This window comes from Pseudoduganella guangdongensis, assembly GCF_009857475.1.
Lineage (GTDB): Bacteria > Pseudomonadota > Gammaproteobacteria > Burkholderiales > Burkholderiaceae_D > Rugamonas > Rugamonas guangdongensis.
In genome coordinates, this window is record NZ_WWCJ01000006.1 from 168634 (window position 1) to 279873 (window position 111240).

Sequence of the window (111240 nt, forward strand, 5' to 3'; positions counted from 1 at the left end):
TTGCAAGCCGAACTGCTTGGCGATGCGGTAGCCAAAGTCGGTGGCGCCGATTTTGGGGATGGACAGGCCGCCGGTGGCGATCACAATTGCGGCGGCGTGGATTTCTTCGCCCTCATCCGTCTGCAGGACATAGCCGGCGCCGTTCTGCTGCAGCTCCTGCACCTTGGCCGGCATGCGCCAGTGCACGCCGCCGTCGGCGCACTCATCCTTGAGCATATCGATAATCTGTTCGGCGGAGTCGTCGCAGAACAGCTGGCCCTTGTGCTTTTCATGGAAGCCGATGCGGTGCTTCTTCACCATCGCCAGGAAATCTTGTGGCGTGAAGCGCGACAGCGCGCTCTTGGCGAAGTGCGGGTTCTCGGACAGGAAATTGGCCGGACCGGCGTTAATATTGGTGAAGTTGCAACGCCCGCCACCCGAGATGCGGATTTTCTCGGCCAGCTTTCCCGCATGGTCAAGCAGCACCACGCGCTTGCCGCGCTTGCCCGCCGTTGCCGCACACATCATGCCCGCCGCGCCCGCGCCGATTACCGCCACATCGTACTGAGTTGCCATTGCCAACCGCCCTGCCTCGAAACCAAACCGACCATTTTACAGGAGGGGCGCGCCTGCGCCCATCCGCCGCGCAACTTCTTTGCAATGGGCCGCTTGCTGGGCGATGGGATCCGGGATCGGGAGCTCGCCGCGTAACACGGCCTGGATCCAGGCGGCGGTGGCTTCGGCGCTTTTGTCTTCGGGCAGCTGGGGGATCACTTCGGCTTCCATCTGGCGTTCGACCAGCACGGTGCGCTCGCCGTCGTGGAACCAGTCGATCTTCTGCGCCTTGGTGGCGTTGGCAACGGTCTCGCCTTCGGTGCCGCGCATGAGGAAGGCGTGGCCTTTGTTCAGCGTGAAAAAGGCGCCTAACGACTCCAGGTATTCGGGGTGGGTGTAGGACACCAGGCGCAGCGCCGGCCCTTCCATCGGCTGCATGATCTTGACCAGGGTGTGGGTGGAGTTGCGTACCCCCAGCACGCGCCGCAGCGACAGCATCCACGCCAGGCGCGGGGCCAGCGTGTCGATGGTGATGAAGGCGGGTTGACCGGCGGCCAGCGCGGCTTCGGCTTCGGCGTGGGTGCTGGCGGCGTGTACGCCCAAGGCTTCAAACACTTCCGCCGTGGCGACGCGGCCGACGTCGTGCGCCACGCCGTGCACCAGCACCGGCACGCCTTCGCGCGCCAGCAGCATGGCCAGCAGCGGGGTCAGATTGGCCATCTTGCGGGCGCCGTTGTAGCTGGGGATCACCACCGGCACGTACTGGCCGGCCGGGGCGCGCAGCTTCTGGAAGGAGGCTTCGGCGGCTTCCAGGAAGCCCTCCAGCTCGTCCACCGATTCGCCCTTGATCCGCATCGCCAATAGGATGCCGCCCAGCTCCAGGTCGGATACGCGGCCGTCGAGGATGGCGCCCCACAGGGCGCGCGCGTCGTCGCGGTTCATGCTGCGGGCGCCCTTGACGCCGCGGCCGATCTCTTTGATGAAGGGAGCGGCGTGGAAAGCTTGTTTAGTCGTCATTCAGCCAGTTTACGGCATTTCGGCTACACTGTTAGACCCCCGTAGTAAAAACACAGTGAAAAGCAGACTGATCATGATTGCCCAAAACCTCGAAAACATTAACGTTACATCCTTCGCATCCATGCCAACCCCTGAGGAGCTGCATGCGCAACTGCCGCTGACCGAAAAGGCGTCCGACACCGTGACCAAGGGCCGCGCCGACCTGCGCGCTATCCTGGACCGCAAGGACAAGCGCCTGTTCGTGGTGGTGGGTCCTTGCTCCATCCACGATCCGGTGGCGGGCCTGGATTACGCGCGCCGACTGAAGGCGCTGCAGGAAGAGGTCAAGGAGTCGATGTTGCTGGTGATGCGCGTGTATTTCGAGAAGCCGCGCACCACTACGGGGTGGAAGGGGTATATCAATGATCCTTATATGGACGACTCGTTCCGCGTGGACGAGGGCATGCTGAAGGCGCGCCAGTTCCTGCTCGATGTCTGTGAACTGGGCCTGCCGACGGCGACCGAGGCGCTGGACCCGATTTCGCCGCAGTACCTGGGGGATTTGATCGCCTGGACCGCCATCGGCGCCCGTACCACGGAGTCGCAAACGCACCGCGAAATGTCGTCCGGCCTGTCGACCCCGGTGGGCTTCAAGAACGGCACCGACGGCGATATCAGCATCGCCATCAACGCTATCCTGTCGGCGGCGAATCCGCATGCTTTCCTGGGCATTAACAGCCAGGGTTCGGTGTCGGTGGTGCGTACGCGCGGCAATCCGCACGGGCATGTGGTGCTGCGCGGCGGCGATGGGCGCCCGAATTACGATTCGGTGTCGGTGGCGATTGCGGAACAGTCGCTGCAGAAGGCGAAGCTGCCGGCCAATATCGTGATCGATTGCTCGCATGCGAACTCGTACAAGAAGCCGGAGCTGCAGCCGCTGGTGATGACCGATGTGGTGAACCAGATCGTGCATGGCAACCAGTCCATCGTGGGTGTGATGATCGAGTCGAATATCGTGGCGGGGAATCAGAAGATCCCGGCTGATTTGTCGGAACTCAAATATGGCTGCTCGGTGACCGATGCTTGCATCGATTGGGATACCACGGCGCATGTGCTGCGCGAGGCGCATCGCGAACTGCTGGCGCGCCCTTAATAGCGCCAGCTGCCCTCAACCCTTATCTCGGACTTGACCGAGCGCGCCAGGAAGCACTCGCCATGTGCTTCGTGGTGCAGGCGCTCCAGCTCCGCATCGGTGGGCACCTTCTCACCCGAGAAGGCGACCACCGGTTTCAGCGTCACCACGGCGATCCAGCCATCCTTCATCTCGCCTTCCGCATGATCGACATAGCTGTCGACCACATACCCATCGCGCGCGGCCAGGCTGAGGAACCACAGCATATGACAGCTTGACAGGGAGGCAACAAAAGCCTCCTCCGGGTCGACCGCGCTCGGGTCGGACCAGGGCACCCGCACCACGTGCGGCGAAGACGATCCCGGCACCACCGCGCCGCCATCAAAGCTCCATTTATGCGCGCGGCTATAGCGCTTGTCGGTGAACGCGGCATCGTGGCGATGCCATGCAATTTCGGCGGTGTGGCGGCTCATGGCGCGGCTCCATCAAAGGGTTGATACGGCAAGCTTTTCCGTCTGCCGCAGGTGCTGTTCCAGCATGGCGCTGGCACGTTCCGCATCGCCCGCGCGCAGCAGCGCAATCAACTGCTGGTGTTCATCGTTCCAGCCCGGGCGGCGCGCCTCCGGCCCCAGGTGGGACAGGTAGAAGCGCTCGGCTGACGCGCGCAGGCTGGCAATCATTTGCAGGCTGCGCTGACGGCCGCTGGGCGCATACAGCTCGGCATGGAAACTGCGGTCAAGGCGCAGCCATTCCGCAGGCTCGGTTTCGCCATCCAATTCGTGCTGGATGGATTCCAGCCGCCGCAGGCTGCGCTCCGTATGCTGCGGCACGGCGCGCCGCAGCACCTCGGTTTCCAGCAGCACGCGCAAGTCGAATAGCTCGTGCAGTTCGTCCGCCGTCAGCGTGGTCACAAACGCGCCGCGATTCGGTTCAATCTGCACCAGGCCTTCCGCCTGCAGGGCGTTCAATGCTTCGCGCACGGGAATGCGGCTGGTGCCAAACTGCTCGGCCAGTTCCGCCTGGCGCAGCACGGTGCCGGGCGCCAGCTGGCCCCGGCTGATGGCTTCGCGCAGGGCGGCCAGGATGGCGGGGCCGCCTTGGGCGCGTGGTGGGGGCGTCTTCATGCGATAAATTGTATACACGTATACCAAGCGCTGCAAGCAGGCTTTCCATTACAATGGCGGATTCCCCTTTTTACTTTGCTCCCAACGATGATCGTTCTCGGCGTTGAATCCTCCTGTGACGAAACCGGCCTGGCCCTGTATGACACGGAGCGCGGCCTGCTGTCGCACGCCCTCCATTCCCAGGTGGCGATGCATGAGGAATACGGCGGCGTGGTGCCGGAACTGGCCTCGCGCGACCATATCCGCCGCGCCATTCCATTGCTGGAGCAAACCCTGTCCAAGGCCGGCATGGCGGCGCAGGAGATCGACGCCATCGCCTACACCCAAGGCCCGGGCCTGGCCGGCGCCCTGCTGGTCGGCAGCGCCATCGCCTGCAGCCTGGGCATGGCACTGGATAAGCCGGTGCTGGGCGTGCACCACCTGGAAGGCCACTTGCTGTCGCCGCTCTTGGCCAGCGATCCGCCGGAGTTCCCTTTCGTGGCGCTGCTGGTGTCCGGTGGCCACACGCAGCTGATGCGGGTGGACGGCGTGGGCCAGTACGAGATGCTGGGCGAAACCCTGGACGATGCGGCCGGCGAGGCCTTCGACAAGTCGGCCAAGCTGCTCGGCCTGGGCTACCCCGGCGGCCCGGCCATCTCGCGCCTGGCCGAATTCGGCGATCCGGCAGCGTACAAGCTGCCGCGCCCCATGCTGCATTCGAAGGATTTGATGTTCTCCTTCTCCGGCCTGAAGACGGCAGTGCTGACGGTGGTGAACAATAACGGCGGCGCAGCCAATGTCTGCGAACAGGACAAGGCCAATATCGCGCGCGGTTTCGTCGATTCGATCGTGGATGTGCTGACGGCCAAATGCCTGTCCGCGCTCAAGCAAACCGGCCTGAAACGGCTGGTGATCGCCGGCGGCGTCGGCGCGAACGCGCAGCTGCGCGCCTCGCTTAACGCGGCGGCGAAAAAGAAGCACTTTAAAGTGTTTTACCCGGAACTGGAGTTCTGCACCGATAACGGGGCGATGATCGCCTTCGCCGGCGCCATGCGCCTGAAGATCAATCCCCAGGCGGCGCAGCGGGAGTACGGTTTCAACGTTCGTCCGCGTTGGCCGCTGGACGAACTGCGGGTGATTTAAGCGTTAGCCAGGAATTAAGCGAGCAGCCAGGCGCTCAGGCCGACCAGGGCCAGCAGGCCGGCGGCGATACCGGTGCGCATGCCCGCGCCGTGCAGGCCGATTTGCTGGCGTGCCAGTTCATGACGGCTCTTGCGGGTTTCGTGCTTTGCTTCTTTGCTAACTTGGTGCTGCTGTACTTCGGTGTTCATCGAATGTCTCCATTTGTATAGACCACAATGTAGCAGTTGAGCCGCTCAACTGCCACACTTTTGTACGTTGCTATGCAGCAACGTGTTGTGCCGGGCGGCCTTGCCGCTGGTATAGGAACTCCAGCACGTCGGTGCGGTATTCCAGGTACAGCGGATCTTGCACCAGCGCCAGCCGGTCGCGCGGGCGCTGCAGGCGCACATGGACGATGTCGCCGATGGTGGCGGCCGGGCCGTTGCTCATCATCACGATGCGGTCGGACAGCAACACGGCTTCGTCCACGTCGTGCGTGACCATGACCACGGTGGCGCCGGTTAGGGCGACGATGCGCATCAATTCATCCTGCAGGTGGGCGCGCGTCAGCGCATCGAGCGCGCCGAAGGGTTCGTCCATCAGCAGCACCTTGGGTTCCATCGACAGGGCGCGGGCGATGCCGACGCGCTGCTTCATGCCGCCCGAAATCTCGCTGGGGCGCTTGCCGCCGGCAGCGGCCAGGCCCACCAGTTCCAGCGCCTGCCAGGTGCGTTCTTCCAGCTGGCCGCGCCGTTCCTGGCCGCCGAAGACGCGCTCCACCGCCAGGTAGACGTTCTCGAAGCAGCTGAGCCAAGGCAGCAGCGAGTGGTTCTGGAACACCACCGCGCGCTCCGGTGCCGGGCCGGTGATCTCGCGCCCGTTGCACAGCAACACGCCGCTGCTGGGCCGGGTCAGGCCGGCCACCAGGTTGAGCAAGGTGGACTTGCCGCAGCCGGAGTGGCCGATCAGCGTGATGAATTCGCCCTGCTCCACCGTCAGGTTGATGTCGCGCAGTGCGTGGAACTGGCCGAAGCGCATGTCCACCCGGCTGATGTCGATGAACTTTGCCGCCATCTCATTTCTCCTCATAGCTGAAGGCTTTGGCCAGCGCCACCAGCGCCAGCTCCAGCAGCAGGCCGACCACGCCGATCACGCCGATCGCGATCAGGATGTGCGGCACATTCAGGTTGTTCCATTCATCCCAGACCCAGAAGCCGATGCCGACGCCGCCGGTCAGCATTTCCGCCGCCACGATCACCAGCCACGCGGTGCCGATGGCGAGCCGCACGCCGCTCAGCATATAAGGCAGCACGGCCGGCAGCAGGATCCTGGTCACCACCTTCCATTCGGACAGGTCCAGCACGCGCGCCACGTTCAGGTAGTCCTGCGGCACGCGCTGCACGCCGACGGCGGTGTTGACGATCATGGGCCAGATCGAGCAGATGAAAATGGCCCAGATGGCGGCCGGGTCGGCCGCCTTGAACACCAGCAGGCCGATCGGCAGCCAGGCCAGCGGCGAGACCGGCTTGAGCAGGCTGATTAAGGGGCTGAACATGCCGTACACAAAGCTGAAGCGGCCGATCAGGAAGCCGAGCGGAATGCCCACCAGCGCCGCCGCGCCGAAGCCCAGGGCCACGCGCCGCAGCGATGCCAGCACGTTCCAGCCTATGCCCTGGTCGTTCGGGCCTTTGCGGTAGAAGGGATCGGCGAACAGCTTGGCCGCCTCGTGCCAGGTTTCCAGCGGCGTCGGGAAGCCGGGATTGCGCAGCGCCAGGATCTGCCACGCCAGCAGCAGCAGCGCCAGGCCCAGTAGCGGCGGCAGCACCTTCATCACCACCGGGCGCAGGCGCTCGCGCGCCGGCACCAGGTTGACGCCCTTCGCCGCCAGCCGTGCGCGGCGCGACGGCGCCTCCAGGCTCGCCGGGGCGCGCCCGACGCCCGCTTCCGCCAGCGCGCTCACCGTCTTTGCCCGCGCCGCCCCGGCTGCCGCGGCAGCTTCGTAGACTATGCTCATATGCCCTCCCTTACGCTTTGATCTTGAACGAAGCGGCATACGCCTTGGGGTCTTTGCCGTCCCAAGTCGCGCCATCAATCATCTTCACGCTGCGCAACGGCGACTTCGGCAGGCTCACCTTGGCCATTGCCGCCGCATCCTTGTAAACCGCGATCTGGTTGATCTGCGTGGCCACCGCCAGGTAGTCCGGCTCCGCCTTCAGCAAGCCCCAGCGCTTCTGCTGCGTCAGGAACCACATGCCGTCGCTCAGGTAGGGGAAGTTCACCGCCCCGTCGTTATAGAACTTCATGTAGTGCGGATCGTCCCAGGTCTTGCCCAGGCCGTTCTGGTAGCGCCCCAGGATGCGCTGGTTGATCACATCGACCGAGGTGTTCACATACGACTTGTCGGCAATGGTCTCGGCCATCTTGACCTTGTTCGACAGGGACGCATCGATCCAGCGCCCCGCCTCCAGCACCGCCGCCACCAGCGCGCGCGCGGTATTCGGATACTTCTTCACCCACTCCGCGCTGGTGCCCAGCACCTTCTCCGGATGGTCGCGCCAGATCTCCTGCGTGGTGGTCGCGGTGATGCCGATGCCGTCCACAATGGCGCGGTGGTTCCACGGCTCGCCCACGCAAAAGCCGTCCATATTCCCGATCCGCATATTCGCCACCATCTGCGGCGGTGGCACCGTGATCATCTTCGCGCCCTGCATAGGGTTGATGCCGTGCGCCGCCAGCCAGTAGTACAGCCACATCGCATGGGTGCCGGTCGGGAAGGTTTGCGCGAACGTGTACTCGCGCGGCTCGCTGCGCATCAGCTTTGCCAGCCCGGCGCCATCCACCGCGCCCTTATCGGCCAGCTTCTTCGAGAGCGTGATCGCCTGCCCGTTGTGGTTCAGGTTCATCAGCACCGCCATGTCCTTCTTCGGGCCGCCCGCGCCCAGGTGCACGCCGTACACCAGGCCGTACAACACATGGGCCGCGTCCAGCTCGCCGTTCACCAGCTTGTCGCGCACCGAGGGCCACGACGCCTCCTTGCTCAGGACGATCTTGATGCCGTACTTCTTGTCGAAGCCGAGTACCGACGCCATCACGACGGAGGCGCAATCGGTGAGCGGAATGAAGCCGACTTTGACTTCCTCCTTTTCCGGCTTATCCGACCCGGCCGCCCAGGCGCGCGTGGACAATGCCGTGGCGGCGCCGGCCGCCAAAAGGCGCCGGCGTGTGATGCTGAACGTGTGATCCATGGCTATCCCCGTCAGTAAATAAGAGGGGTATTGCAAACGCCGTGCCACCCGCCGCCAGGGGCAAAACACGTGAAAAAGCAGTACCGCGATTGTGCGCCGCACCAATTTAGCGCCGATTAGCGCCAATTAGCACCATTAGCGCACCGGGTGAAGCCTCGGATCGGTGCGCAGGCGCTCCGCCATCAAGTCGACGAAACTGCGGATGCGGGTGGAACCCTGGCGGCTGTCGCGGTGGACGATATGGATCGGCACCGCGGGCGTGGCGTAGTCCTCCAGCAGTGCCACCAGCTCACCCGCGTCGAGCAGGCTGGCCGCCTGGTAGGACAACAGGCGCGCGATGCCAAAGCCGCCGCGCACCGCCTCGATCGCCGAATCATTATTGTTCACGCCCAGGCGCGGCTTGATGCGCAGCGATTGCACGCTGCCGCCGTGCTGGAAGCGCCAGTCCGGCGGCACGCTGGAGCCGGACGAGGCGACGATGGTGTGCTGCTCCAGCTCCTGCGGCGTGCGCGGCGCGCCATGCCGCGCCAGGTAGGAAGGCGCGGCCACGATCATGCGCCGCACGCGCCCCACCGGGATCGCCCGCAGGCTCGAATCGGGCAGCTCGCCGATGCGGATGCCGACGTCGATGCCCTCCTCCAGCAAATTGGTCACCCGGTCCACGAAGACGGTGGAGACATCCATCGCCGGATAGCGCGCCAGGTATTCCACAATGCCGGGAATGACGAACAGGCGGCCGAACAACACCGGCGCCGTCACGCTCAGGTGGCCGCGCGGCGCGGCGTTGATGCCGGCCACGGCGTCATCCGCCTCATCGACTTCGGCGATGATGCGGCGCGCATCGTCCAGGTAGCGCTGGCCGGCCTCGGTCACGCGCACATGGCGCGTGGTACGGTCCAGCAGCTTCACGCCCAGGCGCTCCTCCAGCGCCGCGATGGCGCGCGTCACGGCGGGCGGCGACATGCCCAGCTTGCGCGCGCCGGCCGCGAAGCCCTGCTCCTCGGCCACGGCCACATACACAGTCATCAGATAAAGGCGGTCCATTGGCGTTTCACCATGAAGTCGATAAAGTGCCGCACGCGCATCGGCATGCGGCTGCGCTGCGGATAGTACATATAAACGGCGGCATTCGCCGTAACGTGGGTCGGCAGCAGGTGCACCAGGCGGCCCTCCGCCAGGTCGCGCTCCACCATATACAGCGCCAGCTGGCCGATGCCCAGGCCGGCGCGCACCGCCTCCACCTCGCCCTCCGTGGTGTTGAAGGTGGCCACGCAGGGCACGTCGCGGTAGACGGTGCCGCCCTGCCCTTTCAGCTCCCACGGCACCACGCGGCCCGTGTTCGGCTGGCGGAAGCCGGTGCAGCGGTGCTGCTGCAGGTCCTCCACCGTGCGCGGCGCGCCGTGGCGCGCAATGTAGCCGGGCGCGGCGCAGATATACAAGGGCATGCGGCCCAGCTGGCGCGCCACCAGGTTGCGCTCGGGCGGATTGCCGGCGCGGAAACCGACATCGATCTTCGACTCGATCAAGTCGGTGAAATGGTCGTCGAACAGCAGGTCGAAATGCGCGCCGGGGTACAGCTCCTGGAACTCGCGCAGCAAGGGCGCCAGCATCACCGTGCCGAGCGAGGTGGGCGCCGCGATGCGGATCATGCCGTCCACCGCCTCGCGGCTGTTTCGCACATGGTCCAGCGCCTCGTCCAGCAGGCGCAGGCCGGGATTGGCCAGCTCGAACAGGCGCTGGCCCTCGTCGGTCAGGCTCAGGCTGCGCGTGGTGCGGTGGAACAGCCGCACGCCCAGGTATTCCTCCAGCTGGCGGATCGCCTTGCTGACCGCCTGCGCCGACAGGCCGGCCTCCACCGCCGCCTGGCTGAAGCTGCCGGCGTGGACCACGCCGATGAAGAGTGTGAGGACGCGCGCCTTATCCATATTTACAACCGCTAGTTGAAGATCAATCACCTTTCCCATGGCTAGTGTAGCAGCATTGCGCGGCCTAATATTGCCTTCACCAACCACCAACCTGAAGGAGCAAGATCATGGCAAACAAAGTCTGGTTCATTACTGGCGCCTCGCGCGGCTTCGGCCTGCTGATCGCACGCGACGCCCTGGCGCGCGGCGACGCCGTGGTAGCCGCCGCGCGCAATCCGCAAGCGATCGTCGACGCGCTGGGTGTGCACCCGAAATTATTGGCGCTGCAGCTCGATGTCACCAAGGAGGCTGCCGCCGTCGTCGCCGCCCATGCAGCCATCGAACGCTTTGGCCGCATCGATGTGCTGGTGAATAACGCCGGCTACGGCATCCTCGGCGCGGTAGAGGAAACCTCGGCCGACGAAGTGCGCCGCAACTACGACACCAACGTCTTCGGCCTGCTGAACGTGAGCCGCGCCGTACTGCCCCACATGCGCCGGCAGCGCAGCGGGCATGTGATCAACATCTCCTCGCTGGGCGGCTACCAGGCTTATCACGGCTGGGGCGTGTACGGCTCGACCAAATTCGCGGTGGAAGGCCTGAGCGAAGCGATGGCGCAGGAACTGGCCCCGCTGGGCGTGCATGTCACCGTGGTGGAACCCGGCTTCTTCCGCACCGACTTCCTCGACGCCGCCTCGCTGGTGGAAACCCAGGCCCGCATCGAGGATTACCAGGACACGGTGGGCGCCATGCGCGAATTCGCGGCAGGCGCCAACCACGCCCAACCCGGCGACCCGGCCAAACTGGCGCGCGCGATGCTGAAACTGGCCGACGCCGCGCAGCCGCCGCTGCGCCTGCAGCTGGGCAGCGACGCCGTCGCCCGCGCCTACGCGAAGCACCAGCAGGTCGAACGCGAACTGGCGCAGTGGAAGGAACTGGCCCTGTCGACCGACTTCGAGCCGGCCCAACTGGTCGCCTAAGGCAAGGCTGCCGCGCGTCCCAGCAAGTCGGCGCGCGGCATGCCCCACTGCGGCACATTGAACGGGCAATCCGGCGTAGGCGCCAGCATCAGCGTGGTGAAGTTGCCGCGCGGCGTGGTGGAGAAACGCATATCGCTCGCCTGGTCCGCATCCACCGCCGGCATGCGCGCAAAGCGCAGCCAGGCCTGCAGCTGGCAATCGCTGGCCGCCCGCTCGCGCAAGGCCGCCACGCTGCCGCGCCACGAGCCGGATACCAGCACCCCCGGCACCGTCCCCGCCACCTCCTGCGCCACGCCAGCCGACAGCGCCGCCGGGCAGGCGCGCGGCGACAGCAAGGCCGGCGCCAGGCTCAAATGCCCGCGCCGCAGCAGGTATTGCGTACCGTCCGACTCGATCGAGGTAAAGCTCCAGCACAAAGGCTGGGAAGGGAAAGCCGTCAGCGCCACATCCAGCACGCGCGCCTGTGGGTCCTGCAGCACCAGCGCCGCCGTCACCGCCTGGCGCGCCTTATACGAGGCCGACGCCTGCACGCCAACGAAGGCCAGCACCACGCCCAGCGCCAGCAACAGTGCGCGCCGGCTCTGCATATGCATGAAGCGCAGCGCCGCCACCGCCGCCCCCAGCACGCACAGCGCCGCGAACGAGGCCCACGACAGGAAGCCGTGCATGGTCACGTACAACAGCACCACCGGCAGCACCGCCAGCAGCACCAGACGCCCCTTGCGCGACGGCACCGCCATCGCCAGCGGCACCCCGAACGCTACCCAGAACACCGGCTCGATGATGTAGACCAGGTCCCCGAAATACCAGGTGCCGCTGAAAGGATAGAAGGGATGGACGCCGTAGTTGTTCATGAAGTCCATCCCCAGGTGCAGCAGGAAGCCCGCCGCCAGCGCGATGCCCAGCCCGCGCCGCGCATGCCGGCTCTCGCGCAGCAACGCCCGCGCATTCGGCCACAGCGCCCACAGCAGCGCCAATAGCAGCAGCGCCTGCGGCAGCAGGTAGAGCAAGGTATGGGTATGCCCCCGGTGATGCAGCAGATAACCGAGCGGCGCCGGCGCCAGCCGGGTGAAGACCAGGTCCAGGTCAGGGAAATTGCTCGCCACCGCGCACGCGGTCAACAGCAAGCGATGGCGCGTTGTCTGGCGCGCAGGATCAGCTTCGGGCGGCAGCGAGCGCTGCACCAGCTCGCCCACGCCCAGCCCGACAACAGAATGAGTAATATTATCCATACGAAATGTCCACTTTGGGGCGGTCCGGCGGCCCGACAGGAAGAAAAGTGGACAATGTCCACTTTTCTTCCTGACCCCAAGACGGACAATTAATGCTGTACCTCAACGCCGTGCCAGAAGGCGATGCGGTCTTTGATGTTGTGGGCGGCGTCTTTGGGGGCGGGGTAGTACCAGGCGGCATTGGCGTTGACCTTGCCGCCCACCACCACGTTGTAGTAGCTGGCGACGCCTTTCCAGGGGCAGAGCGTGCTGTGTGTGCTCGGCTGCAGGTATTCCTGCCTGACCCGGGCGGGTGGGAAATAGATGTTGTTCTCCACGATCTCGACTTCGCTGCTGTCCGCTTCAGCGATGACGGCGCCATTCCAGATTGCCTTCGGCATGCATGCTCCCCTTTTCCTGGTCAACCTTCTACACGGTTGCGGCCGTTGGCCTTGGCGCGGTACAGGGCGGCATCGGCTTGCTTCAGCAGCATTTCGGCATCGTCCACATCCATGTGGTTGAAGGAGCCGATGCCGAGGCTGGCCGTGACCGCTACCGTGCGCGCGCCGGCGCTGTGCAACTGGGCTTCGATCCGCGACCGCAACGATTCTGCGAACTTGCGCGCGCCATCCGGCGGCGTGTTCGGCAACAGGATACACAATTCTTCCCCGCCGTAGCGTCCGGCGACGTCGATCACGCGCACATTGTCGCGCACCAGCTTGCCGATCGCGGCCAGCACTTCGTCGCCCACCTGGTGGCCGTGCTCGTCGTTGATGCGCTTGAAGTGGTCGACGTCGATCATCACGGCCGACAGCGGGGTGCGGAAGCGGCGCGTGCGCGCGACTTCAAAGCGCAGCCGGTTCATCAGCGAGCGGCGGTTGTGCAGGCCGGTCAGTTCGTCGGTGGTGGCCAGCATTTCCAGCTCGTCCATCGAGGCCTTCAGCGCTTTCTCGTTGGCGCGCAGTTCGAGCAGGGCCATGACCTGGCGCGCCAGCTTGCGCAGCATGTCGCGCTGTCCGCTGGACAGGCAGCCGGCCTTGGTGTTCATCACGCACAGGGTGCCGATCGCGTAGCCGTCGCTCGACACCAGCGGCACGCTGCTATACATGCGCATGAACGGCGCTTCCACGGTGAGCGGCATGGCGGCGGTGCGGGCGTCCTTGCTCAGGTCGCAGATTTCGGTGGCGTCGTCGCCCAGCACGGCCAGCGAACAATAGCATTGGCCGCGCGGCAGGGAATCCACCGCCAGGCCGCTGAACGATTTGACGAACACGCGCTCGGCATCGACCAGCGAAATGAAGGCGTAGGGCACGTCGCACACCTTGGCGGCCAGCTCGGTGAGGAAGGTGAAGTCGTCGCCCGAGGTGGCCTCGAGCGCGTCGTAGCGGTGCAATGCGGCCAGGCGGCTTGGGTCGTCCGTTGGCCGAGGGTACAGCGTCGTGATCGTTTGTTCTGCGGCTGACATGCTATCTCTCCCTGTTACTTCCTGAAGTGTAACAAGGTTGTAACACGGATAATAGTGTTATTTTAAAGATACTATTTGCCGCAGGGCGCGTTCGAACGCTTCCGGTGGTTGCCCACCAGAAATCAAGTGGGTTTCGTTGATGATCACGGCCGGCACGGAGTGGATGCCGTTGCGGTGGTAGAACTGCTCCATATCGCGGACTTCCTGCGCGTAGCGGCCAGATGACAGCACTTGCACGGCTTCCGCCTCGTCCAGGCCGACCTTGCCTGCCAGCTGCACCAGCAGGGTGCGCGAGCTCGGATCCTGGCCGCGCGTGAAATAGGCCTCGAACAGGGCCTTCTTCAGGGCGCGTTGCCTGCCGTGCTCACCGGCCCAGTGCAGCAGGCGGTGGGCGTCAAAAGTGTTGTAAATCCGGCTGCGCATGCCCATGCCGAAGTCGAACCCGACCTCGGCGCCGCGCTGGCGGATCATTTCGCGGGTTTGTTCCTGCTGGGCCGGGCTGGCGCCGTATTTCTGGCGCAGGTGCTCGGTGATGTCCTGCCCTTCCGGCACCATGTGCGGGTTCAGCTCGAAGGGCTGGAAGTGGATCTGCGCCTGGACGCTGTCGCCCAGGCGGGACAGCGCGAGCTCCAGGCTATTCAGCCCGATCGCACACCAGGGACAGGAAACGTCGGAAACGAAGTCGATGCGGATCGGGGTGGGGGTCATGGTGGTCTAGGCCTTTTTCTTGGCTTTGCTGCCGATGCGGCTTTCCTTGCCAGCTATCAGGTTAGCAATATTTTTGGCATGGCGCCAAATCAGCAGGCCGCTCATGGCCAGCACGGCGGCCAGCTGCGGCTCGGCGCCGAACATGAGGCCATAGCCGAACGGAGCAAACACGGCGGCGATCAGGGCCGCCAGCGAGGAATAGCGGAAGGCATAGGCCACCACCAGCCAGGTCACCAGGGTCGCCAGGCCGAGCCAGACGTTCAGGGCCAGCAGCACGCCCAGTGCGGTGGCCACGCCCTTGCCGCCGACGAACTTGAAGAACACCGGCCACAGGTGGCCGATGAAGACGGCGATCGCCACCAGGGCGATGGTCTGGTCGGCACGGTCGCCCAGGCCCAGTTGCAGCTGGAAGTGGTCGACCAGGAACACCGCCAGCCAGCCCTTGAAAGCGTCGCCGGCCAGGGTCCAGATAGCGGCGCCCTTGTTACCGCTGCGCAGCACATTGGTGGCGCCGGGGTTGCCGGAACCGTAGGTGCGCGGGTCGGCCAGGCCGTAGAACTTGCTCACCACCACGGCGAAGGAAATCGAGCCGATCAGGTAAGCGGCAATAATCAGAAGCAAAGTAGTCATAATTCCCCGGGAAACTCGTTGTTTTTATATGGGCTGGGACTATACACCATACCGCGCACGGCGGACGATGCAATATTGTCAATCAGCCAAGGCGCACTGCACCGCCTTGGCGCCCAGCACCTCGCGCAGCACGCCGGGCTTGATGCCGATCAGGAAGCCGCGCCGGCCACCATTGATATAAATCGTTTCCAGGGCAAGGATGCTTTCCTCCACGTAGACCGGCATGGCTTTCTTGGTGCCGAAGGGCGAGGTGCCGCCCACCATGTAGCCGGAGTGGCGCTGCGCCACCTCGGGCTTGCAGGGCTCGACCGATTTGCAGCCGATATTGCGCGCCAGGTTTTTGGTGGAGACCTTGCAGTCGCCGTGCATCAGCACAATCATGGGCTTGGCGGCTTCGTCTTGCATGACCAGGGTCTTGACCACGTGGTGTTCGTCCACGCCCAGTTCGCGCGAAGAGACGGAGGTGCCGCCATGCTCTTCGTACTCATATGGATGCTCGGAAAATGGGACTTTGTGCTTGCGCAGCAAAGCTGTCGCGGGAGTTTCGGAAATGTGCTCTTTTTTTGCCATGCCGTGATACGCTAGTGCCATAGAGGAGCTTCTCATTATGCAGCAAGAAATCCGCTTTGCCACCTTCAACGTCTGCAACCTCGCCCCGCCCGGCGCGAAACTGTACGACAACCTGCAGCCGCTGACGGCGCAGGAGTATGAGGCCAAGGCGGAGTGGACGGCGCAGCAGCTGGACCAGCTTGACGCGGACGTGATCGGCTTCCAGGAAATCTTCTCGCAGGAGGCCTTGCGCGATGTCCTGTCGCGCACCCGCAAGTACCGCGACGCGGTGCATGCCGGCTTCGACCCCGATCCCCATGCCACGCGCCTGACGCCCAATGTGGCGCTGGTGTCGCGCCTGCCCCTGCTGGGCGCGCCGACGGTCTATGCCAATTTTCCCGAGGGCGTGCCGGCCGATCCCGGCGTCGGCGAAACCGACCGTTTTGCGCGCGCGCCGCTGCATGCCCAGGTCATGCTGCCGAACGAGGTGGTGGTGGATGTGATCGTGGTGCACCTGAAGTCGCGCCGCCCGGATTACCGCAGCGGCGACACGGTGGAGGACCCGCTGCACCTGGCCATGGCCAGCCTGCGCTCGCTGGTCTGGCGCGGGACGGAGGCGGTGGCCTTGCGTGTGCTGCTGAGCAAGATGATGCGCGAGACGCGCCGGCCGTGCATCGTGCTGGGCGATTTCAACGATACGGCCGATGCGGTGACCACCACCATAGTGCTGGGCAACGGCGGCGGCCTGATGCCGGGCGACGAGCGGCGCGGGCGCATGTACGACGCCAACCAGATCCAGCTGCGACAGGACCATTTGCGCCATGTGGCCTACACCAGCATCCACGAGGGCCACTATTCGACCATCGACCATGTGCTGGTGTCGGAGGAGTTCAACCCGGCCTCGCCGCGCGCGATTGGCGAGGTGCTGGACGTCAGCTATTTCAACGACCACCTGCGGCAGGAGCGGCCCGAGGTTTCCGACCACGGGCAGGTGCTGGTGCGGCTGCGGCTGCGCTAGCGGGCTTCTCGTCCGTTGTCACGAACCCGATCGGCCGCTTGGCCGGCACCTCCGCCGGCCGCGCCATCTGACGCAACACCTCGACTATCGCCCGTAAATCCGCTTACGCGAATAGCAGAGATCGGGTGAACTTCAGCCGGGCGAGGTGGTCACGATTTGTGACCACCTCCTGCTTATGTGTCATTGCAAGACTCCTTGGCCAGGCGGGCGGCATACGCCATTCTCCCTGCTTCCTTAAGCGTAGGCTTTTGCGCCAGATCAAAGGTGCGCCTCTTCCCCGCTTTTTGCATTTCAACCTGCCGTTTTTGCGCTTCATCGCATTTGCATGGCCGCGGCACTTGTTAATACCTACAGTGTCACCATCGCAACCCGCGCCAGCGGACAACATTATTTAAGAGGCAACAATGAGCCCACAACCTGTGCACCTGAAATCCCCGCGACGCTGGCGCCTGCCCGTCATCGGCCTGGTTGTATTGGGTCTGGCCGGGGGCGGTTGGAGCATGATGAAATCGCAGGCCAAGCCGGCCGCGGCGCCCAAGGACAGTGCGGCGGCCAAGGCGGCGCCGGTGATGGAGCTGGCCAATGCCGACGTGGCGCCGATCGCGGCGCGCCAGCTGTCGGTCGGCTTGCCGCTTTCCGGCTCGCTGATTCCGGTCAGCCAGGCCACCATCAAATCCAAAGTGTCCGGCCAGGTGCAGGAAGCGGCGCTGCGCGAAGGCGTCGCCGTGCAGGCGGGCCAGGTGCTGGCCCGGCTCGACCAGGCCGACCTGAAAGCGCGCCTGCAGCAACAGCAAGCCATGCTGGATGAGGCGCAGGCGCGCCTGAGCATGGCGCAGAAGAACGAATACAACGCGAACGCCCTGCTGTCGCAGAAATTCATCTCGCAAACCAGCTTCGACACCACGGCCAATGCCGTGGAGCTGGCGCGCGCCAATGTCAAATCCGCTTCCGCCATGGTCGACCTGGCCCGCATCGCGCTGAACGACAGCGTGATCCGCGCCCCGATCAGCGGGATCATCTCCAAACGTCATGTGCAGGCGGGCGATAAAGTCGCGCCTGACATGCCCGTCTACACCATCGTCGGCCTGAACGAGCTGACGCTGGAAGCCCAGGTGCCCACCACCGATATCCCGCGCGTGAAAGTCGGCCAGGAAGTGCGCTTCCACGTCGACGGTTTCGCCAAGCGCGAATTCAGCGGCAAGGTGGCGCGCATCAACCCGACCACGGAGGCCGGTTCGCGCGCCATGCTGGTATACGTGAGCGTGTCCAATGCCGACGGCGCCCTGCGCGGCGGCATGTTCGCCAAGGGCAGCCTGACCACCGAGAAGGGCCGCGAGGCGCCGGTGGTGCCGCTGGTCGCCCTGCGCCAGGAAGCCGGCAAGCAGGTGGTGTACACCGTGGTCGATGGCGCCGTGGTAGCGCAGCCGGTCACCCTGGGCCTGCGCAGCGACGACGAGGGCGTGGCGGAAGTGAGCGAAGGCCTGCAGGCCGGCGCGCAAGTGCTGGTGGCCAAACTGGAAGGCCTGAAGCCGGGCGCCAAGGTCAAGCTGCCGCACGAGCAGGCGGCGGGCGCCCAGCAGGCGGCCAAGCCGGCCGCGCCGGCAGCCACCAAGGGCTAAGGGGAGAGCGCCATGTGGATCACCAAGATCTCGATCCGCCATCCCGTCTTTGCCACCATGGTGATGGTGGCGCTGATGGTGCTTGGCATCTTCTCGTACAAGGGCCTGGGCGTGGAAGCCATGCCGAACGTGAGCTTCCCCTTTGCCGCGATTGAAGTCAGCTACCCGGGCGCCTCGCCGGAAGCGGTGGAGAACGACATCACGCGCCCGATCGAGGACATCGTCAACACCGTCAGCGGCATCAAGAACATCCGCGCCAACTCGTGGGAAGGCAAGTCCGGCGTCTACCTGGAATTCGAGCTGTCCACCAATATGGACCGCGCCATGCAGGACGTGCGCGACAAGATCGCCCTGATCCGCCCGCGCTTCCCGCGCGAGGCGCGCGAGCCCTTCATCGCGCGCGAAGAAGGCGAGAACAACCAGCCTATCGCCAACCTTGTCATGACCTCGGAGACGCGCAGCCTGCGCGACCTCTCCACCATGACCGATCAGCTGATCGCCAAGCGCTTCCAGGGCGTGCCGGGCGTGGGCCAGGTGCGCGTGTCCGGCACCACCAAGCGCCAGATGCTGGTCAGCCCGCGTCCGTCCGATATGCGCGCCCATGGCGTGGGCGTGGACGAACTGGTGCGCGCCATCCAGTCCACCAATACCAACCTGCCGGCCGGCCGCATTTCCGCCGACGTGTCGGAGTCGCTCGTGCGCGTCGAGGGCAAGCTGAAACAGGCGCACGAATTCAACAAGATCATCGTGGCGCGCCGCGCCAACGGGCCGGTCTACCTGGAACAGGTGGCCGACGTGGTGGACGGCGAGGCGGAGGAGCAATCCATCGCCCGCATCAACGGCCAGCGCGGCATCTCCCTGGAAATCACCAAGGTGCAGGATGCCAACGTGGTGGAAGTAGGCAACGGCGTCTCCAAGGTCGTCGAGAACCTGCAGAAGACCCTGCCGGCCGACATCAAGCTGCGCATCCTGGAAAACCAGGCCGACCGCGTGCAGGCCCAGTTGGACAACGTCAAGCGCACCATCATCGAAGGCGCCGTGCTGACGATGGTGATCGTGTTCTTCTTCCTGCACTCCTGGCGCTCCACCGTGATCACCGGCCTGACGCTGCCGATCGCGGTGCTGGCCTCCTTCATCGCCATGAAGGCCTTCGGCTTCACGCTCAACTTCCTGACCCTGATGGCGCTGTCGCTGTGCATCGGCCTGCTGATCGACGACGCCATCGTGGTGCGCGAGAACATTGTGCGCCACCTGGGCTTCGGCAAACACCACCGCAAGGCGGCGGAAGACGGCACCAATGAGATCGGCGTGGCCGTCATGGCGACCACCTTTGCGATTGTCGCCGTGTTCGTGCCGGTGGCCTTCATGGACGGCCTGATCGGCCGCTTCTTCCTGCAGTTCGGCGTGACGGTGACGGTGGCGGTGCTGGTGTCGCTGTTCGTCTCCTTCACCCTGGACCCGATGCTGTCCTCGGTCTGGCACGACCCGGTCAAGGACCGCTTCAAGTACGTGCCGTGGCTGGGCCGCATCATGGACAAGGTCGAGCATGGCGTGGAGCGCGTGCACAAGCTGTATGCCCGCGTGCTGGGCGTGGCGCTGAACTGGCGCAAGACCACCCTGGCCACCGCCTTCGCGCTGTTCTTCGGCAGCCTGCTGCTGGTGCCCATGATCGGCGGCGAAATGTTCCCCAAAACCGACGAAGGCTGGATCAATCTGCAGTTCAAGGTGCCGGTCGGCTCCAGCCTGGAATACAACAGCGCCAAAGCGGCCCAGGTGGAACAGATCCTCAAGGAATTCCCGGAAGTCGTCTCCGTGCAAACCACGGTCGGCACCTGGGAAGGCCGCCACGCCACGCGCCTGAACCTGAAGCTGTCCGACATCAGGAAAACCAAGCGCCGCTCGCAGGAACAGCTGGAGCAGGCCATGCGCGCGCGCCTGGCGTCCGTGTCCGGCATCACCCAGTCGTCCGGCAACAAGCCGATTTTCATCGCCATTCTCGGCACCGACGAGGCCAAGCTGGAAGCGGCCGCGCAGGAGCTGATGGCCAAAATGCGCAAGATCAAAGGCGTGGCCGACCTGGAATACAGCCAGGAAGGCGCCAACCCTTCCGTCACGCTCAAGATCAACAACGAGCTGGCCAGCGACCTTGGCCTGTCGGTGCAGCAGATCGGCGCCGCCGTGCGCCCCTTCGTCGGCGGCGACACGGTCAGCTACTGGCTGGCCAACGATGGCCAGAACTATGAAGTCAATGTGCAGCTGCCGAAATCCGGCCGCCAGCGCGTGTCCGACCTGGCCGACCTGTCGCTGGCCTCCAGCAAGGTCGACGCCAACGGCAACCCGATCATGGTGCCGCTGCGCCAGGTGGTGGACTTTGTGCCCTCCTTCAGCCCGCAAGTGCTGAAGCGCCAGGCCCTGCAGCGCCGCGTGGCGATCTACGCCGCGCACGAGGGCCGCCCGGGCGGCGATATCGACGCCGACGTGAAGAAAGCCATGGACGCCATGAAGCTGCCGGACGGCGTGCGCTTCGACGTGGCCGGCAATGCGCAGCAGATGGCCGAAACCATGAACGGCGCCGCGATGGCGCTGGGCATCGCCATCATCTTCATCTACCTGGTGCTGGCCTCGCAGTTCGGCAGCTACCTGCAGCCGATCGCCATCATGGTCTCGCTGCCGATGTCCCTGATCGGCGTGCTGGCGGCGCTGCTGGTGACCGGCTCCACGCTCAATGTGTTCTCCGTGATCGGCGTGATCATGCTGATGGGCCTTGTCACCAAGAACGCCATCTTGCTGGTGGACTTCACCAACCACGGCCAGCGCGAAGGCAAGTCGCAATACGAGGCCATCATGGACGCCGGCCAGGTACGCCTGCGGCCGATCCTGATGACCACCCTGGCCATGATCTTCGGCATGCTGCCGATGGCGATTGGCCTGGGTGAAGGCGGCGAGACGCAAGCCCCGATGGGGCGCGCCGTGATCGGCGGCGTGATCACCTCCACCCTGCTGACGCTGGTGGTGGTGCCGGTAGCCTACACCTATCTCGACAGTTTCGGCAAACGCGCCAAGCGCTGGCTGCGCCGCGGCCAGCACGACGACGCCCCCGCCGACGCCAGCCAGGTGGCCGAAGCCGCCTGACCAGTTTCGCCCGAACAGTCCCTGCGCAGCGGGGACGTGACGGCACCCCCATTCGGGGTCAGGTCTGGCCATCCGACAGTTGTTGCGCTAAGCGCAACAATGTCCGATGGCCAGAGCTGACCCCGACGCTTCTAATCCGACGATGTCGTGTCTGTTTCGCTCGTCTCGTAGCCGGCCTCGTCGGCTTCCTGCTCGCCGGCGGGCTGGGTTTTGGCGGCCAGCTTCTTCTGCGCCTTTTCCTCGGCCTTGCGCTTCTTTTCCAGCTCACGCTGGCGCTTTTCGTACTGGAAATTCGTTTTTGCCATTTGCAGCCCCTCCTTTGATGGTGTCGAGCAATGGTGACTCCGGTGCGGGCCCGCGCGTTTGATCCATGTCAAACTCCATCCCCTCGAACATCAATAGTTTACATGTTCCACACCAAAGGAGGAGATATGCAGAACGACCGCAACCAGCAGGGCCAGTCGATGGCGCCTGCGATCGACTACCTGAACCAGGTGCAACGCATCTATTTTGACTCCTGGCGCCGCTGCGGCGACGCGGGCGTGCGTTGGACCCGGGATGCAATGGACGAATGCAGCCGCATCGGGCAGGACATCCTGAATGCCCCGCTTAGCCATTATCAGTCGCTCGGTGAAAAACTCGGCAATTATCAACAGGACATGCTGCACATGATGACCGATGCGCAGGCGGCGCTGGCGCGCAGCCTGAGCGAGAGCACCCACGCTACCGCCGACCTGGCGCGCGAAATGGCCGAGCAGCAGGCGGACCAGATCGCGCGCGGCAGCCGGGAACAGGCGGATGCCTGGCGCGAGCAGGCCGGCCAGGCGGCTGGGCAGGCGCGCGAGCAGGCGCAAAACATGCAGCAGGCACAACATGGGCAGCATGCCCCCGAGCGCCACGAAGGCGGCGCGGACAAGCGCCACTCCGGGACCGAAAAAGGCGCGGCGGGCGGCAAGGGCGGGCAGGACAAGCTGTCCAGCGTGCACCAGCGCGCCGGCACTTAAGCCGTGCGCCAGAGCGTCCTGTCAACCGCGCGGGTGATGCTGGGCATGCAGTTGCTTCAGGCGCTCGCGCGCCACATGGGTGTAAATCTGGGTGGTGGAAATGTCGGCATGCCCGAGCAGTAGCTGCACCACGCGCAAGTCGGCGCCGTGGTTCAGCAAGTGGGTGGCGAAGGCGTGGCGCAGGGTATGCGGCGAAAGCGGCACCGTGATGCCGGCCTTGGCCGCCTGCTTTTTCACCACCACCCAAAACATTTGCCGCGTCATCGGCCCGCCGCGGCCGGTGACGAACAGGGCGTCGTCCTGCTGGCCGTTGAGGATGATGCCGCGCGCCTCGCGCAGGTAGCGCTCGATCCACAGGCGCGCCTGTTCGCCGAACGGCACCAGGCGCGTTTTTGTGCCCTTGCCGGTGATGCGCAGCACGCCGTCGTTCATGCTCAGCTCGAGCGTTTTCAACGCCACCAGTTCCGACACGCGCAAGCCGCTGGCGTACATCAGCTCCAGCATGGTGCGGTCGCGGATGCCGAGCGGCGTGCGCAGGTCGGGCGCGGCCAGCAGGGCTTCCACCTGGCTTTCGCTCAGGGTGTGCACAAAACGCAGCGCCTGCTTGGCGGAGGCCATGCGCAGGCAGGGGTCTTCCGCGATATAACGCTGGCGCAGCGCGCGCTGGTAGAAGCGCTTGAGTGCGGACAGGCGACGGTTGGCCGAGCTGGCCTTGGTATCCGCGTGGCGCGCGGCGAAATAGGCTTGCAGGTCGGCGCTGCCGGCGCCGTGCAAGCCAGCCACGGCGGGACGGGCCGTCTCCAGCCAGTGGGCAAACGCGGTCAGGTCGCGCCGGTAGGCGTCCAGCGAGTTTTTCGACAGGCCATCCTCCAGCCACAGGCTGTCGCAGAACTCGTCGATCAGAGCAAGGTTGCTTGCTGCCATTGGTACTCTTGGTGTCCTTCGTGCGCCAGCAGCCAGCGTTTCACGCCCAGGGTGTAGCCGTTCTGGTCGTCGCTGCCGGCGAAACCGCCCAGGCCGTCGGCCGCCATCACGCGGTGGCAGGGCACCAGCGGCGGGAAGGGATTGCTGCGGCAAGCCTGGCCCACGGCGCGTGCCACCGAATCCAGGTGGCGCGCCAGCTCGCCGTAGGTGCGCACCTGGCCGCGCGGGATATCGCGCAGGGTTTGCCACACGCGGCGCTGGAATTCGCTGCCGCGCAGCGCCAGCGGCAGGTCAAAGCGGTAGTCGGCGTCGTCGCAATAAGCCTGCAGCTGGCGCGCGGCCTGCTCGGCCAGCGCGTTGGCGGGCGCCTGCTCCGGCGTGGCGGCGGGCAGGTAAAACATTTCCGTCACCACCGCGCCGGCCGTGCCGATGCCCATCGCGCCGAACGGCAGGTGGATGATGGCGGCGAACTCCCGGCCCCCTTGTTGTATTTCCGTCACGGTTGCTCCAAAAGAACTGTGGCATTCATGCTACACCAGTGCGCCAGGATAGGGCAAAAAAAAACGCACCCGAAGGTGCGTCTTGAGTACTTTTTTTCACCTCCCCGGCCGTTTAACCTCGCTTATGGCGGGGCTAACAGCATACTGTCAGGCGGCGCGTCTCCTCTATGTATCCGCGGCATTGCTGCCTGCTTTTTCTTCTTCACTCCCCGCTAAAACCGTGTCCTTGGCCACCATGGTGCATGCTGCACCGTTCAGGGGCGTCGCCATAGTAACCGATCTTTTTTCAAATATCGTTATTTATTTTCAGCAACTTGACAGGAGCGGAGTTACTTGGCTGTTTCGCGGTTGATGGCCTGGATCAGGTCCTTGCCGATGCGTTCTTCGACCTGTTTTTGCACCGGCAGCAGCGCATTGCGCCACAGCGCCTGCTCGTGCGCGCTCAGGTTGTACAGCTGCGTTTTGCCGGAGCGCCGGATCGCTTCCAGCGCCATATCGTTGTCGCGCTGGGCGATGGCTTTTTCATACGTCGTGGCTTCCTTCATCGCGCCTTCCAGCTGGCGGCGGATGTCGGCCGGCAGGCCGTCCCAGAACTTCTTGTTGACGATGACGGCGTAGCCCAGGTAGCCGTGGTTGGAGACGGTCAGGTGCGCCTGCACCTCGTGCATCTTCTGCGTATACATATTGGAGGGCGGATTCTCGGTGCCATCCACCACCCCGGTCTGCAGCGCCAGGTAGGCTTCGGAGAAGGCCAGCGACTGCGGAATGGCGCCCAGCGCGCGCATTTGCGCGTCCAGTACCTTGGACGACTGGATGCGCATCTTCAGGCCCTTGAAATCGGCCGGCACGCGCAGCAGGCGGTTGGCCGACATGACCTTGAAGCCGTTGTCCCAGTAGGCCAGGCCGGTGATGCCCTTGGCTTCCAGCTTTTTCAGCAAGCCCTTGCCGATCGGCCCTTCGGTCACGTTGTACAGCGCCGTCTTGTTGGGAAAAATATACGGCAGGTCGAAGACTTCGAATTCCTTCACGCCCAGCGGGCCGAACTTGGCCAGCGAGGGCGCCAGCATCTGCACCGCGCCCAATTGCAGGGCTTCCAGCTCTTCCTTGTCCTTATACAGGTTGCTGTTCGGGTACACCTGCACTTTCACGCGGCCGCCGGTGGCTTTTTCCGCCAGCAGCTTGAAACGCTCGGCCGCCTGCCCCTTGGGCGTATCGGGCGCCACCACATGGCTGAACTTGATGACGATGGGCGCCTGGGCCAAGGCTTGGGACGTGACAAGGACGGCCGCGCCGAAGGCGGCCAGCAGTGGCTTCAGTAGCATGGCGTCTCCCGGCGATATTTGTGCATTATTATTCTCAACATACATTGTGCTCAGTGAAATATTGGCACACAACTGTGGAAACCCACAATACAAGTGGCAACAGGATTCGCTACCCTCGGCGCATGACCAAACGTTTTTTCCTGCCCTCCCCCGTGCGCTGGCTGCTGCCGGTGGTCCTGGTATTGCTGTTTGTCGCCATCGTCTTCTGGCTGCCCTGGCAGGCGCGCCAGCTGGAAAGCACCGAGCGGCAGGAGCAACTGATCGCCGATACCCTGTGGGTGGAGCAGTCGATCCGCTTCCAGCTCGGGCGCCATGAGGAAGGCCTGCGCAGCCTGGCCAACGATATCGCCGGCGGCCGCCTGGCGCCGGGCGAGGTGCAGCAGCGCCTGGCGCGCATGCTGAAGAACGGCGCGGAACTCAAAAGCGTGCTGCAGCTGGCGCCCGACGGCCGGGTGCTGGCCGCCAGCGCCCCCGCCCCGGTGGCGCCCGATTCCCATGTTGCGCTGAGCCAGGCCTCGCTGATGGCGCAGGAGCGGGCGCGCCGCTCGCGCAATCCGATCTACGCCGAGCCCGAGCCGCGCCTGGCGGCCGGCGGCGCAGCGCCGGCGCTGGAGATGGAGCTGTACTTCCCCGTCTACCGCGGCGAGGAGTGGCTGGGCAGCCTGGTCGCCACCTTCCAGCTCGGCAGCCTGCTGGATGAAATGGTGCCCTGGTGGTTCGCCCAGGATAACCAGATCAGCCTGCTCGACCGCGACGACAATGTGCTGGCGCGCCGCACCTCGGCCGGCCCGGGCCACGGCGTCTACACCCACAAGCGCGCGCTCGACCTGCCCGGCGCCACCATCACCCTGATGACCGACAGCGTGAAGGCCGAGCCCAAGCTGCTGCCCAACCTACTGGTCGGCTCGGTGGTGGCGCTGTCGCTGGCCCTGCTCTGGAGCCTGTTTGCGCTATGGGGCCACATTTCGCGCCGCCTGGCGGCCGAGGGCGAGCTGCGCCAGCAAATGGCCTTTCGCACGGCGATGGAAAACTCGCTGGTGACCGGCTTGCGCGCGCGCGACCTGGAGGGCCGCATCACCTACGTCAACCCGGCCTTCTGCCAGATGGTGGGCTACCCGGCGGAAGAGCTGATCGGCCGTCTGCCGCCCATGCCCTACTGGGCGCCGGACGTGATGGCCGAATACCAGCAGCGCCTGGCCGGCGTGCTGGCCGGTTCCTTCACGCCGGAGTTCGAAACCCTGTTCCAGCGCCCGGACGGCACCCGCATCCCGGTGCTGATTTTCGAATCGCCGCTGGTGGATAAGGAAGGGCGCCACACCGGCTATATGGGCTCCATCCTCGACATTTCCGACCGCAAGCGCATGGAGGAGCTGAACCGCCAGCACCAGGAGAAGCTGCAAGCCAGCGCGCGCCTGGCCACCATGGGCGAAATCGCCTCCATGCTGGCGCACGAGCTGAACCAGCCGCTGGCAGCCATTTCCAGCTACACCACGGGCGCCCTGAACGTGCTGGCGCGCGGCGGCGACGCGGCCACCCTGAAGCCGGCGCTGGAGCAGGCCGGCGCCCAGGCCCAGCGCGCCGGCGCCATCATCCGCAGCGTGCACGAATTCGTCAAGAACCGCGAATCGGAGCGGCAGGACGTGGCGCTGCAGTCCATGCTCGACAGCATCCACGCCCTGATCGAGCTGCAGGCGCGCCAGCACCAGGTCTCGCTGCAGGTGGAGCTGCCGGCCGCGCTGCCGCAGGTGCGCGCCGACCGCATGCTGATCGAACAGGTGCTGCTCAACCTGACGCGCAACGCGATCGAAGCCATGGCCGATGTGCCGCCCCTGCAGCGCGTGCTGCGCGTGGTGGCGCATCATGACGCGCCGGCGGCGCAGGTGGTGGTGCAGGTGATCGACCATGGCCATGGCATCCCGCAGGACGTGGCCGAGCGCCTGTTCTCGCCCTTCTTCTCGACCAAGGCCGAAGGCATGGGCATGGGCCTGAACATCTGCCGCACCGCGATCGAATTCCACGGCGGCACGCTGAGCCACCGCGGCAATCCGCAAGGCGGTACCATATTCACATTCACGCTGCCCGTGGCGGGCGGCGTATAAGGGAGACACCCCATGCTACATATCGTTGACGACGAGGCCGTCGTGCGCGACGCCCTGCTCTGGCTGGCGTCCTCGCGCGGCATCGCCGCCACCGCCTACGACGGCGCCGCCCCCTTCCTCGCCTTCGTGCAGGCCGGCGCGTTCGACACGCAGGGCGACTGCGTACTGCTCGACGTGCGCATGCCCGATACCAGCGGCATCGCCGTGTTCGACCAGTTGGCGGCGCGCGGGCTGACGGCGCGCCTGCCGGTCATTTTCCTGACCGGCCACGGCGACGTGCCGATGGCGGTGGACACCCTCAAGCGCGGCGCCTTCGACTTCTGTGAAAAACCCTTCAACGACAATCAGCTGATGGACCGCGTGCAGGAAGGCCTGGCCGCCTCGCGCCAGGCCAGCGGCAAGGCGGCGGTGCAGGCGCGCCTGGCCACCCTGTCGACGCGCGAGCGCGAGGTGCTGGACCTGATCCTGGCCGGCAAGATGAACAAGGTGGTGGCGGACGAGCTGGGCATCTCGATGCGCACGGTGGAAGTGCACCGGGCCCACATCTTCGACAAGATGCAGGTGAAGACCGCGGTGGAACTGGCGGGCCTGCTGAAATAATTACATAAGCACTTATATATATGCTATTCTGGGTCCATGAAACAAGGACTCGGAACCCAATTACGCCACCTGATCGAGCTGCTGGACGGCGCGGTGCAGGAAGCCTACGCCGAAGCCGGCCTCGATTACCGCCCGCGCTACACGCCCGTGATGCGCGCGCTGGCCGGCGGCCAGCCGCACACCGTGAGCCAGATCGCCGCAGCGGCCGGCATCACCCAGCCCGCCGCCACCCAGACCGTGGCGCTGATGATGAAGGAAGGCTGGCTGCTGGCGCAGGCCAGCCCCAGCGACGCGCGCCAGAAGCTGCTGCTGCTCAGCCCGCAGGGCAAGCGCCTGCTGCCCAAGCTGCAGGCCTGCTGGCGCGCCACCGCCGCCGCCGCCGATGGGCTGGACGCCGAGCTGCCGCATCCCCTGTCCGATATCCTGGCGCGTGCCATCGCTGCCCTGGAACAGCGCCCTTTTAGCGAACGAATCCGCCAGGCCAAGGAGTAGAACCATGCAACAGACCATCCCTGCCCTGCCGCGGTTGACGCTGCGCGCGCGCTTCACGCGCCACCCGCTGGTCCGCATCGTCGCCGGTATCGCCTGCGTGCTGCTGCCGCTGGTGCTGACCATGGCGCTGGCGCAGAACCTGGTGCCCAAGGAATGGCGCCTGGCCTGGCCCTACCTGCTGGCAGCCGCCCTGTGCCTGGCTGGTTACCGCTTCTTCGTGCGCCGCTTTGAGCAACGCGCGGCCAGCGAAAGCGCGCTGCAAGGCGCCGCGCCCGACCTGCTGCGCGGCCTGGGCATCGGCGCCGTCGTTAGCGTGATCGTGGCCGGCGCACTGGGCGCAGTGGGCGCCTTCAGCATTACCGGCAGCACGTCCATCCTGGCTGCATTCAAACCGCTGCCGGAGCAGGTCATGGTGGCCATCATGGAGGAGTTGCTGTTCCGCGCCGTCCTGTTCCGCCTTACCGAGGAACGCTGGGGCACGCGCACTGCGCTGGTGGTGAATGTGCTGCTGTTCGCCCTGGCCCACCTGCCCAACGAGCACGTCACCGCGCTGGCGGTGCTGAATACCGGCGTCGCCGGCCTGGGTTTCTGCGCCGCCTGGATGCTGACGCGCCGCCTGTGGCTGCCGGTCGGCATGCACTTCGCCTGGAACTATCTGTTCGACGGCGTATTCGGGGTGCCGGTGTCGGGCCATGCGGCGCGCGGCTGGCTGCAAGTGCAGATGTCCGGCCCGGAGTGGCTGGCCGGCGGCGCCTATGGCGTGGAAGCTTCAGTGGTCACCCTGCTGGTATGGTGCGCAGCTGCGGCGTGGGCGCTGCGCCGCGCCACCTGGCGCGCTTAAGGATACACCGGGGCGCTCAGGCTCCCATCACAGCCTGGTTGCGGCCGCCCTGCTTGGCGCGGTACAGCGCCTGGTCGGCGCGCCGCACCCATTGCTCATAGCTCGCCTCGTGCTTGTCGCTGACGGCGATGCCCAGGCTGATATGGCAGCGGAACACCTGCCCGTCGTGGCAGATCTCGCTGGCCGCCACCCGTTCGCGCAGGCGTTCGGCAAACACGAAAGCGCCCTCGCGCCCCGTTTCCGGCAGCACCACCAGGAACTCCTCGCCGCCGTAGCGCGCCGCCACGTCCACCTCGCGCATCACCGAGCGGATGCAGGCGGCCAGCGCGCGCAGGGCCGCGTCGCCGCCCGGATGGCCGTAGCTGTCGTTGACCTGCTTGAAGTGGTCGATATCGAGCAGCACCAGCGAGGACACATGGCCCGAGCGGCGCGCGCGCTGCCATTCGGCGTCCAGCAGGCGGTCGGCAGCGCGCCGGTTCAGCAGGCCGGTCAGGGCATCGGTGGTGGCCAGGCGTTCCAGGTCGCTGTTCATGCGCCGCAGCTCGGACAGCAGGCCATCGGTCGAGGCCTGCCAATGCGCGAACAACTGGTAGCCGAAGAAGGCGATGGCCACGATGATGGCGGCAAACACCCAGTAGAAAATCCACACCGTCTGGCGGAACACGGGCAGCGCCGCCGCCTCGTTCTCGGCCAGGTGGATGGTGACGTAGCCGTAAATCAGCACGCCCGCCGCCACCGCTGCCAGCATGCGCAGCACCGAATAGCGCGAGCCGCCGCGCCGCTTGCGCATCAGCGCTTCGCGCGCCTCCTGCCAACGCGCCACGCGCGGCCACAGCAGCGCCGTGGCCGGTCCGCCGATCAGCAGGCATTGCAGGAAAGAGCCGATCCACCAGCCCTGCCAGATCGGCAGGTGCGCGCCCGGCGCCAGGTGGTTGGTGTAGCTCCAGATCAGCGCCCCGGCCGAACTGAAAATGCTGCCGATGAAACTGAGCTGGGCGAAGAACAGGATGGAGGTCAGGCTGCGCAGGTCGCGCCCGACGGCAATGGCGCGGTAGCCCGCCACCATCATGGCAAAGCCGAGCGGGTTGGCGCCGGCGAACAGCAGGGCCCACTGCAAAGGCATGCCGGCATACAGCGCCAGTGCCAGGGTGGAGCAGTAGGCCGGAACGGCGCCCCACCACCAGCCCAGGGTCAGCGACAGCAGCAGGCACACCGGCAGCGGCGGATACAGGGTGACATAGGCGGTGACGCCGCCGATGTCGAACGGCAGGCCGGACCAGCTCCATTTGACGCTGGCCACGCCGAGCGCCATGCACAGCAGCAGCAACAGCAGCCAGCCGCCGAAAATGGCGCGCCGCTCGGTTGCGCTGCCGTGGCGCCAGACCTGCCATGGCGACAACTCGCGGTAGCTGCGCACTGCTTCTGCAAATGGAGACAATTCAAGACTCGGACGTTGAACCAGGAACGCCCATTATGCCCGAGCTGCAGGCTAGCGGTGCTGGCCGAGGGCCCACGCCACATGCTCGCGCACCAGCGGCGAAGGATGCGCGAGGCGCGCCTGCAACGCCGCCAGGATGGCGGCATCGCCCTTGGCGCCCATACCGGCAGCGTTGCCCAGGCCGACGGCCAGGTTGCGCAGCCAGCGTTCGTGGCCGATGCGGCGGATCGGGCTGCCCTCCATGCGGCGGTTGAATTCCTCCTCGCTCCAGGCGAACAGCTCGATCATGCCGGCGCTGCCCAGGGCGTGGCGCTCGTCGAAGTCGGGCAGCGTGGCGCGCTGGGCGAACTTGTTCCAGGGGCAGGCGGTCTGGCAGTCGTCGCAGCCGTAGACGCGGTTGCCCAGCAAGGGCCGCAGGTCTTCCGGGATGGCGCCTTTCAGCTCGATGGTCAGGTAGGAGATGCAGCGGCGCGCATCGAGCTTGCCGGGGGCGAGGATGGCCTGGGTCGGGCACACATCGATGCAGGCGCTGCACTGGCCGCAGTGGGCGCCGGTTGGCTCGTCCACCGGCAGCGGCAGGTCGACCAGGATCTCGCCCATGAAGAACATGGAGCCGGCGCTGCGGTTGATCAGCAAAGTGTGCTTGCCGCGCCAGCCCAGACCCGATTTTTCCGCCAGCGGCAGCTCCATCACCGGCGCCGAATCGGTGAACACACGGTAGCCGAATTCGCCCACGGCGGCGCTGACCTTGTCGGCCAGCTGCTGCAGGCGCGCGCGCAGCACCTTGTGGTAGTCGCGGCCACGGGCGTAGACGGAGATCACGGCCTGCGTGGGGTCGGACAGGCGCGCCGTCTCGCGCTCGCGCCAGTGCTCGTCGGCGGCGCCGGGCAGGTAGTTCATGCGCGCGGTGATGGCGCGCACGGTGCCGGGCACCAGCTCGGCCGGGCGGGCGCGCTTCATGCCGTGGCTTGCCATATAGTCCATGTCGCCGTGCATGCCGGCGTCCAGCCAGGCTTGCAGGCCCGCTTCATTGGCGGACAAGTCGATGTCGGCGATGCGCACTTCCGCAAAGCCGAGCTCCCGCCCCCACGCCTTGATGCGGCTGGCTAATTCGTCTAAATTGGCTTGAGGAAGGGACACGGCCTTACAATGCGGGAAACTCCAAACCACCATTTTAGCCTTCTAATGAAGAAATTGACATGCGCCGCGCTGTTGCTGGCCGCCGCCGCGGGCCAGGCGGCGCCGCTGCCGGCGCAAAGCAGAACGCACAGCGATGGCCGCACGGAGCTGGACCCGGTCGATCCAAAGGCGGTCAGCGAAGAACAGCGCGTGGCGCTGGGCGTGCCGCGCCTGCAGGATGAAATGGCGCGTATCGCCGCACAAAACAAGAACCTACAAGCGAAATAGAGAATGCAGCACTTTAAAACCCACCTCCACGACGAAGCCGGCACCGCCGCCCTGGGCGCGGCGCTGTCGCGCGCCCTGCTGCCCGGCATGGCGATCTACCTGCACGGCGATCTGGGCGCCGGCAAGACCGCCCTCACGCGCGCCCTGCTGCACGCGGCCGGCCACGTGGGTCCGGTGAAAAGCCCGACCTACACCTTGTCCGAACCCTATCGCGTGAACATCGACGGCAAGCCCGCCAGCGTGGTGCACTTCGACCTGTACCGCATGGGCAGCCCGGAGGAGTTCCTCGACGCCGGCTTCCGCGAGGATTTCAACGGCGAGAACGTGTGCATCGTCGAATGGCCGGAAAAAGCCGACGGCGTGTTGCCGCCGCCGGATCTTCATGTTTACCTCTCTGTAGCCGGGGCGGGACGTGATGTAGAATTGCAGCCGTCTTCTGCCCTTGGTACGTCATGCCTGCAACGCCTCCAATTCGCCCCAAACATGTAAGCCGTCGTACGGTGCTCAAGGCCGGCGGCACGCTTCTGCTGTCGGTGTTCGCGCCGAGCGCCGCGCAGGCCGCGCAAATCCTTGCCGTGCGCGTCTGGCCGGCGGAGGACTACACGCGCGTCACGCTGGAAAACGATACCGACCTGAAGACCACGCACTTCATGGTCAAGGACCCGACGCGCCTGGTGGTCGATATCGAGGGCCTGGAACTGAACCCCACGCTGAAAAGCCTGGTCGCCAAAATCCAGTCCAACGACCCGTACATCAAGCAAGTGCGCGTCGGCCAGAACCGCCCGAACGTGGTGCGGCTGGTGTTCGACCTGAAGGAGGAAGTCAAACCGCAGGTCTTCACCCTGGAGCCTGTAGGCACCTATAAGCACCGCCTGATTTTCGACCTGTATCCGGTGAAAGCAGTCGACCCGATCGCCGCCCTGATCGAAAAAGGCGAATGGTCGCAGGACGACAAGGAGCCCGCCGCGCCGCAGCCCGGCCAGCCCGCCATCGCCGGCCGCCAGGCGGCCCAGGCCGGCCAGCCCAACGCCGCCGCGCCAGGCAGCGCCCCCAGCCAGCCCGTACGCGACGGCGCGTCCACCCCGCCAGGCAACCAAAGCCAGCCCGCCATCGCCGGCCAGCCCAGCGCACCGGGACAGCCTGCCGCCGCCACGCCAGGCACCGTCGCGCCAGGCACCGCGCCATCGCAATCGCCCGCCATCGCCGGCAAGCCCGCCCCTGCCGAGCAGGACCCGCCGCCGGCAAGCCACAAGCCAGCGCACAAGAACGCGCCGGACAAGATGGTGCGCATGCTCACCATCGCCCTCGACCCCGGCCACGGCGGCGAAGACCCCGGCGCCATCGGCGCGCGCGGCAGCCGCGAAAAGGACATCGTGCTGGCCATCGCCAAGCGTCTGAAAGACAAACTCGAAGACCACCCGAACATGCGCGTCATGCTGACCCGCGACGGCGACTACTTCGTCCCGCTCGGCAAGCGCGTGGAAAAAGCCCGCAAGGTCGACGCCGACCTGTTCATCTCGATCCACGCCGACGCCTTCGTCAAGCCAAGCGCGCGCGGCTCCTCCGTCTTCGTGCTGTCGGAAAAAGGCGCCACCTCCAGCGCCGCGCGCTGGCTGGCCGACAAGGAAAACCAGGCCGACCTGATCGGCGGCGCCAACTCCAAAGGCCACGACCCGCAGCTGGCCAGCGTGCTGTTCGACCTTTCCACCACGGCCCAGATCAACGACAGCATGAAGGTCGGCAAAGCCGTGCTGGGCGAGATCGGCGGCATCAATAAGCTGCACAAAGGCTCGGTCGAGCAAGCCGGCTTCGCCGTGCTGAAAGCGCCCGACATCCCGTCGATCCTGATCGAGACCGCCTTCATCTCCAACCCGGAAGAGGAAGCGCGCCTGAACGACAACGAATACCAGGACAAGATCGCCGAAGCCATCGTCAAAGGCATCCGGCGCTACTTTGCCAAAAACCCGCCGCTCGCCAAGAACCGGCTCACTTAAGGAACGCGCATGAACGAAATCCGCATCTCCAGCCCCGACGGCGCCGCTGCCACCATCTCCCTGTTCGGCGCGCACCTCATGTCGTGGAAGACTGCGGACGGCAAGGAACGCCTGTTCCTCAGCCAGCGTTCCGCGCTCGACGGCAGTGCCGCGGTGCGCGGCGGCGTGCCGGTCATCTTCCCCCAATTCGCCACGCGCGGCGACGGCCTGCGCCACGGTTTCGCCCGCACCGCCACCTGGCGCGCCGTCGGCCAGGGCGACAGCTGGGCCGAACTGGCCCTGGCACAAAGCGACCTGCCCGCCGCCACCTTCAAGACCTGGCCGCGCGCCTTCGAACTGCGCCTGCGCTTCGAATTAAAGGGCAACACCCTCGCCCTGCGCTACATCGTGCGCAATAGCGGCATGCAGGACTTCCAATGGGCGGGCGCCCTGCACACCTACTTCGCCGTCGCCGATTTCGCGCAAGCCACGCTGGACGGCGCACGCTTCGACGGCGCGCTGGACGAAATCCGTCCCGCCACGCCGGTGCTGCGCCTGGACACCGGCGCCGGCACGCTGCAACTGGAGCAGCAAGGTTTTTCGGAATGGGTGGTGTGGAACCCGGGCGCGGAAGGCGCGGCGGCCACCGCCGACATGGACGACGGCGACTTCCGCCGCTTCGTCTGCATCGAGCCGGCCCGCGTCGACAAGCAAGTGCTGGCGGCCGGCGCCGAATGGACCGGCCATCACACCATTAGTTTGATTCCTTGATCATGCGGCCGGAGCCGGCCTGCACCGGGCGCGCATTGAAGGGGTAGAGGCGGCTGAACAAAGCCAGCTGCGAAGGCGAGGCCTGCACCGGCTCCTTCATCACCAGCCACAGCACGCCCTCGGTGCAAGGCGGCGTGGTCAGCGAGCCCATGAAAGTATAGTAATCACGGCGCTGCGGCAGCAGGTCGTTCGGGTCCAGCACGATGGACGGCGTGGCCGTATCGCCCTTCTCCAGCGGCAGGTTGTTCCACACGGTCTGGATGGTCGGCTGCGGCTTGCCGCGCTCCAGCAGCAGCGCCAGCACCGCCAGCTTGCCCTCCACATCCTTGTGCACCAGGTGCACCACCATCTCGAAGCCCTTGCCGTTGATACGCTCCTCGGCCGGACGATGGAAGTGGAACTGCTGCAGCTCATAGGTGCGGCCCGCCACGCTCAGGTAGTTGCCCGGACCAACCGCCACCTGCACGGTGTGGCCGTTGTCCGTTACGCTGAAGCCGGACGGACGGTAGTCGAAAGCGATCTGCTCCAAATCCACCTTCATGCCGTCGCGGATATCGATCGGCGACTGGCGCGTGCCGGTCGAGCATTTGGTCCAGTCGGAATTGATCTTATGCCAGTTGGACGGGCCGAATTCGCCCTCATACGTCCAATGCGTGCCATTCGCGCGCGGCGGCGGGGCCTTGGCCGCCACGACAGCGGCGGCGGCTTTGGCCGCCTGCTGCTTGCGCGCCTTCTCCGCGGCGGCGAAGCGGGCCGCCTGGTTGGCGCGCATCTCGGCCAGGCGCTGGGCGATTTTCTCGGACAGTTCAGCCTCGGCGCGCGCCTCCTCCTCGCGCTGCGAGACGGCGCTCTTGCGCGCCGGCGGCACGTACTTCGGCTTTTCGGACGGTTTGGCGCCCTGCTCCATGGCCGCCTTGTCCGCAGCAGCAGCGGCGGCCAGGTTCGGGCGAATATTGGGCACACCTTTCGACGGCGCAGGGGCCGCAGGATCGGCGGCACTGGCTGTCCCCATCACGAGGCAGCAGGCCGACAAGGCGATCAAGTTACGCATGTTAAATCCGGAGGAGAGAACTGTTCCTCCGGTTAACGGTTGCGCTACGGGAAAACTTGAGTGCGCCTTAGCGCTTCAGCATACGGCGGCCCATCTTCCAGGCGCCGCCCAGGGCCATCGGCACCACCGCCGCGCTGATACCGGCCAGCACGATCGCGCTCAGGTGCTTCTGCACGAAGGGATGGTTGCCAAACACATAGCCCGCCACGCACAGCGACACCACCCACAGCAGCGCGCCGATCACGTTAAACAGCTGGAAGCGGGCATGGGTCATGTCCGACACGCCGGCCACGAACGGCGCGAAGGTGCGCACCACCGGCACGAAGCGCGCCAGGATAATGGTCTTGCCGCCATGTTTTTCGAAGAACTCGTGGGTGCGGTTCAATGCATCCTTGTTAATCCAGCGGTAGTTCTGGGTATACACCCGCTGCCCGATCGCCTCGCCGATCCAATAATTGGTGGTATTGCCTAAAATTGCGGCAGTCGAAAGCAGGAACATCAGCAAGCCCAGGTTCATGTCGCCGGTCGCGCAGAAGGCGCCCGCGATGAACAACAGCGTATCGCCAGGGAAGAAGAACAGCACCACCAGGCCAGTCTCGCAGAAGACGATGGCAAACAGCAGCGCATAGACGTACACGCCATACTGTTCGATCAGGGTGCCCATAGCGCGGTCGACGTGGACCAGCATGTCCAGCAATTGTACGAAATCCATTATTAATCCAAAGTGGTTGCGGCGGGAATCATACCAAACAGTCCATCTTACAGGCTAAAATTGCCCGGCACCTTATAACCGGCTTAGATCCAAATAAAGGAGACAACCTAGTGAAGTCCTGTTTGACCGCCGCACTGATGCTGGCATTGCCCGTGGCCGCCGTGGCCGCCCCCGTCAAGGAATTGCCGCCCAAGCCCAGCGTGGGCGACATCGTCAAAGCCGCCAAGCCGGCCGAATGGCGCCAGCTGGACCCGGCCAACACCCTGTATATGGAGCTGCCAGCCGGCCGCGTGATCATCGAGCTGGCGCCCGCCTTCGCGCCCAACCACGCCGCCAACATCCGCACCATGGCCAAGGAAGGCTACTGGGACGGCCTGTGGGTGTATCGCGTGCAGGACAACTTCGTGGCGCAGTGGGGCGACCCGCGCGAGAACAAGCCGAAGGCGCTGGGCACGGCCAAGGCCAAGCTGGAACAGGAATTCACGGTGCCGATGAAAAACGACACCCAGTTCACCCGCCTGATGGACAAGGACGGCTATGCGGCCGAAGTCGGCCACTCCAACGGCTTCCCCGCAGCGCGCGACCCGAAATCGGGCCAGACCTGGCTGGCGCACTGCTACGGCATGGTTGGCGTCGCACGCGGCAATGAATCCGACAGCGGCAACGGCGGCACCCTGTACGCCGTGATCGGCAACTCGCCGCGCCAGCTGGACCGCAATATCACCGTGGTGGGACGCATTGTGAGCGGCATGCCGCTGCTGTCCGTACTGCCGCGCGGCCCGGCGCCGATGGGCATGTACGACAAAGAGGAACAGAACGTGCAGATCAAGTCCGTCAAGCTGATGGCCGACGTACCGGAAGCCGAGCGCACCAAGTTCGAGATATTGCGCACCGACTCCGCCAGTTTCAAAGCCGTCGCCGAAGCCCAGCGCAACCGCGGCGGCCCGTGGACCAAGCACGCCTTCGGCCACGTCGACCTGTGCAACGTCCCCATCCCCGTCCGCGAAGTGAAATGAAGTAATTTTTGTCCACTTCGGGGTCAGGAACAAAGGTGGACATTTCCTTAAGAAATGTCCACCTTTGTTCCTGACCCCACGGTGGACATTATAATGTGGCAATGAATGCGCCTAACCCACCTCGCCCGATCCGGGCTCTTCCTGATCAACTGATTTCCCAGATCGCTGCCGGCGAGGTGGTGGAGCGGCCGTCGGCCGTCGTGAAGGAGCTGCTGGAGAATGCGCTGGATGCGGGCTCGACCCAAGTCACCGTGCGCCTGGAGGAAGGTGGCGTGAAGCGTATTTGTATTACTGACAACGGCAAGGGCATCCCACCCGACCAGATGCCGCTGGCCCTGGCGCGCCACGCGACCTCCAAAATCGCTTCGCTGGATGACCTGGAGAACGTGGGCACCCTGGGCTTCCGCGGCGAGGCGCTGGCTTCCATCGCTTCCGTGGCCGCCGTTACCCTCACCTCCCGCACCGCCGATGGCGCGCACGCCTGGGAGCTGGAAGGTTCGCACGAGGGCACCGTTGTACCGTCCTCCGGCGCGCCCGGCACCACCATCGATGTGCGCGACCTGTATTTCAATACCCCGGCGCGCCGTAAATTCCTGAAATCCGAGCAGACCGAATTCGGCCACTGCGCGGAAGTGGTGCGCCGCATCGCCCTGGCGCGCCCGGACGTCACGTTCACCCTGAGCCACAACGGCAAGACCGTCGACCATTGGATGGCCAGCGATATGGCCAAGCGCAGCGCGCAAATCCTGGGCAGCAATTTCGAGGAGGCGCGCCTGGCGCTGGACGAGGGTTCGGGCGTGCTGCGCATCCACGGCTTCGCCGGCCTGCCGACCGCTTCCAAGGGACGCGCCGATAGCCAGTACTTCTACGTCAATGGCCGCTTCGTGCGCGATAAGCTGCTGGTGCACGCCGTGCGCGCCGCCTATGAAGACGTGCTGCATGGCGACCGCTATCCGTCCTACGTGCTGGCGCTCGACCTGGATCCGGCGCTGGTGGACGTGAACGTGCACCCGTCGAAGATTGAAGTGCGCTTCCGCGATGGCCGCGCGGTACACCAGTTTGTGTTCCACGCCGTGCAGCGCGCGCTGGCGGCGACCTCGGCCACTTCGCACGGCAGCGTGCCGTCGCCGCTGCCCGCCGCCGACAACCTGCAGGCCACCGGTCCGCAATGGCGCCCGCAGCAGCAAACCAGTTTCGGCTCCATCCTGAACCCGGATTACCGCCCGACCTTCTCGCCTTCGCCTTTCGGCGCGCCTGGCGCGGGCGGCGGCGTGGCGCAGAGCACGGAGCGCTATGGCGCACTGTGGTCGCCCGACGCGCGCGACGGCGCCTCCGGTGGCGCGACGGCGGCCGACGGCGGCAACGGCTTCCGCGCCTCGGCCGACTACACGCTGCCGCAGGCCGCGCCTATCGCCGCCAGTTCGGCGCAACTGGCGGGCGAGGAATTCCCGCTCGGCTTCGCCCTGGCGCAGCTGCATGGCATCTACATCCTGGCCCAGAACAGCAAAGGCCTGGTGCTGGTCGATATGCACGCGGCGCACGAGCGCATCCTGTACGAGCAGTTGAAGAACGCGCTCGACGCCCAGATCGACGGCACCGAGATGTCGGTGCAGAACCTGCTGATCCCGGTCACCTTCTACGCCGACGCGATCGACGTGGGCACGGTGCAGGAACATGGCGACACCCTGAAAACCCTGGGCTTCGACATCGCCGTGATGTCGCCGACCACGCTGGCCGTGCGCGCCGTGCCGGCCCTGCTGAAGAACGCCGACGCCCAGACCCTGGCGCGCGACGTGATCCGCGATGTGCGCGAATTCGGCGGCTCGCGCGTGCTGATCGAGCGCCGCAACGAACTGCTCGGCACCCTGGCCTGCCACACCGCCGTACGCGCCAACCGTATCCTGGCGGTGCCGGAGATGAATGCCCTGCTGCGTCACATGGAGGCGACCGAGCGCGCCGACCAGTGCAACCACGGCCGCCCGACCTGGGTGCAGATCGATATCAGCGCGCTGGATAAGCTCTTCCTGCGCGGGCAATAAGCAATGACCCAGTTGAACAAGCGCCCGCTGGCGGTCGCCATCATGGGGCCGACCGCCTCTGGCAAGACCGCCTCCGCGCTCGCCATCGCCCAGCATGTGCCGTGCGAGATCATCTCCGTCGATTCGGCCCTGGTCTACCAGGGCATGGATATCGGCACCGCCAAGCCGACCCGCGCGGAGCTGGCCGCCGTGCCGCACCACCTGATCGACATTATCGATCCGCTGGACTCCTATTCGGTGGCCCAGTTCCGCGCCGATACCCTGCGTCTGGTCGAAGAAATCAGCGCGCGCGGTAAGGTGCCGTTGCTGGTAGGCGGCACCATGTTGTATTACAAAGGCCTGGCCGACGGCCTGGATGACCTGCCTGGCGCCGATCCTGCCGTGCGCGCGCAGCTGGACGAGGAAGCCGCCCGCATCGGCTGGCCCGCCATGCACGCGCGCCTGGCCGCCATTGATCCCGAAACCGCCGCTCGCCTCAAACCCAACGACTCGCAACGCGTGCAGCGCGCGCTGGAGATCCATGCTCTGTCCGGCCGGCCGATGTCCGAGTTGCTGGCGCAGCGCGAGAAGGAAGATCTGCCATTCGAGCTGGTGTCCTATGCGCTGGAGCCGTTCGACCGCGCCTGGCTGCACGAGCGCATCGCGCGCCGCTTCGACATCATGCTGGAATCGGGCTTCCTGGACGAGGTGAAGGCTTTGCGCGCGCGCGGGGACTTGCATCTCGGCCTGCCGTCGATCCGCTGTGTCGGGTATCGCCAGGCCTGGGAGTACCTGGATGGTGCTATCGATTACGCGGCCATGCGCGAGACGGGCATCATCGCCACCCGCCAGCTGTGTAAGCGCCAGCTAACCTGGCTGCGCTCCATGCCGGAGCGGATCGTGGTGGATTGCTGCGCGCCGGATGCGGCCCGGCAGCTGCAGCAGCTGGTGCTTGCGAAAATCGCCGCTTGACAGGCTTGCGGCGAGCAACTACAATGCTGGCCTTGCGGTGATATAGCTCAGTTGGTTAGAGCATAGCATTCATAATGCTAGGGTCGGTGGTTCAAGTCCACCTATCACCACCAAAATTCAGCTACAATGTACGACCGTGCGGTGATATAGCTCAGTTGGTTAGAGCATAGCATTCATAATGCTAGGGTCGGTGGTTCAAGTCCACCTATCACCACCAGAATTTCATCAGGAATGGCCTGAACCGGCAACGGTCCAGGCCATTTTTGTTTCGTATGCCACCAGGCAGGCGCAGGTCACGCACCAGTCCCACATGCTCCATGGCACACAATGCCCACCAGCCTGGATCCCATTCGCCGTCTTTCAGTCCCAGCCGTGCCGAGTACGGGAATGCATGATGATTGTTATGCCAGCCCTCCCCCATCGTCAGCAGCGAGGTCCAGGGAATGTTCCGTCCCTGCACTGCCGCTCCTGCCACTTCGTATTCCATGTCACCGTGGTTATGGGCGAAGTAGCCGATTAACCAATGGCCGGTAACGCCGGCGCATACACGCGCGCACACGCCCCAGCAAACAAAAGCCCATCCACCCCAAAGATAAAACAAAACGGCCAGCGGCACTTGCTGCAGCATCCAGGTACGCTCCAGAAACTGATAGAAGCGGTCTTGCGCGTTGCGCGGTTCGATGCGAATCGCAGGCGGCGCGCCCAACTTCAGTTCGCAATGCAACTGCCACCACGCATCACGCCAGAATCCGGCGCCATGACGCAGATAAGGGTGACAGTCGGCTTTCCGCTGGGCGTAATCCCGCAGCTCATGCTGCCGCAACAAGCCAATTGGTCCTGCCAGGCCAACTTGCACGCCGCACCAGACCAACGCATATTCCAGCCATTTCGGACAGGCGAAACTGTTATGAATCAGCTTGCGGTGACTACCCAGCGAGTGCCCAAATAGCAGCACTGCCGCTGTCACCAGCGCAAATACCCCGATTGCAGTCCAGGAAAAAAATGCCGCCATGCCGGTGATGGCGCCTGCCAACATGGCAAAGTACCAAAGGGACTTGACTGGAGCGTATTGCACCCGCCCTTCGCATACTTCCGTGTAACTGCCATTTGTGACGCGATGAGCGCGCACCAAATTGCCAATCTTTCGCATGACCGCCTCCTTAAGGGCTAAGTTTTTTCTTGTTTTTTCGCTGCAATGGCACGCGACTCACGCTTGAGGGGGCGACCAACCGGGCAAACCTCAAACGCATACCCCGTCAAAGTATTGACCAAGTTGTCGCCATTTAATCTGTACAGCACGAACTGGCCGCGCCGTTCGCTGCTGACCAACCCTGCATTTTCAAGCACAGACAGGTGCCTTGAAATAGCTGGTGCGCTCATCGCAAAGCGCTCGGCCAATTCACTAGTCGAAAGCTCAGCCTCGGAAAGGTAAGCCAGGATCTGGCGGCGAGGCTTGGACGCCAGCGCTTCAAATACTTTGTCGAGTTCCATAATTCTATAATTAACTAATTAGTTAATATTTAAAGGCATTTCTGGCGCCGCGTCAAGATAGCTTGAGATTTGTCAGGAGGGCGGCGCGGTGCCGTGGCTACACTGTAGTTCCCATCACATGGAGGCGGAGATGGCAGACCTGATGACCCCTTTGGCCCGTATCGTGGCCGAGCATCGTGCAAACATCGTGGAAAAGCTGGGTGGCGAGGCGGCGCTGGCGATGGCGCTGCGTAATGAGCGCGCAGTGGAGGCGGTGGCGGAGGTGTGCTACGCCTTGCTGCCGGGCGTGCTCAGGCTGGCGGTGAAGGAGCCGCAGTTCCGCGCTTTCGTGCTGGCAAACCGCGACCGGGTGTCGGCGCTGCTGCTGCCGGCCTGAACTCAGGCAATCTGGGCGAACCCTTCGCGCAGTTCGTCGGCGTCTTCGGGGCGCACCACGCGCGCGACTTCCTTGCCGTCTTTCAGGAAAATCACGGTCGGCCACAGCTTGACGCGGAAGGCGCGGCCCAGCACGCGGCCGGGGCCATCCTCCACCTTGAAATGCGGGATGCCGGCATGCTCGCGGAAGGCCTCGGCGAGCGCCGGCTGGGCGCCACGGCAGTAGCCGCACCAGTTGGTGCCGAATTCCAGCACGGCCGGCCCGGTGAGCGCGTCGATGTCAGCCCGGCTGGGCTGCTCTGCCTTGTACACAGTTTCCATCATGCGTTCACCTTAGCACGGTCGCGCGGGCTTATGCGCCCGGCTGGATCGTGCCGTCGATCACGCGCGGCACTTTCTGCGGGTTGTCGTTGGCCAGGGTCGATGGCAGCGCCCATTCCGGCGCGTCCTGGTAGCACACCGGACGCAGGAAGCGGTCGATGGCGGTGGCGCCGACCGAAGTGGTGCGCGGGTCGGAGGTGGATGGGAACGGGCCGCCGTGCACCATGGCATGCGCGACTTCGACGCCGGTCGGGAAGCCGTTGAACAAGATGCGGCCGGCTTTGCGTTCCAGCGCCGGCAGCAGGCCGGCGGCGATCTCGCGGTCGTCGGCGGTGGCGTGTACGGTGGAGGTCAGCTGCCCTTCCACGTGCTCGGCAACGCGGCGCAGGTCGGCTGCCGTGCGGCAGCGCACCAGCACCGAGCTGGGGCCGAAGTTCTCGTCTTCCAGCGCCGGGGTGGCGAGGAAGGTCTCGACGTCGGTGCTGTACAGGTGCGGCTGCGCGGCGCAGGCGGTGCTGCCGGCGCCGCCCTGGGCCAGCAGTTCCACCTTGTCCAGCGCGGACAGTTTGCCCACGCCGGCTTCGTACGATTGGTGGATGCCCGGGGTCAGCATGGTGGTCGATGGCTTGGCCTGCACCGCTGCCGCCGCGGCGGCGGCGAATTCGTTCAGTTCCGGGCCTTCCAGCGCGACCAGCAGGCCGGGGTTGGTGCAGAACTGGCCGGAGCCCATGGTCAGCGAGTCGGCGAAGCCTTGCGCGATGCGCGCGGCGCCGGTTTTCAGGGCGCCCGGCAGCAGGAATACCGGGTTGATCGAGGCCATTTCGGCATACACGGGAATCGGTTCCTTGCGCGCCTGGGCGATACGCACCAGGGCCAGGCCGCCGCCGCGCGAGCCGGTGAAACCAACGGCTTTGATGGCGGGATGCGCCACCAGGTCGCCGCCGATCTGCACGTCGCCGATCACCAGCGAGAACACGCCTTCATGCAGGCCGCAGTCGGCCACAGCTTTCTGGATCGCCTTGCCCACCAGTTCGGAGGTGCCCAGGTGGGCCGGGTGCGCCTTGACGACCACCGGGCAGCCGGCAGCCAGGGCGGAGGCGGTGTCGCCGCCGGCGACAGAGAACGCCAGCGGGAAGTTGGAGGCGCCGAAGACGGCCACCGGGCCGACGCCGATTTTGCGCATGCGCAGGTCGGAGCGCGGCGGCACGCGCTCTGGCAGTGCGGAGTCCAGGGTGGCGCCCAGGAACAGGCCGTCGCGCACGACTTTGGCGAACAGGCGCAATTGGTTCACGGTGCGGCCGCGCTCACCTTCCAGGCGCGCTTGCGGCAGGCCGGATTCCTGCATGGCGCGTTCGATCAGCTGCGGGCCGAGGTCGAGGATGTTCTGCGCCACCTGCTCCAGGAATTGCGCGCGCTTTTCCAGTGCGGTCTCGCGGTAGGAGTCGAAGGCTTGCGCGGCCAGTTCGCAGGCGCGCTGCAGGTCGGCGGCCGTGGCCATGCCGAATGCCGGCTCGATTTCAATATTGCGCGCCGGGTCGGTCGCCTTCATCTGGCCTGCGCTGCCTTTCACGGCGGCTTGACCGATCAACATTTCACCTGCGATCTGCATTCTTTGCTCCTGGTTGTTTGGGTTCGGCAGGGCCGAAAGTTTACTTGAATTTGGCGCAGGGATCTGTGCGCTTTTGTACGGGAACCTTGCGGATTTCGTCATAGCTGCCCTGGATGCCGTCCGGCTCGACAAAGCCTATGGTGCGGACATTCAGCTTGGGTTCAATAGCATTCAGCCAGCGCGGCACGCCGATATCCTTGCGCACATGGCCATTGCCGGCAATGAGGACCACGTCGCGCGGCTGCTGGGCGCGAATCAGCTTGGCCATCCAGATATCGCGCGCCACCTGGGCGTTCACCATCCCCGGCAGCATCAGGTCGGACACCATATTGCAGTGGCCTTCCTGGATCGCCTTTTCCTGGCCGCGCCGCAGGTCGGCCGGCAGCGGGTCCTTCAGCTTGTAGGCGGAAACGGTGGCAGCGTCGAAGCTCAGGGCCAGGCCGTCGCGCACCACTTTCGACGCGTTGGCGCGCGACAGGTTGGCGGCGATCAGCGGCAGCTGGTGGGTCAGCGCCAGCTGGATCACAGGGTGGTAGTACTGCCACTCCCAGCGCTTGCTTTCCATGACCTTGATTACGCAGGAGGCGTCCAGGCAGCCCTTTTGCGCCTCGTCCAGCAGGCCCTGGGTCTCGCGGTCGAACTGCTCCATGGCGATCGCCGGGCGCCAGCCCGCTTCCACGCGCCGCTTCAGGTCCTCGAAGCGCAGTTTGTGGCCTTCCTTGTTGTCGTGCACTTCGCCCAGCAACAGCACTTGCGGATTGGAGGCGGTGGCGGGGGCCGTGTATTCCACGGGTTTCTTACTGCTGCTGCAGCCGGCCAGTGCCAGGGCGGCCAGCAGCCATGCGACGGTGTTTGACTTCATCGATGCGTTCCTCGAAAGCGGCTAGTCTAACAGGGCCGGGCTGCGGCCGTGCGGCTGCAGCAGGAAATCGACCAGGCTGCGCACGCGCAGCGACAGGTGGCGGGCGTGCGGGTAAATCAGGTAGAAGGGACGCGCGGTGCCGGCGTGCTGCGGCAGCACTTCCACCAGCTCGCCGCTGGCCAGTTCGCGTTCCACCGTAAAGCGGTAGGTCTGGGTAATGCCGCCGCCGTGCAGCGCCAGCGTATTCAGGCCGAGAAAATCATCGGCGCACACGATGGCGTCGTCCATCACCATTTCCAGTGCCTGGCCGTCGCGCAGGAAGGACCATGGCACCAGGCGCCCGGTGCTGGGCAGGACGAACTGGATGCAGTCGTGCCGGGCCAGCCCGTCCGGCCCCTCCAGCGACTGCGGCGTGCCGCGCCGCGCCAGGTAGGCGGGCGCGGCCACCAGCACCAGCGGCGAATCCTCCAGCAGGCGCGCGATCAGGCTCGAGTCCTGCGGGGCGCGGCCGCGGATGGCCAGGTCGTAGCCCTCCTCGGCGAAGTCGATGTTGCGGTTGCTGATGTGGACTTCCACTTGCACCTCGGGATACAGCTGGCGGAAGGCCGCCAGCCGCGCCAGCAGGCGGTAATGGGCATACGGCGTGGGCACGCTGATGCGCAGGCGCCCGGCCGGCGCGGCCTGCTGCCCGGTCACTGCGCGCTCCGCCTCCACCAGTTGCGACAGGGCCTGGCGGCACTGCTCGAAGTAGACGCGGCCGCCGTCGGTCAGGCGGATCTGGCGTGTAGTGCGCACGAACAGGCGCACGCCCAGCCGTTCCTCCAGGCGCGAAATGGAGCGGCTGACCGCCGCCGGCGTCACCCCGGCCGCCGCCGCCGCCGCCGTGAAACTGCCCTGCTCGCCCGCCAGCACGAACAGCTCAATACTGCCCAGTTGCATATCGTCGAAATGCCGCTGCATTTGTTACCCCATGTATCAATTCAATTGCCTGGAATCCGATTTATCTACTTGCGCGTCATAAGTATAGTGGCTTCACCTTAACTGAACCATGGAGTTCGAAATGAAAAAGACTGTCATCGTCACCGGCGCTTCCAGCGGCCTGGGTTTCGCCATCGCCAAAGCCTATCTGGCGCGCGGCTATAACGTGGTGGGCAATGCGCGCAGCCTGGACCGCCTGCAAACCGCCGCCGCCCAACTGGGCCATCCCGACAACTTCCTGCTGGTGGCGGGCGATATCGCGGCGCCGGCCACCGCCAAGGCCCTGTTCGAGCAAGCTGTGGCGCGCTTTGGCAAGGTCGATATCCTGGTCAACAACGCCGGCATCTTCATCGCCAAGGCAGCGGTGGATTACAGCGAGGCCGATACCGACGCCATTGTGGCGACCAACCTGAAGGGCTTCCTGTTCCCGGCGCAGGAAGCGGTGCGCCATATGGCAGCGCATGGCGGCGGCCATATCGTCAACATCACGGCCAGCCTGGGCGTGACCCCGGCCAAGGCCACGGCCCTGCTGCCGGTACTGGTCAAAGGTGGTCTGAATATGGCGACGCGCGCCCTGGCGCTGGAAGTGGCGGACAAGAACATCAAGGTCAATGCCGTAGCGCCCGGCATTATCAGCACGCCGATGCATGGCAAGGACGCGGCCACCCAGGAATTCCTGAAGGGCCTGGTGCCGACCAAGCGCATGGGCTCGGCCGAGGATATTGCGGACGCCGTGCTCTACCTGACCGACTCCACCTTCATCTCCGGCCATGTGCTGACGGTGGATGACGGCGCTGCCGCCGGCAACTGGTAAGGCGAGCTTACAGCCCGCATACGCTGTGGATGCTGGTGAACGACACGCCGCCGGCAATGGCGCGGCCGATGCAACTGACCTTCTGCCAGCCATTGTCGGACACGGCGAAACCACCGATCACCAAGGCCAGGACCACGCCGCCCAGTATCAGGGTGCCTCTTAGCGTATCATTAATCTTCATTGCTTCTCTGACAAATTTTGCAAACACATGATTCTAGTCGCCCGGAGGCCACCGCGCCAAGGCGCAGCGGCACAAAAGTCGCGTAATTCCAACTAGGCGCTGGCCAGGGCGTGCAGTTTGCTGATGGTGGTCCAGCTGCGCGAGGTCACCGCATCGCCCAGGGCCTTGCCCATGGCGGCGGCGGCGCGGCTGGCCAGCACCCCGTCCGGGCACCAGATGTAGGCGGCGTGGCGGCCCAGGGCAAAGGCTTCCGGCTGCCAGCTCTGGCGTGCCAGCGGCTCCAGCTTGCCGCGGTCTTCTTCCGGTCTTTTGAGCACGCCCACCACCAGGCGCGAGTAGTCGCTGGCCACACCCTGCAGGCAATTTTGCGCGACAATCTCGGCCAGCTGGCCGGCGCCGATCACGGTGACTTTGGCGGGCACGCCCAGTTTCAGCACCAGCGCATCCTCGATACGCGCCGCGCTGTCGGCCGCCTCGGCCGGGCTGCAATCGAACACCACGTTGCCGCTGTTGAGCACGGTGCGCACATCGCTATAGCCCATCTCCGCCAGCACATGGCGCAAATCCGCCATGGCGATGCGTTTGGCGCGCCCCGTATTAATCCCGCGCAACAAAGCGACCAGGCGTTGCTTACTCATGACCATCCTCCCTGCTTGGCGCCAGTATGCGGCAGCTGGCGCGGCGGCGGCGCTCAGCTTGCCGTCGGCGCGTGCAGGGGGGCGTCCGGGTGGCGGTCGGGGCCGGTGTCGCTCGGCGTTTCGCGCGGGATGCGCAGCACAAAGCTGGCGCCCTGCCCCTGGGTGCTGGTGACGGAAATGGTGCCGCCGAATTGCTTGACGATGAGGTTGAAGACAATGTTCAGGCCCAGGCCGGTGCCGCCCTGGCCGCGCCGGGTGGTGACGAAGGGGTCGAACACCTTGTCCAGCATATCGGGCGCGATGCCCTTGCCGTTGTCCACCACCTGCATTTCGATCCAGTCACCGTCCGGGATCACGTTGATGTCGATATTGCCGGCGCCGTCCGGCTCGAAGGCGTGCTCCACGCAGTTCAGCGTGAGGTTGGTGATGACTTGCGCCAGCGCGCCGGGATAGCTGTCGAGCATGATATCGGCCGGGCAGTTGATCTCGACCACGATGCGGGTTTTCTTCAGCTTGGGCTGCAGGCTGGACACCACCTCGCCGATGTACTCTTTGAGCTCGAAGCGGCGGCGCGCCTCGCTTACCTGGTCCACCGCGATCTGCTTGAAGCTGTGGATCAGGTGCGCCGCGCGGTAGGCGTTGTTCATGATCAGGCGCGCGCTTTCGCCCGCCGTTTCAATGTACTTCTGGATTTCCGATCTCTTGACCTGGCCCGCCTTCATCGATTCATCGACCGCCGTGGTGGCGTCCATCAGCACCGAGGCGCTGGTCAGGGCAATGCCGACCGGGGTATTGATTTCGTGCGCCACGCCGGCCACCAGGGAACCGAGCGAGGCCAGGCGCTCGGCCTGCAGCAGCGATTCCTGGGTGCGCTGCAGGTCGTCCAGCGCCTGCGCGGTTTCCTGCGCCGAGCGGCGCGCCTGGTCCTCCGCCTCGCGCGTGCGTTTGATGATCGATTTCACCTTGCGCTGGATGGCATTGAAGCCGCGGATCACGTCGCCCAGTTCGTCGCTGCGCTTTTCCGGCAGCTCCTCCACCTCGTCGCTGCCGCGCGTGGCCAGTTCGAATAAACCGTCGCGCAATTTCTTCAAGGGGTCGAACACGATGCGCAGCGAGAGCGCCAGCGCCACCACCAGGATCAGGTCCAGGGTCAGCACTTCCACCACTTTGCGCCGCACTTCGGCGGCCAGGGTGGCGTCGATCTGGGCGCGGCTGAAATTGACCACCACGCGGCCCACGATCACCGGTTTCAGCGCGCTGCCGGCGGCACCGGCGTCGCGGTAGGCCAGGTCGGCCACCACCGGGGCGCCGGCCACCGTGGTTTCGGATTCGATGGGGACGATGCTGCCGTCTTCCTTGCGGCGCTTGCCGGAGAACAGGCCGACTGAGGTGTCGTAGACGCGGATCGCCACCAGCTCGGGCGGCAGCATTTCGGCGGCGACGATATTGTCGACCTTGGCTTTATCCAGGTCCCACAGGGCGGAAGGCAGGCTGGTTTGCAGGCGGGTCAGCACCCCTTCGCGCAGGCGCTGGTTGGCCACTTCCAGCTCATGGCCCAGGCTGTATTGCGCATAGGTGCCGGAAATACCCAGCACAACGGTGACGATCACCACGAACAGTGCAGTCAGCCGGCCTTGGATACCAAACATTAACTCCCTCCCCTTATTCCCACCAATGTAAGGGATGCAGTGTCGCTTGGCAAGATTTTAAGAGGTGATGCCACGGCTGCACTTTGGTAAGATCTGATCTGATTACCAGGGAGAAGAGAAAAATGACGGCCACCTACCGCCACCTGCCGCTGGCCGATGTCCAGCCCGGCATGGTGCTTTCCGACGAACTGCTCGACCAGCAGGGCCAGGTCCTGCTGCCGGCCGGCACCGTGCTGACTGAAAAAATGCTGGAGCGCCTGCCGGGCCACGGCGTTGAATCGCTGGCCATCGCCGACGACACGCCGGCCGACCCGGTGCTGCTGGCGGCCCAGCGCGCCGCCCAGCTGGAACGCATCGCCGTGCTGTTCCGCCGCCACGACCCCGACAATAGCGAAGACTGGGCCGCCAACGCCCTGCGCGCGCTGGTGACCGATTTCCGCGTCGGCAAGGAGACTGCATGAGCGCCGCACTGACCTATGACGATGTGGTGAAGAACCTGGACGACCTGCCCTCGCTGCCGGCGGTGGTGATGGAGCTGCTAAACAGCATCGACCAGGAGGAAGTCGATATCGCCGTGCTGGCCAAGAAGGTGTCGCACGACCAGGCGCTGACCGCCAAGACGCTGCGCCTGGCCAACTCCTCGCTGTTCGGGCTGCAGGTCAAGGTGACCACCATCCAGCAGGCCATCACCTTCCTTGGCTTCCAGAGCACGCGCAACCTGATCACCGCCGCCGCCGTCACCGGCTGCTTCGCCGACAAGCTGTGCCCCGGCTTTGACCACCGCAGTTTCTGGCGCCATTCGATTGCCACCGCCGCCTGCGCCAAGGTGCTGGCGCGCCATGTGCGCTTTAACCAGGATTACGCCTTCACCGCCGGCCTGCTGCACGATATCGGCCGCCTGGTGCTGGTGTCCAGCTTCCCCGAGCTGTACGCGCAAGTGATCGCGCACCAGAAAGAGCACGACTGCTATGCACTGGAGGCGGAACGCGCCGTGATCGGCATCGACCATGTCGAAGCCGGCCTGGCGCTGGCGGAGCATTGGAATTTTTCAGACACGATGCGGCTGGCCATTGCCGGCCACCATGAGCCGGAAAAGCCGGGCGCCGGCTTCCTGGCCACGATCATTCATGTGGCCGACGCCGTCGTGCATGCACTGGACCTGGTGCAGAAGCCGGACGACATGGTGCCGCCCGTTTCCACCGTGGCCTGGCAGGCGCTCAACCTGAGCGAAGACACCTGCCTGCACCTGTTCCGCGAAACCGAACTGCAGTTCGAGGAAATCGCGATGGTGCTGCTGGCCTGAGGCCAGCCTGCCGGCTGAGTGGGCCGGCTTAATGCGCGCTGGCTTGCGGCATGCCGTTCTGGGCCGAAGCACCCGCCGGCTTGTCGTCTGGTTTTGGACGGCCTTGCGCGTCCGACAGGCGGTACTTGGTGCGGCGGTCGCCCATCAGGTCGCGCAGCTCGCGGATGCTCATGCCGGTCACCTCATGCATGCGGATCAGCAGCGAAGCGCCGACCGGCAAGCGGTGGTGGCGGATCTTGCTGATGACAGGCGGAGCGACTTCCAGCATGCGCGAGAGCGCAGCGTCGTTCTTCAATTGCATTTTGCCGAGCAGGATGTCCAGCAGGTGGTTCGGGTTATAGCTTTCCTGCGATGCGAGAGCGTGGTGTGCCATGATGAATCCTCTCTTGACAGTGGAGTGTTGAGGAAGGGCCTAGCAGTGTTGACAAATTCTCATGCTGCACTGCGCGGCTAGCCTTGTTCAACATCAAGACTTGGCGATGAATTCGCAAAAATCTTGACAACAATGCCATTTCAACACAGTCACTATTCCTGTGTCGCACGAAAGAACCCTATGGAAATAGTTACGCCAACGCCTTTTATGCCGTAACGGAAATGATGCTACCCGGCGCCGGGGTGCCGGGAGTGGGCCGGTTGGACTGCGCGCTTTGCGCTTGCAAATCCTGGCGCGTCAGGAAGTCCTGCCGCTCGGCGGCCCGGGCTTGCTCGGCGGCCTGGGTTTCCTGGCGGCGCGTGACGGTTTGCTCGGTGCGCTGCGCCTGCTGCTCACGGATGCGCTGCTCCTCCTGGCGCAACTGGCGTTGTTCAGCCGCGCGGCGCTCGTTGGCCACATTGTCGACCTGCTGGAAATTCGGGGTGGTCGGCCCTACTCCGTTGACAGCCATGACAGTTTCTCCGGCAAAATTGCTTCTTTAACTCTAGGACTCAACGGCCCTGATTTCAAGGGCAGCGCCGCGATTTACGGTAAACTTGAGGGTATGCAGAAAAAAGTATTCATTAAAACCTTCGGCTGCCAGATGAACGAGTACGACTCGGACAAAATGGCAGACCTGCTCGGCGCGTCCGAGGGACTGGTGCGCACCGAATCCCCGGAAGACGCCGACGTGATCCTCCTCAACACCTGCTCCGTGCGCGAAAAAGCGCAGGAAAAAGTGTTTTCGGACTTGGGCACCTTCAAGAAACTCAAGCAAGCCAAACCCGAACTGGTGATTGGCGTGGGCGGCTGCGTCGCCTCGCAGGAGGGCGAAGCCATCGTCAAGCGCGCGCCGCTGGTTGACGTGGTGTTCGGCCCGCAAACCCTGCACCGGCTGCCTAAGATGATCGAGCTGCGCCGCCAGTCCGGCAAGCCGCAGATCGACATCAGCTTCCCCGAGATCGAGAAATTCGACCACCTGCCGCCGGCACGCGTGGAAGGCGCCTTCGCTTACGTCTCCATCATGGAAGGCTGCTCCAAATACTGTTCTTACTGCGTGGTGCCCTACACCCGTGGCGAGGAAGTGTCGCGCCGCTTTGAGGATGTGCTGACCGAAGTCGCCGGCCTGGCCGCCCAGGGCGTGAAGGAAGTCATGCTGCTGGGCCAGAACGTGAACGCCTTCCGCGGCGAGACCGCCGACGGCAACCTGGCCGACTTCGCCATGCTGATCGAATACGTGGCCGAAATCCCGGGCATAGAGCGCATCCGCTTCGTCACCAGCCACCCCAAGGAATTCACGCAGCGCCTGATCGACTGCTACAAGAACATCCCGCAACTGGCGGACCAGCTCTACCTGCCGGCGCAGCATGGCTCGGACAAGATCCTGGGCGCCATGAAGCGCGGCTACACCGCGCTGGAATACAAGTCCATCATCCGCAAGGTGCGCGCGGTGCGCCCGAACGTGGTGATCTCGTCCGACTTCATCGTCGGCTTCCCCGGCGAGACGGACGAGGATTTCGACGCCATGTATAAGCTGGTGCAGGATGTCGATTTCGACAACAGCTTCAGCTTCATCTTCAGCAAACGCCCTGGCACCCCGGCCGCCAACCTGGCCGACGACACGCCGGCCGAAGTGAAGTCGGCCCGCCTGCAGCGCCTGCAAGCGCTGTTCGACGAAAACACCAAGCGCCACAGCGCCGCCATGGTCGGCATGACCATGCAAGTGCTGGTGGAAGGCCCGTCCAAGCGCGGCGGCAATGAAATGCAGGGCCGCGCCAGCAACACCCGTACCGTCCACTTCGACGGCGGCACCAATGCGCAAGCCCTGGTTGGCCAGATGGTCAGCGTGCGCATCACTGAAAGCCTGGATTACTCCCTGCGCGGAGAAGCGAACCTTTGAAAACTAAAACCCCGGTGCAACCGCACTACTTTGTTCCAGAACCACTGGACAACACACGCCTGGCCCACCTGTGCGGCCCGCTCGATGAAAACCTGCGCCAGATTTCCGCCGCGCTGGATGTGACCATTTTCCGCCGTGGCGAGAAGTTCATCGTCAGCGGCAGCAATGCCGAACGCGCCGTCGCCATATTGGAGCGCTTCTACGCCGTCGCCGACAAGGTGGTACCGGTGGAGGAAGTGCAACTGGCCCTGGTGGAACAACGCGCCAGCGAAGCGCCGGACGATTTCGGCCCGGGCGAAGAAGAACCGCCCTTCCATGAGCCGGACATCACCAGCCCGCTGTTGAAAACGCGCCGGCACGACCTGCGCGGCCGCACGCCGCACCAGATCCGCTACCTGCGCAATATTCTGGAGCACGACATCAGCTTCGGCATCGGCCCGGCCGGCACCGGCAAGACCTACCTGGCCGTGGCCTGCGCAGTGGACGCGCTGGAGCGCGATGCGGTCAAGCGCATCATCCTGACCCGCCCTGCGGTGGAAGCGGGCGAACGCCTGGGCTTCCTGCCGGGCGACCTGGCGCAGAAAGTCGACCCATACCTGCGCCCGCTGTACGACGCGCTGTACGACCTGCTCGGTTTCGACCGCACGCAAAAGATGTTCGAGAAAGGCGTGATCGAGATTGCGCCGCTGGCCTATATGCGCGGCCGCACCCTGAACCACGCCTTCGTGATCCTGGACGAAGCGCAGAACACCACGGTGGAACAGATGAAGATGTTCCTGACCCGTATCGGCTTTGGCAGCAAGGCCGTGGTGACGGGCGACGTGACCCAGGTCGATCTGCAGAAGCACCAGAAGTCCGGCCTGGTCGATGCCACGCACGTGCTGCGCAATGTGCGCGGCATCGCCTTCAGCCACTTCTCCAGCGCCGACGTAGTGCGCCACCCGCTGGTGGCGCGCATTGTCGATGCCTACGAAAAATCGCATGAAGCCGCGGCCGAAGTGGTGCCGCTGCTGCCAACCGCCAAACCTGCAGTGAAAGCCGTACGCAATGCCCGAAAAAAATAAGCTGACCCTCTCAGTCCAATACGCCGACCCGCGCCTGCAGGAAGAAATCACCCGCCCGATGATCCGCAAATGGGTCAAGGCCGCCCTGTTCGCGCCGGCCGAACTGACGATCCGCTTTGTCGATGCAGAAGAAGGCCAGGAGCTGAACCGCGACTACCGGGGCAAGGACTACGCCACCAACGTGCTGACTTTCGCCTACAACGAAGGCGAAGAAGTTGACGAGGACGAACCGACCCGCGCCGACATCATCCTGTGCACCGACGTGCTGCAGCGCGAAGCGGCCGAGCAAAAGAAATCGGTGGAAGAACACACCGCCCACCTGATCGTGCACGGCGTGCTGCACGCCCAAGGCTACGACCACGAAGACGACGAGGAAGCGGCCGAGATGGAAGGCCTGGAAACCGAAATCATGACCGGCCTCGGCTACAAAGACCCTTACTAGCAAATTAGTTGCCACGCGGATTTCAACCGTGTGGCACGAAAATTTCAGCTCTGCTATTGTTTGCGTTTTGATAATTTCCGCGCAGACATATCATGAGCACCGACGTCCTGGCCCAGGTCTATGGCGCCCTTGCCCAGTTCGCCAGCGAAAGCCGGCTGTACGAGCTCACCCTGGAAAAACAGGATGACTACGGCTCCGGCGGACTGCTGGTAGAAGCCTTCTTCGCCGACGATTGCCTGCAGGAGACCCTGGCACGCGACGTCATCGCCCTCTCCACCAGCGCCACCATCCGCCCCGCCGACCTGGTGGGCCAGCGCGCCACCCTGCAGGCCAGCCTGGCCGACGGCAGCCGCACCGCCTTCCACGGCCTGGTCAGCCACGCCGCCATGCTGGGCAGCGAAGGCGGCTTCGCCCGCTACCGCCTGCGCCTGTCATCCTGGCTCTGGCTCGCCACGCAAACGCGCAACAGCCGCGTATGGCAGGACAAGAGCGTGGCCGACATCGTCGATGCCGTGTTCGGCGACTACGCGCCCTACGCCGACTGGCAATGGAGTGACGACGCCCAGGCCCTGCTCAACGCCATCCCGCCGCGCAGCTACTGCTGCCAGTACCGCGAATCCGACTACGACTTTGTGCGCCGCCTGTTGACCGAAGAAGGCATCGCCTGGCGCCATGAGGACGGCGAGGACGGGCAAACCCTGGTGCTGTTCGCCGACAGCAGCCAGCAATCGGCCACGCCGGAAGACGCCAGCAGCGCCGCCGGCCAGGGCCTGCGCTACCACGCCGCCCGTGCCGGCGAAAAGTTCGACACCATCCAGGCCCTGCACACCACGCGCCAGCTGGTGAGCGGCGCGGTCGCCGTCATCAGCTACGACTACAAAGCCAAAGCCGCCGTCAGCGCCAGCGTGCCGACCCGTATCAACGACCTGGGCAAACACGCCCACCAGCCGGAAAGCTACGACTACCCCGGCCAGTACTTCTACGCCAGCAGCGCCGAAGCCGAACGCTACGCCACCCTGCACATGCAGTTGCACGAAGCGCGCAGCCAGCAGCATCAGGGCCGCTCCACGGTACGCACCCTGCGCGCCGGCACCCGCTTCGACATGCTGCAAGGCCCACTGTCCCTTGACGGCGAAGCGCAAAGCTACGTCGTGCTGCGCGTGCTGGGCGTGGGCGTGAACAACCTGCCCACCGCCGCCAAGCGCGGCCTGGCAGAACTATTCGGCCCCATCCCCGAGCTGCTGGAAGAACTGGCTGCCGCTGCGCGCGAGCTGCCCGGCGACTTCCGCACCACGGTGGAGAAAGCCTCCGCCAGCGGCTACGCCAACAGCTTCGCCGCCCTCGCCGCCGACGTGCCATGGCGCCCCGCCCACCACGGCGGCGAAGGACGCCAGCACGCCAAGCCAAGCGCCATGGGCAGCCAGAGCGCCATCGTGGTCGGCGAAGACGGCCAGGACCGCCCGCAAGGCGGCAAGGAAATCCATTGCGACCACCTGGGCCGCGTTCGCATCCGCTTCCACTGGCAGGAAACGGCGGACGCCACCTGCTGGGTGCGCGTCGCCCAACGCTCCGCCGGCGGCGGCATGGGCAGCCAGTTCCTGCCACGCATCGGCCAGGAAGTGCTGGTGCAGTTCCTGGAAAACGACATCGACCGCCCCATCATCGTCGGCGCGCTATACAACGGCCAGGGCGAAGGCGGCATCGCACCGACGCCCGGCGGCCAGACAGCCGGCGCAGCGCAGCAACCGTTCACCAGCGCACACGACCACGCCCCCTCCGGCCAGGGCAACACCGCCGCCGGCAACAGCCCCGTATGGCACGGCCTGGCCGCCGGCAGCGGCGACCACCGCAACACCGCCGCCCAGTGGGGCCTACGCAGCAAGGAATTCGGCGGCAGCGGCTACAACCAGCTGCTATTCGACGACACCGACCAGCAAGGCCGCATCCAGCTGCGCAGCACCCAGTCCGCCACGGAGCTGAACCTGGGCCACCTGCTGCACAACGCCGACAACTTCCGCGGCAGCCTGCGCGGCCAAGGCGCCGAGCTGCGCACCGACGCCTACGGCACCGTGCGCGCCGGCGCCGGCCTGCTGGTCAGCAGCTACAAGATCACCCACAGCGCCGCGCAGCGCGAACCGGTAGGCGACAACACCGCCGGTATCGCCATGCTGAAGCAAGCCGTGAAACTCGGCGAAGCCTTCCACGAAGCCGCCACCAAGCACAAGACCGTCGGCCTGACCGCCCACACCGGCCTGCCCGACGCCAAGGAAGAAGAACCGCCGCTCAAGCAATTGCAAACCGCCGTCTCCGGCATGGTCGGTTCCGCCAGCATGGAGGCGGCATTGGCCGATGCCGGCGACCGCAGCACCAGCCCCGGCAAAGACAAGCTGCCACACACCGTCGACCCGATCATCGCCATCTCCGCCAAGGAAGGTCTGGCCATGAGCGCCGCGCGCGATGTGCAGTTCGCCGTGGGCTCGGTGGCCACGGTGATGAGCGGCAGCGACACCCAGCTGGCCACCGGCGGCCAACTGCGCGTGCACACCATGGAGGCGATCGGCATGCTGGGCGGTGCGGTCAAGCCGGGCGAGAGGGAGCTCGGCATGCAATTCATCGCCGCCCGCGACAACATCGACGTGCAAGCGCAAGCCGGCACGCTGGATGTGATGGCGCGCGACACCATCAATGTGAAAAGCTCGAACGCCCATATCGACTGGGCATCGGCGAAGAAGATCAGCCTCTCCACGGCGGGCGGCGCGAACATCACCATTGATGGCGGCAATATCACCGTACAGTGCCCTGGCAAGATCGAGATCAAGGCGGGCAAGAAGTCATTCGTCGGTCCGGCGCAGGAGGCGTACAAACTGCCGGTCATGCCACGCAGTGAAGTGAAGGACGAGCCGATCAACTTCAAATTATTGCTCTCAGATGTGCCGGGAAAATACGGCCGTCCCCTGGCGGAGCGTCCGTGGAGAATCGTCGAGCTAAAGAACCCGTCAGGCGATCCCTACAATCCAAAACACATCCGTCAGGAACTCGCATCCGGCACCAGTTCCGCAAGCGGAGAATGCGAATTGGACGAGATGCAGAAAAAAGCGATCTGGAGCGCAGCAAATAAAGCACAGGGAACGCTATTCATGGTATCGGGCCCCAATATCACCCCGTTGGTCATATCCAACCTGACTGCAAGCGCCACAGACATGGCCGAGCGCAAGATCCTCGATGCGCATAATTACGCAGTTTCCCAGGACCATTTAGATGAAGCGCACAAACAAATGTTGAAGCAGTGGGCCGAAAGCGATTACGAGAATCGCCTGACCGGGAACCCAAAAAACGAAACACTCGTATAGAAGAGCACTATGAACGACCAACTAGCACTTGAGGCGCAGCTTTCCTTGTACGGGGATACTGTTTGTCGAGATACGGGCCAGTACTTTTGCAATACACGTCCATTTTCCACCCCGCGTTTCGGCAATAAAGTGTCCCTTCTCAAATCTGGGGAGGAAGCATTTCATCAGATATATCGCGCAATGAAAAGCGCAAACTATTTTGTATGGATCGCAGACTGGCAAATGTCCCATGACGTCGAGTTGGTGCGAGCTGCAGACCCAAAACGGCCCAATCGGTTGCACCATTTGATTGAGCAGATCATTAAGAGCAAACCGGTTCAAGTCCGTGTACTCCTTTATGGATCGTTGAAGGACACAGTACCTGGAACATATGACGGCCAGGCGAAAAGGAAGCTTGAATCCCTCAACAAACAAGGGTACCCGGGAAGCGTCGCAGTTATTCTGCAAGCCCCCACCACGGGACAATTGGATAGCATCGACTATTCCCATCATCAAAAGTTCGTTGTAATAGATGGGAGGATAGGTTTTATCGGTGGGATTGACATGGCGAACGGACGTTGGGAAACACCCAACTACGACATCATCGTTGACCCCGAGCGTTTCGTTATCAATGAGATGTATAACCCGGGCGCGACCAAGATTCGTGGGACTACCAGCCGGGAGGAGAAATTAATTGAGGATTTCGATTTTGCTAAGCCATGGAGTGGTCACCTCATAGACGAAGGCTGCCAGCCACGTATGCCCTGGCAGGACGTCCATATAAAAATCGAAGGTCCTTCAGTCGTCGATATCCATCGAAATTTTGTACGGCGCTGGAATATGGCGCGCTCGACTGCTTCGATATGGGATTTGGATTCCAATCACAGCTACATCGATAAGAACTGGCTCAAGAAATTGAAGGTGTGGGATGATCTGGAAGCGATGCAAGCGGCGCAGAGCGGGTCTGCGATAGTGCAGATTGTGCGATCGGTCTCTTCCAATCATCTTTTTTGGGAGAATATGCGCCTGGACGACCTCGAGCTTTATCCGAATCAGAGGGAGCGTGAGTTATGGAAGCGTTGCCTCCCCGCGTGGCGCTCATCGCACCAGGACAACATATTGAATGCCGTGAAAAACTGCATACGCAGCGCGGACAATTACGTCTATATCGAAACCCAGTTCTTCATCACGGGATTTGGTCGCTGGGGCAACCAGGATTCTACGAAATTTGGCAACCAGGACAATGGCATTCGGAACGGTGTAGGGGATGAACTAGCAAGCCGCATTGGCTTCCATATCAAGGCAAAAACGCCCTTCCATGTTTACCTTGTCATACCAGCGCATCCTGAAGGGTCACCCGACAGCGGCGCCGTATGGAAGCAACAATGGCTTGCACTCGCTTCGATAAAACATGGCGACAAGAGCCTGATCAATCAGATAAAGAAGAGCCTGAAAGGTGTCGGCCGTTCACCAGATGAATGGACCCAGTACTTGACCGTACTCAACATGCGCAATTTCGGCGCTACCATTCAGTACGCCCGCGACCCCGACACGAACAACGAAGACTTCCAATGCGAGATTGGCCGCTACGTTGTGAGTGAACAAATCTACATCCACTCGAAACTACTGATCGTAGACGATGCGGTCGCAATTGTGGGAAGCGCCAACACGAACGACCGAAGCCTGACGGGCAATGGCGACACCGAAATTGCGGCGGTAATCGTGGATACCGAAGGTGTGGAATTCCGAGACCTCGGTTCTCCCTACAAAGTACATACCCGAAAATTCGCAAGGGAGCTGAGAAAGCAGCTCTGGCGAAAGCACTTTGGTTTCGACATTAAAGATAGCGATTACTTTAACGCCGGTCGCCGGGCCGAGCGCGCGTCTGCTTCAGTTCCTATTCCTTTGCCTTTCCCTCCTCGCTCGAAAACCACAGACGATCAAATGACGAGCATCCCAGGTGGCACAACAATCGAACGGATTTTGGAGAAGCCGTGTGCGCCCGATGTGGTCCGGGCCATTCAATCCATAGCTGCGCACAATCGAAAGATCTACGAGCAAGTATTTACGCACACGCCTCGGAATTTCCGACAGTTCGATACTGGTTTGGCGTTCTTTAAGATACCTTATCCGCTCTCGGTTGATCAGAATTCACGCAACAGCTTGAACCGTCTAAATGACCCCGTCTACAACCTCTCATCAAGAGAGGGAGTCAATGATGAGAAGTTGAAGTCCATTAATGGTACGCGGGCCGCGCTCTATAATTACGAAATTACACCGGTTATAAAGAACGAGGATCATTTGGGGGTCATTCCACCGCGCCTTCAGACAGATTTTATGACGAAAAAACTGGCGCCTCACCAGGTTGCTGCCGCAGCAAATATCGAGTATGGGCGCAGACAAGTTCGTTACGAAGACGGCTCAATTCATGACGTTGATAAAGCGATGCGCCATTTGAAAAACAAGCTGGTAGGCTTTTTTGTGGAAGCTCCGCTTAACTGGGGAGTGGAAACGAAAATTAGCGGCGACCCTACCAAGCATTTAACAGTCGACGTGGCAGTCAACATGGACGTACCGGCACATCAAACCAACCAGGCCACTACATGATGCGAGCATTACCATTATTGGCACTCTTCCTGATCCCAGGCGCGAGCAGCGAAGCTGCGTGCTTTCAGCCGAATCCTTTGCTACCGCCGTCAAAGGAAATCAAGGCTTATGTCGGCGATACTCCTGAGGGTATGGAAGCCTTCGGCGACTCTCCCTATGGGCAGACACATGCCCCGTACCCACCAGCGCCGCCGCGCGGGCTGAGCAGTCCTGATTTGCTTAAGATCGCAGCCGACCAGACATCGGTCCAGATTTGGTATTTTGAGCCGCAGGCAGGCAAGAAGGAGCCGCGTGTTTGTCGGGTAGATGCGTGGATACCACGAGACGTGGCCGAACAAAGCCCGTCATTCTTTGATGAAATTACGCGCAGCGCAAAAGGCGATCCACTTTCAGAGACGCTGCTGAAGCGTGGTTTGAGTCGTTCCTATACCAAAACATACACGTACGATAAGAAGGGCCGCATTGAGCGAATTGAACGGTCAGGCTTCAGAAAGGGGCCTCCGATAACTTCACAGGCATTGAATTGCCGTCGTTACGATGAACGGGACCGCGTGATCTTGTGGGTCAAACCGGAGCACACAATGAAGTGCCCCGCTAGCGAACCATCTATGAAAGACGAGTGGCGCGAGTACCGTTTCGCTACTGTCGACGGTAAAGATGTTCAATTGCGCCACCGCTGGCATTTCCCGCATGAGAAGGACGAGTGGCGCGAAGAGTGGGCGCCGTTCCAGATCGACAGCACACCGGATTCAGTGCGAGGGCACGCGTATGTCGATGCGCGTCGAGGGGTTAAGGAGATATTCGGTTCGAATTATGGCAAGCGGGACAACAACGCCGCGAATACGGTATTGGACGTGTTCGGGCGCTGGCAGGGGGCGACGTACTACTTTACCAAACCTCCCGTATCTCTTTCTGTGCTCGAAAAACCCGACGAGATCTATAAGTATGAACGCCGTCGCATGACGCGGCTGGATAATCAATATCGCATGTTCGAACTGTTCAAGTCGAATGAACATATCTCAAGGCACCGCATCTACATGCTAGAAGGAAACGTTCTTCGGCACGAGCAACTCGACGCACAAGGAAAAATTTCCCGGATCATTACCGTCAATGACTGGCGGCAGCCACGTCCTGGCCCCAAGCCTGACTTTGATGACAGCCTGCTAAACGCCAAAGTACCACGCCTGCTCACCCATCAAATTTACCACCGGGTCTACGATGTTGATGCTAAAGGGCAGCCGACATTGGTAGCAGTGAGCTGGAATCGCGCAGTGCTCAACCCATTAAAGAAGACGCCGATGTCAGCTGCCGATCTGGTGTTTGGTACGCCTGACGGTACTCAAAAATGGAAGACCCAAGATGAATTTAACGCTGCATTCAACACCAGTAGTGATGCTCGCCAAGTTTTTCCTGATACCCCAGATGAAGAGCTGTAGGAGCAAGATGCCTCGCTATTTTGGAGAATAAGGCCCAGCGGTGCCTTATAGGCGACATCGATTGACCTGTGGGCCGAGCTGACATGGGCCTACCTCCACGCGCTGGAAGTGGCCCGCATTCCGCTTACCGTCATCGCGGTCGCTATGCTTGTGATGGTATTGCGGCAGACCACCAGTGGGCGCCTGCGTGTGATATGGCTGGCCCGCCTGAACTACGCGATCCTGTTCCAGTTCGCGGCCATGCTGGTGATTTGGCTCGTCATCGCCGCCACCGGCGACCGCGACTTCTACTACTTCATTACCTGGACCTCACTGCCGCTGTTCGTGCTGGCAGCAATCGTGCCATGGTTTAGTCGCTCCGCTGCCGGATCAGCCAAGCCCCGGCAACCACAGTGAACAGCATGACAATGCCAGCAATCACCCAGAAACCGCCGGCGTCATCCGCCAGCGGGATACCGCCCACATTCATGCCCAGCAAGCCAGCGATGATGTTGATCGGCAACGCCAGCACGGTGACGATGGTCAGCACGTAGAGGCTGCGGTTATTGGCCTCGCTGGCCAGCGCCGCAATCTCCTCCTGCAGCAGCTTGATGCGTTCCTGCAGCGCGGCCATGTCGTTCAGCACCACGGCGAATTCCTCGGTGGATTCGCGCAGCTCCTGGCGGTCGGCTTCATTGGCCCAGGTGGGTGGACGCTGCAGCAGGCGGAACAGGGCCGCGGGTTCCGGCGCCAGCAGGCGCTGCAGCCGCACCAGTACCCTGCGCAGGGCACCCAGGTCGGCGCGTTTGAGTTTGAGCTTACCGGACAGGAGGCTGTCTTCGATGCGGTCAACCTTGCCCGTGGCGTCGCGCACGATGCGGGTCAGCACGTCGGCCTGGTCGCGCAGCAGGTGGGTCAGCAGCACCACGCTGGAGGCGAGGTTTTCGCCGCCGCGCACGGCCTGACGCAGGCGCTCAACGGCCTGCAGCGGCTTGCGGCGGGCGCTCACGACCAGGCGCCGATCCACGCTCAGGCAGACGCTGGAAATATCGGAGGGCTCAAAGCTGAAGTCGCGCAGCACGTCGTTCACCACCGCCACCAGGGTGTCGTCGGCCTGTTCGATGCGGGTCGAGCGCGCGCCCTCTTCGTGCAGGCTGTCGTAATATTCATTGGCCAGCGTGGCATGTTCGCGCATCCACTTTTCGCTGGCGGTGTTGGCAAGATTGAAATGCAGCCAGACGAATTCACCCGCCGGACTGTCCGGGTCGCGCAGCCATTGTTCGGCTTCCGATGCTTCGATTGGGATCGCTTGCGCGGCGCGGCCGAACAAATAGCCGCATACCAGGCCGCATTGGTCGGAGCCGTACGTGACTGCATTGATCTGCATGAAGTTTCCAATCTGACAAAAAAGCTGGGGCTCGGCGGTTTAGTGTATGCTATAGCACTTCAAAATAACGGCTTTCATGCCAATTATGCAAGAGCACTCTAGTAGCGTCAGGAATGACGCTAAACCACACCGGTCGCTGTTCGAGCGACTCACCGCCCTGATTTCCCCTGAGCCAGAGAGCCGCTCTGAGCTGCTTGAAGTCCTGCACGATGCCCATGAGCGCAACCTGATCGATGCCGACGCCCTGTCGATGATCGAAGGCGTGTTCCAGGTATCGGACTTGTCGGCGCGCGACATCATGATCCCGCGCTCGCAAATGGACGTCATCGACATTACCAAACCGATCGAGGAATGGATTCCGCTGGTGCTGGAAACAGCCCACTCGCGCTTCCCTGCCATCGAAGGCGAACGCGACAAGGTGGTCGGCATCCTGCTGGCCAAGGACTTGCTGCGCTACTACGCGGAAGAAGAGTTCGACGTGCGCGATATGCTGCGCCCGGCCATCTTCATCCCGGAATCGAAACGCCTGAACGTGCTGCTGCGCGATTTCCGCGCCAACCACAACCACATGGCCATCGTGGTCGATGAGTATTCCGGCGTGGCCGGGCTAATCACCATCGAGGACGTGCTGGAGCAGATCGTCGGCGATATCGAGGACGAGTACGATTTCGACGAGGAAGAGGACAATATCCTCTCCATCAAGGAAGGCCGCATCGGCCCGCGCTGGCGCGTCAAGGCGCTGACCGAGCTGGAACAGTTCAACGAAGAGCTGGATGCGGACCTGGCCGATGAGGATGTCGACACCATCGGCGGCTTGGTGGCCAAGCACCTGGGCCGCATGCCGCACAAGGGTGACACCTTCGATATCTCCAACCTGCGCTTTGAAGTGCTGCGCGCCGATGCGCGCCAGGTCCATGTGCTGACCGTGGAACGTCTGCCAGCCTCGGTGGACGAGCAGGACTGATGCGCTGGCGTAAGACCAAGGCAGGCGAGCCGCCTGCCGCGCCCCGCTCTACCCGTAGCCGCATGCTGATCGCCGCCCTGGCCGGGGCGAGCGGCGTGCTTGCGTTCGCGCCTTTCGGCTGGTGGCCGCTGCAGATCCTGGCGCTGGCCATGCTGGCTTACCAGTCCTTGCGCGCGGATGGCGTGCGCGCGGCGGCGCTCGTGGGTTGGGCTTTCGGCTTTGGCTGGTGCCTGGCCGGGTTCCATTGGCTGTATGTCGCTATCAACCGTTTTGGCGGCATGCCGGCGCCGCTGGCAGCCATTTCCATCGCTTTACTGGCTGCTGCCATGGCGCTTTATGCCGCCGGCGCCATGGGCGCCACCGCCTGGGTGCGCAAGCGCTGGCCGCTGCCGCTGCCGGCGGCCACCTTGCTGGTGTTGCCGGCTTTCTGGGCTGCCTTTGAATTGCTGCGCGGCTGGCTGTTCACCGGTTTCCCTTGGGTGACGACGGGTTATGCCCACAATACTTCGCCCCTGGCCGGCTATGCCCCGGTGCTGGGCGTGTATGGCGTCAGTTGGCTGGCTGCCGTCACAGCGGGCGCCCTGCCCTTGCTGATGCATCCCTTCCGCTATAAGGCGATAGTGCTGGTAGCGGTCATCTGGGTGGGCGGCTTTGCGCTGGGCCGTGTCGAATGGACCGCGCCTGCCGGCAAGCCGTTATCGGTGCGTCTGGTGCAAGGCAATGTCGCGCTCAAGAATAAATTTAGTATCGAGCATATCGGCAACACGCTGCGCATGTACCACCAAGTGGTGACCGCCGCGCCGGCCGACCTGATTGCGATTCCGGAAACAGGCGTGCCGCTGTTCCAGTCCCAGTTACCGCCGGGCTACCTGGATGCCTATGGCCAGTTCGCGCGCCGCACCGGCAGCCATGTCGTGCTGGGCATGCCGATGACCAATGGCACCGAGTACACGAACAGCGTGCTCGGCCTGGCGCCGACCCTGGCCGCCAGCACTTATCGCTACGATAAGCAGCACCTGGTGCCGTTCGGCGAGTTCATCCCGACTGGCTTCCGCTGGTTCACCAACCTCATGCAGATTCCGCTGGGCGACCAGACGCGCGGCGCCGACATCCAGGCACCGTTCACGGTGCGCGACCAGAAAGTGTTGCCGAATATCTGCTATGAGAACGTGTTTGGCGAGGAGATCGCGGAGCAAGTGTCCCTAACCGGCGCGACGATCATGCTGAATGTGTCGGAGCTGGCGTGGTACGGCGAATCGATCGCCATTCCGCAGCACTTGCAGATGTCGCAGATGCGGGCACTGGAAATGGGCCGGCCGATGTTAAGTGCGACCAATACCGGCGCCACCGTGGTGATCTCGCCGCGCGGCGAAGTGACGCATGCGTTGCCCTACCGCCAGCCTGGCGTGCTGAGCGCAACGGTGCAGGGCATGTCGGGCGACACGCCCTACATCAAGCTGCAGAACAAGCTGTTCCTGGCCCTGGCAGCCCTCTCAATCGCCGCCGCCTGGCTGTGGTCGCGCTTGCCTCGGAAGTAGAAAAACGTCGTCGATGGTCTTGCCGGTAGCAGCCAGCAAGATCCATCGATCCAACTGCTTCAAGGTCGCCATCCCAATTTTCTCGTGGATGATTTCCTGGACACTCGCGTCCAAAGTGCCAAAGCGTGCTGTGACGATGCTTTCCAGCGCCGTGCGTTTGGCAGAGGAAAGTCCATCGAGCCGGCCGATTTCGTTGCCGAGCTTAAGCCACACTCTCCGCCGCTCATCGGACACCGTTTGTCCATTGGGTTTCAGGCCCAGGTTTGCCGCCAAGTCATCTGCATGACCTTTTGTGTGATACATATCGCTAATCATGTCAAACTCCCGAAAATCTCATTAATACCCTTTGCTTCAATCACCGCCAACGTCCATTTCTCAAGTTCCGGCAGTGCTCCCTCCGCTATGCGCAGCCTGGTGCTTTCGTCCAACGGTCCAAACCGCAACGCCAACTGGGACTCGAGCATGTTGCGCATTGCTGCCGTGCGCCCCTCATCCCGGCCCTTCTCAAGCCCTTTCTCAAGCCCCTTCTCAAGTCCCTTCTCAAGTCCCTTTTCAAGCCCCTTCTCCATTCCCTTCTCCATTCCCTTCTCCATTCCCTTCTCCATTCCCTTCTCCATTCCCTTCTCCATTCCCTTCGCAATTCCCTGTTCAAGCCCCTGCGCCATCCCTCGCTCGAGTCCACGTTGCTCCGCGCGCTGCTCAATTAACATTACCCAGGCCATTTGATGTCTCCCCGCTAAAAGATTTTGCTGCTTCTCCAATTCCACCTGTAATGCCTCAGGCAAACTCATCATCCGATCGATCAGGTCATAAACGTTAAGGAATTTCTCCTGGCTCCAGTCGCAAGTGTTGAGTCCCGTTAGCAGACTAGCTTTGACATTGAACCTGTCCATTGGTTCCCGGCGCGTGTGCAGCGTGCATAGGTGCGCGGAGACGAGCCAGGCAAAGACATTGTCGCTGAGCAGAAGTTCCGCAATGCGCCCCTCGAAATCGCGCAGCTTGACGACCTCGAATTCGAACTTCGTGTGGGTTTTACCTGCAGTCAAATCGAAGTGATCGTGTCGCCATGTCGGGCTGGGATCGCCAAGGATGGCGATGCTGCGCACGGGCAAATGGAAGTGGTCATACAGGCGATACTGGCAAACGTACATGCGCTCGGCAAACCCGCGCTGGCGGGCCACCTGGATTTCGATGTGCCACAGGCATGGCAGGCCATCGGACCCCAAAGTCCGCAGCAGTTTATCGACGCGGAACAGGCCAAGTTTGCCGTCGCGCGAACAGCGATGCAACTCCTGGTCCTGGCTTTCAGGCGCACCCAGGCCATCCCAGCGCTCGCACAGGAAAAGTTCAACGAAATCAGTCCAGTAGCGTTCGATCGCCTGTTTCCAGACCGAATCAAAATCGGCATTCGTGGAGTTCATGCAGCTTGGACGCTGCGGCGGACCGGCGGTTCGGGGCCGATGCAGCAGGTTTGATACAGATCAAACCCGTGCCCGAAGGGCCGAAACTCTACAGGTTCCCGGCAAAAACCGCTAAAATGAGCCGTTTTAGCGATCCGATAACGCTCGCGCCCAAAGCGCCACCAAGACCAAGATGCTGACATTTCAACAAATTATCCTGACCCTGCAATCCTACTGGGACAAGCAGGGCTGCGCACTGCTCCAGCCGTACGACATGGAAGTCGGCGCGGGCACCTTCCACACTGGCACCTTCCTGCGCGCCATTGGCCCTGAGCCTTGGCGCGCGGCCTACGTGCAGCCTTCGCGCCGCCCGAAAGATGGCCGTTATGGCGAGAACCCGAACCGCCTGCAGCACTACTACCAGTACCAGGTGGTCCTGAAGCCGGCGCCGGAAAACATCCTCGACCTGTACCTGGGTTCCCTGTCCGCGCTGGGCCTGGACCTGAAGCAGAACGATGTGCGCTTCGTGGAAGACGACTGGGAAAGCCCGACCCTGGGCGCCTGGGGCCTGGGCTGGGAAGTCTGGCTGAACGGCATGGAAGTGACCCAGTTCACCTACTTCCAGCAAGTCGGCGGCCTGGATTGCAAGCCGGTGCTGGGCGAAATCACCTACGGCGTCGAGCGCCTGGCCATGTACCTGCAGGGCGTGGAAAACGTCTACGACCTGGTGTGGACCGAGTGGGAAGAAGATGGTGTGAAGAAGCAGCTGAAATACGGCGACGTCTTCCACCAGAACGAAGTCGAGCAATCGACCTACAACTTCGAGCACGCCAACACCGACCTGCTGTTCGCGCAATTCGCCAACCACGAATCGGAAGCCAAGCGCCTGATCGAGCTGCAACTGGTGCTGCCAGCCTACGAGCAGATCATGAAAGCCTCGCACAGCTTCAATATGCTGGACGCGCGCGGCGCCATCTCCGTGACCGAGCGCGCCGCCTATATCGGCCGCGTGCGCACCCTGTCGCGCCTGGTGGCCCAGGCTTACTACGAGTCCCGCGAACGCCTCGGCTTCCCAATGGTCGCCAAATAAAAGAATACCGAACATGAATCAGACTCTGCTCATCGAACTGCTGACCGAAGAACTGCCGCCGAAAGCCCTGTCCAAGCTGGGCGCCGCTTTCGCCACCGGCATCGTCAACGGCCTGAAAGCGCGCGACTTCCTGGAAGAAGACAGCGTCGCCACCACCTACGCCACCCCGCGCCGCCTGGCCGTGTCCATCACCAAGGTGCGCGCCACCTCGCCGGACAAGCAGGTGCGCGAGAAAATCCTGCCGGTCGCCATCGCGCTGGACGCGGAAGGCAACGCCACCGCGCCGCTGACCAAGAAGCTGGCTGCCATGGGCCTGTCGCACATCGGCGTGGCCGATATGGAACGCGCCCAGGACGGCAAGGCCGAGAGCTTCTTCTACACCAAGCTGGCCGCCGGCTCCGCCCTGCAAGTGGGCGCGCAGGCAGCGCTGGAAGAGACCATCGCCAAGCTGCCGATCCCGAAAGTCATGAGCTACCAGCGTCCGGATGGCGAGACCGTGCAGTTCGTGCGCCCGGCGCACGCCCTGATCGCCCTGCATGGCGCCAGCGTGTTGCCACTGACCCTGCTGGGCCTGACCGCCGCCAACCAGACCGAAGGCCACCGCTTCCTGACCGAACCGGGCAAGCGCACCGTGACCATCGCCGACGCCGAATCCTACGCCGCCACCCTGGCCGAAGCCGGCAAGGTGGTCGCCGGTTTCGACGCGCGTAAAGACGCGATCCGCGCCGCGCTACTGGCCAAGGCCGGCGCCGACCAGGTGCTGATGCCGGAAGCGCTGCTGGAAGAAGTGTCGTCCCTGGTCGAATGGCCGGTCGTGTACGAATGCCACTTCGAGGAAGAATTCCTGGCCGTGCCGCAGGAATGCCTGATCCTCACCATGCAGACCAACCAGAAGTACTTCGCCCTGACCGACGCCAACGGCAAGCTGCGCTCGCGCTTCCTGATCGTGTCGAACATTGCGACCGACACTCCGGCCGCCATCATCGGCGGCAACGAGCGCGTGGTGCGCCCGCGCCTGTCCGACGCCAAGTTCTTCTTCGAGCAGGACAAGAAGAAGTCGCTGGAATCGCGCCTGCCGCTGCTGAAGAACGTGGTCTACCACAACAAGCTGGGCACCCAGGCCGAGCGCTCCGAGCGCGTCACCTCGCTGGCTGCCGCCATCGCCGGCCGCCTGGGCGGCGACAAGGCCCTGGCCGACCGCGCCGCGCGCCTGTCCAAAGCCGACCTGCTGACCGATATGGTGGGCGAGTTCCCTGAGCTGCAAGGCATCATGGGCACCTACTACGCGCGCCACGACGGCGAGCATGAGGAAGTCGCGCTGGCCGCCTCCGAGCACTACCAGCCGCGCTTCGCCGGCGACAGCCTGCCGTCCACCGCCACCGGCACCGCCGTGGCGCTGGCCGACAAGGTGGAAACCCTGGTCGGCATCTGGGCCATCGGCCTGCAGCCGACCGGCGACAAGGACCCGTTCGCGCTGCGCCGCCACGCCCTGGGCGTGCTGCGCATGCTGGTCGAGAAGCGCCTGCCGCTGCCGATTTCCACGCTGCTGGGCGATGCTGTCGCACAGTTCGTGGCCGTGCCAAACTTCAAGGATCCAACCGCCGAAGTCACCGCCTTCATGCTGGACCGCCTGCGCGGCATGCTGCGTGAGCGCGGCTTCAGCGTGAACGAGATCGAAGCCGTAGTGGCGCAGAACCCGGACCGCCTGGACGACATCGTGCAGCGCCTGGAGGCCGTGCAGGCCTTCGCCGCCCTGCCGGAATCGGTCTCGCTGGCCGGCGCCAACAAGCGCATCACCAATATCCTGAAAAAGAACGAGGAAGCGCTGGCGCAAGCGGGCACCGTCAAGGCCGAACTGCTGCAGGACGCCGCCGAGAAGGCGCTGCACGCCGCCATGGGCCGCGTGGCGCCGGAAGTCGACGCGGCATGGGCCAAGGGCGATTTCAGCGCCACGCTGAAAACCCTGGCGCAGCTGAAGGAGGAAGTCGACGCCTTCTTCAACGACGTGATGGTGATGGCCGAGGATATCGCGCTGCGCAACAACCGCCTGGCGCTGCTGTCTTCGCTGCACGGCATGATGAACCGCGTGGCGGACATCTCCAAGCTGGCCGCCTGATATGCCGCAAGCGCCAAAACTGATCATCCTCGACCGCGATGGGGTCATCAACCACGACTCGCCGGACTTCATCAAGTCCCCCGAGGAGTGGATCCCCATTCCCGGTTCGCTGGAAGCGATCGCCCGCCTGAACCAGGCGGGCTACCGGGTGGTGATCGCGTCGAACCAGTCGGGCATCGCCCGCCAGTACTTCGACATCAACACCCTGAACGCGATCCACCAGAAGTTGCACCGCCTGGCGCAGCAGGTTGGCGCCGACATCGACGCCATCTTCTTCTGCCCGCATGCAGCGGCCGACAACTGCGACTGCCGCAAACCCAAGCCGGGCATGTTCACCGAGATTTCGAAGCGTTTTGAAATCTCGCTGAAAGGCGTGCCGACCGTGGGCGACTCCCTGCGCGACCTGCAGGCGGGTTTCATCAGCGGCTGCGTGCCGTTCCTGGTGTTGACGGGCAAGGGCGAAAAGACCCAGGCCACGGGCGGCCTGCCGCCCGGCACCCTGGTCTTCCCCGACCTGGCGGCCACCGTCGATCACATCCTCAAAGCCGATTAATTCTGGAGACTGTCGTTGCGTAATTTCGTTTTGTTCCTGCGTTCCGCCCTGTTCATGCTGTTGATGGGTATTGCCACCGTCATCTGGTCCGGCGTCTGCATGCTGGCAGCCCCGCTGCCGTACAATAAACGCTATTACGTGACGTCGCGCTGGAACGTCTTCATGATCTGGTGCGCCAAGCATATCTGCGGCATCAACTATGAGTTCAAGGGCTACGAGAACTTCCCGGACAGCCCTGCCATCATCCTGTCCAAGCACCAGTCGGCGTGGGAAACCATCTTCCTGCTGGCGAACCTGCCACGCCCGCTGGTGTTCGTGTTTAAAAAAGAAATCCTGTACATCCCCTTCTTCGGCTGGGGCATCGCCCTGCTGCGCATGATCCCGATCGACCGCAAGCAAGGCAAGAATGCGTTCAAAGCTGTGGTCGCACACGGCAAGCGCCGCCTGAAAGACGGACAATGGATTATCATGTTCCCGGAAGGGACCCGTATTCCAGTCGGCAAGCAGGGCAAGTACAAGAGCGGCGGCACCCGCCTGGCGGTGGAAACCGGCGCCGTGGTAGTGCCAATCGCGCTGAACTCCGGCGAATGCTGGCCAAAGAATTCCTTTATCAAGAAACCGGGCACCGTAACGGTCTCGGTGGGCAAACCGATTTCGTCCGAGGGCAGGACCCCGGATGAATTGATGGAACAGGTGGAACAGTGGATCGAATCAGAAATGCGCGTCATTTCGCCCCACGCCTACAACGCTGGCTAGCCGAAAAGGCTGAAGCGCAACAGGAGGCGCCGCCAGCGGCCGCGCCTTCTTCTCCGTTTCCCGTCCCCGCTCCCGCGGCAGTGAACCTGCTGCGCCCTCCGGTGCAACTGCGCCGCCCCGACCCCACCTCCCCGCCCGTCTCCGGCGACCAGGACAAGCGCCAGTTGCTGGTCGGCGAATACATCCTCGAATATGTGCTCAAGCGCTCCAGCCGCCACTCGATCGGCTTCACGGTGGACGATACCGGCCTGTATGTGACCGCGCCCAAGCGCTGCACCCTGGGCGACATCGACAATGCCATCCGCGCCAAGCAGCACTGGATCTTGTCCAAGCTCGATGAACGGCGCCAGCGCCGCGCCGCGCGCCTGGAAAAGCCGCCCATGGTATGGGAAGACGGCGCCAAACTGCCCTACCTGGGCGGCGAAATCACCCTGCGCCTGTACCACGCGCCGCGCAACCGCACCGAGTTCGACCCGACGGCCATGGAGCTGGCCATGGGCCTGGTGCAGGGCGCGACCGAACAACTGCTCAAAGAGCGGGTGAAGAGCTGGTACAAGGCGCAGGCCGAAGGCCTGTTCCAGCAGCGCCTGGACCTGTACGCGGCGCGCCTGGGCGTGCAGTACGCCGGCTTCTCGCTGTCCTCCGCCGACACGCGCTGGGGCTCGTGCACCGTGCAGCGCACCATCCGCCTGAACTGGAAGCTGATCCACTTCTCGCTGCCGCTGATCGACTACGTGGCGGCGCACGAGCTGGCGCACATCCTGGAAATGAACCACAGCCCACGCTTCTGGGCCAACGTCGGCCGCATCTACCCGCAATACGAGGAAGCCAAGCAGCTGCTGCGCAAACGCGCCGCCGAACTGCCGCCGCTCTTCACTTAAAGCCAGCCGGCCTCGCGCGCCAGGCGGAAGGCTTCCACCCGGTTGCCCGCGTTGAGTTTGCTGATTGCTTCGGACAGGTAGTTGCGCACCGTGCCTTCGGACAGGCTCAGTTGTCTGGCGATGTCGGCGCCGCTGCGTCCTTCGCCGGCCAGGCGCAAGACCTGGCGTTCGCGTTCGCTCAAGGGGTCTTCGCCGCCGCTCCAGCTTTCCAGCGCCAGCTCGGGGGCGATGGCGCGGCCGCCGGCGTGCACACTGCGGATGGCGGCGGCCAGCGATTCGGAGGGGGCGTCTTTCAGCAGATAGCCGCGCACGCCGGCCGCCATGGCGCGGCGCAGGTAGCCGGAGCGGGCGAAGGTGGTGACGATCACCACGCGCGCCGCGGCGCCGCGTTCGGCCAGTGCGGCGGCCAGCTCCAGGCCGGTCATCAACGGCATTTCGATATCGGTCAGGACAATGTCGGGACGCAGCTCTTCGCACAGGACCAGCGCCTCCTGCCCATTGCGCGCCTGGCCTACCACGTCCAGGTCGGGTTCCAGCTTGAGCAGCGCGGCCAGCGCGCCCAGCACCATCGACTGGTCTTCGGCGATCAATACGCGGATCATGCAACAGCTCCCATCGGTAAATAGAGTTCCAGCGCCAGCCCCTCGCCTGCGCGCAGCGTCAGGCGCCCGCCGGCTGCCGCGACCCGCTCGCGCATGCCGCGCAGGCCATTGCCGCCCGCCAGCGCTTCGCGGTCGACCGGCGCGCGGCCATCATCGCTGATGTGGCAGACGATCTGGCCGCCCTCTTGCCGCACGCTGACCTGGCAGCGCGTGGCCTGGGCATGGCGCAGGATATTGGTGACCGCCTCGCGCAGGGCCAGCGCCAGCACGTTTTCGGCGGTGGCGGGCATGGCGAAAGGCTGCACCTCCGCGACCAGCGTGACGGCGGCGGAGGCCAGCGCCGCGCGTGCTTGCGCCAGCTCCTGCGCGAAGCCGGTCTGGCGGTAGCCGGTAACGGCGCTGCGGACCTCGGCCAGCGCATGGCGTGCCGTGGTTTCGATATCCTTGATTTCCTTCGCCGTGGCAGCGGTGTCGCGCTCCAGCAGGCGCCCCGCCAACTCGGCCTTGATGGCGATCAGTGACAGGGTATGGCCCAGCAGGTCGTGCAGGTCGCGCGAGATGCGTTCGCGCTCGGCGATGCGGGCGATGTGCTCGACCTCCTCCTGCTTGCGCAGCAGCTGCAGGCTGGAACGGCGCACCTTGGCGTCCATCACGCTGGCAATGCCGATCGACGCGCCGACGGTCAGCGTCGGCAACAGGAAACTGAGCTCCAGCCCCAACACCGCCGCCAGCAGCACCGCCGTGCCAAGGACGGCGCCGATGGCGAGGTAGGCATCGCGCTGCCGTTCCAACGCGGCGCACATGGCGCAAGCAAAGATAAAGAAGGTGGACGCGCCGAAGTTATGCGGCGCCCACAGCGCGCCCAGCGCCACGGTGGCCAGCAGCAGCGGCAGCGCGCGCCGGTTGCGCAGCCAGTAGCTGGCGAAATACATCGGCACGAACACCACCACCGTCGCCAGCAGCAGGCCCGCCTCCAGCAGCGAGGGGCGGATGTAGAAGTACTTCCACAACAGGAAATTCAGCGACAGCAGCCACAGATATGGCGCCTTGCCCAGGTGGGCCGGCACCCACGGTCCGGCCAGCAGTCGCTGCAACTTCCCCATGCTCGTTCCCTTATTGCGGCATCAGGCGCACGTCGGCGATCTGAAACTGGTAGTCGCCCGGCTGCGGTCCTGCGTTGAAACCGATCATTGTAATGGTGCTGGTATCCACGCCCTTGAAACCGGCCAGCGGCAGGCTCACTTCCTGCCAGTCGGCGCCCGCCTCGAACGGCACGTTGACCGGGATCGAACCCGCCTTCGACATGATGGCCACCGCATAGCGCTTGCCGTCGCCTTTGACGCGGAAGCGCAGCACCTTGGCGTTGCTCAGGTCCGCCGCCGCCATCGGCCCGCTGCCCGGAATGAAGGCCAGGCCGGCCCAGGGGAAAGCAAAGCCGGGCTGCACGCTGGCTTGCACGCTGACGGCCGCCTCGTCGGCGTATTCGACCTTGACGGTCGATTTACCGCCCAGGAAAGCGTCGTTGGACGGCATCCAGCCGGTGCCGAAGGGGCTGGCCAGCTTGTCCTTGCTGAACAGGCTGATACGGCCGTCGGCCGGCAGCGCCAGCGGCACGCTCTTGCGGCTCAATTCCTGCGCCACCTGCTCCTGCTTTTTGGCGCGCGCCGGCGACACCGGTTCGCCGTCCTTCCACACTTCCACAATGCGGCGCGTGGCCAGGATATCGGTCGTCGGATCGCCTTCCACCAGCACCAGGTCGGCCTTATAGCCTTTTGCCACCTGGCCGCGCTGGCCCAGGCGGAAGGCCTTGGCCGGCGCCGAAGTGGCGGCGGCCAGCACCGCCAGCGGACTCATACCGGCCTTGGTCATGGACAGCATTTCGTGGTGCATGCTGGCGCCGTACTGGGTGCCCGCGTTGCCGGCATCGGTGCCGGCCAGCACCGGCACGCCCGCCTTGTGCAGCGCCGCCACCACCGCGTTGGGCGCCGTCAGGCGCTGCGGCTTGGGCTCCGAGCCGTAGCTCGAATGCAGGGTCATCATCTGCTCCTTGTCCAACAGGGAGGCCAGCGCCTTGTCCTCGATAACGTCTTTTTCGCGCAGGCCGGCGATGCTCTCCATCACGCTGAAGGTCGGGATGACGAAGGCCTTGCGCTCGCGCGCCAGCTTGACCAGCGCCTTCAGGTCGGCGTCGCCGATCGCGTCGCCGGTAAACAGGTGCACCAGGCCGTCGGCGCCGGTTTCCAGCGCGGCGCGCGCATCTTCCAGCGTCGAGATGTGGACCACCGCCAGCTTGCCGCGCTTATGCGCCGCGTCCACCAGCGCCTTCACCGTCGGCATGTCCAGCGAATTAAATTTGCGCGTGCCGACGCCGCCGCTCTCGACGATGATCTTGATGAAGTTCGAACCTTCCGCAATGCGCGCGTCGACCCAGGCCTGCGCTTCGCCCGGCGTGGTCAGGGTCGGTACCGGGATGCCGTACTCGGCGCCATGCCCGCCCGGCGCGGTGGCCAGCATGCCGGCCGAGAAGATGTCCGTCGAAGCCTGGTTCTCGCCTTTCGCCATGCGGCGCTGCACGTCCTGCATGGCGGCCACCGGCATGAACATATCGACCTGGGTCGTCACGCCGAACAGCAGCGGCAGGTCGGGGAAGCGGTAAGCGTGGACGTGGGAATCGATCAGGCCGGGCAGCAGGGTGCGGCCGGCACCCTCGACCACCTTGGCGCCGGCCGGGGCCTTGCCCTTGAAATCGGCGCTGGCGATCTTGCCGCCCTGCAGCAGCACGCTGCGCTGGGCGTGCACCTTGTGGCCGTCGAACACGCGCACATCCTTGATCAGGATGGTTTCGGCGGCCATGGCCGGCAGCGCGCTGGCCAGGCTGGCGGCGATCAACAGTTTGCGGAACATTTGCATTGCGGTCTCCTAGTGGTGGATAACCGCAGTATCCGGCGCGCGGTTGCCGCGCGCCAGAATGAATTGCCATGACTTGCGCATGACATTTGTCACTTCAGCTCTGGCAGCAGGGCAATCGTGCGCGCGGTCGCGCCGCGGTGGGTGTTGGCAAAGGTCAGGGCATGGGCGCCCATGGCCGCGCGCGACTGGCTGTCGGCCAGCAGGATCGCCGCCTGGTGCATCAAGCCGTCGCTACTGTGGACGCGCACCGCGCCGCCCTGCTGCAGGCAGTCCTCGGTCGCTTGCGCAAAGTTGAAGGTGTGCTCGCCGACGATGACCGGCTTGCCCAGCGCCGCCGGCTCGATCAGGTTCTGCCCGCCCAAGGGCTGCAGGCTGCCGCCGATGAAGGCCAGGTCGCAAACCGAGTAATAGGCGAACATCTCGCCCATGGAATCACCCAGCAGCACCTCGGTCTGCGCCGCCACCGAGGCGCCCGGCGCCTTGAGTTCGGAGCGGCGCTGCAGCGCCAGCCCGCGTTCGGCCACCATGGCCGCCACTTCATCGAAGCGCTGCGGGTGGCGCGGCACGAGCAGCAGCAGCACGTCCTGCGGCATTTCGGCGCGCGCGGCCTGGAACGCTTCCAGGATCATGCCCTCCTCGCCTTCACGCGTGCTGGCGCACAGGAAGACCGGGCGGCTGCCAACCTGGCGCCGCAGCACGGCGCCGGTATCCAGCGCCGCCTGCGGGATCATCACGTCGAACTTGATGCTGCCGGTCACGCTGACATTGGCCGCGCCCAGTTGGCGGATGCGCAAGGCATCGGCCTCGGTCTGCGCCGCCACCAGGCTGATGCCCTGCGCCGCGTCGCGGATCATTTTGCCGAAGCGCAGCGCCTTGCCCAGCGAACGCTCGCTCAGGCGCGCGTTGGCCAGCACCACCGGCACCTGGTCGCGCTGGCATTGCAGGATCAGGTTGGGCCACACCTCGGTTTCCATCAGGATGCAGACGCGCGGCTCGAAGTGGCGGATGAAACGGCCCACCAGCAACGGCATGTCGTACGGCAGGAAGGACTGCACCACGCGCGCGCCGTGCTTGCCGAACAGGCTTTTGCCGGTGGCGCGGCCGGTCGGCGTCATGCAGGTCAGCACGATGCGCGCCTGCGGGTATTTTTTCAGCAGGGCGTCCAGCAGCGGTTCTGCGGCGCGCGTTTCGCCCACCGACACCGCATGCACCCAGATCGTCATCGGTTCGTCGTTGGCCGCGCGCGGGCCGTAAAAGCCGAGGCGCTCGCCCCAGTGTTCGCGGTAGCCCGGCTCCTTGCGGCCGCGCCACCACAGGCGGCCCAACACCAGCGGCAAGGCCAGCCACCACATGAAGGTGTAGAAGATGCGCATGCTCAGAGCAGGCTCCGCGCCGCGGCCAATACTTCAGCCACGCCGGGCGGCGCGCCTTTGTCGCCCAGGTTGAGGATGCGCGGCGACCAGTTGCCCTCGGTCTTCCAGCGCGGCGAATCGGCGTAGATCTCCACCACCGGGCGCGAGAAGGCGGCCGCGATGTGGGTCAGGCCGGTGTCCACGCCCACCGCCAGGTCGGCGCGGCGCGCCAGCATGACGGCATCGGCCATCGACAGCTTGGGCAGCACGCGCGCGTTCGGGATGCCGGCGGCCAGCGCCTCGGCTTCCGCCTTTTCCTTGTCCGAGCCCCATGGCAGCAGCACCGGCATCGGCGCCAGCGCCTTGCCCAGTTCGATCCAGTTGGCCAGGGCCCACTTCTTGGCGTCGCGCGCCGTGCCGTGGAAGAACACGGCGTACGGCGCCTCGCCCATCCACGCCGGGCGCGGCTCGCTGGCCGGCACTTCCGGCAGGCCGAAGTCGGCCGGGGTGTCGACATTGAAGCCCAAGGCCGCGCCCACCACCAGGCGGCCGCGCGCCACCGCGTGCGTGCGCGGGTGGGTCGGGATGCTTTTCGTATGGAAGATGCGCGAGATGCCCTCGTAGCCCGAGCCTTCGCTGCCGTTGGCCAGGCCGATCTTGTGCTTGCCGCGCGCGGCGCCCATGATCACGCCGGTCTTGAGCAGGCCCTGGGTGTCGAACACGTAGTCGTACTGCACTTCGCGCAGCTTGGTGAAGAACGCGCCGACTTCATCGCGCACTTCCTTGCTGCGCAGGTTCTTGCGCCAGCGGCGCAGGCCCCACGGCAGAATGTTGCGCACCATCGGGTTCAGGCGCACCAGGCTGACATAGCCCTCCTCCACCACCCAGTCGATATTCGCGTGCGGGAAGTGGCGCTTGATGTCGGCCACGATCGGCATGTTGTGCAGCACGTCTCCCAGCGAGGAGACGCGCACCAGAAGGATATTCATCAGAACGGCAGCTGTGCGTCAGGCTTGGCGGCCAGGATCACATCACGGAACTGGCCCTGGATGCGTGCCAGCGCGGCCGGCGATTCCGCCTCGAAGCGCATCACGATCACCGGCGTGGTGTTGGAGGAGCGCGCCAGGCCGAAGCCGTCCGCATACTCGACGCGCAGGCCGTCGATGTCGATGATGCGTTCATTGCCCGGGAATTTGGCATCGGCCACCAGCTTGGCCATCAGCGAGAAGTTCTCGCCTTCGTTCAGGTGCAGGTGCAGTTCCGGCGTGCTGTCCGATTTCGGCAGCGCGTTCAGCAGGGCCGACGGGTCGGCGTGTTTGGTCAGGATTTCCAGCATGCGCGCGCCGGCGTACAGGCCGTCGTCAAAGCCGTACCAGCGGTCCTTGAAGAAGATATGGCCGCTCATCTCGCCGCCCAGCGGGGCGCCGGTTTCCTTCAGCTTGGCCTTCACTAGCGAGTGGCCGGTCTTGTACATCAGCGGCTTGCCGCCAGCCTGCTCAATGTACGGCGCCAGGTGGCGGGTGCACTTCACGTCATACAGGATCTGCTCGCCCGGATTGCGCGACAGCACGTCTTCCGCGAACAGCATCATCTGGCGGTCCGGGTAGATGATCTGGCCGTCCTTGGTGACGATGCCCAGGCGGTCGCCGTCACCGTCGAAGGCCAGGCCGATTTCGGCGTCGGTGTCGCGCAGGGCCTGGATCAGGTCCTGCAGGTTTTCCGGGTGCGCCGGGTCCGGATGGTGGTTCGGGAAGGTGCCGTCGACTTCGCAGAACAGTTCCACCACCTCGCAGCCCATGCCGCGATACAGGTCGCCCGCGAAAGCGCCGGCCACGCCGTTGCCGCAGTCGACCGCGATCTTGATCGGGCGCGCAATCATCACATCGCCGATGATGCGCTCCAGGTACTGGGCGCGGATATCGTGCGTGCCGTACTGGCCCGGCGTGGCCGCCGGCAGCAGGCCGGCCTCGATGGCCTGGTACAGCGCGGTGATCGACTCGCCGTGGATCGCCTCACCCTTCAGCACCATCTTGAAGCCGTTGTAGTCTGGCGGATTGTGGCTGCCGGTGACCATGATGCCGGAACGGGTGTCCAGCACCTGGGTGCCGAAATACACCATCGGCGTGGCCACCACACCCAGGTCGATCACGTCCATGCCGGCGGCCTGCAGGCCCTGCGCCAGCGCGGCGATCAGTTCCGGGCCGGACAGGCGGCCGTCGCGGCCGATCACGACACTGCGCTCTCCCTTGGCGGCAGCGGCCATGCCGAAGGCATGGCCGATCGAACGGGCCACGCCGGCGTCCAGCGTTTTACCGATGATGCCGCGGATATCGTAAGCTTTGAAGATGGATTGTGAGAGAGCGACCATAGAAGTACTAAGACGTAAGTTGAAGATAGTGAGGGATCAGATGCGCAGGCCGTCGAGCGGCTTGCCGCCGTCGACCCAGTCCTTGACCCATTTTGGCTGGCGGCCGCGGCCGGTCCACTGCTCGGCGGCATTGGCCGGGTTGCGGTAGCGCGCCTCGACCTTGCCGCCCTTGTTGCGGGTGCCCGGGTAGCCGATCAGCAAATCCTTGAGCGGCAGGCCAACCTGCTGCGCAATGGCGAAGATCTGTTCGCGCGCCTTTTGCTTGTCCTGGCCTTCGCGCTGTTTTAATTCACGCTTTATCTGTTCCTGCAGATTGCGCAATTCAGGGGACGACATATTCGACAAGTCCATATTCCTATCCTTTATTGGGTTCGACGTATTGCAATATACACGAAATCCGGTCAATGGCTTTTCTTGTGTCGAATCATCCAGCGCGGTGCTTTAAATCGGACGATCCGCACATAAAGCCAGACATAACTCGCAATAAATAACAGGCAGAACAGGATCAGGACCCAGGTATAGCGCCAGAACACGGTGGCGGGAATCACCGCCATCAGCGAAAACATCCACAGGTAGGGCGAGGTCAGGGAATTACGCCGCACCAGGGCGCGCGCATCCTTGCGGCCCACGGCCCATTGCACCACGCGGCGGAAAATCAGGCTGTGCAAATGGATACCATCCGGCATGGCGGGCGACTTCCCTCGGATAAACAGGCGCCGATAAACACTGAACAGGGTTTCAAACGCGGGATATATTAAAAGCAATACCGCGTACCAGGTAGAAACTTGGGGATTGCGCATAACCAGCAGCAGCGCTAATTCACCCAGCATAAAACCGATAAAGTAAGCACCGCCGTCGCCCAGGAAAATCAGGCCGACCGGGTAATTCCAAATCAGGAAACCGGCCGTGGCGCCCGCCACCATCAACGCCGCCACCAGCACGAACATATCATTGACCTGCAGCGCCACATAACCGAGCGAAAGCAGCATGCAAATGGTGACCACGCTGGCCAGGCCATTGAAACCGTCGATGATATTAATGGCGTTGGCAATACCGGCCACCGCCAGCACCGTGAGCGGCAAGGTCAGCCACAGATACGGCAAGGGCCAGGCCGAGGTGAGCCAGTCGATGCGGTCGATGCGCGCATCGAGCAGGAAATAGCCGAGCAAGGCGGCGAACATGGTCAGCAGCAAGCGGCGCGTGGCGCTGACCTTGCCCGTGTAGTCTTCCACAATGCCGCCGGCAAAGGCGAACAGGGAGCAGGCCATGAGCGACAGCATCCAGCTGGTCATGGCCGGCACGCGCCAGACCGAAATACAGGCGCTCAGGGCGACCGCGAGGAAGATGGACAGGCCGCCAATGCGGGCCACGTGGTGCACGTGCACCTTTTGTACGCCGAGGAAATCAGTGTCCAGCGCAGGGCCATGCAGCCGCACTTCCTTGATGACCCACAGGGTCAACAGTGCAGACGCGACAAAGCTCACGAGGAAGGAAAACATTTGTTCTTATCAGTATAGGGAGCTAGCCGCTGGTTTGATCGCGACGCAGCAAGAAAGATTGCCCGCACGCTAACCGGGCGATTGTACCGGATTCATGCGGGCCGACGGGAAATTCTAGCCGAGGGCGTTGCGCCCCCGGCATTTACTTACCAATTGATACCTTTCTGAACTAATCAGCTACGCATACACAAGCGCAAGGACTCTTGCCAAGTCGGCAAGTTACAGAAGCGTCCCATCAATTTGCCGGAATCCAGCACCGAGTTTCGCGGCCGCTTGGCCGGCACCGGGTATTCGGACGAGGCGATCGGCACCAGGCGGCAATCGATGCCGGCCTGCGCCAGGATCGCTTCGGTAAAACCGTGCCAGGTGGTTGCGCCCTGGCTGGCCAGGTGATAAATACCGCCATTGTCCTGCCACCACTCCGCACCGCCGCCGCGCGCTTGCGCCAGCACCAGGGCCGTGCTGTCGGCAATGGTGCGGCACCAGGTCGGGGCGCCATGCTGGTCGGCCACGATGCGCAATTCCTCGCGCTCTTTGGCCAGGCGCAGCATCGTCAGCAGGAAATTCTTGCCGCGCATGCCGTACACCCAGCTGGTGCGGAATATCAGGTGCGGCACGCCGGCGGCGATGATGGCCTGCTCACCCGCCAGCTTGCTGGCGCCATACACATTGGCCGGGCCGGTGGCGTCGCCTTCGCGCCGCGCGCCCGGCTGCTCGCCGGGGAACACGTAATCGGTCGAATAATGCACCAGGGCCGCGCCCAGGCGCTTGGCCTCCTCCGCCATCACGGCCGGCGCTTCGGCATTGATGCGGTGCGCCAGCTGCGGTTCGCTTTCCGCCTGGTCCACCGCCGTGTAGGCGGCCGGATTGACGATCAGTTGCGGCTTTTCTTCGCGGATCACCTGGCGCACCTGGTCCAGCTGGTCGAGCGCCATGCGGCGGCGATCCACGGCCACCACCTGGCCCAGGCCCTGCAAGCTGCGCTCCAGTTCATACCCCACCTGGCCGCTGGCGCCCGTCAACAGGATCTTCATGGGAAAACTTCGGCCTCCGCCAGCGGCAGGCCGGCCTTGTCCTTGGCCGACAAGAGGGGTTCGCCCTCCAGCGGCCATTCAATGCCAATGGCCGGATCGTTCCAGATCACGCTGCGCTCATGCGCCGGCGCGTAGTAGTCGGTGGTCTTGTACAGGAATTCCGCGACATCGCTGGTGACCACGAAGCCATGGCCAAAGCCGGCCGGGATCCATAACTGGCGCTTGTTCTCGGCCGACAGTTCCAGCCCATACCACTGGCCGAAGGTCGGCGAGGACTGGCGCAAGTCCACCGCCACGTCGAACACGGCGCCGCTGGTCACGCGCACCAGCTTGCCCTGCGCCTGCTCCACCTGGTAGTGCAGGCCGCGCAGCACGCCCTTGGCCGAGCGCGAATGGTTGTCCTGCACGAATTCGGTGCGCACGCCGGTCAGCTCCTCGAAGCGGCGCGCGTTGAAACTCTCGTAGAAAAAGCCGCGGTCGTCGCCGAACACGGTCGGCTCGATCACCAGCAAGCCCTCGATCGGGGTTGGCAATACTTTCATCGGTTGATCACCTTGTCTTCCAGGATGCGCAGCAGGTACTGGCCGTAGCCATTCTTCTTCAGCGGTTCGGCCAGCTGGCGCAGCTGGGCGGCGTCGATATAGCCTTTGCGGTAGGCGATTTCTTCCGGGCAGGCCACTTTCAGGCCCTGGCGGCGCTCGATGGTGGCGATGAACTGGGACGCGTCCAGCAGCGAGTCGTGGGTGCCGGTGTCGAGCCAGGCCATGCCGCGCCCCATCAACTCCACCTGCAGCGTGCCCGCTTCCAGGTAGGCGCGGTTGACGTCGGTGATTTCCAGCTCGCCGCGCGCGGACGGCTTGATCTTGGCGGCGATATCGCACACGCCGGTGTCGTAGAAATACAGGCCGGTGACGGCGTAGTTCGATTTCGGCACGGGCGGCTTTTCTTCGATGCTCAGCGCGCGGCGCTCGTCGTCGAACTCCACCACGCCGTAGCGTTCCGGATCGGTCACGTGGTAGGCGAACACGGTGGCGCCTTCGGTGCGCTCGGCGGCGCTGCGCAGCATGGCGTCCAGGTCGTTGCCGTAGAAGATATTGTCGCCCAGGATCAGGGCCGATGGATGGTCGCCCACGAACTCCTTGCCGATGATGAAGGCTTGCGCCAGCCCATCCGGCGAGGGCTGCACCGCGTAGCTGAGGTTAATGCCCCACTGGCTGCCATCGCCCAGCAGTTCCTGGAAGCGCGGCGTGTCCTGAGGGGTGGAGATGATCAGGATATCGCGCATGCCGGCCAGCATCAGCACCGTCAGCGGATGGTAGATCATCGGCTTGTCGTGGATCGGCAGCAGCTGCTTGGAGACCGCCTTGGTGATCGGGTACAGGCGGGTGCCGGAGCCGCCGGCCAGGATAATGCCTTTGCGGTCGCTGACTGGATTCATTATTGCTCCCGGTTGTTGTAGTTGGTCTCGACCCAGTTGGCGTAGGCGCCGGACTGCACGTCCGCCACCCATTGCGGGTTATCCAGGTACCACTGCACGGTCTTGCGGATGCCGGTTTCGAAGGTCTCGGCCGGCTTCCAGCCCAGCTCGCGCTCCAGCTTGCGCGCATCGATGGCGTAGCGGCGGTCGTGGCCGGGGCGGTCCTTCACGTAGGTGATCTGGTCGCGGTAGCTGCCGCCGCCGGCCTTCGGTTTCAGCGTGTCGAGCATGTCGCACAGGGTGTGCACCACGTCCAGGTTGGCTTTTTCGTTCCAGCCGCCGACGTTGTACGTCTCGCCCAGGCGGCCTTCGGCCAGCACGCGGCGGATTGCGGTGCAGTGGTCGCTCACGAACAGCCAGTCGCGCACCTGCTGGCCGTCGCCGTAAATCGGCAGCGGCTTGCCGGCCTGGGCGTTGGCGATGATCAGCGGGATCAGCTTTTCCGGGAAGTGGTAAGGACCGTAATTGTTCGAGCAATTGGTGGTCAGGGTCGGGAAGCCGTAAGTGTGGTGGTAGGAACGCACCAGGTGGTCGGAGGCGGCCTTGGACGCGCTGTACGGGCTGTTGGGCGCATACGGCGTGGTTTCGCTGAACGGCGCATCGTCCGGGCCCAGGGTGCCGTACACCTCGTCGGTGGACACGTGCAGGAAGCGGAAGGCGGCCTTCTCGCCATCGGCCAGCTCGCTCCAGTAGGCGCGCGCCGCTTCCAGCAGGCTGAAGGTGCCGTTGATATTGGTCTGGATGAATTCGCCCGGGCCGTGGATGGAACGGTCCACATGCGACTCCGCCGCGAAGTGCACCACGGCGCGCGGCTGGTGCTGGCGGAACAGCGCCAGCACCTGGGCCTGGTCGCAGATATCGCCGCGCACGAAAACGTGGCGCGCGTCGCCTTGCAGCGAGGCCAGGTTCTGCAAATTGCCGGCATAGGTCAGCTTGTCGTAATTCAGGACGGCTTCATCCGATTGGGCCAGCCAGTCCAGCACAAAGTTGGAACCGATAAAACCAGCACCGCCAGTGACGAATATCATGCGCTATCCTTACGAGTAAATTGACACCATGATTGTATTTGATAATCCCAAATGAAAACATATGTAGTGGGCGACCTGCAGGGCTGCCACGGAGAGACTGTAACACTGGTTGAAAGCATCCTGGAAACAGAACATGCCGCAGGGAATCAACCGCCGGCCATCCTGTTTTGCGGCGACCTGATCAACCGCGGGCCCGATTCCCTGTCCACCTTGCGCTACGTGCAGGCCCTGAGCCAAGGCAGCGACGGCCGCATCGACGCCGTGCTGGGCAACCACGACCTGCATTTGCTGGCGGTGGCCAACGGCATCCGTCCCGAATCCAGCTCGGACACCATTGAGCACATCCTGGCCGCCGCCGACCGCGAAGCGCTGCTGCACTGGCTGCGCCTGCGCCCCATGGCCATCCTGCGCCAGGGCCACCTGCTGGTGCACGGCGGCGTGCTGCCGCAATGGACGGCGCAGCAAACCCTGGCCCTGGCCGGCGAGGTCGAGGCGGCGCTGCGCGGCGCGCAGTGGGTCGACTTCCTGCGCGATATGTACGGCAACCAGCCCGACCGCTGGGACGAGTCGCTGCGCGGCACGGCGCGCCTGCGCTGCATCGTCAACGCGCTGACGCGCATGCGCTTCTGCGATGCCGAAGGGGTGATGGACTTCAAGATGAAGGAAACGGCGACAGCCGATCCGGCCTCGGGCCTGATGCCCTGGTTCGAGGTGCCGGGCCGCCGCACCGCCGATACCACGGTGGTGTTCGGCCACTGGTCGGCGCTGGGCTTGCAGATCAAGCCGGGCCTGATCGCCCTCGACAGCGGCTGCGTGTGGGGCGGCAAGCTGTCGGCCGTCTGCCTGGACGACCGCCGCCTGCTGCAGGTGGATTGCCCGGAATACCGGGCGCAAAAAGCGCAGTGAGGCGCCGCAGCGCCGCGGTAGCTTAACGCGCCGGGACGGCTGGCGGCGCGGCCTGCGCCTGCTGGCCGTCCGGCTTGGCCTCAGCGCTGGCCGCATCCGCAGCCGCCGCGCCCTCGGCCGGCGCGGCGCCTTCCGCCGGGGCCGGCGTGAAGCTTGCCGCCATCAGCTCCTTGTAAGCCTCGGCATTGCGCAGCGGCGCCAGGTTGGCGTTGCCCTTGATCGCTTCCTCGTCGGTGAAACCGTTGGCGATGGCCGTCTCCAGCGAGGCCATGGCGGCGTTCCTGCGCCCCAGTTGCGCCTGCGCCTGCGCCAGCAGGAAGAAGCCCTCGGCATCCTTGGGCGACTTCAAGGTGGCGGCATAGGCCTTGTCCATCGCAATGCCGTAGTTCTTTTGCGTCAGGCTTTCCGTCGCCTGCGTGCGCAAGGTTTTGGCGTTGGCGAACATATCGCCGCTGCAGGCTGCCAACAGCAGGCAGGCTGCCAGCACACTGATCCTGGTCATGCTGAATGCTCCTGTAAAGTTTCCGCCGCGGGCAGGATGCCGAGCGCCGTGCCGATGGCATTATGCGCCGCCTGCGCCAGTTCGCGCCGGTGCGCGCCCGCGCCTGGCATCGGCGCCAGCACCGTCAGGCGCGCGCGCACTGGCTTGCCATCCAGGATATTGACCACGCTTTGCGCGAAAGTCATATCGCCGATGAAGTCCACCGACTGGTGCGGCTGGCCGGCCGCGTCCACATAGGATAGCGCGAAAGGCTGCACCTGTACCTTGCCGTCCACCGCCGCCTCGAACAGGTTGGCGTGGAATGGCAGGATGGTGCCCTGCGCTGCCGTGGTGCCCTCCGGGAAGAAGGCCACGCGCTGGCCCTCCTGCAAGGCATGCACCAGGCCCTTGAAGATGGTGCGCAGCTCGCGCTTGTTGCCGCGCGCGATGAACACGGTGCCCGCCTGCGCCACCAGCCAGCCAGCCAGCGGCCAGTCGCGGATCTCCGACTTGGCGACGAAGCGGCATGGATAGAGCGCGTTGATGACGAAGATGTCCAGCCACGAAATGTGGTTGCAGACCACCATGCCATGCTCCAGCACCTCGGCGCTGTCCTGGCTGACCTGCACGCTGACATTGCAGATCGCCAGCAGCTGGCGCGACCAGCGGCGCACATGGGCATTGCGCTTCTCCGGCCCGATGAAGGGGAAGATAAACGCGCAAATCGCCATGCCCGCCAGCAGGTGCAAGGCCATGCGCCCGATGCGCAGCATCAGGCGCCGGTCGAGGTTGCGCTGCTCCGCCTGCTTAGCTTCCATTCCGCTCATAGGCGATATGTCCCGCTACGATGGTCGCTTCCACCTGGCCTGCCAATTCATAGCCCAGGAACGGCGTGTGCTTGCCCTGGCTGGCCAGCGCGGCGCCGGTCACGGTCCAGCGCGCGGCCGGATCGAACACCACCACGTCGGCCACGCTGCCCACGCCCAGCTGGCCGGCTTGCGCCAGGCCGGCCACGCGCGCGGCATCGGTGGTGACGCGCGCGATGGCGCGCGCCAGCGCATCATCCTTGCCCTGCGCGGCGGCGTAGTCGTCGGCCCACTTGAGGGCCAGCGACAGCAGCAGTTCCAGGCCGGTGGCGCCGGGCGAGGCTTCGCCGAAAGGCAGCAGCTTCTCGTCGTCGTCGCACGGGGTGTGGTCGGAGCACATGGCGTCGATGGTGCCGTCCAGCAGGCCGGCGCGGATCGCGTCGCGGTCGCGCTGGCTGCGGAAGGGCGGATCGACGCGCGAGTTGGAGTCGAAGAAGTTGATGTCGGTGTCGGTCAGGTGCACATGGTGCACGCCCACGTCGCAGGTGATCGGCAGGCCTTCGGCCTTGGTCGCGCGCACCAGCTCCAGGCCGGCGGCGGACGACATGCGGCACAGGTGGACTTTGGCGCCGGTCGCGCGCATCAGTTCGAAGATGGTGTGCAGGGCGATGGTCTCGGCCATCACCGGCACGCCGGACAGGCCCAGGCGCGAGGCCAGCGGGCCGCTGTGGGCCACGCCGCCCCGGCCGATGTAGGCGTCCTGCGGGCGCAGCCAGATGGTGAAGCCGAAGGTGGCGGCGTACTGCATGCAGCGCTGCAGCACCGTGGTGTCCTTGATCGGGGTCTCGGCCTGCGAGAAGCCGATGCAGCCGGCGCCGGTCAGTTCCACCAGCTCGGTCAGGGCTTCGCCCTTCAGGCCGTGGGTCAGCGCGCCGAGCGGATGCACGTGGGCCTGGTTCAGGCCGCGCGCGCGGTGCTTCAGCATTTCCACCAGGCCCGGCTCGTCCAGCACCGGGTCGGTGTCCGGCGGGCACACCAGGGAGGTCACGCCGCCCTGCACTGCCGCCTGCATTTCCGATTTCAGGGTGGCCTTGTATTCAAAGCCCGGCTCGCGCAGGCGCGCCGACAGGTCGACCAGGCCCGGCGCCACCACCTTGCCGGCGGCGTCGATGGTGCGCTCGGCTACAAAGCCGGCCGGCGCGCCGCCGATGGCGGCGACTTTGCCGTCCACGATGTACAGGTCTTGTTTGGAATCGATCTTGTTGGCCGGATCGATCAGTCGGCCGTTTTGGATAAGTACGTTCATTATGCGTGCGTGCCTGCTACGATGCTCATAACCGCCATGCGGACTGCGATGCCGAAGGTGACCTGCGACAGGATCACCGATTGCGGGCCGTCGGCCACGGCGGAATCGATTTCCACGCCGCGGTTCATCGGGCCCGGGTGCATCACGATGGCGTCCGGCTTGGCCAGCGCCAGGCGCTCCGGCGTCAGGCCGTAGGCGCGGAAGTACTCGCCGGCGGACGGCAGCAGCGCGCCGCTCATGCGCTCGTTCTGCAGGCGCAGCATGATGATCACGTCCACGTCCTTCAAGCCCTCGTCCATATTGGTGAAGGTGCGCACGCCCAGTTGCTCCAGGCCGCCCGGCAGCAGGGTGTGCGGGCCGATGGCGCGGATTTCCGGCACGCCCAGGGTGGTCAGGGCGTGGATGTCGGAACGGGCCACGCGGCTGTGCAGGATGTCGCCCACGATCGCCACGCGCAGGTTGGTGAAGTCCTTCTTGTAGTGACGGATGGTGTACATGTCCAGCAGGCCCTGGGTCGGGTGCGCGTGGCGGCCGTCACCCGCGTTCACCACGTGCACGTGGTTCTGCTTGGTGTCCTGCAGGTGCTTGGCGATCAGGTACGGCGCGCCGGATTGCGAGTGGCGCACCACGAACATGTCGGCGTGCATGGCCGACAGGTTGTCGATGGTGTCCAGCAGCGACTCGCCCTTGCTGGCGGAGGAGGCCGCGATATTCAGGTTGATCACGTCCGCCGACAGGCGCTTGGCGGCGATCTCGAAGGTGGTGCGGGTGCGGGTGGAATTCTCGAAGAACAGGTTGAAAACGCTTTTGCCGCGCATCAGCGGAACCTTCTTCACTTCACGGTCAGACACCGACACGAAGGAGGACGCGGTATCGAGGATCTGGTTGATGATGGCCTTGGGCAGGCCCTCGGTCGACAGCAGGTGCTGTAGCTCGCCGTGTTTGTTGAGTTGCGGATTAAGCATGGTTCTGTTCAATAGTCAGGGAAAACTTTCCGTCGCCGCCTTGCTGCAGGCGCAGCGCCTGGCCCGGCGCGCAGCGCGTGTGGGCCGCCACGAAGTCGGCGGCCACCGGCAACTGGCGTTCGCCACGGTCCACCAGCGCGGCGAGCAGGATGCGCGCCGGGCGGCCGTAGTCGAACAATTCGTTGATGGCCGCGCGCGTGGTGCGGCCGGTGTAGAGCACGTCGTCCACCAGCACGATGCTGGCGCCGTTGACGTCGAAGCCGATATGGGTCGGCTTCACTTCCGCCGGCAGGCCCTTCTTCGCGTAGTCGTCGCGGTAGAAGGACACGTCCAGCACGCCCAGGCGCGCGCCCAGGTTCAAGTCCCGGGCCAGGCGCTCGGCGATCCAGGCGCCGCCCGAGTGGATGCCGACGATGGCGGGATCATTGGCGCCGGCGATGGCGGCGCGCACCTGTTCAAGCAAATTCGCGTACAGCGCTTCAGCGTCCAGCTGTTGGGGATCAGTGTGGGACATATTCGTCAAAGTATTGTTGCAGGATGATGGCGGCGGCGCGGTCGTCGATGATTTCGCCGCGCTTGGCCTGGATCATCACCGAGGAGTAGCGCTCATCGACCAGCACCACAGGAAGATTGAAACGGCCGTTCAGCTGGTTGGCGAATTTACGGCAGCGTGCCGTCATTTCGTGCTCTGCCCCGTCCGGATGGAAAGGCAGGCCCACCACCAGTTTCGTCGGCCCCCATTTGTCGATCAGGGCCTTGATTTCGGCGAAGCGCGCATCGTTGACCGTGGATTGAATGACGGCCAGGGGAGTGGCCTGGCCGATCATCGTGTTTCCCATTGCGACACCAACGCGTTTGATGCCGAAGTCGAAGCCTAAAACAGTTTCCGGACTATGCATGACCCGCTTCAGAATTCAGCATCAGGGGATCGAAGCCCAGCAGCTTCATGGCGGCGTTGTAGCGCTCCTCGATCGGCGTATCGAACACGATGCGCGGATCGGCCGCCACGGTCAGCCAGCCATTGCGCGCCAGCTCGTCTTCCAGCTGGCCCGGGCTCCAGCCCGCGTAGCCGATCGACACCATCATGCGCTCCGGGCCCTGGCCGCGGGCCACCGCTTCCAGCACGTCGATGGAGGTGGTGAAGGCGACGTCGTTGGTCACCGTCAGCGAGGACGAATAGCGCGCGCCCGGCGTGTGCAAGACAAAGCCGCGGTCGTCCTGCACCGGGCCGCCGAACATGATCGGCTCCGACTCCAGGTGGCGCTCGGCGGCGGACGACACTTCCAGGTCGATCCGGTCGAACAGCACTTCCATGGTCATATCGGTCGGCTTGTTGATCACGACGCCCAGCACGCCGTTCTCATTGTGTTCGCATACATACACCACCGTGCCGCCGAAAATCGGGTCTTGCATGGATGGCATGGCGATCAGGAAATGATCCGCCAGGTTGAGCGCAGGGGCAGTCATAGGCGCCTTTAGCTCCTTCAGTTCACTAGTTTCCGGTAACAATCCCGGCACAGGCATGCTTCTGGTCAGTTTGACTTTTTTCATGATTGCTCTCTATGCAGGACTGTTAAGAGTTCTTTACTGTAATATCCGCGCTGCAACTGTCGGATATAACGACAGTTTACTATGAATTGCCGATCCAGCCATGAAAAACGCCCTCGTCTGGTTGCGCCGCGACCTCCGCTTGTTCGATCACGCCGCCTTGCACCATGCACTTGCCTCAGGTGCAACAGTCTACTGCGCCTTCATATTTGACCGCGCCATCCTGGATTCCCTGCCCGCCGCCGACCGCCGGGTGGAATTCATCCACGACACCCTAGCCGCCCTGGCTGCAGAGCTGGAGGCGCTCGGCGGCCACCTGATCGTGCGGCACGACGGGGCGGAAAGCGCGATTCCCGCCCTGGCCGCCGAGCTGGATGCCGCCACCGTCTTCGCCAACCATGATTACGAACCGGCCGCGATTGCCCGCGACGAAGCGGTGGCGCGCGCCCTGGCCGGCGCCGGCCGCCGGCTGCGCACCTTCAAGGACCAGGTGGTGTTCGAGCGCGACGAGGTGCTGACCCAGGGCGGCAATCCCTTCTCTGTCTTCACCCCGTATAAGAACGCCTGGCTGCGCAAGCTGGAAGCCGATCCCTCGGTGCTGGCGCCATGGAGCGTGGAGCCGGGCAGCGCGCACCAGCCGGGCCGCTTCGCGCCGGGCCAGAGCGTGCTGCCGGCGCTGGCCGACATCGGTTTCGCGCGCACCAACCTGCACGAACTGGGCATCGGCAACGGGCCGCAGCTGTTCGACGAATTCCTGGGCCGCGTGGCCGACTACGGCGTGGCGCGCGACTACCCTGCCATTAAAGGGCCCTCGTATTTGTCGATGCACCTGCGCTTCGGCACCGTCTCGATCCGCCACCTGGTACGCACGGTGATGACCATGTCGGCGCGCGGCGCGGCGGGCGAAGGCGGCGCGGTCTGGCTGTCGGAGCTGATCTGGCGCGAGTTCTACATGCAGATCCTGTACCACAACCCGCATGTGGTGGGCGGCTCGTTCAAGCCGGCTTACGACAAGATCGAATGGGAAAGCGGGCCGGCGGCGGAGCAACTGTTCGCCGCCTGGTGCGAGGGCCGCACCGGCTATCCGCTGGTGGATGCCGCCATGCTGCAACTGAATCGCACCGGCTATATGCACAACCGCCTGCGCATGGTGACCGCCTCGTTCCTGTGCAAAGACCTGGGCATCGACTGGCGCTGGGGCGAGGCGTATTTCGCGCTGCACCTGAATGATTTCGACCTGTCGGCCAATAATGGCGGGTGGCAATGGGCTTCCTCATCGGGCTGCGATGCCCAGCCTTATTTCCGGATCTTCAACCCGGTCACGCAATCGCAGAAGTTTGACCCCGAGGGCAAGTTCATTAAGCGCTACCTGCCGCAGCTGGCGGGTTTGAGCGCCAAGGAAATTCACCTGCCCCGCAACCCGATCGTCGAGCATGACGAGGCGCGCAAGCGTACGCTGGAACGCTACGCGGTGGTTAAAACCACCTGAAAAAAATGGGGTACGTCCCCATTTTTTTTAACGTTGCAATGCGAATGATTCTCGTTTACAATCGGCTCACACTAACCGTTTAACCCTGTACCAACTCGCATTTGCCAGCCCCCAAGCGCTAGCCGCCGCCCTGCCAGCCCGAGTGCATTCTTTCAAAAGGAACTCCCGTGCTGCGCAAATCCACTTTGGCGCTGGCAGTCGGTATGGCTTGGGCATCGCTCCCAGCCGCCGTCTCCGCCCAGACCTCCCCCACCCCGGAAACCACCGTCCGCCTCGACGAAATCACGGTCAGCTCGACCCGCACCGAACGCCGCGTCGACAACGTGCCGAACACGGTCACCGTGATCACCGCCGAAAAGGCCGAGCAGGAAGGTGCGCGCGACATCAAGGACCTGTTCCGCAATGAGCTGGGCGTGGATGTGCGTTCAGCCCCCACCCGCTTCTCGGCCGCCGGCGCCGCGACCGGCCGTGCCGGTAATGAGGGCATCAACATCCGCGGCCTGGAAGGCAACCAGGTCCTGATGACGATCGACGGCATCCGCGTGCCGAACGCCTTCACCTTCTCCTCCTTCTCGACCGGTCGTGGCGATTACCTTGACGTGGACGCGATCCGCTCGGCCGACGTGCTGCGCGGCCCGGCCTCGACCCAGTTCGGCAGCGACGGCCTGGCCGGCGCGGTCAGCTTCCGCACCACCGAGCCATCCGACCTGCTGCGCGGGCGCGATGCCGCCGGCTTCGTGCGCGCCGGTGTCGCCGGTGTCGACGAATCGTGGCATGCGACCATGGGCGCCGCCGCCCGCTCCGGCGCCTGGCAAGGCCTGGTGCAGGTCACCAAGCGCCAAGGCCATGAGGTGGACAACCAGGGCCGCAACGAGGCGCTGAACGCCAGCCGCACCGCGCCCAACCCGCTCGATTACAACAACCGCTCCGTGCTGGCCAAGGCGCAGTACAGCGCCAGCGCCGCGCACCAGTTCGGCGTAACGCTGGAAACCCAGGACCGCAAGCAGGATACCGAGGTGTATTCGGCGCGCGCCGTGCCGCCGCTGGCCGGCACCTCCGCCATCGACCTCGACACCCACGACCGCATCGCGCGCGACCGCATCTCCTTCGAGCACCGCTACAGCGACCTGAATGCGCCGCTGCTGCAGCGCGCGGAAACCCGCATCTTCCGCCAGGAAGCCAAGGTGTCGCAGCTGTCGCTGGAAGACCGCAACACGGCGGCCGACCGCACCCGCAACAACACCTACCGCCAGGACATTTTCGGCCTGTCGACCCAGCTGGAAACCAACCTGTCCGGCACCCTCAACCAGCGCCTGAGCTATGGCGGCGACTGGAGCAAGACCAAGGTGAGCGGCGTGCGCGATGGCACCGTGCCGCCCTTCGGCGAAACCTTCCCGACCCGCCCGTTCCCGGACACCGACTACACCCTGGCCGGCGCCTTCCTGCAGGACGAGATCGAGGCCGGCCAGTTGAGCGTGATCCCGGGCCTGCGCTATGACCGTTACAAGCTGTCGCCGTCCGCCAACGGTTACACCGGCGCCCTGGCCACCCTGTCCGACAATGCGCTGACCCCGCGCATCGGCCTGGTGTGGCGCGCCACCCCGGCCCTGGCGCCGTATGCGCAATGGTCGAAAGGCTTCCGCGCGCCGACCCCGGACCAGGTCAACAACGGCTTCGCCAACCTGGCTTCCGGCTACACCAGCATCGGCAACCCGAATTTGAAGGCGGAACGCGCCAACAGCTTCGAGATCGGCGTGCGCGCCAAGTTCGGCGGCCTGCGCGCCTCGCTGGCGGCGTTCGACAACAGCTACGATGATTTCATCAGCCAGCAAGTAGTGCGCGGCGCGGGCACCCCGGCCGATCCGCTGGTCTTCCAGTACATCAACCTGGCCAAAGCCACCATCCGTGGCGTGGAAGGCCGCGCCGAGTGGCGCATCGACCCATCGTGGCAAGTCAACGCCGGCTTTGCCGTCGCGCGCGGCGACAGCGAGGCCGATGGCGAGAAGACCCCGCTCGACACCGTGGCGCCGACCCGCGTCACCCTCGGTGCGCGCTACGATGCCGCCACCTGGAGCGCGCGCCTGAACCTGCAGCACAACGCCGCCAAGGACAAAGACCGCCTGCCGGCCGGCCTGTTCGCGCCGGGCAGCAGCACCGTGGCCGACCTGGGCCTGACCTGGCGTGCGCAGACCAATCTCAGCGTCAACCTCAACCTGAACAACGTGTTCGACAGCACCTACTGGCGCTGGTCCGACGTGCGCGGCGTGGCTGACAACAGCACCGTGAAAGACGCGTACACCGCCCCTGGCCGCAACCTGCAGGCTTCCGTCCGTTACGACTTCTAAGGAGATCTTCATGACCCATAGCAGCGCAAGCATCCGCCAGTCCTTCGCCCGCGAACGGCGCGAAGCCAAAGCCCGCCACCGCGATATCGCTGAGAAGCTGAAACTGTCGGAGGGCGAGCTGATCGCCCACCACGCCGGCGCCAGCGCCGACGGCGAGACCTGCATCCTGCAGGCCACGCGCCTGAACCCGGACTGGAGCGGCATCATCGAAGCGATCGAGCCGCTAGGCGAGGTCATGGCGCTGACGCGCAACCCGTCCTGCGTGCACGAGAAGACCGGCGTCTACCGCGAAGCGAGCCACAACGGCAAAGTGGGCCTGGTGCTGGGCGGTGAAATCGACCTGCGCGTGTTCTACCATGCCTGGGCGCACGGCTTTGACGTGACCGAATCCGGCGCCGACAGCGTGCAGCATAGCCTGCAGTTCTTCGACGCCGCCGGCACCGCCATCCACAAGATCTTCATCAAGCCGCAAAGCAATGTGGCGGCGTACCACGCGCTGGTGGCGCGCTTCCGTGCCGAAGACCAGTCCAGCGGCATCGCCGTGCAGCCGGCGCCGAGCGCCGCAGCGGAAACGCCGGATGCGCAGATCGACGTGGCGGGCATGCGCGCCGCCTGGTCTTCGCTGCGCGACACGCATGAATTCTTCGGCATGCTGCGCCGCTTCAATGTGAGCCGCACCCAGGCCCTGCGCCTGGCGCAGCCGGAATTCGTGCAGGAAGTCGAGGCCAGCGCGGCCGGCGAACTGCTGCAGGCCGCCGCGCGCGAAGGCGTATCCATCATGGTCTTCGTCGGCAACCACGGCATGATCCAGATCCATTCCGGCCCGGTAAAGAAGATCGCCACCATGGGGCCTTGGCTCAACGTGCTCGATCCGGGCTTTAACCTGCACCTGCGCGAAGACCATATCGCGCGTGCCTGGATCGTCAAGAAGCCGACCGTGGACGGCATGGTGACCTCGGTCGAGTTCTTCGATGCGCAGGGCGAAACCATCGCCATGTTCTTCGGCGAGCGCAAACCGGGCAAACCGGAACTGTGCGAATGGCGCGCGCTGGTCGATAAGCTCCAGGACGAGGCTGCAGCATGCCAGGCCTGACCAACCCCGCCCGCCGCGCCCACCTGGCGCAATTCTCGGCCCTGCTGTTGGCAGGCCTGATGCCGGCAGCGCATGCCGCCGCAGCCAACCGCCGCATCGTGGCGGTCGGCGGCGCACTGACCGAAATCATGTACGCCCTGCAAGCGCAAGGCGAGCTGGTTGGGGTGGACACCACCTCCCAGTTCCCGGCTGCCGCCAGCAAGCTGCCGAATGTGGGCTATGCCCGTACCTTGTCGGCGGAGGGCGTGCTGGCCCTGGCGCCGACCCATATCATCGCCAGCGAGGAAGCCGGCCCGCCAACGGTGCTGAAGCAGATTGCCGCCGCCGGCGTGCCGCTGTCGGTGCTGCCCGCCAACCACCGCTTTGAAGGCCTGGTCGAGCGTGTGCAGCGCGTGGGCGAAATCGTCGAGCGCAAGGCGCAGGCGGCGCAGCTGGTGCAGTCACTGCAGCAGGAATGGGCGCGCGTGACTGCGCAAGTGCAGGCGCAACTGCAGGCGCGCGGCGGCAAGGGGCCGAAGGTGCTGTTCATCATGTCGCACGCGCCAGGCCAGGCCATGGTGAGCGGCACCGAGACCAGCGCCGACGCCATGCTGCGCTACGCCGGCGCCAGCAACGCCATCACTGGTTTCACCGGCTATAAGCCGCTGACGCCGGAAGCGGTGATCGCGGCGCAGCCGGACGTGATCCTGCTCACCGAGCAGGGCCTGCAGGTGCGCGGCGGGGTGCCGAACGTGCTGGCCATGCCCGGCATCGGCCAGACCCCGGCCGGCCGCGCGCGGCGCGTGGTGGCGCTGGAGGCGATGCAGCTGCTGGGCTTCGGCCCGCGCCTGCCGTCTGCCCTGGCGGCACTCGATGCGGCGCTGACGAAAGCGATGGCTGCATGACGGCGGCCGCACATGCTGCCGCCTTGCCCGCCCGGCGGGCGTGGCTGGCGCCGGCGGCTTTGCTGGCAATGCTGCTGGCCATTGCCGCAGTGGCGGCGGTGACGTTTGGCGCAGTGCCGGTGGTGCTGGACGACTGGCTGGCACTGACGTCGGGCGGCGAGCTGACCGGCGGCAGCTATGTGCTGTGGCATATCCGCCTGCCGCGCGCGCTGTTCGCCATCCTGGTCGGCGTGGCGCTGGCCATGTCGGGCGCGCTGACGCAAGGGCTGTTCCGCAACCCGCTGGCCGACCCCACCCTGCTCGGCGTGAGCAGCGGCGCCACCTGCGCCGCCGCGCTGACCATCGTGGTGCTGGCCAACCTGGCCTTGCCGCCATCGCTGCGCCTTTGGCTGCTGCCGCTGATGGCGATGCTGGGCGCCTTCACCGTCTGCATGGCGCTCGATCGCGGCGCACGCTGGCTGACGCCAGGCTCCATTACCGGCCTGCTGCTGGCCGGCATGGCCTTCAACGCAATCGCCATGGCGATCGTCGGCCTGTGCACCTACCTGGCCAATGATGAACAGTTGCGCAGCCTGTCCTTCTGGACCCTGGGTTCGCTGGCCGGCGGCGGCTGGATGCAATGCGGCATCCTGGCCGTGGTGGTGGCGCTCGCGTTGTGGCGCGTCAACCGCCTGGCACGCACGCTGAACGCCCTGGCGCTGGGCGAAGCGGCTGCCGCCCATGTCGGCGTGAATGTCGCTTCGCTGCGCACGCAGCTGGTGCTGATGGTGGCGCTGCTGACCGGCGTGGCCGTGGCCTGGAGTGGCTTGATCAGTTTTATCGGCCTGGTGGCGCCGCACATCGTGCGCAGCTGGCAGGGCGCCGACCAGCGCGTGCTGGTGCCGTTGTCCGGCCTGTTGGGTGCGCTGCTGATGCTGGTGGCCGACACCATTGCGCGCACCGCGATGATCCCGGCCGAAGCGCCGGTGGGCATTTTTACCGCGCTGCTCGGCGCGCCGGTTTTCCTGGCCATGCTGCGCAGTGCGCGCGGCCGCCTGGCCTGAACGGGAGCAAGCATGCATCAAATCCTTCCCCCTCCCCTGCTGCAGCTCGATGGCGCCACGGCGCGCCTGGGCGCCAAGCACTTCGGCCCCTTCAACCTGTCGCTGCGCGCGGGCGAGCGCATTGCGGTGCTGGGCCCGTCCGGCGCCGGCAAATCAACTTTGCTGCGCATGATGACAGGCGAGCTGCCCTGCGCTCAGGGCACCGTCAGCTTTGAGCAGCAGGACCTGCGCCGCTGGCCAAAAGCCGCGCTGGCGCGCCGCCGCGCGGTGCTGCCGCAAGGCTCGGACGTGGCGTACGGCCTGCTGGTGGAGCTGGTGATCGGCCTGGGCCGCGTGGCACTGGCCAGCGACCCGCAGGGCGAGCGCATCGTGCGCGAAGCGGCCACCCTGGCGCGCGCCGGCCACCTGCTGGGCCGCACTTACGACACTCTGTCCGGCGGCGAACAGGCGCGCGTGCAACTGGCGCGCATCTTCGCCCAGTTGTGGGACGCCGAGGCCGGACTGGTGCTGGTGGACGAGCCGCTGGCCGCGCTCGACCCGGGCCTGCAGTTCGACCTGCTGGAGAGTATGGACGCCTTTGCCGCGCAGCGCGGGCATGCCGTGCTCGCCATCCTGCATGACATCAACCATGCCATGCTGGCTTTCGACCGCCTGCTGCTGGTGGCCGACGGCCAGTTGGTGGGTGACTTAGCGGCCGACGTTGGCGCCTTGCCGGCGCTGGAGGCGCTGTACGGCATTGGCCTGGGCAGCGCCTTGAACGACGCCGGCGACCTGGTGGTCACGCCGCGGCGTACCGTGCCGCGCACGGCGGCGCGCCTGCAGGCATGAACTTCCCGGGACGCCGCCACCCGGCTGCCGCAGCGCTTTGCGTGTTGCTGCACGCGGCATTGCTGCTGGCCTTCCTGCAGCAGAAGCCACGCGGCCACGCTGCGCAGCAGGAGGTAACAGCCATCATGCTGGTGCTGCCGGCCGTGGCGCGCCAGGCGCATGCGCGGCCGCCCAAGCCCGAGGCGCGGCGCGCCAAAGCGCTGCCGGCGCCGGCCGCCAACCCAGCGCCGCTGTTGGCGCGCACCGCAGTAGCGGCGACTGCGGCGCCGGCCGCGCAGGCCGCACCGGACCTGCCGCCCGCAACGGCGGCAGATGCTGGCGCGCAGGCACCAGCCGCGCCGCAGCTTCCGCTGCAAGCTGCCGTGGCGGCGGCACCGGTCGCAAAACCGGAACCCGCTCCGGTGCAGATGGCACGCCCCGACCACGCCCACAGCCCGCAACCGGAATACCCGATGGCGCTGCGCGAGCTGGGCGTGCAAGGCACCGTGCTGCTGCGGGTCTGGGTCGAGCCCGATGGCCGCCCCGGCGACATCCGGCTGGCGCGCAGCAGCGGCCAGCGCCTGTTTGACGACGCCGCCCTGCGCGCCGTGCGCAGTTGGCGCTTCCTGCCGGCGCGGGCCGGCGAGCAGGCCATTGCCAGCTGGGTGGAATTCCCGATTCGTTTTAACCTCATCTGACTGAAAGCACCCCGACTTTATGAACCGTTCGCTTCCACTCCTGTTCCCCCTGCTCCTGCTGGCCGGCTGCGCCGCAACCGGCTCGCAGCCGCCGGCCGCGCCGGCGGTGTACCTGCTGGGCGAAGTCCACGACAATCCTGCAGGCCATGAGCGCCGCCTGTCCTTCATCCGCAGCAAGGTGGAAGCAGGCTGGCGTCCGGCGATCGCCATGGAGCAGTTCGACCGCGAGCACCAGCAGGCGCTGGACGGCGCCTTGGCCAGCTGCAAGGATGCTGATTGTGTGATCAAGGCGGCTTCGGGCAATGCGCGCTGGGAATGGACGCTGTACAAGCCGGTGATTGAACTGGCGCTGGAATACAAGCTGCCGCTGCTGGCGGCGAACCTGTCGCGCGCGGACGCGGGCAAGGTGATGCGCGATGGCTTTGCGGCGGCGCTGGATGGCGCGACTATCCAGTCCTACCGTTTGGACCAGCCGTTGCCGGCTGCGCTGGTCAGCGGGCAGGTGCAGGCGATCAAGGATGGGCATTGCAATATGCTGCCGGAGGCGATGGCGCCGGGCATGGTGCGGGCGCAGGTGGCGCGGGATGTGGTGATGGCGCAAGTGGTGTCAGCGCACGCCCAGCGCGGCGCGGTGCTGCTGGCGGGGAATGGACACGTGCGGAATGATGTCGGCGTGCCGCAGTGGCTTAGGGTGAAGGCGGTGAGTATCGGATATACCGAGGCGGCTGCCGGGCAGTACGATCGGAACGAGGTGGTGGCGGCGCATGCGCGGCCGGATCAGTGCGCGCAGTTTCAGGCGCGCTGAGGAACCAGGAAACCGGAGAACCAAGGTACGCCCCTAAGGGTCGGAACCTGGTTCTCCGGTTTTACCGGTTTCACTTAACTCTAGCGGTTTTGCGGCAGCAAGCCGGCGATCGCGCCGAGCAGGATGTCTTCCTGGAACGGTTTGCCGAAGTAGGCGTTCACCCCCAGCTGCAGCGCATAGTTGCGGTGCTTGTCCGCCGAACGCGACGTGATCATGATGATCGGAATCTCGCGCGTCGCCTCATCGCCGCGCACATTGCGCGTCAAGTCGAAGCCGTCCATGCGCGGCATCTCAATATCCACCAGCATCAGCTCCGGCAGGCGATCCTGCATCTGCTCCAGCGCATCCACGCCGTCCTTCGCCAGCATCACGTGGTAGCCCTCGCGCTCCAGCAAGCGCTGGGTCACTTTGCGCACGGTCAGCGAATCGTCCACCACCATCACCGTGCCATGGGCACGGGTCGGGGCAGCCGGCTCGGCACCTGCCGCGCCACCCGCCGGCGCCGGGGCCGGCGTCGCGGCGGTGCGCGGCGCCAGTTCAGGATGCTGCGCCACATGCAGCTGCAACGCCACCGGATTCAGGATCAACACGATCTCGCCCGAACCCAGCACGGTTGCGCCGGCGATGCCCGGCATGCGTGACAGCTGCGGGCCGATGTTCTTGATCACCACCTCGCGGTTGCCGACGATTTCGTCGACATGCAGCGCGACGCGGTCGGAACCGTTACGCAGCATCATGACCGGCGAGGAGCGTTGCAGCAGCGGACGCGCTTCGCCGTCGCCGAGCAGGGTTGCCAGGTAGCGCAGCGCAATGTGCTGGCCGTGATGTACCACGGCGCCCTTGGAAGTCGCCTCCGCCAGCGCGCCCTCTTTCATCTGCAGCACCTGCTCCACCATCAGCGCCGGCACCGCGAAGGTGCGGCCGCCGGCGGCGATCAGCACCACCTGGGTGACGGCCAGCGTCAGCGGCAGGCGGATGGTGAAGCGCGTGCCCTTGCCAGGGTCGCTGAAGGTTTCCACGCGTCCGCCCAGGGCTTGCGCCTCGGACAGCACGATGTCCATGCCGACGCCACGGCCGGCCAGTTCGGTCAACGTGTCGGCGGTGGAGAAGCCGGGCTGGAAGATCAGGTTGGCCGCTTCGGCGTCGCTCACTTCCTGGGTTTCGCCAATCAGGCCGACGCTGCGCGCCTTGCTGCGGATGCGGTCCAGGTCGAGGCCGGCGCCGTCGTCGCTGAACTCCAGCACCACTTCGTTACCTTGCTGGCTCACTTGCACCAGCAGTTCGCCGGTTTCGCCCTTGCCATGCTCGACGCGGCGTTCGCGTTGTTCGATGCCGTGCACGATGGCGTTGCGCAGCAGGTGTTCGAACGGCGCGGCCATGCGTTCCAGCACGCTGCGGTCCATTTCCACACCGCCGCCACGAATGTCGAGGTTGACGCGCTTGTCGGTTTCTTTCGCACCCTGGCGCGCGACACGGAACAGTCGCTCGGAGATGCTGTTGAACGGCACCATGCGCACGCGCATCAGGTCGCGCTGCAGGTCGCGCGTCATTCGGGCTTGCTGGCCCAGGTCGCCGGAGGCGCTGTCGATGGAGCGGATCAGGCCTTCGTGGAAGGAGGCCACGTCGTTCACCGATTCGGCCATCATGCGGGTCAGTTCCTGCAGGCGGGTGAAGCGGTCGAACTCCAGCGGGTCGAATTCGCGTTCGCCGGCGATCGACATGCGGGAGGCGATCTGCGATTCGGCTTGCATTTCGACTTCGCGCAGCTGGCGGCGCAGGCGGTTCAAGTTTTCGTTGAAGTCGGAGACTGCGGTGCGCAGGGACCCTACTTCGTTTTCCAGGCGCGAGCGGGTGATCGACACTTCACCGGCCTGGTTCACCAGGCGGTCGAGGATGTCGGCGCGTACGCGCACCAGCGGCGATTTGGCGGCGCTGTCGGCGTCGTCTTTCGCTGCCGCCAGCGGCTTGGAGGCCAGGCGCGCGGCCAGGGCGGCCAGCGATGGCGTGGCGGCTGCGGCGCTGTCGGCTGCCTGCGGGGCTGGCTCGCCAGCCTGTTCGGCGGCGGCGGCGGCCTGGGCGGCGGCCATCGCGGCGGCGTAGGCTTCCGGGTTTTGCAGTTGTTCGAACAGCAGCAGGGCGTGGTCGTAGTGCGCCATCAACTCGTCGAACGAGTGCTGGGAGGCGCTGCCCGCATGCACCATGTTTTCGATGTGCGTTTCGATTTCGTGGGCGTGCTGGCCAAGGCGCATTGCGCCGGCCATCCGTGCACTGCCTTTTACTGTGTGCAGCACGCGCTGCAGGCTGTGGGCGTGGCTGAAATCGGTCGGCTTGGCGTGCCAGGCGCGCAGGGTTTCGCCAATCTGCGGCAGCAGGTCGGCGCCTTCTTCCAGGAAGACCGGCAGCAGGTCGGGGTCCAGCTCGTCGTGCAGGTCGGTCTGGCTGGCGCCCAGCAGGTGCGGGCTTTCTTCCAGCTCGACGACCTGCACTTCGCTTGGGGCGGCGTGGTCGAGGTCGACCGCGTCGTCGATCGCTTCGCCTGCGGCGGCTGCGGTGGCGTCGATGGCGTCGATCTCCATCGCTGCTTCGGCGGTCGCGGCGTCTTCCTCGGCTTGCAGGGCGCTTGCTTCGGCGTTGTCGGCCTGGTCGGCAGCGTCCACCGTTTCGGTGATGGTCTCTTCGGCGTCGTTGGCGGGGGCTGCGACGGCAGCGGAATCGGCATCGGCAGGCGCAGAGGCGGCTTCGGCGGCGGCTTCGGCGGTGCTGTCGACGGGCGGCACGAGGTGCAGCGCTTCGGCTTCGGGGGCGGCTTGTTGCAGCGCGGGCGCGTCGAAGGCGTCGTCAAAGGCGGCGTCGAACAGGTTGTCGATGTTCGCGTCCTGGGTGACGACTTCCTGCTTCGGCTTTTCCACGCGTTCCGGGGCTGGCGGCGGGTCGGCCAGCAGGCTGTGGTAGGTGTCGCTGAACAGGGCGTCCAGGCGCTCTTCCAGCACCTCCGTTGCCGGTTCGCCGACGATGCTGTCAAGGCGCGCGTCCAGCGCGTGGCCGGCTTCCGGCGGGTGCGCGAGGGTGTCGCGCAGCTTGTGCAGGGCGTCGATCAGCTCCGGTTGCTCGGGCGGCAGTTCGCCGGTGGCGAAGCTTTGCAGCATCTGCCGGATGCGTTCAATGGCGAAGTCGAACAGGTCGTGCTGGGCCTCGTCCAGGTGCGGGGCCGGGGCTTGCAGTTGCTGCAGCGTGGTCTCGAGCGCGTAGGACAGCTCGCGCAGCGGCTTGAAGCCGACCGTGCCGGAGGTGCCGGTCAGGGTGTGCACGGCATGCAGCGCTTCGGCATTGACCGGGCGCTGTTCGTGGCGCCATTCGCCGAAATCGCGCGAGAGCAGGCGTACCAGCTCGTCGGTTTCGGCCATGTAGATGTTGTACAGCGGCAGCGGGATCGCCAGGCGGCCCACGAATTTCATGTTGTCGTCCGCTGGCGGGGCGGGCGGGGTCGGCGCGGTGGCGCTAGGGAATTCGATGACGTTTGTTGGGCGCGTTGCGGGCGCTGCCTCTTCCTCGGGCTGCGCTGGCAGGGCGTCGAGGGTTAGTTCTTCAAGGATGAATGCGGCGGCGCCGGTCTCGGCGTCGGCGGCGGATGGCGCGGCATCGTCGGCGGCGTCGGTCTCTGCGACGGCGTCGCCGCCGACAGGCTCTCCGGCGTCGGCGTCGGCGTCGGCGGCGGGCGGCTCGGCGCTGGCGGATGGCGCGTCGGCGAAGGCGGCATCGGCTTCGGCTTCGGCTTCGGCGACAGGAAGTGGCGCGGCGGCTTGCGCGGTGGAGCCGGGATGCTCGAACGCCCCGCCCTCCTGCACGCGCGCGGCGGCGGCGACGATTGGCGCTTCGCTGCGGGCCGAGTGGCCGGTAGTCGCCAGTTCTTCAACCCATGCCGCCATTTCAGCGCTCGCGTAGTCGAGCAGTGCAAACAAGGTCTCGTTGCCGGCGCGTTCCTCGGCCAGCCACAGGTTCATCACTTTCTCGATCGCGTGGCCGCCGTCGCCGAAGCGGTTCAGGCCCACCATGCGGCTGCTGCCCTTCAGCGTGTGGAAGGAACGGCGCAGCATGGTCAGCGTGTCGACGCTGGAAATCTCGCTGTGCGGACGGGCCAGGGTTTCGCCGACAAAGGCCAGCACTTCCTGCGCCTCGCCGATGAAGATCTCCAGCAGTTCGGCTTCCACCGCCTCGTCGCCGGCGGCGGTGGCCTCCGGCACGGGTGCGGTCAGCACCGGCTCCGGCGCCGCTTCCGGCTCGGGCAGGGCTTCTTCCAGCACCGGGATCGACTCCGGGCCGGAAATCTTCTTGAACGGCACGGCGCGGAAGGTGCCATGCTCCGGGTCGAAGGTGAAGCGCTCGCGCGCGCCGGCCGGATTCTGCGCCAGCATGTCGACAAAGAAGCCCAGCGCGCCGACGTTCTGCGCGATCTCGTCCAGCGCTTTCGCTTCGTGCGCCGGGTCGGCGTTGCCGGCCGCCAGGCGCCCGATCTCGATCCGCACATGGGCCGCCGCGTTCATCGCATCATCCTGGTCCAGGATGGCGCAGGCGCCGTGCAGCTGGTGCAGCACCTTGTCCAGGTCCGCCAGTTCGGCGCGGTGCGCCGGGTCGGTGTAGTACTCGTCCAGCACCTTCTCAACCTGGCGCAGGCCGGTCTTCATTTCCAGCGCCAGCGCCACCACGGTGTCGTCCTCGTGCAGCTGGCGCGCCAGGCTGCCCTGCCACTGCGACGCCTCCGGCACCGCGCCGCCGACCTGCAAGGCCTGCAGGCGCGCCGCGATGGTATCGGCGTGGGCGTTGAAATCATCCGGCAGGTGGCGGATCTGGGCGATGCCGTGCTCCGCGAACAGCAGCGAAGTGGCCATCTCCAGTCCCAGCGCTTCGCTGCGGCCGGCGCCGGCGACCTTACGCGCCGCCTCCGCCAGTTGGCGCATCAGCGCCGCCAGCGCGCCCAGGCCCAGCTGGTCGCTGGCTGTCGCCACCCTGGCCAGCGCTTCGCCGAATTCACTCTCCAGCTCCGCGCTGGCGTCCTGGCCTTCCATGCGCTGCCAGGTCGAACGCGCCTGTGCAATGCCCTCGCGCGCCGTGGCCAGGGCCGCGTCGTCGATGCGGCCGTAGCGGCGTCCTTCGAAATCGTGCGGCACCATGCCGTCCAGCGCATAGCCGGCGCGCAGCTGGCGCGCCAGCGGCGGCAGGTGGGCCGGGTCGTTGGAGGCGATGAAGAACAGCGCCTCGCGCAGCACATGGTCCGGCAAGTCCGGCTCGCCGGCCGACAGGCGGCGCAGCTGCAGGTTGATCAGGCCGAACAGTTGTTTGACGTAACGGTTGCTCTCCTGCTGGCCGCCCACCACCAGCTCGGAGAAGGCCTGCATGGCGCGCCAGAACACGCGCGCCTTTTGCTCGCGCTGCTGGTCCGCCACATCGGTGATGGCCGCCTGCAGCGCCGCCGCATGGATCGCCTGGCTGGCGGCGTCGCCCGCTTTCAGGTATGGCAGCAGCGCGCGCTCGTAGCGCTGGCGCAGGGCTTTGTAATCAGGAGGGGCGCTCGGCACGCCCGCCGCCGGCAAGGCCGCCGGCAGCTCCGGCACGTGCGACACGTCCGGGAAGAACAGGTCGGCCGGGTGCACGCGGTCGATGCCCAGCAAATCCTGCACGTCGCGGAAGAAGGGGAACAGGCGCACCGGCTGGAACGGCGCGCCGGCCAGCAGCTCCTCCAGGAATTCCACCAGTGCCTGGTACATATTGGCCAGCAGCTGCACGTGGTCCGGCGTGCACTTCAAGGTGCCGTCGCGCATGCGGTCCAGCACCACTTCGGCCAGCTGCGTGAGCAGCGCGATGCCGTCCACGTCCACCATCTGCAGGGCGCCGTGCGCCTGGTGCAGGTGGGACTTGGCGTGCATCAGCGCCGTCGTCTGATCTTCCGGATCGCGCCCGCCGGCCTCGAACAACGCAGTGCGGGATCGGGCCAGCGCTTCACGGATTTCCCCCATGACCCAGGACAGCGGCCCGGTGTCGTATTGCGGCAAGGCGGTGAAGGAAAAATCAGGTTTGCTCATAGATTCAATAATTTAAGCCACAACTTAGGCGCCAATACGGAAGCGCGACACGGAGTTCTTCAGCTCCGAAGCCAGCACGGTCAGCTTACGCACCGACGATGCCGTCTGCTGGGTACCGTCCTGGGTTTGCTGCGTCACCTGCAGGATGTGCTGCATATTATGCGCAACGCCGTTGGCGGATGTCGCCTGCATGCCGGTTGCGTAGGAAATGCCCTGGATCAGCTCCGCCAGGCGGTCCGAAACCTGCGAGATGTCCTGCAGCGCGGTACCGGCCGCGTCGGACAGCTTGGCACCCTCCACCACGCCCTGGGTGGATTTTTCCATTGCCGCCACCGCGTCGTGGGTGTCGGTCTGAATGGTTTTCACCAGCGCGCCGATCTGCTTGGCCGCTTCCGCCGAACGTTCCGCCAGGCGCTGCACCTCCTCCGCCACCACGGAGAAGCCGCGGCCCGCTTCGCCCGCCGATGCCGCCTGGATCGCCGCGTTCAGCGCCAGCACGTTGGTCTGCTCGGTAATGTCGGAAATCAGCTCGGTGATCTCGCCGATCTCCTGCGACGATTCGCCCAGGCGCTTGATGCGCTTGGAGGTTTCCTGGATCTGCTCGCGGATCTCGTCCATACCCTTGATCGCGTTCTGCACCGCCGTCGCGCCCTGGCGCGCCGCCGCAACCGACTGGCGCGCCACGTCCGCCGATTCGGCCGCGCTGCGCGACACGTCGGTAATCTCGTTGGCCATCTTCACCACGGTGTTGGACGCGTCCTGAATCTCCTTCGACTGCGCCTGCGATGCGTTCAGCAGGTCGGTGGAGATGCCCTGCGCGTGGGTCGACGCCGCCGTCACCTGCTCGGCCGTCACCGTCACCCGGCCCACCAGGCCGCGCAGCTCTTCCACCGTGTAGTTAACCGAGTCGGCGATCGCGCCGGTAATGTCTTCCGACACGGTGGCCTGCACGGTCAAGTCGCCGTCCGCCACTTCCTGCAGCTCGTTCATCAGGCGCAGAATCGCGGCCTGGTTCTGCTCATTCATGGCCTTCGCTTCTTCTTCCTGCTGCTGCGCTTTCAGGCGCATGGCTTCCGCTTCCTGGCGGCGACGCTCGGAAGCGCGGCCCCGGTTTTGCGAATCAAGCAGCAGCACGCGGCCGATCGCGCCGGCGGACACCAGCGTCATCAAGAGGCCCACCACCATCAGCCAGAAGGCGATGCCGAGCGAGTCCTGTTCCTCGCGCAGCTTGCCCTGCAGGGTGGCGAAGCTGGCACGCACCTGCTCGTTCTCGGCGAACAGCAGACGTTCCGCGCTCTTGGCGGCGGAGAATTTTTCCAGACGGTCCAGAATGAACTTGACCAGCTTGTCGTAATCCTCGAAGCCCTTCTTCAGCGCCTGCAGGTTTTCACGCGTTTCGCTGTCGCTCACGGCCGGCAGGCCGAGCGCCGAGCTGCCGCCCAGGAAGCCGTCCACGGTCTGGCGGAACACGGTGGCGTCGCGCCCGAGCTGGAACGCGGTCTCGGACGAGGAAATGCCGCCCTCGGTCAGGAAGGTCGAGGCGCTGCGGCTCATGCGCTGGGTCAGCATGCCCAGCCGGCCCAGGGCCGCCAGCTCTTTCGGGCTGCCCCCCTGGCGCAGGCGCGCCTGCGTCACCTCCTCAGTCAGCGCCAGCAGGTCGGGCGACATGGCATTCAGCTTTTGCAGGGTTTCGTCGAGGCCGGCCAAGTCCCATTTGTACTTGGCGATGGTGGCCGCGGCCTTGTCGGAGGCTGACCACTTCTTGCGCGCATCGTTCAGCACCGGCAGCACCGAGCCGGGCGCCGAAATGATCGAGCGGCCGCCATAGCGGCCGCCGTCGGCCAGCACCAGCAAGGCGCGGTTCAGCTCATTGCGCGAATCTTCCAGCTGCGCCGTGGCGTCCTTATTGCCTTTAATCGCATTCGGCGCCGCCTTGCCGATACGCTGCGAGTGCATCAGCACGTCGGACGCGATCTGGGTACGGGTCGACGACACGCCGCTGTTGTACGCGTTCCACGCCACGAACAGCACCGACAGCATGATCGACACGCCCAGGGTGCTGGTCAGCAGGCTCAATTGACGCTGGCTCGGCAGGTGGCCGATCAGGGGCAGTTTGACGTTGGCCGCGCCCTCGCCCACCGCGCTGCTGCGCAAGCGCTGCAGCAGGCCGCGCACGCCGCCGGCATCGGCGGCGTCGGCCGCTGCGGCCGCTTCCGCCAGCGCCGGTTCGGCGACGGCTTCCGCCACCGCGGTGTTGCCATATTGCGAGTGGCTGAAACTGGAGAACTCCGAATTGGAACCCAGCTCAGCGCTGGTCTCCGGTGCGGAGCGCGAGAACCATTTAATTGCCATTACTACGTCCCCCGATAGCTTTTGATATTTTGGCGTCCGCTGGACAGCGGTGCGCGTTACAGGCCGATTTGCAGGAATCGTGCTTCGCGCACCAGTTCGGCCAGGTCCAGCCTGGTCCACACCTGCGCGTCACGGTCTAAGAATTGCTGGCTGCCCCACACGGGCAGCCGGCTGTCTGGTGCTTGTTGCTCCATCTCGTCCAGGTTGCGCAGGCCGAGCACGCGCCCGGCCAGGATGGCGCAATTGAAGCCGAGGTGGCCGGCAAAAGTCACCAGGCGGCTATCCGCCGCCGGTACGCTGCCGGTTTCGCCCATATAGCGGGCCAGGTCGACCACACCGACCAGGTTGCCGCGGATATTGGCCAGGCCCCGATACCAGTCCTGCGCCAGCGGCACCGCCGTCACAGCCTGGTAGGGCACGATTTCGCCGACCTGCGTCAGGTCCAGCAGGCAGCGTTGGCCGCCCAGCAGCACGCCCAGCTCGCGGCCGGAATTGCCGGTGCCAGCCTTGGCGGCCTGCATGCGTTCGAGCAGCGTCACCTGGTACTGGCGCAGGCGGCTGCGGCGTTCAGCGCCGGTCGGCGCCTGCTGGTCGATGGCCATGGCTTAACCGAGCGCGGCGATTTTCGCCAGCAGCTCGGCCGCATCGACCGGCTTGACCAGGTAGTCCTTGGCGCCCTGGCGCATGCCCCAGATGCGGTCGGTTTCCTGGTTCTTGGACGAGCAGATAAAGATCGGCACGTCCTGCAGTTCCGGATCCTTGGCGATGGCGCGCGTGACCTGGAAACCGTTCTGGCCAGGCATCACCACATCCATCAGGATCAGTTGCGGTTTGTCGGCCTTGATCTTGGCCAGGGCTTCTTCGCCGTTTTCCGCGGTGGACACGGTAAAACCGCTGCGCACCAGGATATCGGTCAGGTAGTAACGCTCGGTTGGCGAGTCGTCGACGATCAGGATTCGTTGAATGGCCATGCTTTGCCTCTAGTAATGCGAGTGTATTTTTTATGCGCTGGCGGCCGCCGTGTGCTCGCGCACCGCAGCCAGCAGGCTATCTTTGGTGAAGGGTTTGGTCAGGTAGGCGGCCGAGCCGACCATGGCGCCGCGCGCGCGGTCGAACAAGCCATCCTTGGAGGAGAGCATCAGGACCGGGGTGGAGTGGAACTTGGCGCTTTTCTTAATCAGCGCGCAAGTCTGGTAGCCATCCAGGCGCGGCATCAGGATGTCGCAGAAAATCAGGGCCGGCTGGTGATCGTTGATCTTGGCCAGCGCATCGAAGCCATCCTCGGCCAGCACCACCTGGTAGCCAGCCTGGGTCAGGAAAATTTCAGCGGACCGACGGATAGTGCTGCTATCGTCGATCACCATGATTTTCAGTCCAGTTCCTTGCGGCGTTGTCGTCATTTGGCAGAAGTTAACCTTTTAATCTTCGCTACGATAGCACAGGGGATTGGCCTGTGGCGGGATCTGCTGCTTAAAAGAAACACTTATTTAAATGACTACTTTGAAACACCTATTAGGTTAACGGAAACTCAATTGACACAAAGTTAATTCAGATGGCGACCATCTCGAAATCATCCTTGCGCGCGCCGCATTCCGGGCATGTCCAGTTCATCGGCACGTCGGCCCAGCGGGTACCGGGCGCAATGCCCTCTTCCGGCAAGCCGGCGGCTTCGTCATAAATCCAGCCGCAGATCAGGCACATCCAGCTTTGGAATTCCTGGCTTGGTTCAATGCTGCTCACGTTGAGTCATCCTCTAATAAAGTAAAATGCTGAATTAGGTATCTTAATCTACCCGCCGTGCAAAACCAAACATCTCCCCTGATCCTGACCTTTGGCGTGGCCGACCCGGTCGGCGCGGTTGGCGTGCATGCCGACCTGGCTGTGTTCAACGCCCTCGGCTGCCGTGGCCTGGCCGTCACCACCGCCCTGCTGGTGGGCGACAGCGCGCGCGTCGAGGAGCAGCAGCACGTCGATCCCGACATGGTGGCCGACCAGGCGCGCATGGTGCTGGAAGACGTGCCGGTGCAAGCCTTCAAGGTGGGCGCCGTGGACCACCTGGAACACGTCTCCACCATCGCCGAAATCATGTCCGACTACCCGGACGCGCCGCTGGTGCTCGACCCCTTTGGCAGCCAGCTGCCCGAGCACAGCGACGAGGACGACCCGGAAGAACTGCTGACCGTGCTGCGCCAGCTGCTGGTGCCGCAGGGCACCCTGCTCATGCTGTCCGAAGTCGAGCTGACGCGCATGGCCGAAACCTGGCGCGACCTGGGCAACGGCGAAACCATGGCCGACGACACCGAACACCTGATCGACCTCGGCTGCGAGTACGTGCTGGTCACCGGCAGCAATGCCGGCGGCGGCCAGCGCGCCAACACCCTGTACAGCGCCGACGGCGTGCTGCGCCACGATAAATGGCAGCACCTGCCGGGCCCCTTCGTCGGCGCCGGCGGCACCCTGTCGGCCGCCATCGCGGCCTACCTGGCGCTCGGCCTGGCCGTGCCGGAGGCGGTCGAACGCGCCGAGCACTACACCCATTTAACCCTGCTCCATGCCCAGCGCTATGGCATGGGCCGATTCGTCCCTAATCGCTTCTTCAAACCATGACCACTTCGAAAAACGACATCCTGTTTGAACGCGCCCAGAAATCCACCCCGGGCGGCGTGAATTCGCCAGTGCGCGCCTTCCGCTCCGTGGGCGGCACGCCGCGCTTCATCACCCGCGCCGAGGGCCCTTACTTCTGGGACGCGGACGGCAAGCGCTATATCGACTACATCGGCTCCTGGGGCCCGGCCATTGTCG

General features: G+C 64.8%; 110 protein-coding genes and 2 tRNA genes (2 of these 112 cut by a window edge). 49 read left to right on the top strand and 63 right to left on the bottom strand.

Annotated features, from left to right (window positions below):
• Together GTP41_RS10090 and ybiB are read right to left on the bottom strand one after the other, a co-directional pair.
• On the bottom strand, window positions 1–555 hold the start of the coding sequence (locus GTP41_RS10090) for a BaiN/RdsA family NAD(P)/FAD-dependent oxidoreductase (protein WP_161025454.1). The gene continues 657 nt to the left of window position 1, outside the view; 555 of the gene's 1212 nt are visible here — the first part of the coding sequence; its start codon is at window positions 553–555; the stop codon falls past the left edge of the window.
• A gap of 36 nt (window positions 556–591) precedes the next feature.
• The gene (ybiB, locus tag GTP41_RS10095) at window positions 592–1551 is read right to left on the bottom strand and encodes a DNA-binding protein YbiB (RefSeq protein WP_161025455.1); all 960 of its coding nucleotides are present in this window, start codon (window positions 1549–1551) and stop codon (window positions 592–594) included.
• A 73-nt stretch (window positions 1552–1624) separates the two neighbouring features.
• Here ybiB and GTP41_RS10100 point away from each other — a divergent pair, with 73 nt between their 5' ends.
• Window positions 1625–2683 (top strand): 3-deoxy-7-phosphoheptulonate synthase, encoded by a 1059-nt coding sequence (locus GTP41_RS10100; RefSeq protein ID WP_161025456.1) that lies wholly within the window; start codon window positions 1625–1627, stop codon window positions 2681–2683.
• Here the strand turns inward: GTP41_RS10100 and GTP41_RS10105 are convergent.
• Both GTP41_RS10105 and GTP41_RS10110 read right to left on the bottom strand, forming a co-directional pair.
• Entirely contained in the window at window positions 2680–3135 is a 456-nt protein-coding gene (locus GTP41_RS10105; RefSeq protein WP_161025457.1) for an OsmC family protein, read from the bottom strand. The two genes, GTP41_RS10100 and GTP41_RS10105, sit on opposite strands and share 4 nt — an antisense overlap.
• A gap of 12 nt (window positions 3136–3147) precedes the next feature.
• Window positions 3148–3786, bottom strand: a complete 639-nt coding sequence (locus tag GTP41_RS10110; RefSeq protein ID WP_161025458.1) for a GntR family transcriptional regulator — start codon at window positions 3784–3786, stop codon at window positions 3148–3150.
• 87 nt (window positions 3787–3873) lie between these two features.
• Between GTP41_RS10110 and tsaD the strand changes: the two genes are divergently transcribed.
• Window positions 3874–4908, top strand: coding sequence for a tRNA (adenosine(37)-N6)-threonylcarbamoyltransferase complex transferase subunit TsaD (gene tsaD, locus GTP41_RS10115; RefSeq protein ID WP_161025459.1), 1035 nt, complete (start codon window positions 3874–3876; stop codon window positions 4906–4908).
• 14 nt (window positions 4909–4922) lie between these two features.
• Here the strand turns inward: tsaD and GTP41_RS10120 are convergent, their stop codons facing one another.
• The 6 genes from GTP41_RS10120 to GTP41_RS10145 form a co-directional block, all read right to left on the bottom strand.
• A complete protein-coding gene (locus GTP41_RS10120; RefSeq protein WP_161025460.1) occupies window positions 4923–5096 on the bottom strand; it encodes a hypothetical protein in 174 nt (57 codons plus the stop codon).
• Between the two features lie 70 nt (window positions 5097–5166).
• On the bottom strand, window positions 5167–5961 hold the full coding sequence (locus GTP41_RS10125) for an ABC transporter ATP-binding protein (protein WP_161025461.1): 795 nt from the start codon (window positions 5959–5961) through the stop codon (window positions 5167–5169).
• 1 nt (window position 5962) lies between these two features.
• On the bottom strand, window positions 5963–6901 hold the full coding sequence (ntrB, locus tag GTP41_RS10130; RefSeq protein WP_202419686.1) for a nitrate ABC transporter permease: 939 nt from the start codon (window positions 6899–6901) through the stop codon (window positions 5963–5965).
• 10 nt (window positions 6902–6911) lie between these two features.
• Complete coding sequence (locus GTP41_RS10135; RefSeq protein ID WP_161025462.1) at window positions 6912–8132, bottom strand: CmpA/NrtA family ABC transporter substrate-binding protein; 1221 nt, start codon at window positions 8130–8132, stop codon at window positions 6912–6914.
• Window positions 8133–8267: 135 nt separating this feature from the next.
• On the bottom strand, window positions 8268–9176 hold the full coding sequence (locus tag GTP41_RS10140) for a LysR family transcriptional regulator (protein ID WP_161025463.1): 909 nt from the start codon (window positions 9174–9176) through the stop codon (window positions 8268–8270).
• A complete protein-coding gene (locus GTP41_RS10145; RefSeq protein WP_161025464.1) occupies window positions 9158–10057 on the bottom strand; it encodes a LysR family transcriptional regulator in 900 nt (299 codons plus the stop codon). Before GTP41_RS10145 ends, GTP41_RS10140 begins: the two co-directional genes overlap by 19 nt.
• Before the next feature lie 107 nt (window positions 10058–10164).
• Here GTP41_RS10145 and GTP41_RS10150 point away from each other — a divergent pair, with 107 nt between their 5' ends.
• Entirely contained in the window at window positions 10165–11016 is an 852-nt protein-coding gene (locus GTP41_RS10150) for an oxidoreductase (protein ID WP_161025465.1), read from the top strand.
• On the opposite strand, the gene GTP41_RS10155 is transcribed toward GTP41_RS10150, so the two are convergent.
• The 6 genes from GTP41_RS10155 to ybaK form a co-directional block, all read right to left on the bottom strand.
• A complete protein-coding gene (locus GTP41_RS10155) occupies window positions 11013–12248 on the bottom strand; it encodes a metal-dependent hydrolase (RefSeq protein ID WP_161025466.1) in 1236 nt (411 codons plus the stop codon). The genes GTP41_RS10150 and GTP41_RS10155 overlap by 4 nt on opposite strands.
• An 89-nt stretch (window positions 12249–12337) precedes the next feature.
• A complete protein-coding gene (locus tag GTP41_RS10160; protein ID WP_161025467.1) occupies window positions 12338–12628 on the bottom strand; it encodes a DUF427 domain-containing protein in 291 nt (96 codons plus the stop codon).
• Between the two features lie 20 nt (window positions 12629–12648).
• Window positions 12649–13692 carry a sensor domain-containing diguanylate cyclase gene (locus tag GTP41_RS10165; protein ID WP_161025468.1) on the bottom strand — a complete coding sequence of 348 codons (1044 nt, stop codon included), beginning with the start codon at window positions 13690–13692 and terminating at the stop codon, window positions 12649–12651.
• A gap of 57 nt (window positions 13693–13749) precedes the next feature.
• Window positions 13750–14400, bottom strand: a complete 651-nt coding sequence (locus GTP41_RS10170) for a DsbA family oxidoreductase (protein ID WP_161025469.1) — start codon at window positions 14398–14400, stop codon at window positions 13750–13752.
• A gap of 6 nt (window positions 14401–14406) precedes the next feature.
• Complete coding sequence (plsY, locus tag GTP41_RS10175; RefSeq protein WP_161025470.1) at window positions 14407–15030, bottom strand: glycerol-3-phosphate 1-O-acyltransferase PlsY; 624 nt, start codon at window positions 15028–15030, stop codon at window positions 14407–14409.
• Between the two features lie 78 nt (window positions 15031–15108).
• Window positions 15109–15600 carry a Cys-tRNA(Pro) deacylase gene (ybaK, locus tag GTP41_RS10180; RefSeq protein ID WP_161025590.1) on the bottom strand — a complete coding sequence of 164 codons (492 nt, stop codon included), beginning with the start codon at window positions 15598–15600 and terminating at the stop codon, window positions 15109–15111.
• A 37-nt stretch (window positions 15601–15637) separates the two neighbouring features.
• Here ybaK and GTP41_RS10185 point away from each other — a divergent pair, with 37 nt between their 5' ends.
• From GTP41_RS10185 to GTP41_RS10195, 3 genes are all read left to right on the top strand, one after another.
• A complete protein-coding gene (locus tag GTP41_RS10185; RefSeq protein WP_161025471.1) occupies window positions 15638–16597 on the top strand; it encodes an endonuclease/exonuclease/phosphatase family protein in 960 nt (319 codons plus the stop codon).
• Window positions 16598–17001: 404 nt separating this feature from the next.
• Window positions 17002–18216 (top strand): efflux RND transporter periplasmic adaptor subunit, encoded by a 1215-nt coding sequence (locus tag GTP41_RS10190; protein ID WP_161025472.1) that lies wholly within the window; start codon window positions 17002–17004, stop codon window positions 18214–18216.
• A 12-nt stretch (window positions 18217–18228) separates the two neighbouring features.
• The gene (locus GTP41_RS10195) at window positions 18229–21348 is read left to right on the top strand and encodes an efflux RND transporter permease subunit (RefSeq protein ID WP_161025473.1); all 3120 of its coding nucleotides are present in this window, start codon (window positions 18229–18231) and stop codon (window positions 21346–21348) included.
• A gap of 131 nt (window positions 21349–21479) precedes the next feature.
• Here the strand turns inward: GTP41_RS10195 and GTP41_RS27125 are convergent, their stop codons facing one another.
• On the bottom strand, window positions 21480–21653 hold the full coding sequence (locus GTP41_RS27125; RefSeq protein ID WP_202419687.1) for a hypothetical protein: 174 nt from the start codon (window positions 21651–21653) through the stop codon (window positions 21480–21482).
• 126 nt (window positions 21654–21779) lie between these two features.
• Between GTP41_RS27125 and GTP41_RS10200 the strand changes: the two genes are divergently transcribed.
• Window positions 21780–22352, top strand: a complete 573-nt coding sequence (locus GTP41_RS10200) for a hypothetical protein (RefSeq protein ID WP_161025474.1) — start codon at window positions 21780–21782, stop codon at window positions 22350–22352.
• A gap of 21 nt (window positions 22353–22373) precedes the next feature.
• Here GTP41_RS10200 and xerD read toward each other — a convergent pair whose 3' ends face one another.
• The 3 genes from xerD to GTP41_RS10215 all read right to left on the bottom strand — a co-directional run bounded on the left by xerD (window position 22374) and on the right by GTP41_RS10215 (window position 25098).
• Window positions 22374–23276 carry a site-specific tyrosine recombinase XerD gene (gene xerD, locus GTP41_RS10205; RefSeq protein ID WP_161025475.1) on the bottom strand — a complete coding sequence of 301 codons (903 nt, stop codon included), beginning with the start codon at window positions 23274–23276 and terminating at the stop codon, window positions 22374–22376.
• Complete coding sequence (locus GTP41_RS10210; RefSeq protein WP_371867325.1) at window positions 23252–23776, bottom strand: methylated-DNA--[protein]-cysteine S-methyltransferase; 525 nt, start codon at window positions 23774–23776, stop codon at window positions 23252–23254. Before GTP41_RS10210 ends, xerD begins: the two co-directional genes overlap by 25 nt.
• 329 nt (window positions 23777–24105) lie before the next feature.
• Entirely contained in the window at window positions 24106–25098 is a 993-nt protein-coding gene (locus tag GTP41_RS10215; RefSeq protein ID WP_161025476.1) for a TRAP transporter substrate-binding protein, read from the bottom strand.
• 122 nt (window positions 25099–25220) lie between these two features.
• On the opposite strand from GTP41_RS10215, the gene GTP41_RS10220 reads away from it, so the two are divergent.
• From GTP41_RS10220 to GTP41_RS10235, 4 genes are read left to right on the top strand one after another with little or no spacing between them, the layout of a single operon-like run.
• Window positions 25221–27197 carry a two-component system sensor histidine kinase NtrB gene (locus GTP41_RS10220; protein WP_161025477.1) on the top strand — a complete coding sequence of 659 codons (1977 nt, stop codon included), beginning with the start codon at window positions 25221–25223 and terminating at the stop codon, window positions 27195–27197.
• A gap of 12 nt (window positions 27198–27209) precedes the next feature.
• On the top strand, window positions 27210–27797 hold the full coding sequence (locus GTP41_RS10225) for a response regulator transcription factor (RefSeq protein WP_161025478.1): 588 nt from the start codon (window positions 27210–27212) through the stop codon (window positions 27795–27797).
• A gap of 36 nt (window positions 27798–27833) precedes the next feature.
• Window positions 27834–28289, top strand: a complete 456-nt coding sequence (locus tag GTP41_RS10230) for a MarR family winged helix-turn-helix transcriptional regulator (protein ID WP_161025479.1) — start codon at window positions 27834–27836, stop codon at window positions 28287–28289.
• Between the two features lie 4 nt (window positions 28290–28293).
• Window positions 28294–29130 carry a CPBP family intramembrane glutamic endopeptidase gene (locus GTP41_RS10235; protein ID WP_161025480.1) on the top strand — a complete coding sequence of 279 codons (837 nt, stop codon included), beginning with the start codon at window positions 28294–28296 and terminating at the stop codon, window positions 29128–29130.
• Window positions 29131–29146: 16 nt separating this feature from the next.
• Here the strand turns inward: GTP41_RS10235 and GTP41_RS10240 are convergent, their stop codons facing one another.
• Both GTP41_RS10240 and queG read right to left on the bottom strand, forming a co-directional pair.
• Window positions 29147–30568, bottom strand: a complete 1422-nt coding sequence (locus GTP41_RS10240; RefSeq protein ID WP_161025481.1) for a sensor domain-containing diguanylate cyclase — start codon at window positions 30566–30568, stop codon at window positions 29147–29149.
• A gap of 51 nt (window positions 30569–30619) precedes the next feature.
• Complete coding sequence (gene queG, locus GTP41_RS10245) at window positions 30620–31708, bottom strand: tRNA epoxyqueuosine(34) reductase QueG (protein ID WP_371867326.1); 1089 nt, start codon at window positions 31706–31708, stop codon at window positions 30620–30622.
• Window positions 31709–31753: 45 nt separating this feature from the next.
• On the opposite strand from queG, the gene GTP41_RS10250 reads away from it, so the two are divergent.
• Genes GTP41_RS10250 through GTP41_RS10265 form a run of 4 tightly spaced genes read left to right on the top strand, consistent with a single transcriptional unit; the run spans window position 31754 to window position 34719 of the window.
• Complete coding sequence (locus GTP41_RS10250; RefSeq protein ID WP_161025483.1) at window positions 31754–31975, top strand: hypothetical protein; 222 nt, start codon at window positions 31754–31756, stop codon at window positions 31973–31975.
• Window positions 31976–31978: 3 nt separating this feature from the next.
• Complete coding sequence (tsaE, locus tag GTP41_RS10255; RefSeq protein WP_161025484.1) at window positions 31979–32464, top strand: tRNA (adenosine(37)-N6)-threonylcarbamoyltransferase complex ATPase subunit type 1 TsaE; 486 nt, start codon at window positions 31979–31981, stop codon at window positions 32462–32464.
• Window positions 32428–33969, top strand: coding sequence for an N-acetylmuramoyl-L-alanine amidase (locus GTP41_RS10260; RefSeq protein ID WP_161025485.1), 1542 nt, complete (start codon window positions 32428–32430; stop codon window positions 33967–33969). The genes tsaE and GTP41_RS10260 overlap by 37 nt, the downstream gene beginning before the upstream one ends.
• Before the next feature lie 9 nt (window positions 33970–33978).
• A complete protein-coding gene (locus tag GTP41_RS10265) occupies window positions 33979–34719 on the top strand; it encodes a D-hexose-6-phosphate mutarotase (RefSeq protein WP_161025486.1) in 741 nt (246 codons plus the stop codon).
• Here GTP41_RS10265 and GTP41_RS10270 read toward each other — a convergent pair.
• Together GTP41_RS10270 and GTP41_RS10275 are read right to left on the bottom strand one after the other, a co-directional pair.
• On the bottom strand, window positions 34703–35770 hold the full coding sequence (locus GTP41_RS10270) for a carbonic anhydrase (RefSeq protein WP_161025487.1): 1068 nt from the start codon (window positions 35768–35770) through the stop codon (window positions 34703–34705). The two genes, GTP41_RS10265 and GTP41_RS10270, sit on opposite strands and share 17 nt — an antisense overlap.
• Before the next feature lie 67 nt (window positions 35771–35837).
• Entirely contained in the window at window positions 35838–36482 is a 645-nt protein-coding gene (locus GTP41_RS10275) for a VTT domain-containing protein (RefSeq protein WP_161025488.1), read from the bottom strand.
• A 110-nt stretch (window positions 36483–36592) separates the two neighbouring features.
• On the opposite strand from GTP41_RS10275, the gene GTP41_RS10280 reads away from it, so the two are divergent.
• The 5 genes from GTP41_RS10280 (at window position 36593) to GTP41_RS10300 (ending at window position 40705) form a co-directional block, all read left to right on the top strand.
• Complete coding sequence (locus GTP41_RS10280) at window positions 36593–37498, top strand: peptidylprolyl isomerase (protein WP_371867327.1); 906 nt, start codon at window positions 36593–36595, stop codon at window positions 37496–37498.
• Between the two features lie 101 nt (window positions 37499–37599).
• On the top strand, window positions 37600–39537 hold the full coding sequence (mutL, locus tag GTP41_RS10285; protein ID WP_161025489.1) for a DNA mismatch repair endonuclease MutL: 1938 nt from the start codon (window positions 37600–37602) through the stop codon (window positions 39535–39537).
• 3 nt (window positions 39538–39540) lie between these two features.
• A complete protein-coding gene (gene miaA, locus GTP41_RS10290) occupies window positions 39541–40488 on the top strand; it encodes a tRNA (adenosine(37)-N6)-dimethylallyltransferase MiaA (protein ID WP_161025490.1) in 948 nt (315 codons plus the stop codon).
• A 36-nt stretch (window positions 40489–40524) separates the two neighbouring features.
• Window positions 40525–40601 (top strand) — tRNA-Met (locus GTP41_RS10295).
• Window positions 40602–40628: 27 nt separating this feature from the next.
• Window positions 40629–40705 (top strand) — tRNA-Met (locus tag GTP41_RS10300).
• Here the strand turns inward: GTP41_RS10300 and GTP41_RS10305 are convergent.
• Together GTP41_RS10305 and GTP41_RS10310 are read right to left on the bottom strand one after the other, a co-directional pair.
• Window positions 40697–41638, bottom strand: a complete 942-nt coding sequence (locus GTP41_RS10305) for an acyl-CoA desaturase (protein WP_161025491.1) — start codon at window positions 41636–41638, stop codon at window positions 40697–40699. The two genes, GTP41_RS10300 and GTP41_RS10305, sit on opposite strands and share 9 nt — an antisense overlap.
• 17 nt (window positions 41639–41655) lie before the next feature.
• Window positions 41656–41979, bottom strand: a complete 324-nt coding sequence (locus GTP41_RS10310; RefSeq protein WP_161025492.1) for a metalloregulator ArsR/SmtB family transcription factor — start codon at window positions 41977–41979, stop codon at window positions 41656–41658.
• A gap of 130 nt (window positions 41980–42109) precedes the next feature.
• Between GTP41_RS10310 and GTP41_RS10315 the strand changes: the two genes are divergently transcribed.
• The gene (locus GTP41_RS10315; RefSeq protein ID WP_161025493.1) at window positions 42110–42355 is read left to right on the top strand and encodes a hypothetical protein; all 246 of its coding nucleotides are present in this window, start codon (window positions 42110–42112) and stop codon (window positions 42353–42355) included.
• A 2-nt stretch (window positions 42356–42357) separates the two neighbouring features.
• On the opposite strand, the gene GTP41_RS10320 is transcribed toward GTP41_RS10315, so the two are convergent.
• The 4 genes from GTP41_RS10320 to GTP41_RS10335 are packed head-to-tail and all read right to left on the bottom strand — an operon-like array spanning window position 42358 to window position 46106.
• Window positions 42358–42675, bottom strand: coding sequence for a thioredoxin family protein (locus GTP41_RS10320; protein WP_161025593.1), 318 nt, complete (start codon window positions 42673–42675; stop codon window positions 42358–42360).
• 31 nt (window positions 42676–42706) lie between these two features.
• Entirely contained in the window at window positions 42707–44284 is a 1578-nt protein-coding gene (locus GTP41_RS10325) for an aldehyde dehydrogenase (NADP(+)) (RefSeq protein ID WP_161025494.1), read from the bottom strand.
• Window positions 44285–44324: 40 nt separating this feature from the next.
• A complete protein-coding gene (locus tag GTP41_RS10330; protein WP_161025495.1) occupies window positions 44325–45146 on the bottom strand; it encodes a ChaN family lipoprotein in 822 nt (273 codons plus the stop codon).
• 21 nt (window positions 45147–45167) lie between these two features.
• Complete coding sequence (locus tag GTP41_RS10335; protein ID WP_161025496.1) at window positions 45168–46106, bottom strand: LysR family transcriptional regulator; 939 nt, start codon at window positions 46104–46106, stop codon at window positions 45168–45170.
• Window positions 46107–46206: 100 nt separating this feature from the next.
• On the opposite strand from GTP41_RS10335, the gene GTP41_RS10340 reads away from it, so the two are divergent.
• Window positions 46207–46938 (top strand): SDR family NAD(P)-dependent oxidoreductase, encoded by a 732-nt coding sequence (locus tag GTP41_RS10340; RefSeq protein WP_161025497.1) that lies wholly within the window; start codon window positions 46207–46209, stop codon window positions 46936–46938.
• Between the two features lie 7 nt (window positions 46939–46945).
• Here GTP41_RS10340 and GTP41_RS27130 read toward each other — a convergent pair whose 3' ends face one another.
• The 3 genes from GTP41_RS27130 to GTP41_RS10350 form a co-directional block, all read right to left on the bottom strand.
• Complete coding sequence (locus GTP41_RS27130; protein ID WP_202419688.1) at window positions 46946–47119, bottom strand: hypothetical protein; 174 nt, start codon at window positions 47117–47119, stop codon at window positions 46946–46948.
• Between the two features lie 92 nt (window positions 47120–47211).
• A complete protein-coding gene (locus tag GTP41_RS10345) occupies window positions 47212–47757 on the bottom strand; it encodes a DUF1697 domain-containing protein (protein ID WP_161025498.1) in 546 nt (181 codons plus the stop codon).
• A 53-nt stretch (window positions 47758–47810) separates the two neighbouring features.
• Complete coding sequence (locus GTP41_RS10350) at window positions 47811–49406, bottom strand: sensor histidine kinase (RefSeq protein WP_161025499.1); 1596 nt, start codon at window positions 49404–49406, stop codon at window positions 47811–47813.
• A 122-nt stretch (window positions 49407–49528) separates the two neighbouring features.
• On the opposite strand from GTP41_RS10350, the gene GTP41_RS10355 reads away from it, so the two are divergent.
• Together GTP41_RS10355 and GTP41_RS10360 are read left to right on the top strand one after the other, a co-directional pair.
• Window positions 49529–49867 carry a hypothetical protein gene (locus GTP41_RS10355; protein ID WP_202419689.1) on the top strand — a complete coding sequence of 113 codons (339 nt, stop codon included), beginning with the start codon at window positions 49529–49531 and terminating at the stop codon, window positions 49865–49867.
• A complete protein-coding gene (locus tag GTP41_RS10360; protein ID WP_161025500.1) occupies window positions 49864–50709 on the top strand; it encodes an HDOD domain-containing protein in 846 nt (281 codons plus the stop codon). The genes GTP41_RS10355 and GTP41_RS10360 overlap by 4 nt, the downstream gene beginning before the upstream one ends.
• Before the next feature lie 28 nt (window positions 50710–50737).
• Here the strand turns inward: GTP41_RS10360 and GTP41_RS10365 are convergent, their stop codons facing one another.
• Together GTP41_RS10365 and GTP41_RS10370 are read right to left on the bottom strand one after the other, a co-directional pair.
• Window positions 50738–51082, bottom strand: coding sequence for a hypothetical protein (locus GTP41_RS10365; RefSeq protein ID WP_161025501.1), 345 nt, complete (start codon window positions 51080–51082; stop codon window positions 50738–50740).
• Between the two features lie 205 nt (window positions 51083–51287).
• A complete protein-coding gene (locus GTP41_RS10370) occupies window positions 51288–51593 on the bottom strand; it encodes a hypothetical protein (RefSeq protein ID WP_161025502.1) in 306 nt (101 codons plus the stop codon).
• 93 nt (window positions 51594–51686) lie between these two features.
• Here GTP41_RS10370 and miaB point away from each other — a divergent pair, with 93 nt between their 5' ends.
• From miaB to GTP41_RS10405, 7 genes are all read left to right on the top strand, one after another.
• On the top strand, window positions 51687–53021 hold the full coding sequence (miaB, locus tag GTP41_RS10375; RefSeq protein WP_161025503.1) for a tRNA (N6-isopentenyl adenosine(37)-C2)-methylthiotransferase MiaB: 1335 nt from the start codon (window positions 51687–51689) through the stop codon (window positions 53019–53021).
• Window positions 53018–54085: a PhoH family protein gene (locus GTP41_RS10380; protein WP_161025504.1), complete on the top strand. Its 1068-nt coding sequence runs from the start codon at window positions 53018–53020 to the stop codon at window positions 54083–54085. Before miaB ends, GTP41_RS10380 begins: the two co-directional genes overlap by 4 nt.
• Complete coding sequence (ybeY, locus tag GTP41_RS10385; protein ID WP_161025505.1) at window positions 54069–54527, top strand: rRNA maturation RNase YbeY; 459 nt, start codon at window positions 54069–54071, stop codon at window positions 54525–54527. The genes GTP41_RS10380 and ybeY overlap by 17 nt, the downstream gene beginning before the upstream one ends.
• Before the next feature lie 92 nt (window positions 54528–54619).
• Window positions 54620–57877 (top strand): type VI secretion system Vgr family protein, encoded by a 3258-nt coding sequence (locus GTP41_RS10390; RefSeq protein ID WP_161025506.1) that lies wholly within the window; start codon window positions 54620–54622, stop codon window positions 57875–57877.
• A 9-nt stretch (window positions 57878–57886) separates the two neighbouring features.
• The gene (locus GTP41_RS10395; protein ID WP_161025507.1) at window positions 57887–60463 is read left to right on the top strand and encodes a phospholipase D-like domain-containing protein; all 2577 of its coding nucleotides are present in this window, start codon (window positions 57887–57889) and stop codon (window positions 60461–60463) included.
• A complete protein-coding gene (locus tag GTP41_RS10400) occupies window positions 60460–61899 on the top strand; it encodes a hypothetical protein (RefSeq protein ID WP_161025508.1) in 1440 nt (479 codons plus the stop codon). The genes GTP41_RS10395 and GTP41_RS10400 overlap by 4 nt, the downstream gene beginning before the upstream one ends.
• 144 nt (window positions 61900–62043) lie before the next feature.
• Window positions 62044–62295 carry a hypothetical protein gene (locus tag GTP41_RS10405; protein ID WP_161025509.1) on the top strand — a complete coding sequence of 84 codons (252 nt, stop codon included), beginning with the start codon at window positions 62044–62046 and terminating at the stop codon, window positions 62293–62295.
• Here GTP41_RS10405 and GTP41_RS10410 read toward each other — a convergent pair.
• On the bottom strand, window positions 62249–63265 hold the full coding sequence (locus tag GTP41_RS10410) for a transporter (RefSeq protein ID WP_161025510.1): 1017 nt from the start codon (window positions 63263–63265) through the stop codon (window positions 62249–62251). The two genes, GTP41_RS10405 and GTP41_RS10410, sit on opposite strands and share 47 nt — an antisense overlap.
• An 85-nt stretch (window positions 63266–63350) precedes the next feature.
• On the opposite strand from GTP41_RS10410, the gene GTP41_RS10415 reads away from it, so the two are divergent.
• Window positions 63351–64229, top strand: a complete 879-nt coding sequence (locus GTP41_RS10415; RefSeq protein ID WP_161025595.1) for a CorC family transporter — start codon at window positions 63351–63353, stop codon at window positions 64227–64229.
• Window positions 64229–65767, top strand: a complete 1539-nt coding sequence (gene lnt / locus GTP41_RS10420; protein ID WP_161025511.1) for an apolipoprotein N-acyltransferase — start codon at window positions 64229–64231, stop codon at window positions 65765–65767. Before GTP41_RS10415 ends, lnt begins: the two co-directional genes overlap by 1 nt.
• On the opposite strand, the gene GTP41_RS10425 is transcribed toward lnt, so the two are convergent.
• Both GTP41_RS10425 and GTP41_RS10430 read right to left on the bottom strand, forming a co-directional pair.
• Entirely contained in the window at window positions 65723–66082 is a 360-nt protein-coding gene (locus GTP41_RS10425; protein WP_161025512.1) for a hypothetical protein, read from the bottom strand. The genes lnt and GTP41_RS10425 overlap by 45 nt on opposite strands.
• Window positions 66079–67188, bottom strand: coding sequence for a hypothetical protein (locus GTP41_RS10430; RefSeq protein WP_161025513.1), 1110 nt, complete (start codon window positions 67186–67188; stop codon window positions 66079–66081). Before GTP41_RS10430 ends, GTP41_RS10425 begins: the two co-directional genes overlap by 4 nt.
• 172 nt (window positions 67189–67360) lie before the next feature.
• Between GTP41_RS10430 and glyQ the strand changes: the two genes are divergently transcribed.
• The 5 genes from glyQ to GTP41_RS10455 all read left to right on the top strand — a co-directional run bounded on the left by glyQ (window position 67361) and on the right by GTP41_RS10455 (window position 72563).
• Window positions 67361–68257 carry a glycine--tRNA ligase subunit alpha gene (gene glyQ / locus GTP41_RS10435; RefSeq protein ID WP_161025514.1) on the top strand — a complete coding sequence of 299 codons (897 nt, stop codon included), beginning with the start codon at window positions 67361–67363 and terminating at the stop codon, window positions 68255–68257.
• Window positions 68258–68270: 13 nt separating this feature from the next.
• Window positions 68271–70373, top strand: coding sequence for a glycine--tRNA ligase subunit beta (glyS, locus tag GTP41_RS10440; protein ID WP_161025515.1), 2103 nt, complete (start codon window positions 68271–68273; stop codon window positions 70371–70373).
• A 1-nt stretch (window position 70374) separates the two neighbouring features.
• Window positions 70375–70926 (top strand): D-glycero-beta-D-manno-heptose 1,7-bisphosphate 7-phosphatase, encoded by a 552-nt coding sequence (gene gmhB, locus GTP41_RS10445; protein WP_161025516.1) that lies wholly within the window; start codon window positions 70375–70377, stop codon window positions 70924–70926.
• Between the two features lie 15 nt (window positions 70927–70941).
• Complete coding sequence (locus GTP41_RS10450; RefSeq protein ID WP_161025517.1) at window positions 70942–71682, top strand: lysophospholipid acyltransferase family protein; 741 nt, start codon at window positions 70942–70944, stop codon at window positions 71680–71682.
• An 80-nt stretch (window positions 71683–71762) separates the two neighbouring features.
• A complete protein-coding gene (locus GTP41_RS10455; RefSeq protein WP_371867328.1) occupies window positions 71763–72563 on the top strand; it encodes a M48 family metallopeptidase in 801 nt (266 codons plus the stop codon).
• On the opposite strand, the gene GTP41_RS10460 is transcribed toward GTP41_RS10455, so the two are convergent.
• The 12 genes from GTP41_RS10460 to rfbB form a co-directional block, all read right to left on the bottom strand.
• On the bottom strand, window positions 72560–73165 hold the full coding sequence (locus GTP41_RS10460) for a response regulator transcription factor (protein ID WP_161025518.1): 606 nt from the start codon (window positions 73163–73165) through the stop codon (window positions 72560–72562). The two genes, GTP41_RS10455 and GTP41_RS10460, sit on opposite strands and share 4 nt — an antisense overlap.
• Window positions 73162–74268, bottom strand: coding sequence for a sensor histidine kinase (locus GTP41_RS10465; RefSeq protein ID WP_161025519.1), 1107 nt, complete (start codon window positions 74266–74268; stop codon window positions 73162–73164). Before GTP41_RS10465 ends, GTP41_RS10460 begins: the two co-directional genes overlap by 4 nt.
• A 10-nt stretch (window positions 74269–74278) precedes the next feature.
• Complete coding sequence (locus GTP41_RS10470) at window positions 74279–76075, bottom strand: CIA30 family protein (RefSeq protein WP_161025520.1); 1797 nt, start codon at window positions 76073–76075, stop codon at window positions 74279–74281.
• An 89-nt stretch (window positions 76076–76164) separates the two neighbouring features.
• On the bottom strand, window positions 76165–77448 hold the full coding sequence (waaA, locus tag GTP41_RS10475; protein WP_161025521.1) for a lipid IV(A) 3-deoxy-D-manno-octulosonic acid transferase: 1284 nt from the start codon (window positions 77446–77448) through the stop codon (window positions 76165–76167).
• Window positions 77449–77450: 2 nt separating this feature from the next.
• Window positions 77451–78416 carry a lipopolysaccharide heptosyltransferase I gene (waaC, locus tag GTP41_RS10480; RefSeq protein ID WP_161025522.1) on the bottom strand — a complete coding sequence of 322 codons (966 nt, stop codon included), beginning with the start codon at window positions 78414–78416 and terminating at the stop codon, window positions 77451–77453.
• On the bottom strand, window positions 78416–79795 hold the full coding sequence (locus GTP41_RS10485) for a phosphomannomutase/phosphoglucomutase (protein WP_161025523.1): 1380 nt from the start codon (window positions 79793–79795) through the stop codon (window positions 78416–78418). Before GTP41_RS10485 ends, waaC begins: the two co-directional genes overlap by 1 nt.
• Window positions 79796–79831: 36 nt before the next feature.
• A complete protein-coding gene (locus tag GTP41_RS10490; RefSeq protein ID WP_161025524.1) occupies window positions 79832–80146 on the bottom strand; it encodes an H-NS histone family protein in 315 nt (104 codons plus the stop codon).
• Window positions 80147–80196: 50 nt separating this feature from the next.
• The gene (locus tag GTP41_RS10495; RefSeq protein WP_161025525.1) at window positions 80197–81294 is read right to left on the bottom strand and encodes a glycosyltransferase family 4 protein; all 1098 of its coding nucleotides are present in this window, start codon (window positions 81292–81294) and stop codon (window positions 80197–80199) included.
• A 173-nt stretch (window positions 81295–81467) separates the two neighbouring features.
• Window positions 81468–82328: a dTDP-4-dehydrorhamnose reductase gene (rfbD, locus tag GTP41_RS10500; RefSeq protein ID WP_161025526.1), complete on the bottom strand. Its 861-nt coding sequence runs from the start codon at window positions 82326–82328 to the stop codon at window positions 81468–81470.
• Entirely contained in the window at window positions 82325–82870 is a 546-nt protein-coding gene (gene rfbC / locus GTP41_RS10505) for a dTDP-4-dehydrorhamnose 3,5-epimerase (protein WP_161025527.1), read from the bottom strand. Before rfbC ends, rfbD begins: the two co-directional genes overlap by 4 nt.
• Complete coding sequence (gene rfbA / locus GTP41_RS10510) at window positions 82867–83766, bottom strand: glucose-1-phosphate thymidylyltransferase RfbA (protein WP_161025528.1); 900 nt, start codon at window positions 83764–83766, stop codon at window positions 82867–82869. The genes rfbC and rfbA overlap by 4 nt, the downstream gene beginning before the upstream one ends.
• Window positions 83766–84833, bottom strand: coding sequence for a dTDP-glucose 4,6-dehydratase (gene rfbB, locus GTP41_RS10515; protein ID WP_161025529.1), 1068 nt, complete (start codon window positions 84831–84833; stop codon window positions 83766–83768). The genes rfbA and rfbB overlap by 1 nt, the downstream gene beginning before the upstream one ends.
• 51 nt (window positions 84834–84884) lie before the next feature.
• Between rfbB and GTP41_RS10520 the strand changes: the two genes are divergently transcribed.
• Complete coding sequence (locus GTP41_RS10520; RefSeq protein ID WP_161025530.1) at window positions 84885–85739, top strand: symmetrical bis(5'-nucleosyl)-tetraphosphatase; 855 nt, start codon at window positions 84885–84887, stop codon at window positions 85737–85739.
• A 22-nt stretch (window positions 85740–85761) separates the two neighbouring features.
• Here GTP41_RS10520 and GTP41_RS10525 read toward each other — a convergent pair whose 3' ends face one another.
• The 7 genes from GTP41_RS10525 to GTP41_RS10555 are packed head-to-tail and all read right to left on the bottom strand — an operon-like array spanning window position 85762 to window position 90764.
• Window positions 85762–86241 (bottom strand): hypothetical protein, encoded by a 480-nt coding sequence (locus GTP41_RS10525; protein WP_161025531.1) that lies wholly within the window; start codon window positions 86239–86241, stop codon window positions 85762–85764.
• Window positions 86238–87038 (bottom strand): lysophospholipid acyltransferase family protein, encoded by an 801-nt coding sequence (locus GTP41_RS10530; protein WP_229502811.1) that lies wholly within the window; start codon window positions 87036–87038, stop codon window positions 86238–86240. The genes GTP41_RS10525 and GTP41_RS10530 overlap by 4 nt, the downstream gene beginning before the upstream one ends.
• The gene (locus tag GTP41_RS10535) at window positions 87028–88332 is read right to left on the bottom strand and encodes a dihydroorotase (protein WP_161025532.1); all 1305 of its coding nucleotides are present in this window, start codon (window positions 88330–88332) and stop codon (window positions 87028–87030) included. The genes GTP41_RS10530 and GTP41_RS10535 overlap by 11 nt, the downstream gene beginning before the upstream one ends.
• On the bottom strand, window positions 88332–89297 hold the full coding sequence (locus GTP41_RS10540) for an aspartate carbamoyltransferase catalytic subunit (RefSeq protein ID WP_161025533.1): 966 nt from the start codon (window positions 89295–89297) through the stop codon (window positions 88332–88334). Before GTP41_RS10540 ends, GTP41_RS10535 begins: the two co-directional genes overlap by 1 nt.
• Complete coding sequence (gene pyrR, locus GTP41_RS10545) at window positions 89290–89811, bottom strand: bifunctional pyr operon transcriptional regulator/uracil phosphoribosyltransferase PyrR (protein ID WP_161025534.1); 522 nt, start codon at window positions 89809–89811, stop codon at window positions 89290–89292. The genes GTP41_RS10540 and pyrR overlap by 8 nt, the downstream gene beginning before the upstream one ends.
• Complete coding sequence (ruvX, locus tag GTP41_RS10550; RefSeq protein WP_161025535.1) at window positions 89798–90196, bottom strand: Holliday junction resolvase RuvX; 399 nt, start codon at window positions 90194–90196, stop codon at window positions 89798–89800. The genes pyrR and ruvX overlap by 14 nt, the downstream gene beginning before the upstream one ends.
• Window positions 90189–90764: a YqgE/AlgH family protein gene (locus tag GTP41_RS10555; protein WP_229502812.1), complete on the bottom strand. Its 576-nt coding sequence runs from the start codon at window positions 90762–90764 to the stop codon at window positions 90189–90191. The genes ruvX and GTP41_RS10555 overlap by 8 nt, the downstream gene beginning before the upstream one ends.
• 184 nt (window positions 90765–90948) lie before the next feature.
• Here GTP41_RS10555 and GTP41_RS10560 point away from each other — a divergent pair, with 184 nt between their 5' ends.
• From GTP41_RS10560 to GTP41_RS10595, 8 genes are all read left to right on the top strand, one after another.
• Window positions 90949–92334 (top strand): cryptochrome/photolyase family protein, encoded by a 1386-nt coding sequence (locus GTP41_RS10560; protein WP_161025537.1) that lies wholly within the window; start codon window positions 90949–90951, stop codon window positions 92332–92334.
• Window positions 92335–92501: 167 nt separating this feature from the next.
• The gene (locus GTP41_RS10565; protein WP_161025538.1) at window positions 92502–94679 is read left to right on the top strand and encodes a TonB-dependent hemoglobin/transferrin/lactoferrin family receptor; all 2178 of its coding nucleotides are present in this window, start codon (window positions 92502–92504) and stop codon (window positions 94677–94679) included.
• A 10-nt stretch (window positions 94680–94689) separates the two neighbouring features.
• The gene (locus tag GTP41_RS10570; protein WP_161025539.1) at window positions 94690–95772 is read left to right on the top strand and encodes a hemin-degrading factor; all 1083 of its coding nucleotides are present in this window, start codon (window positions 94690–94692) and stop codon (window positions 95770–95772) included.
• On the top strand, window positions 95760–96656 hold the full coding sequence (locus GTP41_RS10575) for a heme/hemin ABC transporter substrate-binding protein (RefSeq protein WP_161025540.1): 897 nt from the start codon (window positions 95760–95762) through the stop codon (window positions 96654–96656). The genes GTP41_RS10570 and GTP41_RS10575 overlap by 13 nt, the downstream gene beginning before the upstream one ends.
• Window positions 96653–97699, top strand: coding sequence for a FecCD family ABC transporter permease (locus GTP41_RS10580; protein ID WP_161025541.1), 1047 nt, complete (start codon window positions 96653–96655; stop codon window positions 97697–97699). Before GTP41_RS10575 ends, GTP41_RS10580 begins: the two co-directional genes overlap by 4 nt.
• Before the next feature lie 12 nt (window positions 97700–97711).
• Entirely contained in the window at window positions 97712–98527 is an 816-nt protein-coding gene (locus tag GTP41_RS10585) for an ATP-binding cassette domain-containing protein (RefSeq protein WP_161025542.1), read from the top strand.
• Window positions 98524–99204 carry an energy transducer TonB gene (locus tag GTP41_RS10590; RefSeq protein ID WP_161025543.1) on the top strand — a complete coding sequence of 227 codons (681 nt, stop codon included), beginning with the start codon at window positions 98524–98526 and terminating at the stop codon, window positions 99202–99204. The genes GTP41_RS10585 and GTP41_RS10590 overlap by 4 nt, the downstream gene beginning before the upstream one ends.
• A gap of 19 nt (window positions 99205–99223) precedes the next feature.
• A complete protein-coding gene (locus tag GTP41_RS10595; protein WP_161025544.1) occupies window positions 99224–100009 on the top strand; it encodes a ChaN family lipoprotein in 786 nt (261 codons plus the stop codon).
• A gap of 80 nt (window positions 100010–100089) precedes the next feature.
• On the opposite strand, the gene GTP41_RS10600 is transcribed toward GTP41_RS10595, so the two are convergent.
• The 6 genes from GTP41_RS10600 to GTP41_RS10625 form a co-directional block, all read right to left on the bottom strand.
• The gene (locus GTP41_RS10600; protein WP_229502813.1) at window positions 100090–106086 is read right to left on the bottom strand and encodes a hybrid sensor histidine kinase/response regulator; all 5997 of its coding nucleotides are present in this window, start codon (window positions 106084–106086) and stop codon (window positions 100090–100092) included.
• A 24-nt stretch (window positions 106087–106110) separates the two neighbouring features.
• Complete coding sequence (locus GTP41_RS10605; protein WP_161025545.1) at window positions 106111–108438, bottom strand: methyl-accepting chemotaxis protein; 2328 nt, start codon at window positions 108436–108438, stop codon at window positions 106111–106113.
• Between the two features lie 56 nt (window positions 108439–108494).
• Complete coding sequence (locus GTP41_RS10610) at window positions 108495–109040, bottom strand: chemotaxis protein CheW (protein WP_161025546.1); 546 nt, start codon at window positions 109038–109040, stop codon at window positions 108495–108497.
• A 3-nt stretch (window positions 109041–109043) separates the two neighbouring features.
• Window positions 109044–109409, bottom strand: coding sequence for a response regulator transcription factor (locus GTP41_RS10615; RefSeq protein WP_161025547.1), 366 nt, complete (start codon window positions 109407–109409; stop codon window positions 109044–109046).
• A 30-nt stretch (window positions 109410–109439) separates the two neighbouring features.
• Window positions 109440–109838: a response regulator gene (locus GTP41_RS10620; protein WP_161025548.1), complete on the bottom strand. Its 399-nt coding sequence runs from the start codon at window positions 109836–109838 to the stop codon at window positions 109440–109442.
• 148 nt (window positions 109839–109986) lie between these two features.
• Window positions 109987–110139 (bottom strand): rubredoxin, encoded by a 153-nt coding sequence (locus tag GTP41_RS10625; RefSeq protein WP_028104578.1) that lies wholly within the window; start codon window positions 110137–110139, stop codon window positions 109987–109989.
• 96 nt (window positions 110140–110235) lie between these two features.
• Between GTP41_RS10625 and thiD the strand changes: the two genes are divergently transcribed.
• Entirely contained in the window at window positions 110236–111045 is an 810-nt protein-coding gene (gene thiD / locus GTP41_RS10630) for a bifunctional hydroxymethylpyrimidine kinase/phosphomethylpyrimidine kinase (RefSeq protein ID WP_161025549.1), read from the top strand.
• A protein-coding gene (gene hemL / locus GTP41_RS10635; protein ID WP_161025550.1) for a glutamate-1-semialdehyde 2,1-aminomutase crosses the window boundary here: on the top strand, window positions 111042–111240 show its start. Its footprint extends 1085 nt past the window's final position; 199 of the gene's 1284 nt are visible here — the first part of the coding sequence; its start codon is at window positions 111042–111044; the stop codon falls past the right edge of the window. The genes thiD and hemL overlap by 4 nt, the downstream gene beginning before the upstream one ends.

Excerpts from the sequence above, each read along its gene's own strand:
- GTP41_RS27130 (WP_202419688.1), bottom strand. The coding sequence starts at position 47,119 with ATGAAGATTAATGATACGCTAAGAGGCACCCTGATACTGGGCGGCGTG.
- GTP41_RS10265 (WP_161025486.1), top strand. The coding sequence starts at position 33,979 with ATGAACGAAATCCGCATCTCCAGCCCCGACGGCGCCGCTGCCACCATC.
- GTP41_RS10580 (WP_161025541.1), top strand. The coding sequence starts at position 96,653 with ATGACGGCGGCCGCACATGCTGCCGCCTTGCCCGCCCGGCGGGCGTGG.
- glyS (WP_161025515.1), top strand. The coding sequence starts at position 68,271 with ATGAATCAGACTCTGCTCATCGAACTGCTGACCGAAGAACTGCCGCCG.
- tsaE (WP_161025484.1), top strand. The coding sequence starts at position 31,979 with ATGCAGCACTTTAAAACCCACCTCCACGACGAAGCCGGCACCGCCGCC.
- GTP41_RS10495 (WP_161025525.1), bottom strand. The coding sequence starts at position 81,294 with ATGTTTTCCTTCCTCGTGAGCTTTGTCGCGTCTGCACTGTTGACCCTG.
- GTP41_RS10410 (WP_161025510.1), bottom strand. The coding sequence starts at position 63,265 with ATGCAGATCAATGCAGTCACGTACGGCTCCGACCAATGCGGCCTGGTA.
- gmhB (WP_161025516.1), top strand. The coding sequence starts at position 70,375 with ATGCCGCAAGCGCCAAAACTGATCATCCTCGACCGCGATGGGGTCATC.
- GTP41_RS10390 (WP_161025506.1), top strand. The coding sequence starts at position 54,620 with ATGAGCACCGACGTCCTGGCCCAGGTCTATGGCGCCCTTGCCCAGTTC.
- GTP41_RS10200 (WP_161025474.1), top strand. The coding sequence starts at position 21,780 with ATGCAGAACGACCGCAACCAGCAGGGCCAGTCGATGGCGCCTGCGATC.
- mutL (WP_161025489.1), top strand. The coding sequence starts at position 37,600 with ATGAATGCGCCTAACCCACCTCGCCCGATCCGGGCTCTTCCTGATCAA.
- GTP41_RS10100 (WP_161025456.1), top strand. The coding sequence starts at position 1,625 with ATGATTGCCCAAAACCTCGAAAACATTAACGTTACATCCTTCGCATCC.
- GTP41_RS10460 (WP_161025518.1), bottom strand. The coding sequence starts at position 73,165 with ATGATCCGCGTATTGATCGCCGAAGACCAGTCGATGGTGCTGGGCGCG.
- GTP41_RS10170 (WP_161025469.1), bottom strand. The coding sequence starts at position 14,400 with ATGACCCCCACCCCGATCCGCATCGACTTCGTTTCCGACGTTTCCTGT.
- GTP41_RS10110 (WP_161025458.1), bottom strand. The coding sequence starts at position 3,786 with ATGAAGACGCCCCCACCACGCGCCCAAGGCGGCCCCGCCATCCTGGCC.
- GTP41_RS10230 (WP_161025479.1), top strand. The coding sequence starts at position 27,834 with ATGAAACAAGGACTCGGAACCCAATTACGCCACCTGATCGAGCTGCTG.
- ybeY (WP_161025505.1), top strand. The coding sequence starts at position 54,069 with ATGCCCGAAAAAAATAAGCTGACCCTCTCAGTCCAATACGCCGACCCG.
- GTP41_RS10260 (WP_161025485.1), top strand. The coding sequence starts at position 32,428 with ATGCCTGCAACGCCTCCAATTCGCCCCAAACATGTAAGCCGTCGTACG.
- GTP41_RS10235 (WP_161025480.1), top strand. The coding sequence starts at position 28,294 with ATGCAACAGACCATCCCTGCCCTGCCGCGGTTGACGCTGCGCGCGCGC.
- ntrB (WP_202419686.1), bottom strand. The coding sequence starts at position 6,901 with ATGAGCATAGTCTACGAAGCTGCCGCGGCAGCCGGGGCGGCGCGGGCA.
- GTP41_RS10150 (WP_161025465.1), top strand. The coding sequence starts at position 10,165 with ATGGCAAACAAAGTCTGGTTCATTACTGGCGCCTCGCGCGGCTTCGGC.
- GTP41_RS10335 (WP_161025496.1), bottom strand. The coding sequence starts at position 46,106 with ATGCAGCGGCATTTCGACGATATGCAACTGGGCAGTATTGAGCTGTTC.
- GTP41_RS10355 (WP_202419689.1), top strand. The coding sequence starts at position 49,529 with ATGACGGCCACCTACCGCCACCTGCCGCTGGCCGATGTCCAGCCCGGC.
- GTP41_RS10160 (WP_161025467.1), bottom strand. The coding sequence starts at position 12,628 with ATGCCGAAGGCAATCTGGAATGGCGCCGTCATCGCTGAAGCGGACAGC.
- GTP41_RS10405 (WP_161025509.1), top strand. The coding sequence starts at position 62,044 with ATGCTTGTGATGGTATTGCGGCAGACCACCAGTGGGCGCCTGCGTGTG.
- GTP41_RS10340 (WP_161025497.1), top strand. The coding sequence starts at position 46,207 with ATGAAAAAGACTGTCATCGTCACCGGCGCTTCCAGCGGCCTGGGTTTC.
- GTP41_RS10120 (WP_161025460.1), bottom strand. The coding sequence starts at position 5,096 with ATGAACACCGAAGTACAGCAGCACCAAGTTAGCAAAGAAGCAAAGCAC.
- GTP41_RS10185 (WP_161025471.1), top strand. The coding sequence starts at position 15,638 with ATGCAGCAAGAAATCCGCTTTGCCACCTTCAACGTCTGCAACCTCGCC.
- GTP41_RS10470 (WP_161025520.1), bottom strand. The coding sequence starts at position 76,075 with ATGCAAATGTTCCGCAAACTGTTGATCGCCGCCAGCCTGGCCAGCGCG.
- GTP41_RS10575 (WP_161025540.1), top strand. The coding sequence starts at position 95,760 with ATGCCAGGCCTGACCAACCCCGCCCGCCGCGCCCACCTGGCGCAATTC.
- tsaD (WP_161025459.1), top strand. The coding sequence starts at position 3,874 with ATGATCGTTCTCGGCGTTGAATCCTCCTGTGACGAAACCGGCCTGGCC.
- GTP41_RS10320 (WP_161025593.1), bottom strand. The coding sequence starts at position 42,675 with ATGGAAACTGTGTACAAGGCAGAGCAGCCCAGCCGGGCTGACATCGAC.
- rfbD (WP_161025526.1), bottom strand. The coding sequence starts at position 82,328 with ATGAAGATCCTGTTGACGGGCGCCAGCGGCCAGGTGGGGTATGAACTG.
- miaB (WP_161025503.1), top strand. The coding sequence starts at position 51,687 with ATGCAGAAAAAAGTATTCATTAAAACCTTCGGCTGCCAGATGAACGAG.
- GTP41_RS10190 (WP_161025472.1), top strand. The coding sequence starts at position 17,002 with ATGAGCCCACAACCTGTGCACCTGAAATCCCCGCGACGCTGGCGCCTG.
- GTP41_RS10570 (WP_161025539.1), top strand. The coding sequence starts at position 94,690 with ATGACCCATAGCAGCGCAAGCATCCGCCAGTCCTTCGCCCGCGAACGG.
- GTP41_RS10560 (WP_161025537.1), top strand. The coding sequence starts at position 90,949 with ATGAAAAACGCCCTCGTCTGGTTGCGCCGCGACCTCCGCTTGTTCGAT.
- xerD (WP_161025475.1), bottom strand. The coding sequence starts at position 23,276 with ATGGCAGCAAGCAACCTTGCTCTGATCGACGAGTTCTGCGACAGCCTG.
- GTP41_RS10225 (WP_161025478.1), top strand. The coding sequence starts at position 27,210 with ATGCTACATATCGTTGACGACGAGGCCGTCGTGCGCGACGCCCTGCTC.
- GTP41_RS10350 (WP_161025499.1), bottom strand. The coding sequence starts at position 49,406 with ATGTTTGGTATCCAAGGCCGGCTGACTGCACTGTTCGTGGTGATCGTC.
- GTP41_RS10490 (WP_161025524.1), bottom strand. The coding sequence starts at position 80,146 with ATGGACTTGTCGAATATGTCGTCCCCTGAATTGCGCAATCTGCAGGAA.
- GTP41_RS10520 (WP_161025530.1), top strand. The coding sequence starts at position 84,885 with ATGAAAACATATGTAGTGGGCGACCTGCAGGGCTGCCACGGAGAGACT.
- GTP41_RS10105 (WP_161025457.1), bottom strand. The coding sequence starts at position 3,135 with ATGAGCCGCCACACCGCCGAAATTGCATGGCATCGCCACGATGCCGCG.
- GTP41_RS10310 (WP_161025492.1), bottom strand. The coding sequence starts at position 41,979 with ATGGAACTCGACAAAGTATTTGAAGCGCTGGCGTCCAAGCCTCGCCGC.
- ybaK (WP_161025590.1), bottom strand. The coding sequence starts at position 15,600 with ATGGCAAAAAAAGAGCACATTTCCGAAACTCCCGCGACAGCTTTGCTG.
- GTP41_RS10610 (WP_161025546.1), bottom strand. The coding sequence starts at position 109,040 with ATGGCCATCGACCAGCAGGCGCCGACCGGCGCTGAACGCCGCAGCCGC.
- GTP41_RS10125 (WP_161025461.1), bottom strand. The coding sequence starts at position 5,961 with ATGGCGGCAAAGTTCATCGACATCAGCCGGGTGGACATGCGCTTCGGC.
- lnt (WP_161025511.1), top strand. The coding sequence starts at position 64,229 with ATGCGCTGGCGTAAGACCAAGGCAGGCGAGCCGCCTGCCGCGCCCCGC.
- GTP41_RS10360 (WP_161025500.1), top strand. The coding sequence starts at position 49,864 with ATGAGCGCCGCACTGACCTATGACGATGTGGTGAAGAACCTGGACGAC.
- GTP41_RS10530 (WP_229502811.1), bottom strand. The coding sequence starts at position 87,038 with ATGGAAGCTAAGCAGGCGGAGCAGCGCAACCTCGACCGGCGCCTGATG.
- GTP41_RS10145 (WP_161025464.1), bottom strand. The coding sequence starts at position 10,057 with ATGGATAAGGCGCGCGTCCTCACACTCTTCATCGGCGTGGTCCACGCC.
- GTP41_RS10525 (WP_161025531.1), bottom strand. The coding sequence starts at position 86,241 with ATGACCAGGATCAGTGTGCTGGCAGCCTGCCTGCTGTTGGCAGCCTGC.
- plsY (WP_161025470.1), bottom strand. The coding sequence starts at position 15,030 with ATGACTACTTTGCTTCTGATTATTGCCGCTTACCTGATCGGCTCGATT.
- glyQ (WP_161025514.1), top strand. The coding sequence starts at position 67,361 with ATGCTGACATTTCAACAAATTATCCTGACCCTGCAATCCTACTGGGAC.
- waaC (WP_161025522.1), bottom strand. The coding sequence starts at position 78,416 with ATGAATATCCTTCTGGTGCGCGTCTCCTCGCTGGGAGACGTGCTGCAC.
- GTP41_RS10140 (WP_161025463.1), bottom strand. The coding sequence starts at position 9,176 with ATGGACCGCCTTTATCTGATGACTGTGTATGTGGCCGTGGCCGAGGAG.
- GTP41_RS10600 (WP_229502813.1), bottom strand. The coding sequence starts at position 106,086 with ATGAGCAAACCTGATTTTTCCTTCACCGCCTTGCCGCAATACGACACC.
- GTP41_RS10555 (WP_229502812.1), bottom strand. The coding sequence starts at position 90,764 with ATGACTGCCCCTGCGCTCAACCTGGCGGATCATTTCCTGATCGCCATG.
- GTP41_RS10535 (WP_161025532.1), bottom strand. The coding sequence starts at position 88,332 with ATGAACGTACTTATCCAAAACGGCCGACTGATCGATCCGGCCAACAAG.
- GTP41_RS10605 (WP_161025545.1), bottom strand. The coding sequence starts at position 108,438 with ATGGCAATTAAATGGTTCTCGCGCTCCGCACCGGAGACCAGCGCTGAG.
- waaA (WP_161025521.1), bottom strand. The coding sequence starts at position 77,448 with ATGCGCATCTTCTACACCTTCATGTGGTGGCTGGCCTTGCCGCTGGTG.
- ruvX (WP_161025535.1), bottom strand. The coding sequence starts at position 90,196 with ATGCATAGTCCGGAAACTGTTTTAGGCTTCGACTTCGGCATCAAACGC.
- rfbA (WP_161025528.1), bottom strand. The coding sequence starts at position 83,766 with ATGAATCCAGTCAGCGACCGCAAAGGCATTATCCTGGCCGGCGGCTCC.
- GTP41_RS10325 (WP_161025494.1), bottom strand. The coding sequence starts at position 44,284 with ATGCAGATCGCAGGTGAAATGTTGATCGGTCAAGCCGCCGTGAAAGGC.
- GTP41_RS10345 (WP_161025498.1), bottom strand. The coding sequence starts at position 47,757 with ATGAGTAAGCAACGCCTGGTCGCTTTGTTGCGCGGGATTAATACGGGG.
- GTP41_RS10365 (WP_161025501.1), bottom strand. The coding sequence starts at position 51,082 with ATGGCACACCACGCTCTCGCATCGCAGGAAAGCTATAACCCGAACCAC.
- GTP41_RS10275 (WP_161025488.1), bottom strand. The coding sequence starts at position 36,482 with ATGGATTTCGTACAATTGCTGGACATGCTGGTCCACGTCGACCGCGCT.
- GTP41_RS10305 (WP_161025491.1), bottom strand. The coding sequence starts at position 41,638 with ATGCGAAAGATTGGCAATTTGGTGCGCGCTCATCGCGTCACAAATGGC.
- GTP41_RS10595 (WP_161025544.1), top strand. The coding sequence starts at position 99,224 with ATGAACCGTTCGCTTCCACTCCTGTTCCCCCTGCTCCTGCTGGCCGGC.
- pyrR (WP_161025534.1), bottom strand. The coding sequence starts at position 89,811 with ATGTCCCACACTGATCCCCAACAGCTGGACGCTGAAGCGCTGTACGCG.
- GTP41_RS10425 (WP_161025512.1), bottom strand. The coding sequence starts at position 66,082 with ATGATTAGCGATATGTATCACACAAAAGGTCATGCAGATGACTTGGCG.
- rfbC (WP_161025527.1), bottom strand. The coding sequence starts at position 82,870 with ATGAAAGTATTGCCAACCCCGATCGAGGGCTTGCTGGTGATCGAGCCG.
- GTP41_RS10625 (WP_028104578.1), bottom strand. The coding sequence starts at position 110,139 with ATGTGCCTGATCTGCGGCTGGATTTATGACGAAGCCGCCGGCTTGCCG.
- GTP41_RS10165 (WP_161025468.1), bottom strand. The coding sequence starts at position 13,692 with ATGTCAGCCGCAGAACAAACGATCACGACGCTGTACCCTCGGCCAACG.
- GTP41_RS10585 (WP_161025542.1), top strand. The coding sequence starts at position 97,712 with ATGCATCAAATCCTTCCCCCTCCCCTGCTGCAGCTCGATGGCGCCACG.
- GTP41_RS10195 (WP_161025473.1), top strand. The coding sequence starts at position 18,229 with ATGTGGATCACCAAGATCTCGATCCGCCATCCCGTCTTTGCCACCATG.
- GTP41_RS10540 (WP_161025533.1), bottom strand. The coding sequence starts at position 89,297 with ATGCTTAATCCGCAACTCAACAAACACGGCGAGCTACAGCACCTGCTG.
- GTP41_RS10395 (WP_161025507.1), top strand. The coding sequence starts at position 57,887 with ATGAACGACCAACTAGCACTTGAGGCGCAGCTTTCCTTGTACGGGGAT.
- GTP41_RS10485 (WP_161025523.1), bottom strand. The coding sequence starts at position 79,795 with ATGGTCGCTCTCTCACAATCCATCTTCAAAGCTTACGATATCCGCGGC.
- miaA (WP_161025490.1), top strand. The coding sequence starts at position 39,541 with ATGACCCAGTTGAACAAGCGCCCGCTGGCGGTCGCCATCATGGGGCCG.
- ybiB (WP_161025455.1), bottom strand. The coding sequence starts at position 1,551 with ATGACGACTAAACAAGCTTTCCACGCCGCTCCCTTCATCAAAGAGATC.
- rfbB (WP_161025529.1), bottom strand. The coding sequence starts at position 84,833 with ATGATATTCGTCACTGGCGGTGCTGGTTTTATCGGTTCCAACTTTGTG.
- GTP41_RS10400 (WP_161025508.1), top strand. The coding sequence starts at position 60,460 with ATGATGCGAGCATTACCATTATTGGCACTCTTCCTGATCCCAGGCGCG.
- GTP41_RS10330 (WP_161025495.1), bottom strand. The coding sequence starts at position 45,146 with ATGAAGTCAAACACCGTCGCATGGCTGCTGGCCGCCCTGGCACTGGCC.
- GTP41_RS10590 (WP_161025543.1), top strand. The coding sequence starts at position 98,524 with ATGAACTTCCCGGGACGCCGCCACCCGGCTGCCGCAGCGCTTTGCGTG.
- GTP41_RS10615 (WP_161025547.1), bottom strand. The coding sequence starts at position 109,409 with ATGGCCATTCAACGAATCCTGATCGTCGACGACTCGCCAACCGAGCGT.
- GTP41_RS10465 (WP_161025519.1), bottom strand. The coding sequence starts at position 74,268 with ATGGGGAAGTTGCAGCGACTGCTGGCCGGACCGTGGGTGCCGGCCCAC.
- GTP41_RS10250 (WP_161025483.1), top strand. The coding sequence starts at position 31,754 with ATGAAGAAATTGACATGCGCCGCGCTGTTGCTGGCCGCCGCCGCGGGC.
- GTP41_RS10215 (WP_161025476.1), bottom strand. The coding sequence starts at position 25,098 with ATGCTACTGAAGCCACTGCTGGCCGCCTTCGGCGCGGCCGTCCTTGTC.
- GTP41_RS10430 (WP_161025513.1), bottom strand. The coding sequence starts at position 67,188 with ATGAACTCCACGAATGCCGATTTTGATTCGGTCTGGAAACAGGCGATC.
- GTP41_RS10315 (WP_161025493.1), top strand. The coding sequence starts at position 42,110 with ATGGCAGACCTGATGACCCCTTTGGCCCGTATCGTGGCCGAGCATCGT.
- GTP41_RS10135 (WP_161025462.1), bottom strand. The coding sequence starts at position 8,132 with ATGGATCACACGTTCAGCATCACACGCCGGCGCCTTTTGGCGGCCGGC.
- GTP41_RS10220 (WP_161025477.1), top strand. The coding sequence starts at position 25,221 with ATGACCAAACGTTTTTTCCTGCCCTCCCCCGTGCGCTGGCTGCTGCCG.
- GTP41_RS10370 (WP_161025502.1), bottom strand. The coding sequence starts at position 51,593 with ATGGCTGTCAACGGAGTAGGGCCGACCACCCCGAATTTCCAGCAGGTC.
- GTP41_RS27125 (WP_202419687.1), bottom strand. The coding sequence starts at position 21,653 with ATGGCAAAAACGAATTTCCAGTACGAAAAGCGCCAGCGTGAGCTGGAA.
- GTP41_RS10155 (WP_161025466.1), bottom strand. The coding sequence starts at position 12,248 with ATGGATAATATTACTCATTCTGTTGTCGGGCTGGGCGTGGGCGAGCTG.
- GTP41_RS10270 (WP_161025487.1), bottom strand. The coding sequence starts at position 35,770 with ATGCGTAACTTGATCGCCTTGTCGGCCTGCTGCCTCGTGATGGGGACA.
- GTP41_RS10620 (WP_161025548.1), bottom strand. The coding sequence starts at position 109,838 with ATGACGACAACGCCGCAAGGAACTGGACTGAAAATCATGGTGATCGAC.
- GTP41_RS10415 (WP_161025595.1), top strand. The coding sequence starts at position 63,351 with ATGCAAGAGCACTCTAGTAGCGTCAGGAATGACGCTAAACCACACCGG.